Source organism: Curtobacterium sp. VKM Ac-1395, from assembly GCF_015350975.1.
Taxonomy (GTDB): domain Bacteria; phylum Actinomycetota; class Actinomycetes; order Actinomycetales; family Microbacteriaceae; genus Curtobacterium.
On record NZ_JADKRX010000002.1, the window covers coordinates 452,689 to 565,342 of the forward strand.

The window sequence follows — 112,654 nt, forward strand, 5'->3', positions numbered from 1 at the left end:
CGGCGAGGCCGTGGCGGCCGTGGCGCGACGTGACGTGCCACCGCTGATGTCGGCTCGAACCACGGAAGTCCCTGGTTCGAGCCGACGTGCGGTGTGCGGCGTCATCGCGCGCCGCCCTACGCAGGCGGGACGGGAGACTCGGTGCCGGAACCGCGGTGAGCCTCCCGTGCGGCACCGGTGACCGATCGACGCACCTCGCGCCCGTCCCCAGGTCGGCGCGCGTAGCGTCCGGCCCATGAGCTACAGCCAGCCGGATCCGGCAGAAGAGACCACGCAGGCAGACGCACCGGAGCAGCCGGACACGGCCTCCACCAACGTCGAGGAACAGGGCGAGGAACACGCCGCGCTCGAGATCGACGCGGACGACGTGCCGACCTCCGAGGCCTGAGCCCCGACACACCCACCGGACCGCGGTCTGGACACGAGCACCCGCAGCGACGCGGTGCGGTGTCCGGGCCGCGGTCCTATCATGCCCGGTGAGCGGCGAGTGCGGCCGAGCCGAGGTCCCACAGGGCGTCGGCCGCAGCCGGGTCGACCGACCAGGACGCCACCCCGGGCTCGGCGCCGTCCCCACCCTCGACGACCGGGGACTCCTGGCCGTCCTCGAAGTACCGCCCGGTGACCGCCGCCGTGACGGGCGACGCCGCGAGCATCACCTGGTCGGCGGCACCTTCCTCCGGGGTCTTGAACCAGTCCGGCGTGTGCAGCTGGCCGTCCTCCTCGTACACCCCCATGGCGCGGAGGGCGTCGGGGTCGACGTGGCGCTGGAGTCGGGTCCTGATCCAACCGGGGGCCACGGCGTTGGCGGTGACGCCGAGCGGGGCCCAGCGGCGGGCGAGCCCGACCGCCAGGAGCACGCCCGCCGTCTTGGACTGTGCGTAGGCGACCCACGGGTCGTACGGCCGCTCGTGGAACTGCGGGTCGGCGAAGTCGACCGGGGCGAGGCGCTGCGCCCCGGAGCTCACGACGACGACCCGCGCACCGTGGGCCGCCTCGAGGTGCTCCTGCAGCCCCACTGCCAGGGCGAAATGCCCGAGGTAGTTGGTGGCGAGCTGCAGTTCCCAGCCGTTGGTGGCCTCGCGGCGCTCGGGCAGGGCCATCACGCCGGCGTTCGCGATGAGCCCGTCCACCGGCCCGCTCCACCCGTGGACGAAGTCCCGCACCGAGTCGAGGTCGGCGAGGTCGAGCTGCCGGACGTCGACGTGGTCGCCGAGCACCTGCACGTCGACGGTGTCGGGGTTGCGCGTCGCGATCGTGACCGATGCCCCCGCGGCGGCGAGGGCCTGCACGCTCGCCGCACCGAGGCCCGAACCACCGCCGGTCACGACGTACCGGCGCCCGGTGAGGTCGACGCCACGCAGGACGTCGGTCGCGGTGCTCCCGTGTCCGAAGGGGGTGCTGACGCGCTCGGCGTCGGTTCCGTGGTCCATGTGCTGTCCGTTCCGCTCCTTGTTCGGACACATTGTCCGAACAGTGTGTCCGAACAGTATCATCGAGGCATGCCCTCGATCACCCGTGGTCCCACGCGCACCACGACGCGTCGGACGGACACCCGCCAGCGCATCCTCGACGCCACGGAACGACTCCTCACCGCAGGCGGGTCGTTCACCGAACTGGGCGTGCTCCGCATCGTCGGTGAGGCCGGCGTCGCGCGGTCGAGCTTCTACGCCCACTTCGACGACAAGACGGACCTGCTGCTGGCACTCGCGCCGCAGCTCTCCGCCGTGGCGTACGACGCGCATGCCTCCTGGGACCCGACGGACGCGGACGCGTACTCCACCATGCTCGACGGCTTCACCGCGATCGTCACGCACTACCGCGACCACGCCGAGGTGTTGGCGGCGGTGCTCGAGGTCGCCGGGTACGACGAGCGCATGGCTGCCCGGTGGGACGCCGAGGTCGCGGTCTTCCGACAGCGAGCAGAGGGCTGGCTCGCGGGGGAGCGGGACGCCGGGCGGACCTCGGCCGAGCTCGCGCCCCGTCCGGCGGCGCGCATCGTGGTCGACGGCGGGATGCGGGCCATCACCGACCAGGTGATCCGCGGCGACGCGTCCGAGGACACGGCGTTCGCCGCCGAGCTGACCGCCATCTGGTGGTACGGCGCCTACCGACGGCCGTCGGCGCCGGCCTGACAGGACCCGGACCCGCGGCAGGGGACCGCGCCGCGGACCGCACCGGACCTGCGGCACGGGGCCGCGCCGCGGGCCCGGACCGGCGTCCCGGAGACCCGTGGTTCCGCGGAGGTGCAACCCGGCACGGCCAGCGATCATCGACGAGCCCAGGGCGTCCGTCCGCAGGCACGGACCCGTCAGGAGAACGCATGCACCTCGAGCCGTGGGACCCGGACACGATCGACACCGTGGTGGACCTGCTCCAGCCCGCGTGGCCTGACGGGCAGGGGCACCGCATCCGTCCGAGGCTCCTCGCGGGCGCGCGACTCCACGGTGTGACCGAGGTGGCGAACGACGACGCGGGACGTCCGGTCGGGGTCGTCCACGTCTCGCTCGACCCGACGTACCCGGGCGTCGTCGGAGGAGCGGTCGGCGTGGCACCGGGGCACCGCGGCCAGGGCCTCGGTCGTGTGCTCGCGACGCGGGCCTCGGACCTCCTGCACGCCGGTGCCCGCCGGCCCGACGGTGACCCCGCACGCGTGCAGCTCGTCGTGCTGCCGGAGGAGTCCACCGTGGCGCAGCACCTCGCCGAGCAGCACGGCTTCCGGGTCTCGTCACGCAGTGTCGGGTGGACGGCCGACCTCGACGCACAGGCCGTCGCCACCCACCAGCGAGCACTGGACGACGTCCTCCGAGACACCGCTCTGTCGATCGAGACGGTCACGTGGGCGAGCCACCGCGACGTGATGTCCGACCTGACCGACCGCGTGACCCAGGGGCTGCCTCGAGCCACCGGCGCCGACGACGCCATCGACCCGTCGTCGGTGGGGGAGTTCTTCTTCGCCCCCGGGACCGTCTTCTTCATCGCCTGGCTGGACGGCGACGCCGTCGGGTACTCGGGAGTCAGCCCGTCGACGGACGGCACCGGGTGGTACGTCGAATTCACCGGGGTCGTCCCGGCAGCCCGCGGTCGTGGAGTCGCGCGGGCCTTCAAGCACGCGCAGTTCGTGACCGCGGCGCGCTCGGGGGGGCGGACGACTGTTCACCTTCAACGAGGAGCACAACGCCGCCGTCCTCGCCCTGAACGCCTCGTCGGGGATGCACCGGCGGGACGGGTACGTCGGGATGGTGCGGTGACCGACCGCGACCGCGACCGCGACCCGGACCGCGACCCGGACCGCGACCCCGACCGCGCCCGCCGTGGCACGTGGTTCCACCGACGACACGGTGGTGCCCCGACCGCAGGCTGGGCACGAGCGACACATCGTCGCCACCGGGAGGGAATGCCATGACCGACACAGAACAGTTCGACGCCGTCCACCGGATCGGTGCCTCGGCGATCGCCGACCCGGACGCCCAGCAGGCCGTCTGGTTCCTCGGCGCACTGATCCGCGAACGGATCGGTGGGTCGTCCACGGGCGACGCCCTCGCCGTCCTCGAGCACACCGGGCACCGTGGCTACAACAGCCCGATGCACCGCCACACGCGCGACGACGAGACGTTCGTGGTCCTCGACGGGCAGGTCGAGCTCACCGTCGACGGCGAGCACCACGTCGCCGAGGCCGGGTCGGCGATCTGGCTCGCGCGGCAGTCGCTGCACGGGTTCGTCGTCGCCAGCGCCGGCGCGAAGTTCCTGACGCTGCACACCCCGGCGGGCTTCGACCGGTTCACCGTCGAGGCGGGCGCCCCGGCCCGGGTCGCCGAGGGCGAGCGCGCGATCCACCAGCCCGACTCCGTCGTCCCGCCGTCGCCGGAGGAGCTGACACGGATCGCGGCGACCTACGGGATCGAGATCGTCGGTCCGCCGCCGGGCATCACGATCGCCTGACCGCCGCACCGCGACCGCCGACGCCGCCCTGGTCGCCGCATGGGTCGTGGCGGCGGCCAGGACCCTGCACGGCGCGGTCGTCACCGGCGCGCTCCTCCAGGCCCCGAGCCCGTCATGACGCGGCACGCGTCCGCAGCATCCAGGGCGCGGTGCGGCCTGCTCCGGACCGGAGACCGCCGGACGGGAGGCTCGGTGCGCGACCGCCACCGAGCCTCCCGTCCGGCGGGTACCGCGGCCGCCCGCCGCGACGCGCGCCGCCGCTGTGAATCCCGCTCGAAGACCGGTCCGGACGTGTACGTGTTCCCATTCCGATCGACGGACCGACTGCGTAGCGTCGGACCAGGAACGGGAACGACGTCGCGGTCGAGCCGAGCTGCCCGCATCGGGCCAGCGGTGAACGCGAGTGGTCCGTCGGCTCTCCACCCACCCTGCGACGCCCGGTCAGGAAGGTCGTCGTGACTGAGCAACGGAACCCCGACACCCGGGCGCAGGTGCCGATCGAGCGCCAGGCGGTCCTCGGTCGCCTGGTCAGGGCCGCCACCGCCGGGGGCGGTCGCGCGATGCTCGTCGGTGACCCCGGCATCGGGAAGACCCACCTGCTCCGCGCCGTCATCCGGACCGCGACCGCCGTCCGGGTCGTGCTGACGGCACGCGCGGACCAGCACGACGACCGTCGGTGCGCCGTCCTCGCCGACCTGGTGTCGAAGACGCCGGAGGGGGCGTTCCCGGCGCTCGCACCGGTCCACCGCGAGACCCTCGAGACGCTCGTCGCCGACCCGGCCGCCGCCGAACCGACGGCGGTCGTGTCCGCGTTGACCCAGCTGCTCGCGCACCTCGCGAAGCCCGGGACGACGATCGTGATCGACGACTGGCAGTGGGCGGACGTGGTCAGCCGACGTGTGCTCGAGCGGGTCATGAGCCGGTCGTCCACCGTGGCCGTCACCGCCCTGCTGGTCGCCCGACGCTCCGACGGATCCGGCGACGACTTCGCGGTCAAGCCCCTGTTCACGGCGGCCGACGTCGTCCCGGTCCCGCCGTTGTCCCGGACCTCCGTCCGCAGCGTGCTGGAGTCCGTGAGCGTCGGGCACCTCACCCCGTCGGCGATGGACGACGTCGCCGACGCCTCCGCCGGCAACCCGCTCTGGGCGATCGAGCTCGCGACGGCACGGACGGAGGGCGACCCGCGGGCACTCGCCCCGAGGACGGTGACGGAGGTCATGCGCCAGCGGCTCGGGTCGCTGCCGGAGCAGGTCCGCACCGCGGTCGCCGTGGCGTCCGCCGCGCGCGGTGGCCTGCGGTCGGGCGACGCCTCCGCGTTCTGCGACGACGGCGACGCCGCGGTCCACGAGGGCGTCCGTCGCGGTGTGCTCCGTGTCACCGACGACCACGTCCACGTGGCGTCCCCGCTGCTCGGGGCGGCCGCGCTCGAACTGCTGCCGCCCGCAGCACGGCGTGCGGTGCACGCGACGCTGGCAGACCTCCCGCTGCCCCCGACGGCGCGTCTGCTCCACCGGGACGACGCCGCGCCGGTCGGTGCGGACGAGGGGCTCGCCGTGCAGCTCATCGAGGCGGCACGGGCGGCACGGCGCTCCGGTGACACCGCCGGCGCGCTCCTGCTGGCCCGTCGCGCCGTCGCCAGGACCGCCGAGGAGCACGGGGACCGGCACGAGCGCGTCGTCGAGACGGCCGAACTCGCGTTCGCGGCCGGGGACATGACACTGACCCTCGAGGTGCTCGACCGGTTCGACGTCGAGCGGCTGTCGCTCCCGCTGTTCGACCGCGCGGTCGCCGTGCTGGCGGACTCGCTCGACCGCGTCGGCGGACAACCGCTCGTGACACGGCGCGTGGAGGCGCTGCAGCAGGTGCTCGGAGCGCGCGGAGCCCGGTGGATGGTCGCCGAGGTGCACCTGCTGTCGTTGAGTCGCGCCCGGCTCGCGTCCGTCCGGGACGAACTGGCGTCCCTCGCGCAGCAGCTGTCGCCGACCGAGACGCCGCGGACGCTGGGCAAGGCGCTGGGATGGATCAGCTACTTCGACCTCGACGCCGGCCAGGGGATCGACGACGACCTGCTCGGACGGCTCCGCGGACTCGAGCACCGCCTGACCTCGCTGCCGCTCGAGGAGACCACCGACGCCATCGAGGCGCTGTGGCCGTACCAGACCGACGACCTCTCCCGGTCCCGCGCCGGCCTCACCGCGTACATCCGCAGTGCGAAGGTCGCGGGGGAGCACTACGCCGTGGCGCAGGGACTCGCGCACGCGTCGGTCGTCGAGGTCCTCGCCGGACGGACCGACATCGCCGACCGGTTCCTCATCGACTGCGAAGCACAGGTGGGACGGGCCAGCAGCGTCCCCCCGAGCGTCTTCCGCGCCCGCGCACTCCGCGCGTTGGTCGCCGACGACCGGGAGGCGATCGCCGCGGTCACCGGCGGGTGGCTCAGCCCGGCGGCCGAGTACCGCGGGGGGCTGCTCCGTGCCGCCGTCGCCGGCCTCGACGCCGCGGCGTCCGAGCGGTGGGAGGACGCGATCGTCGAGCTCGACCGCGCGCGCTCGCTCGCCGAGGCACGCGGCATCGTCGAACCGGGGCGCCGCATGTGGCTGGACGTCGAACTGGGACGCGCGCTGGTGCACACGGGGGACCTGCTCCGGGCGAGCAGCATCGCGTCGGCACTGACAGCGATCGGGCTCCGCTCGCGGCGGGCGCACGTTCGTGGGCAGGGCACCCGTCTCCGCGCGCTGCTCGCCTGGAGCAACGGCGACCACGCACACGCCCGTGCACTGTCGGACCAGGCGCTGGTCGACCTGGAACGCGGCGGCTTCCTGCCGGAGGTCGTCCGCGCCCGCATCGAACGGGCGGCGATGGCCGGCGACGCCGACGACCGTGCCGCAGCGCTCCTGGCACTCGAACGAGTCCGTCCCGCCGCCGACCGTGTCCGCGACCCCCGGTTGGACCGTCGTCTGACGCGTGCCGTCGACGAGCTGCAGCAGGCGGACCTCCGCGGGGTGCTCACGACGTCCGAGGACCGGGTGGCGGGACTCGCAGCCGTCGGGTGGAGCAACCGGGAGATCGCGGACGAGCTGGTGGTCAGCGTCAGGACGGTCGAGACGCACCTGGCAGCCGTGTACCGGAAGCTCGGGTTGCGGTCCCGCACGCAGTTGGCGCTGGCCTTCCGGAACGGGCAGGCTTCCCAGGGGCGCTGAGCTCCGGGTGCGCCAGGCGCCCGGCGTCTCGGCGTCTCGCCGTCCGGGCTGCCTCGGTCAGGCCACCTGCCTGACCAGCCGCACGTACTCGGGGTGCTCCCGGTCCGGTGCAGCGCGGACGAACCCGGCGGCCGCGTAGGCCCGCAGCGCCGGGGTGTTGCCCGGCACCACGAACAGCGCGAGCTCGGTGAGTCCGAGTGCCCGGGCCTCGGCCACGGCGAGCGCCACGAGTTCGCCGGAGTGACCCCGCCCGCGGAGCCGTGGTGCGAGGACGATCCGCGCCAGCCGCCCGGTGGTCGGCGTGACGCGGACGACCGCCACGTGCCCGACGACGTCGTCGGGGTCGTCGACGGGCGTCACGGTCAGCGGGCGTCGGTCGTCCCCGGTGGACGCGGCGACCAGGTCCGCCGCGCGGTAGGGCCACGGCGCTCCGGTGCCGGCGACCGCGAGGGCGTCCTCGGGCGTGCGGAACCAGGCGACGACGGTCTCGGCGTCGTCAGCGCGGAAGGGGCGGAGGGCTATCTGTGCTGTGCCGTGGTTCATCGTCTTCCAAACGTAACAAAACCGAAAAGATCGTGTCGTACTGTAATCATCACTACAGCACAATCGCTCCACCTCCCCGACACGGACTCCGCACCAGCACCGGTGCACAGAAGCGAAGAGGCAACGATGAGACAACGGAATCGGGCGGCCGTGGCCGCGGTGACAGCGGCAGCAGCCCTGGTCCTCGCGGGCTGCAGCGCCGGCGGCTCGGCGGACACCGCCGGCACCGCCGCCGGTGGACACCCGAAGGGCGGTGTCCTGACGATGGCGCGCTCCGCCGACATCATCTCGATGGACAACACCACGACCTTCGACAACAACTCCATCCACGTGATGCAGCAGATCATGGAACCGCTGTTCAACGTGAGCGCGGACGGCAAGAAGCTCCAGCCGTGGCTGGCGACCGGGTACGACGCGTCGGAGGACGGCACGAAGTACACGATCCACCTCCGCAAGGGCGTCGAGTTCTCCAACGGTGACCCGATGACCGCCAAGGACGTCGTCTTCTCCATCAACGCCGACACCGCCACCGGCGCCTCGGGCTGGGGGTACATCAACGCGGCGATCGACAAGGTCAGCGCCGTCGACGACGAGACGGTCGAGATCGACCTCAAGTACGCGTGGGCACCGCTCATCGCCGACCTGTCGCTGTTCAGCAACGCGATCGTCCCCGACAACTACGGGGGCGAGTCGAAGAAGGAGTTCTACACGCACCCGGTCGGCACCGGCCCGTTCGTGTGGGAGTCCTGGAAGAAGGGCCAGTCGCTCAGCCTGACGGCGAACGACGACTACTGGCAGAAGGGCAAGCCCTACCTCGACGGCGTCAAGTGGACCGTCGTGCCGGACGCCAACACCCGCAAGCTCCAGGTGCAGGGCGGTCAGGTCGACATCGACGACACCCCGGACTGGTCGAGCCTGTCGTCGCTGAAGTCGGCGGCTGGCGTGAAGGCCGACACCTTCAAGTCGACGCAGATCGACTACGTGGCGTTCAACCAGCAGCGCAAGCCCTTCGACGACGTCCACGTGCGCCGCGCGATCGCCTTCGCGCTCGACCGCAAGGCGATGGTCAAGGCGGTGCTGTTCGGCAACGGCACGACGGCGAACTCCCTCCTGTCGCCCGGCACCCCGTACTACGACGCGAAGGCCGAGGGGCCGACGTACGACGTCAAGCAGGCGAAGGCCGAGCTGGCGAAGTCGTCCAAGCCCGACGGGTTCACGACGACGCTGCTCATCCGGTCGGGTGACCCGAACCAGACCTCCATCGCGCAGATCATGCAGTCCGAGCTCAAGGAGATCGGGATCACGATGAAGATCAAGCAGCTCGACCCGACGGCGAACAAGGAAGCCCGACTGGCCGGCGACTTCGACATGGCGTGGTCCGCCTGGACGATGGACATCCCGGACCCCGACGAGTGGACCTCCTTCGCGGTCGACCCCGAGGGCGGGTCGAACTCGGCCTTCACGCACTACGACAACCCGGACGTCATCGCGGTCAACAAGCAGGCCCAGAAGGAGACGGACCCGGCCAAGCGCCAGGAGCTGTACTCCGAGCTGCAGCAGAAGACCGGTGACGACGCCTTCCTGGCGTACCTGTACTACTCGCCCTACGTGTTCGCGACCACCGACAAGGTGAACGACTTCCACGTGACGCCCCTCGGCAACTACCAGCTCGAGGACGTCTCCAAGAGCAAGTGACTCCGTCGGGGTCCGGCCGCGCGCCGGACCCCGACACCGGTGGGGTCCGGCGCCGGTCGGACCCCACCGCCCCTCTCGGAAAGGCAGTCATGCTCCACCGGCTCCGGTTCATCCCCGGACGGCTCCTGCAGGCCGTCCCGGTCGCGTTCGGCGTGACCATCATCGTGTTCTTCCTGTCCCACCTGCTGCCGGGCAACGCGGCGCTCGCGCTCCTCGGTGAACGGGCGACGAAGGCCAGCGTCGCCGCGCTGACCGAACAGCTCGGTCTGGACCGGCCGCTGTGGGAGCAGTACTTCCGGTTCCTCGGGCAGATCGTGCACGGCAACCTCGGCACGAGCCTGACCTACCAGCTCCCCGTCGGGCAGCTGGTGCTGCAGGCGGTGCCGGTCACCCTGTCGCTCCTCGGCCTGGCGCTCGTGATGTCCCTGGTGATCAGCATCCCGCTCGCCTCCCTGGCGGCGAGTCGACCGAACCGCGCCGGCGACCTGTTCGCCCGCGGCTTCACCCTGCTCGGCCAGGGCATGCCGCAGTTCTGGGTCGGCATCATGCTGATCCTGCTGCTCGCCGTGAACGTGCGGGCCTTCCCCGTCGGTGGCTACGGCGACGGTGCCGGCGCCCACCTGTACTTCCTGTTCCTGCCGGCGCTGACGCTGGCGATCGCGATGTCCCCGACGATCATCAGGAGCCTCCGGGCGTCGATGATCGGGGTGCTCGAGTCCGAGTACGTGGGCACCGCGAAGTCGAAGGGCGCCGCCGGCATGCCGCTGTTCCGCGACCACGTGCTCCGGAACGCGGCGATCCCGACGGTGTCGATCATCGGCGTGAACCTCGGGTACCTGGTCGGCGGATCGCTCGTCATCGAGAAGGTCTTCGCGCTGCCGGGCCTCGGCTCGCTCATGGTGAACGCGATCTTCTCCCGCGACTTCCCGACGATCCAGGGCGTGACCCTGTTCGTCGCGATCTTCGTCGTCGTGGTCGGGATCCTGACCGACGTCGTCTACACGATGCTCGACCCGCGGGTCGACCTGGCCGGAGGCACCACCCCATGACCACCCCCACCGCCGCGCTCGTGGGCTTCAAGCAGCGCCGTCGGGCGTCGCGCTCCCGGTCGCTCCGCGCCTGGTACCGCAACGGCTCCCTGATGGCGGGCATCGTCATCGTCGGCCTGCTGGTGCTCGTCGCCGTGCTGGCCCCGGTGATCGCGCCGTACGACCCGATCGCCCAGCACCTCGAGCAGGCGCTCGAGTCCCCGAGCGCCGCGCACTGGCTCGGCACCGACAAGTACGGCCGCGACGTGCTGTCCCGCCTGATCTGGGGCGCCCGCGTCGACCTGCGCGTCGGGTTCCTCGCGGTGCTCATCCCGTTCGTCGTCGGCAGCGTCATCGGGGCGATCGCCGGGTACGTCGGCGGCATCGTCGACACGGTCCTGATGCGCATCGTCGACGTGTTCTTCGCGTTCCCCTTCTACGTCATGGTCATCGTGCTGGTCTTCGTCCTCGGCGCGGGGGAGACGAGCATCTACCTCGCGATCGCCGCGGTCTCGTGGGTGTCGTACGCCAAGATCGTCCGCGGCGAGGTCATCGTCGCCCGCCAGCAGGACTACGTCGTCGCCGCCCGGCTCGGTGGCATGTCCCACACCCGGCTGCTCGTCCGCCACATCGCCCCGAACGTGATGAGCCAGGCGGTGATCTACGCGATGAGCGACATCGTGATGGACATCATGGCGATCGTCACGCTCGGCTACCTCGGCCTGGGCATCGAGCCGCCGACGGCCGAGTGGGGCTCGATGATCGTCGACGGCCAGGAGTTCATCACCACCCAGTGGCAGCAGACCACCATCCCCGGGCTGGTCGTCGTCGTCACGAGCCTCGGCCTGTCCTGGCTCGGCGACGGCATCAGCGACCTGCTGAGCCCCGACCGGAGGCGCTGACATGCCGAGCACCAGCACGAGCACCGACACCAGCGTCCACTCGGAAGGACCGCGCATGACCGCCCCACTGCTCGAGGTCGACGCCCTGACGATCGGCATCCGCCGTCGTGGCCGCGACGACGTGCGCATCGTCGAGGACCTCTCCTTCGCGATCCAGCCCGGCGAGCGCTTCGGTATCGTCGGTGAGTCCGGCTCCGGGAAGTCCCTGACGCTCCGCGCGATCGCCGGGCTCCTGCCGAAGGGCGTCGAGGTGCTCTCCGGCACGATCCGGTACCGCGGCGAGGACCTCGGCGGCATGTCCGCCGCCGCCCGTCGGAAGCTGATGGGCCCGCAGATCGCGATGGTGTTCCAGGAGCCGATGACGGCGCTGAACCCCGTCGTCCGGGTCGGCGAGCAGATCGCCGAGGGGCCGCGCCGGCACCTCGGGCTCTCCCGCGCGGTCGCCGCGGAGCTGGCCGTCGAGATGATGCGCCGCACCGGCATCCCCGACCCCGCCCGTCGTGCCCGGGCGTACCCGCACGAGCTCTCCGGCGGGCTCCGGCAGCGCATCATGATCGCGATGGCGCTCTCGTGCTCCCCGCGGCTGCTGCTCTGCGACGAGCCCACGACCGCGCTCGACGTCACGGTGCAGCACCAGGTGCTCCAGCTCGTCGAGGAGCTCTGTGACGAGACCGGCACCGCGCTGGCGTTCGTCACCCACGACCTCGCCGTGGTGAACCAGACGTGCACCGAGCTCGCCGTGATGTACTCCGGCCACCGCGTCGAGGCCGGCCCGGTGAAGGACGTCTTCCGCGACCCCCGGCACCCGTACACGCGCGGTCTGCTCGAGTCCGCGCCGGACTTCGACGACCCCGACCGCGCCCTGATCCCGATCCCGGGGTTCCCGCCGAACGTCGCCGCCCGCCCGGACGGGTGCCCGTTCGCCCCGCGCTGCCGGTTCGCGATCGAGGCCTGCACCACGGCGATGCCCGCGCAGGAGGACGTCGGCCCCGGCCGCACCGCCGCCTGCATCCGCACCCACGAGATCGGCTCCGCCGCCCCCGGCGAACCCGTGGAGGTCCTGGCATGAACAGGAGCACGAGCATGGACACGAGCACGAGCACGAGCACGAGCACGAGCACGAGCACGAGCACGAGCACCGGCACCGGCACCGGCACCGGCACGAGCACGGTCACCGGCACGGGCACCACCCCCGTCCTCCGCGCCGAGGCCGTCACCAAGCGGTACCAGCTGCCCGTCACCGTCATCGACCGGATGCGCCGGTCCGCTCCCACCGCCCTGACCGCGCTCGACGGCATCGACCTGGAGCTCCGCCGCGGCGAGGTCCTCGCCCTGGTGGGGGAGTCCGGCTCCGGCAAGTCGACCCTGGCGAAGATCCTGGTCGGCAGCGTCACCGCCACCACCGGGACCCTCGACGCGGACGGCGAGCGCGTGCCCGTGCACCGCGACAAGGACGCCTCGCGCCGGATCCAGATGGTGTTCCAGGACCCGTACTCGTCCCTGAACCCACGGATCTCGGTCGGTTCGATGCTCCGGGAGCTCCTGCTGCTGCACCGCATCGTGCCCCGGGCCGAGGTCCGCGCGGAGAGCATCCGGATCCTCAACCTCGTGGGCCTCGAGGAGGACGCGCTCGACGCCTACCCGAGCCAGTTCTCCGGCGGGCAGCGGCAGCGCATCGCGATCGCCCGGGCCATCGCGGTCCGACCCGACGTGCTCATCGCCGACGAGCCGGTGTCTGCGCTGGACGTGTCCGTGCAGGCGACGATCCTGGAGCTCTTCGCCCGGCTGCAGCGCGAGCTCGGCCTGAGCATCCTGTTCGTGGCGCACAACCTGGCCGTCGTGCAGCACCTCAGCCAGCGGGTCGCCGTGATGTACCTCGGTCGGATCGTCGAGGTCGCCGACACCGACGAGCTGTTCCGGAACCCCCGGCACCCGTACACGCGGGCGCTCATCGACTCGATCCCGCGGATGGGGGCCGAGAGCGTCACGGCCCGGCTCGCCCTGCAGGGCGACCCGCCGAGCCCGTTCGACATCCCGACGGGCTGCCGCTTCCACCCGCGCTGCCCGTACGCGGTCGATGCCTGCCGCACCACGGACCCCGCACTCGCGCCGGTCCCGCTGGTGCTCGGCACCCGCCCGGGAGGCCCGGTGTCGGTCTCGACGTCGGCTCGCGGCGCCGACACGACCGCCGCACAGGCGACGGCACCGCAGGCCCCGCACGTCGCCGCCTGCATCCGCTCGGCGGAGCTCGGCGACGTGGACCCGCTCCACGAACCCGCCATCGAAGCCGACGACCCCGCACTCACCCGTCCCGACGTGCTCCTCGACCCCGAACGAGTCGTGGAGACCGACCTCAGCGAGGTCGCACCAGCCGCACCGGCCGCCTCGGCCGCGCACCACCAGGAGGAACCGTCCGCATGAAGATCTGGATCTCGTACGACATGGAAGGCGTCGCCGGCATCGTCGACTGGGACCAGTGCCGCCCGGGCAGCGACGGCTACGCCCAGGGGTGCGCACTGCTCCTCGACGAGGTGAACGCCGCCATCGAGGGCGCCGTCGCCGGCGGTGCCACCGAGGTGCTGCTCAACGACTCGCACAGCCGGATGTCGAACCTCGACCCGCGTGCCGTCGTGCACCCGGACAAGGTGCGGTTCATCACCGGCCGCCACAAGCCGATGTACATGATGCAGGGCCTCGACGCCACGGTCGACGGGGCGTTCCTGGTCGGGTACCACGGCTCGATCTCGGGGGCGCCGTCGGTCCTGTCGCACACGTACAACCCCGAGGTGTTCACCGGCGCCCGCGTCGACGGCACCTGGGTGGGGGAGAGCGGCATCAACGCCCTCGTCACCTCCCACCACGGCGTGCCGATCGCCCTGGTCACCGGCGACGAGGTCACCTGGGACGAGACCGAGCCCTTCGCACCCGACGCCGAGCACGTCGTCACGAAGACCTCGATCACCCGTGCCAGCGCCGACGCCCTGCACCCGACCGAGTCGTGCCGTCGCATCCGTGAGGCAGCGACGACCGCGGTCGAGCGGATCCCCGAGATGCGCCCCCGGGCGATCGACGGACCGGCCACCCTCGAGCTCGACGTCGCCACGGCCGACATGGCCGACGTCGCGACCTGGGTCGGCGGCGTCGACCGGATCGCCACCAGGACCATCGCGATCAGCGGTGAGGACCTGCTCTCCGTGTTCACGCGCTTCGTCGCCGTGAACTACATCACCCGCCAGGCCGGAGGCCGCTGATGCCCGCCGAGGAGTCCATCGCCCCGCCGCGCGACACCGTCCTGTTCGACGTGCCAGCCGTCCGCGGCTGGTCGCTCGCCCTGCACGGCGGCGCCGGCGGACGGATCCAGGAGCTCGCCGCAGAGGAGCGCGAGCGCTTCGAGGCGGGCCTGACCCGCGCCTACCGGGCCGGTGAAGCGGTCCTCGACCAGGACGGCACCGCGCTCGACGCCGTCTGCGCGACCGTCGAGCAGCTCGAGGACGACCCACTCTTCAACGCCGGGCGGGGCGCCGCCCTGACGACCGACGGCGAGGTGGAACTGGACGCGGCCGTGATGGACGGCCGCACCGGCCTGGCGGGGGCGATCGCAGCCTCCCGGCATGCCCGCAACCCCGTGCACCTGGCGCGCGCCGTCATGGAACGGTCCGCCCACCTGCTCCTGGTGCACCCGACGCGCGCGCTCGTCGAGTCGTGGGGACTCGCGACCGCGGAGCAGGACTACTTCGTCACCGAGGCCCGGCAGGCGCAGCTCGCCCGCATCCTGGCGGACCGGCTCGTCGCACCGCGGCACGGGACCGTCGGAGCCGTGGCCCGCGACCGGAGTGGTTCGATCGCGGCCGCCACGTCGACCGGCGGCATGGCGAACCAGGAGGACGGCCGCGTCGGTGACTCGCCGATCATCGGTGCCGGCACGTACGCGCTCGACGGGTTCGCCGCGATCTCCTGCACCGGTGAGGGCGAGGCGTTCATCCGCGGGGTGGTGTCCTACGACATCGTCGCGCGGATGCGGTACGGCAGCAGCGTGCTGCCCGACGCCGTGGCCGCGACCATCCAGCAGGAGCTGACCGAGGAGCACGCCAGCGGCGGGCTCGTCGCGGTCGGCGCGGACGGCCGCGTCGTCGTGGCGCACAACTCGCCGACGATGTTCGCGGCGTTCGACGACGGCAGCGGGCTGGTGCTCCGGACCTGAGTCGCGGACGGGCGCCCGTCCGGGCGTCCGTCCGGTCGGACCTGCCAGGCTCGCGATCACGAGCACCACGACCACCACCGACGACGAGGAGCTGGGATGCCCATCAACGACGAGGTCTTCGCCCGCATGGACGAGCTGAGCCCGGCGGAGCGCAAGGTCGCCCGCGCACTGCTGGCCGCCTGGCCCACCGCGGGCACGGAGAGCGCCGCGAGCCTCGCCCGCACCGCCGGGACGAGCACGCCGACGGTCCTGCGGCTCGCGAGCCGACTCGGCTTCGGCAGCTGGCCGGACTTCCAGGCGCGGGTCCGCGACGAGATCGCCGACCACCTGAACAGCCCGCTCCGCCGCTCGCAGGAGGGCATCGCGCTCGGCGACGGCGGCACGCTCGGCCGTGCCATCGCGGACCGCGTCGCGCTCGTCGAGTCGCTCGGCACGAGCGTCCCGCCGAGTGAGTTCGATCGGGCCGTCGCCGTGCTCGCCGACCGTCCGAAACAGGTCGCGCTGCTGGGCGGCTACTTCAGCCGCTACTTCGCGATGGTGCTCGCGGCGCAGCTCGACCAGATCCTGCCGAACGTGGACTTCGTCGCCGAGCCGCTCGGCCACGACGTCGGTCGGTTCCTGCAGCTCGGCAAGGGCGGGGTCGTCGTCGTGATGGACTTCCGCCGGCACGAGCTCGTCGCGCAGCAGGCGGCGGCCGCGGCGAAGCGCCAGGGCGCCACCGTCCTGCTGATCACGGACACGTCGCTGTCGCCCGTGGTCGAGAGCGCCGACATCGTGCTCCCGGTCACCGTCGACGGCATCCCGTTCGACTCCATGACGCCGCTGCTCGTGCTCATCGAGGCCCTGGTCGAGGGCGTGCTGCGCGCCGCCGGGCCCCGCGGGCTGGAGCGGATGCGACAGTGGGAGGAGTCGGTGCGGATCACCCGCGCCTCCCGTGCTGCGCACGCCGAGGAGGACGTCCGCGACGACACCGGACCCCGCGAGGTCGGGGCCGGCAACGTCGAGGCGCTCGCCCTGCCGGGGACCGGGGGTGCGCTGTGAGCGCGGGTGTCGACGGGTCGGCCGCGTCGGCCGCGTCGGTTGCTCCGGCCGGGAGGCCCGGGGAGACGCTCGCAGGTCGGGTCGCGGTGGTCACGGGTGCGGCCCAGGGCATCGGGTCCGGCATCGCGGACCGACTCGCCGCCGACGGTGCCGTCGTGCACCGGGTGGACCGGGACGACGTCGACCTCAGTGACACCGCGGCGACCGATGCCTGGTTCGCCGCGCTCGGTCCCGTCGACGTCCTGGTGAACGTGGCCGGAGGCGTGGTCGGGCAGACGCACACCCCGATCGAGGAGCTCTCCGACGAGGCCTGGGACGCCGTCCTGCACGCCAACCTCACGACCACGCGGAACTGCACCCGCGCCGCCGTCCGGAGCATGAAGCCGCGCGGGTGGGGCCGGATCGTGATGATCGCCTCCGGTGCCGGGCGCAGCGTCAGCCTGACCGGCATCCAGGCGTACACCGCGGCCAAGGCGGCGCAGATCGGCTTCACCCGGCAGATGGCGCACGAGCTCGGCCAGTACGGCATCACCGCGAACTGCATCGCCCCCGGCTTCGTGCTGTCGAACCCGACGACGCAGGCGCAGTGGGACTCCTACGGGCCCGAGGGCCAGCGCGCCCTGGTCGAGCGGATCGCGGTGCGCCGGACCGGCACGCCCGAGGACATCGCGCGTGCCGTGTCCTTCTTCGTCGCCCCGGACGCCGGTTGGGTGAGCGGGCAGACGCTCTCCGTCGACGGCGGCCACTCGCTCTTCTGAGTCGGCTCCGCGAGCCTCCAGTTCGTCCTGTCCCTGTTCGTCCTGTTCCTGTTCGTCCTGTTCGTCCTGTTCGTCCTGTTCCTGTCCTCTGGAGGACCCTTGACCACCGACACCGCCACCCGACTGCACGCCCTGGGCGAGCGGTACTTCGTCGCGCAGCACACGTACGACCCGTACAACGCGACCCTGCTCGGGATCACGGAGTTCGACCACCTGCCGGGTGACCCGTCGCGAGCGGCGAGCGACCGCGCAGCCGACCTGCTCGACGCCGTGGCGGAGGAGGCCGCGGCGCTGCCGACGGAGGACCTCGACGACGCCGACCGCACCGACCGGGACGTGCTCGTCGCGCTGGCCCGCGGCGCGGCGGCGGACGCCCGGCACGCGCTCTGGGCAGCGAACGCCTCGGCGAAGGGCTACGTCAGCCGGCAGGGCCTCGTGTTCCAGGCCGTGCCCGCGATGACGGTCCCGGACCGCGCCGCGGCCGCCCGGTACACGTCCCGGCTCGCCGGGCTCGGCGCGATGTTCGTCGCGCTGGGGGAGCGGTACGCCGACGAGGCCGCCGCCGGCCGTGTCCCGACGCGGATGGGTGTCCTGCACGCCGTGGAGCAGCTCGAGGGGTACCTGGGGCTGCCGCTCGCGGAGGACCCGCTGCTCGAGCCCGCCCGCACGGCGACGGTGGCGGAGGCGGCGTCGCTGGCCGCGCAGTCGGAGGAGCTCGTCGCGCAGTCCGTGCGCCCCGGGATGGCCGCACTGGCCGAGGCGCTCCGCGCACTGCTGCCGGTGGCCCGTGACGACGAGCACGTCGGCATCAGCGAGGTGCCCGGCGGGACCGAGGGCTACGTCGCCGCGGTCGCCCGGCACACCACGACCGACCTGACCCCGGACGAGGTGCACCGGATCGGGCTCGAGGAGCTCGAGGGCATCCGCGCCGAGGCCGCCGAGATCGGGGACCGGCTGTTCGGGCTGCGCGACTTCACCGCCATCGCGACGCGACTCCGCGACGACCCGGCGCTCCGGTTCACCTCGAGCGAGGAGATCATGGCGGTCGCACACGACGCCCTCGCCCGCGCCGAGGCCGTGCGCGACCGGTACTTCCCCGCGGACGACATCACCGACTGCGCCATCGAACCGATCAACGAGGTCGACGCCGCCTCGAGTGCGCTCGGGTTCTACCGCCCGCCCGCCGTCGACGGCAGCCGTCCCGGGACCTTCTGCATCAACGCCAGCGCGCCCGAGACGCACTACCGCTACGAGTACGAGGCCCTGACCTTCCACGAGTCGGTCCCCGGCCACCACATGCAGCTCGCGATGGCCCAGCGGCTCGACATCCCGCGGTACCGGCGACACCTCGACGTCGAGGCCTGCAGCTTCAACGAGGGCTGGGGGCTGTACTCCGAGCAGTTCGCGGACGACGCCGGCCTGTACTCCGACGACCTCTCGCGGCTCGGGATGCTCTCGATGCGGGCCGTCCGCGCCTGCCGACTCGTGGTCGACACCGGCATGCACGCCTTCGGCTGGTCGCGGGAGCGTGCCGTGCAGTTCATGCTCGACAACACCGCGACCACGGACGAGCACGTCCGGAGCGAGGTCGACCGCTACATCGCCTGGCCCGGGCAGGCGCTGGCGTACATGATCGGCCGACGCGAGATCCTCCGGCTCCGCACCGGCGCGCGCGAGGCCCTCGGCGACGCGTTCTCGATCGGCGACTTCCACGCGACCGTGCTCGGCAACGGCGCGGTCCCGCTGACCGTCCTCGCCGACGCCGTGACCCGCTGGCAGCAGCAGGCCACCGCCGCCGTCTGATCCGCACCACCCCCGTCCGTACGACCCTGGAGGACCCCGTGGACATCACGATCATCGGCGCTGGCGCGATCGGCGGCACCATCGGCGCACACATGGCCCGCGCCGGGCACGGCGTGCTGCTGTGCGACGCGGACGCCGACCACGTCGCCGCGATCAACGCCCACGGGCTGCACATCGAGGGCCCCGTCGAGGACTTCACGGTCCGCGTGGACGCCGTCACGCCGGAGGAGCTGCCGTCGCGAGTCGGTGCCGGCGGGGTCGGCGCGGCGGTCGTCGCGGTGAAGAGCCTGCACACCGCGTCCGCGGCCCGGGTGCTCGCCGAGGTGCTCGCCCCGGACGGGTACGTGCTCACCACCCAGAACGGTCTGACCGCCGACACCCTGTCCGCGGTCGTCGGCGCCGAGCGCGTGGTGTCGAGCTTCATCAACGTCGGCGCGGACTACCTCGAGCCGGGGCGGATCCTGCAGGGCAACATCGCCGCGTTCCGGATCGGCGAGCTCGCCGGGGGAGCGATCACCCCACGCGTCGGTCTGCTCGCGGACGCGATGCCGTACGCGCTGCCGACGGAGAACGTCCTCGGGTACCTGTGGGGCAAGGAGGCCTACGGCGCGATGCTCTGGGCCGGAGCCGTCTCGGACCTGACGATCGCCGACTCGCTCTCGCTGCCGGAGTACCGCGAGCTGATGATCGCCGTCGCGCAGGAGGCCATCGACCAGGCACCCGTCCAGGTCGAGTCCTTCGACGGCTTCGTGCCCGACGACCTGCCCGGCTCCCTCGACCGCCTCGCCGCGTTCAACCGCCGCAGTGCGAAGGCCCGGTCCGGGATCTGGCGCGACCTCATGGTGCGCAAGCGCAAGACCGAGGTCGACGAGGTGCACAAGGACATCCAGGGCCCTGTGTTCGACCGGATCGTCGCCATGGTCCACGACGTCGAGGAGGGCCGCCGCACGTGCGAGCGCGCGAACCTCGACGAGCTCGCCGCCTTCGTCCACGACCTCCCCACCCACGTCTGAACCGGAGCATCCCATGCGCGCAGCCCTCTACCAGGCCGCCGGCCACGTCACCGTCGAGGACGTCCCCGACGCCGCCCTGCACGAGCCCACCGACGCGGTCGTCCGCGTCGTCCGGTCCTGCGTCTGCGGGTCCGACCTCTGGTCGTGGCGCGGGGTGACCCAACGCGAGCCCGGGTCGCGCCTCGGCCACGAGTTCATCGGCGTCGTCGAGGAGGTCGGCCAGGACGTCCACACCGTCGCGGTGGGGGACCTCGTCGTCGCCCCGTTCCAGTGGTCCGACGGCACCTGCCCGGCCTGCCTGGACGGCATCAACACGCGGTGCGAACACGGCGGGACGTTCGGCGCGCCCGGTGCCGACGGGGGACAGGGCGAGGCCGTCCGGGTGCCCCTGGCCGACGGCACGCTCGTCGTCGTGCCCGGCGGCCTCGCCGGAGTCGACGAGCACCTGCTCCCGTCCCTGCTCGCGCTGAGCGACGTCGCGGGCACCGGCCTGCACGGCGCCGTCCTCGCCGATGTCTCCGAGGGCTCGACCGTCGCGGTCATCGGTGACGGCGCCGTCGGGCTCGCCGCGGTGCTCGGCGCCCGGTCCGTCCTCGGCGCCGAGCGGGTCATCCTGATGAGCAGCCACGAGGACCGCGCGACCATCGGTCGGGCGTACGGCGCCACCGACGTCGTCAGCGTCCGCGGGGACGACGCCGTCGCCGCCGTCCGCGAGATGACCGGGGGCCTCGGGGTCCGCCACGTCGTCGAGGCCGTCGGGACACCGGAGTCCTGGGCGACGGCGATCGGCATGGCCCGGGTCGGCGGCACGATCGGCGCAGTCGGTGTCCCGCACACCAGTCCACAGCTCGGGATCTTCCAGCCGTTCGTGCAGCACCTGACCCTGCGCTTCGGCCTCGCCCCGGTGCGCCGGTACCTGCCCGACCTCGTCGCGCGCACGATGGCCGGGACGTACGACGCCGGATCGGTGTTCGACCTGACGCTGCCGCTCGCGGACGTCGCCGAGGGCTACCGTGCGATGGACGAACGACGCAGCATCAAGGCGATGCTCGCGGGCTGACGGTCAACCCCCAGTTCGCGATTTCCGCCCGGGCGGGGGGAGGTGCAACGGTGTGGAGGACTCGTTCACCGACTGATCAGGGGATCCAGCATGCGGGCAGTCGTCTTCGCGATGGTGCCGTCGACGCCGTGGACGGACGGAGCGTTCGCAGTGCTCCTCGCCGCACTGCGGGAAGGCAACGCCGCGGTCGACGTCACCGGGGTCCTGACACGGCACCAGGACCGAGCCGTCGGCGTGGTCGAGGGCGATGACGACGACGTGTCCGACCGTCTGGCGCAGCTGCAGGCGGACCCGCGGTACAGCGCCGTCCGCGTGCTGTCCTCGGAGACCTCCCGCCGCCGGGTCTTCCCCGAGTGGGCGGCGGCGTACCAGCAGGCCGACCCGCTCCTGCACGGCGACGAGGACGTGGCCGATCTGCTCACCGCACCGCTCGACGCCGACCCGGAGCTCCTGGCTCGTCGCGGGGAAGCGTTGCTGAGCTGGTTCCGCGCGCACCCGAGAGCACCCCTGTCCGCCCAGCACCACACCGACAGCACCTCCGAGCCGGTGCGCGTCGTGAACGTCGCGATCGAGGTGCTGCACGAGACCGGCATCGAGGACTGCTCCCTGGAGCTCGTCGCCGACGTCGCCAGCATCGGCCTCGACGAACTCGTCGTGCTGTTCCCGACCCGCCCCGACCTCGTGCGCGCCATGATCGAACGGTGGGCGGGAGCCCTGTCCGGCCCGCTGCTGCCGATCGCCGCGGAACTCGGCGCCGTCGCCTACCTCCGGGCCCTCGTCCGGGCGCACGCGGAACAGCCGGCCCTGATGCGGCTCGTCGCGAGCACGCTCAGCACGAGCACCAGCTCGACCCAGCCCGGCGGGGAGTACTTCCGGGCGATGTACTCGGGCTTCAAGGCCGTCATCCGCGACGCGCTCGAGGACGACGTGCGAGCCGGTCGGGAGCCGGCGACGATGGACGCCGAGCGCGGGGCACAGCAGCTCCTGGCCCTGTTCGACGGCCTCCGTGTCCAGGCGCTCCTCGAACCGGGACTCGACATGGTCGACGCGTTCGACCGCGGCACCGCACGAACCCGACGCGGCTGGTCCGAGCCGTACGAGCAGCACGACCCCTTCCGACAGCTGCCCGCGGGCGTACGCCCATGAGCGACAGCGGATCGACCACCCTGGCGGGGGAGCAGGCGGAACGTGGGCGTGTCATCGCCGGCGCCGTCCAGGCCGCGCGGCGGGACGGCTTCGACACCATCGACTACTTCGTCGTCGCGCGTGCGGCGAACGTCGAGGTGTGGATGGTCAAGAAGCTCTTCCCCACGTGGGACGCGCTCGTCGTCGCAGCGGCGTCGCACTGGATCGAAGCCGGTCGCCGCCAGTCACGTGTGATCGCCGAGACGAAGGGCGCCGTGCCGTACCTCCGGCACCTGCTCCGGCTCGGGCAGCTCGACCCGGCGATGATGCGCGCGCGCATCCACCTGATGAGCACGGCCTGCAGTGCACCGGACACCGACGCCGGCTGGTACCGGGAGCAGTACGCGCAGCTGCTGCAGGACACGACGCTGTTCCTGACGCGTGACATGGTCACCGGGCGTGAGCCGCGGTCGATGGCTCCTCGGCACGCGGCGAAGCAGCTCGTCGCGCTGTACGACGGGCTGCAGCTGCAGTACCTGCTCACGGTCGAACCCGACCTGCTCGGGACCTGGGACCGTGCGGTCGCTCGCATGCGGAGTGGCTGGAGCGACGAGTAGGCGCCCCCCCCCCCCGCGCGCGGAGTGAGCCCTGCCGCAGCCTGGGATCGAAGCACCTGTCCCGCTGACCCATCCGCTCCCGAGCGCGGTTTCCCGGTCAGGCGCAGACCGCGATGAACGCGCAGCCGTCGCCCGCGGCTCGGATCGACCGGGTGGCTTCCGGTGTGACTGCGGCCGCGGAGCCGGGGACGAGTTCGACCGCCGTCCCGTCGACGACGAGCCACCCGGAGCCGCGGACGAGGACGTACGCATCCTCGACGCCGTCGGTGCAGTGATCATGCGGCACAGTCTCGGCACCGGCCGGGAGATCGACGTGGTACAGCCCGAAGGCCTCGACGCCGAGCGCCGCGTTCAGGCGCCGGTCCCACGGGCTGGAAGCAGGATGGCCCGCAGCGGACGGCGGTACGTCGGAGACGTGGATGACGGAGTAGCCCATGTGTCGCTTGTACCAGTGGCGCGTTCTGCAGCGGCCGTTGCCAGCGAGCCGATGAAGGATCGGCGACCGGACGGCCTCAGTTGGCGATGGCTCCTGCTCCAGGGCGCAACCAGTGTCGGAGGCTGGTCAGGGCGAGGGTCCGGTCGTCTGCCCCGAAGGCTCGGTCCTCACGGAACAGCAGGAAGACCTCGCGCTGTGTACTTCCCCAAGAGTCTCGCCGTTCAATCACCGCGGCTGCAGGGAAACCGACGATGTCGCTCTTCGCGATCCTGCGTGTGGTCAACACGTCTCGAAGGATGAGCGCGTCGGGAGTCAGTACGTACGCCGCGCGCACTGCCCGAGCCGAACCCACAACCGCAACAGCAGCCACGACGCTGGCAAGGACGCTCTGCAGTGGTCGATGTGGTTGGTAGCTCGCGGCGAACACGGCGGCCGCCCCCACGACTCCGAGGAGGCCGGAGACCATAGCTCGCACGGCGAGTGGGCCGGGATCGTCGTACTGGAAGTCACCGCACTAGCTTGCACCGTCAGCCGACCGTCCATCGAGACGGTCCAATGGGGGTTGCCCCGGCCGGCGTTTGCTGTCAGTGGGAAGGAGTGAGGAGCCGGGAGATGACGTCGTGTGAGATGTCCGCGATCTTCTCGACGAGGTCGAGTTCTGCAAGCTCTGAAACCGCAACGACCAGCTGAACCCGAGATCGGCCGTCGGGACGGTGTTCTCGTAGTGTGCGGGGATGCAGTGGCAGCAGGCGCTTCTCGATCAGCTCGGTGATGCGAGCCCGGCAGTGTGTGCGGTGCGGCCGTATGGTTCCGTCCTCACACCCTTGGAACTTGATCGGTGGAGCGACCTCGATGCGGAGGTCGACCTCTCCACAGACGTTGGTGCGCGAACGCTCCTCGCGGCGGAGCTCTGGGCGTGGCAGAGCACCCTCGATGACGGTGTGCAGCGTGTCCGCGCAGTCCTCCGCGACGGCCGCCGCTGCGACCTTGCCGTGCGCGGCGCGACGCTCGTGCTTCCACGCCCGCCCGTCGACAACGCCGTGCGGTTCGACCTCGCCCTCGCGGCGACACGCTTCGGCCGTGGCGCGAACGTCATCGGACTGCATCTGACCCTCGGGGTGGTGCGCGAAGCCCTCGTGCACAGCATGGTTCTGGCTGATCGGCAGAGCGGCAGTGTGCATCACCGGTCGGGAGGGCCTACCGACGCCGTTGCTACGCGAGCACTGACGCTGCTGGCCGCCGACCCGGCGTCGGCCATGACGATCCGAGTCGCGGAGTTCTATGCCGAGAGCCGCGCGCTGATCGACGCCGACTACGAATCGGACTGGAGTGGGCTGACCGCGATCGTCGCCCCACCCAGCTAGGTGTCGGCCGCCCGGTCACCCATCGGCCTTCGGGACGGCACCGGACCCGGACGGATGCGGCATGATCGGACGGTGCCACCACTGACCCCGACCGCTGCGTACCGCGCTGCCCGTGACCAGCTGCTCGCCGCGGAGTCCTCCGAGACCGCGCGCGCCGAGTTCCGGTGGCCCGACCTCGGCGACACGTTCAACTGGGCGAACGACTGGTTCGACGTCATCGCCGCCGACAACGACCGCACCGCGCTCTGGATCGTCGATGCGGCCGGCACGGAGCAGCGGCTCAGCTACGCGGAGATGGCAGCCAGGTCCGACCGCTTGGCCGCGCGCCTGCACGAGCACGGTGTGCGGAAGGGTGACCACGTCCTGGTGATGCTCGGCAACCAGCTCGAGCTCTGGGAGACGATGCTGGCGGTGATCAAGCTCGGTGCCGTGATCCTGCCGACGTCGACGATGCTCGACACCTCCGACCTGCAGGACCGCGTCGACCGCGGAGCCGTGGCGCACGTCGTCACGAACCACGGCGAGACGGCGAAGTACGACGGGGTCCGTGGGGCCTTCTCGCGCATCGTCATCGGTGGTGCGGCGGACGGTTGGACGGAGTACCCGTCGGACCTCGGTGAGCGCGCACCCGCGGGGGAGTCGCGACCCGTCGTGGTCACCCGTACGTCCGACCCCTGTCTCGTCTACTTCACGTCCGGGACGACGTCGAAGCCGAAGATGGTGGTGCACACGCAGACGTCCTACCCCGTCGGGCACCTCAGCACGATGCACTGGCTCGGTCTGCGGCCCGGGGACGTGCACCTGGCGATCAGCTCTCCCGGCTGGGGGAAACACGCCTGGAGCTGCTTCTTCGCGCCGTGGATCGCCGAGGCCACGGTGTTCATCCACAACACCCCGCGCTTCGACCCCTCTGCGCTCCTGGACCAGATGGACGCGGCCGAAGTGAGCACGTTCTGCGCGCCGCCGACCGCGTGGCGGATGATGCTGCAGTCCGATCAGGGGGAGCGTCCCAGGGCGCTGCGGGAGATCGTGTCGGCCGGGGAACCGCTGAACCCCGAGGTGATCGACCGGGTCGCCGAGGCCTGGGGCTTGACCATCCGTGACGGCTACGGCCAGACCGAGACGACGGCGATCATCGGCAACGCTCCGGGCGCCGACGTCACACCGGGCGCGATGGGGCGCCCACTGCCCGGGGTCACCGTGACGTTGCTGGACCCGGTGACCGGGCAGCCGGGCGACGAGGGGGAGGTCTGCCTGGACCTCCGCGAACGACCCGTCAACCTGATGGCGGAGTACCTCGGCGACCCCGAGCGGACGGCAGCATCGATGCGCGACGGGTTCTTCCACACGGGCGACATCGCCTCCCGGGACGCGAACGACGAACTGACCTTCATCGGCCGGACCGACGACGTGTTCAAGTCCTCCGACTACAAGGTCTCGCCGTTCGAGGTCGAGAGCGTCCTGCTGCAACACCCCGCCGTGGCGGAGAGTGCCGTCGTGCCGGCTCCCGACGACGCTCGACTCAACATCGTGAAGGCCTACGTGACCCTGGCCGCCGGGTGGGAGCCGACGGCCGAGACCGCGAAGCAGGTGCTCGAGCACGCTCGGACCGCACTGCCGGCCTACGCGCGCGTGCGACGGGTCGAGTTCGCGGAGCTGCCGAAGACGATCTCGGGCAAGATCCGTCGGGTGGAGCTGCGCGAGCGCGAGGAGCGAGCCGCGGTTGCAGGCGGCGCGGGCATCGACGGCGAATGGCGAGACGAGCAGTTCCCGGAGCTCCGCGCATCCCGTCCGTAGCCCGAGGCGCGCGCCGATAATGCATATTATGTCAGGTTACTCGTCAGGAAGGCTTGTCTCGAGCCTCCCCTCGAGCCCCGCCCGACGTCCGGTCAGTGGTGCCCGTGCACGACGGCGTGCCCGAGTCCCCGGCTGATCATCCACCGGTTCACCGGCGTCGTGACGATGAACGCGAGGACGAGTGAGACCGCCAGTGAGCCCCAGAACAGCCAGTCGCTCAGCTGGGCGTCCAGAGCGCCCGGCACGGCCGCGATCACCGAGTTGTCGATGAGCTCCATCACCGCGATGGACACGGTGTCCGCGGCCAGGGCCACCTTGAAGGCCGCAGCGACGGTCAGCCCGGACCGGATGACGCCGCGCATGGTCAGGGCGTAGCCGAACACGAAGGCCAGGACTATCGACAGGACGACCGTGCCGGCGTTGTGCAGGCCCGCAGCGGTCCCGATCACCATGCCGAGGACCTCACCGATCGCGCAGCCGGTCAGGCAGTGCAGCGTCGCCTGCGCCGCCATCGCCCAGGTCGTCGAACCGTGCCCGCTCGTGCCGTGGTCGGCCAAGTTGTGGTGCTCGTGTGCGTCCATCCGGTCCTCCGGTCCCGTTCCAATCTCGATGATACCCCCAGGGGGTACCGAGAGGCCAACACGGGAGCGCGCAGGACATTCCCGCGGGCAGCGATCGTTCAGGACCAGTGCGACGGCCGCTCGAACCCCGTCGGCAGGAGCGTCCCGGCGTCGCCCTGCGCGCTGTTCACCTGCATCTGCGTCAGGTAGATCGCCTCGGTCAGGTCCGCGCCGGACAGATCGGCGTCGCGCAGGTCGACTCCGAGCAGGTCGCAGCGGTGCAGTCGAGCGTCACGGAGGTCAGTGGCGATGGCGGTGCTCCCCCGCAGTGTCACCCCGCTGAGGTCACGCCCGCGGAGCCGAGCGCCCATCAGGTCGGCGCCCGGCTCGAGCGCGCGCTGGGACCGCGGTTGCCGGATGGTGGCGACCTGCTGTCGGGCGATGTCGCTCGCACGCACGAGCAGCGCCCGGGCGGCGTCGTACTCGGCGCCGACGTCGAGCTCGGCCAGCGCCGAGGGCGTCCCGTCGCTCAGCACCCGGACGTGCTCGAACGCCGTTACCCACGGAGCAGGGTCGACGGCACCCGTGACCAGGTCGATCGCCTCGTCGAGGTACCACAGCAGTTCGTGCAGCCGGCGGACGATCGGGAACGTCCCGAACATCGCCGTGCGGGTGGCGTCGTCGTCGCGCCACGAACGTCCGGCGAACGTCTGCCGCGACACCTTCTGCCCGGCGCCGAAGCAGTCGAAGACGGTGCAGCCCTTGAAGCCGCGCTCCCGCAGGTGCGGGTGGATGCGGCACCCGTCGGCACCGTCGAGGTTCGTGCAGGGCTCCCCCGCGTCCTTGTCGAACGGGAAGTCCGCGGACTTCGTGAAGGCGAGAGCGACGCAGCACAGCCCGAAGCAGTTCGCGCAGTCGGCACCGAGGTCCTCACGGCGACCGAGCTCGATGCGCGTCCGCCCGGCTCCGGTCACCCGAACACCGCGACGGTCATGCCCGACCCGGTGGCTGGCAGGTCCATCGCCACCAGGGCCTCGGGCAGGTCGTCGAACCCGATCGTCCGGCCGATCGTCGCGTCCGGACGCAGCCGACCGGCCACGACGTCGTCGAGCATGGCCGCGTACTCCCCCACGGCGATGCCGTGACTGCCGAGCAGTTCGAGCTCCTCGCCGATGACCCGCCCCATCGGGATCACCGGTGTCGCTTCGTCGCCGAGGAGCAGCCCGACCTGCACGTGCCGTCCGCGCGGCCGCAGCGACCCGACCGCGGCGACGGAGGTCGCCCGGCTCCCGAAGGCGTCCACGGACACGTGCGCTCCCCCGTCCGTGCGTCGTCGGACCTCGTCGACGGCGTCGGGTCCGGACGCCACGGTCTCCGCGCCGAGTGCTGCCGCCCGCTCGAGCGCCGCGGGCGAGACGTCCACGGCGACCACGTGTGCGCCGGCGGCGACCGCGACGATGATCGTCGACAACCCGACACCGCCGCACCCGAACACGGCGACGTGCTCCCCCGCCCGGAGCCGCCCTCGGGCGTGCAGCGCGTGGTACGCCGTCCCGAAGCGGCAGCCGAGCCCGGCCGCCTCGGCGAACCCGATGCCGTCGGGCAGCGCCACGAGGTTGACGTCGGCCTGCGGCACGACGAGCTCCTCGGCGAACGACCCCGGCAGCGTGAACCCGGGCTGCTGCTGACGCGTGCACACCTGGGTCGCGCCGGCGAGGCACTCGTCACACGCCCCGCACGCGAAGACGAAGGGCGCGGTGACCCGGTCCCCGACCCGGTGCTGGGTCACGTCGGACCCGGCCTCGACGACGACCCCGGCGAACTCGTGTCCCGGGACGTGCGGCAGCGTCACGGAGTCGTCGTGACCCCGCCAGGCGTGCCAGTCGCTCCGGCAGACCCCGGTCGCGGCGACGCGCACCACCACGCCGTGTGGCGGGCACACCGGCCGCTCGACGTCGACGATCTGCGGGGTGTCCCCGAACTCCCGGTACATGACTGCGCGCATCCCGTCATCCTGCCAGCAGGCGGACTTCCCCGAGACGATCGACCGGTCACACGACCGACCCGTCAGACGACCGACCGGTCAGACGACCGGCCCGTCAGACGACCGCCCGGTCAGACGACCTCTCGTAGGATCGGCGGATGTCCTCCACCGCGATCCGTCGCAGCGCCCGGATGTCCCTCGTCGCGATCGTCGTCGCCCTGACCGGGCTTGCCAGCCTGGCCTCGGCCGCTCCGGCCCAGGCCCACTCGGCCCTCGTGTCGAGTGACCCGACCGACGGGCAGACGATCACGACGCCGATCGACCGAGTCGGCCTGACCTTCTCCGAGGCGCCGCTCACCGGGCTCGACGCCGGCCTCCGCATCGAGGTCCGTGACGCCGCCGGCACGGACCGCGCGTCGGGCGACGTCACCGTCGACGGCACGACGATGTCCCGCGCCGTCGACCTGGCCGACGGCGCGTACACGGTCCTCTGGCGCTACGTCTCCCCCGACGGCCACCCGGTCACCGGCGAACTCGGCTTCACGGTCGCGCTCCCTGCCCCCACGCAGGGGCCGTCCGCCTCGGCGACGCCGACCGCACCCTCCGACGAACCCACCGAGACCAGCGCGACGGTCGAGCTGACCCCTTCCGCCACCCCGGCAGCGAGCGACGCCGGTTCCGGCGCCGGTGGAGCCGCACTCTGGCTGGGTGCGGGCGCCGTCCTCGTCGCCGGCCTGGTCGCGGTCCTGGCGGTGGCTCGCCGCCGCCGCGCACCCACCGACGACTGACCCGCCCGGTCGACCCGACGACGGTCGGCGCACCACCATGACGGACGGGAGGCCCGGTGCCAGCTGGCACCGGGCCTCCCGTCCGTCACGTGGTGCGCGGCGCGCTCAGTTCGGGTGGGTCATGCGGAGGACGTCGAGGGCCTCGTCGAGCTGGGCCTCGGTCACCTCGCCACGCTCGACGTGGCCGAGGGCGACGACGGCCTCGCGGACGGTGACGCCCTCGGCGACGGCGTACTTCGCGACCTTGGCGGCGGCCTCGTAGCCGATGGCCCGGTTGAGCGGCGTCACGATGGACGGCGACGACTCCGCGAAGGCCCGGGCGCGCTCCAGGTTCGCCTGCAGGCCGTCGATCGTCTTGTCCGCGAGGACCCGCGAGCTGTTCGCCAGCAGCCGGATGGACTCGAGCAGGGCGGTGCCCATCACGGGGATGGCGACGTTGAGCTCGAACGCGCCGGACGCTCCCGCCCAGGAGACGGTGGCGTCGTTGCCGATGACCCGGGCCGCGACCATGAGGGTGGCCTCGGGGATCACCGGGTTGACCTTGCCGGGCATGATCGAGGACCCGGGCTGCAGGTCGGGGATGTGCAGCTCGCCGAGCCCGGTGTTCGGACCGGAGCCCATCCAGCGCAGGTCGTTGTTGATCTTCGTCAGGCTGACCGCCAGCACCTTGAGCGCGCCGGAGGCCTCGACGAGGGCGTCGCGCGCCCCCTGGGCCTCGAAGTGGTCGAGGGCCTCGGTGATCGGCAGGCCGGTGTCCGCGGCGAGCTGCGCGATGACCTGCTGCGGGAAGCCCTTCGGGGTGTTGATGCCCGTGCCGACGGCGGTGCCGCCGAGCGGGACCTCGGCCACGCGGGGGAGCGTGGCGTTCACGCGCTCGATGCCGAGCCGGACCTGGCGGGCGTAGCCGCCGAACTCCTGGCCGAGCGTCACCGGGGTGGCGTCCATCAGGTGCGTCCGCCCGGACTTCACCGCGTCCGCCCACTCGACGGCCTTGCGCTCGAGCGACTCGGCGAGGTGCTCGAGTGCCGGCACCAGGGACCGGATCAGGGCGTCGGTGACGGCGACGTGGACCGAGGTCGGGAAGACGTCGTTCGAGGACTGCGAGGCGTTGACGTGGTCGTTCGGGTGCACGGCGTCGCCGGCGATGTCGGAGGCGAGGGTCGCGAGGACCTCGTTCATGTTCATGTTCGACGACGTGCCGCTGCCGGTCTGGTAGACGTCGACGGGGAACTGGTCGTGGTGCTCGCCGGCGATGATCGTGTCGGCGGCCTGCTGGATCGCGTCGGCCGCGCTGCCGTCGATGATCCCGAGCTGCCCGTTCACGATGGCCGCCGCACGCTTGATCCGTGCGAGGGCGATGATCTGTGCGGGCTCGAGGCCGGTGCCGGAGATCGGGAAGTTCTCGACGGCGCGCTGGGTCTGTGCGCGGTAGAGCGCCGAGGCCGGCACGCGGACCTCGCCCATCGTGTCGTGTTCGATCCGGTAGTCGCCGGTGGTGTCGGTCGCGGTGGTGTCGGTCGTCGCGGTGGTGTCGGTCACGTCGTCGTGGTCCTTCCTGGTGGTGCTGCCGGACGCGGTCACGTCCGGCTGGTTCTGTCGGTCGGGTTGGTCGTCCGGCTGGTTCTGCCGGTCGGGTTCACCGTCCGGGAGGTCGGGGCAATCGCGCCGGTGCCGTGGGCCTGGAGGTCAGGCGTCGCCCACGACGGTGTCGATCGCGACCTCGCCCGTGGCGAGGTCGTAGGTTGCACCGACCACGGCCAACCTACCCTCGGCGATGGCGTCGGAGACGGCGCCTGAGCGTTCGAGGACCGCACGCAGCGTGGCTTCCAGGTGGGCGGCGCCGATGGCTTCCTGGGGGATGTCGGCGTCGGTGGCGCGGACGCGCTCGACGCTGGGGGCGATGGCGTCCACGAGGGCCTGCAGGTGCGGGGCCGGGACGGGCTCACCGGACCGGGCGGCGGCGACGGCTCCGCACCGGGTGTGGCGGAGGACGACGACGAGCGGGGTCCCGAGGGCGACGACGGCGAACTCGATCGAGCCGAGCACGACGTCGTCCACGATCTGTCCGGCGTTGCGGATCGCGAAGACGTCGCCGATGCCCGCGTCGAACACGTGCTCGAACGGCACGCGTGAGTCGGAGCAGCCGAGGACCGTCGCGAAGGGCGCCTGGGAGCCCTCGAGCTCGGTCCGGCGCTGCGGGTCGATGCGGCCGGTGCGGCGCTTGTCGGAGGCGAACCGGGCGTTGCCCTCGACGAGCAGACGGAGGGCTTCAGCGGGGGTGGACGCGGCGCGGTCGGTCATGTGGTTCGGCTCCTCGGTGCTGCTGCGGGGGGTCGGGCTGGTTCGGGGGTGGTGGGGCTACGAGCTGAGTTGCTTCGCCACGGCGCCGGCGACCGCGCGGAAGGAGGCGTCGTCAGCGGTGCCGGCGAGCACGATGGTGTCCGTGCCGAAGGTCCCGACGAGTGAGTAGAGCTGGTTGCCGGCGTCCTGGCCTTCGTCGCGCCGGTCGTACACGGTCCACTTCGTGCCGCCGATCGAGCGGGTGCCGGTGGCGCGGTGCTGGTCGAGCTGGTTCGCGACCCAGGTCGGGTTGGCCCCGATGCCCTGCTGCATGCCGATGTACTGCTTGTCGGGTGTCAGGAAGCCGACCGTCCAGACGTCGACCCCGTCCGCGGTCTTGTCCGTGTAGTCGGCGCGGTTGGACGAGTAGCCCTTCGGGAGCACCGGCGCAGCCAGGGGCACGCCGGGCACGTCCGCCTGGTCGGCGACCTGGCGGTAGTCGACGTTGCGGTCCACGGTGCTGTCGGGTCGTGCGACGACGGCGACGAGGAAGAGCACGATGCCGAGCGACGCGATGAGCGCGAGCACGAGGTTGAACGCGGTCTGGTGCTCCTTGCGGGAGCGTCGCGCGGTGTCCTTGCGGAGCCAGGTCTCCTCGGCCGTCTCGGGGCGGCCGAGCTCGGCGACGATCGGGCGGCCGGTGTCCGGGTCGCTCATCGGTCGGCGTCCGAGGAGTCGGAGGCGGCACGGGCGGCGTCCAGCCGGGCGCGGGCGCCGACGAGCCATTCCTCGCACCGGGCGGCGAGGGCTTCGCCGCGTTCCCAGAGCGTGAGCGAGCGTTCGAGCGTGGCAGAGCCCTGCTCGAGTTCGCCGACCACGCGCACGAGTTCGTCGCGGGCGGCCTCGTACGTCAGGGACCGGACGTCGGACTGCTCGGCTGGTGCGGACTGCTCCTCGGTTGACACGACTCGATCCTACCGAGGGTCCACCGACGCCACCGTGTGCGGGGTGCGCCTGTGGAGAACGGCGTCCGGGGTCGTCACGGTGCTCAGCCCTCGCCGTCCGGGCCGGGACCCTCCGCGGTCAGCGTGCCGGTCGCGGTGCCGGCGCCGAGCGTGACGCGGACGTCCGCGGTGCCGTCGAGGTCCGAGGCCGCACGCACGACCGCACCGTCGCCCGTCTGCACGATGGCGTAGCCGCGGCGGAGCGTGTCGCGGGGGGAGAGGGCCCGGAGTCGTCCGGTGAGGTGTCCGACGTCGGCGTGGGACCGTTCGATGCGTCGGTCGAGCAGCTCGCGGGCGCGGGAGAGGTCACGGGCCACCTCTTCTGCGCGGGTGTCGACGAGCCAGGCGGTGGACGCGAGGGCCGGCCGCGAGCGCAGGGCCGCGATGCGGTCGGCCTCCACCGACAGGGTGTGCGAGAGCCGGAGTCCGATCCGGGCACGGGCCTGGCGGACGTTCGCGAGCTCCTCGGCGACGTCGGGGACCACGCGCTTGGCGGCGTCGGTCGGGGTGGACGCGCGGAGGTCGGCGACGTCGTCGAGGAGCGGCCGGTCGGCCTCGTGCCCGATGGCGGAGACGATCGGCGTGGTGGCCGCGGCTGCCGCACGGACGAGGCCCTCGTCGCTGAAGCCGAGCAGGTTCTGGAAGTCGCCGCCACCGCGGGCGACGACGATGACGTCGACCTCGGGGTCGGCGTCGAGCTCCTGGATCGCCGCCGTGACCTCGCCGACGGTGCGGTCGCCCTGCACCGCGGTGTGGACGGTCCGGAACTCGACGTGCGGCCACCGTAGCTGGGCGTTCCGCTTGACGTCCTTCTCGGCGTCGGAGTCCTTGCCCGTGATCAGGCCGATGCGGTGCGGCAGGAACGGCAGGCGCCGTTTGCGGGAGACGTCGAACAGGCCTTCCTCGGCCAGGGTCCGGCGGAGCCGTTCGAGGCGTTCGAGCAGGTCACCGAGCCCGACGTGCTTCATCTCGACGACCTGCATCGTCAGGGAGCCGCCCTTGACCCAGTAGTTCGGCTTGACCGCCGCGACCACCCTGGCCCCCTGCTTGAGGTCGGCGGGCACCCGGGAACGGACGCTCGACCAGATCGAGAAGGACACGGTGGCGTCGACCTCGAGGTCCTTGAGCTTGCCGTAGACGTTGCCGCCCGCGACGTTCCACTGGGTGATCTCGCCCTCGATCCAGGCGGTGCCGAGGCGGTCGATCCAGTCCCGGAGCTTCGCGCCGAGCAGCGCGACCGGCCATGGGTTGTCGGCCGTCGGTGGGCCCTGTTCGATCGCCATCGTGCTCCTCTGCGGTGGTGCGGTCCCCATGGTGCCGGACACCCCTGACGATCCGCGTCCGGGTGGCCCGTCCGCCACCCTCCGCGCCCCCAGCGTGTGTCGGTCCCGCTCACCTATCATCGGGGACGTGACGATCACCAACGGCCACTCGGTCCCGCTCGCCCCGCCGCGCAGCCCAGCGCCGCGTGGTCGGCTGCGGAACGACCCGGTCGCCGGCAGCAAGAAGGTCCTGCTCGCGGCACCCCGTGGGTACTGCGCGGGCGTCGACCGCGCGGTGATCGCCGTCGAGAAGGCCCTGGAGCAGTACGGCGAGCCCGTCTACGTCCGCAAGCAGATCGTCCACAACGTGCACGTCGTGTCGACGCTCGAACAGCGCGGAGCGGTCTTCGTCGACGACGTGGACGAGGTCCCGCGCGGGTCCCACGTCGTGTTCAGCGCTCACGGCGTCTCACCCGCGGTCGTCGCCGGTGCGGCCGCCCGTGACCTGCACGCCATCGACGCCACCTGCCCCCTGGTCACGAAGGTCCACCGCGAGGCCACCCGCTTCGCCAAGGCCGAGCGCACCATCATCCTGATCGGGCACACCGGCCACGAAGAGGTCGAGGGCACCATGGGCCACGCGCCCGAGCGGACGATCCTGGTGAACGGGCCCGCCGACGTCGCCGCACTGACCGTTGACGACCCCGACAACCTCGTCTGGCTGTCCCAGACCACGCTGAGCGTCGACGAGACGATGGAGACCGTCCGGCTCCTGCGCGAGAAGTTCCCGACCATCGAGAACCCGCCCTCGGACGACATCTGCTACGCCACCCAGAACCGGCAGGTCGCGATCAAGAAGGTCGCACCGCAGGCCGACCTCGTCATCGTGGTCGGGTCCGCCAACTCCTCGAACAGCGTCCGCCTGGTCGACGTGGCGCTCGAGTACGGGGCCACGGCGGCGCACCGCGTGGACTACGCCGAGGAGATCCGGCAGGAGTGGCTCGACGGCGTCCAGACCGTCGGGGTCACCAGTGGCGCCTCGGTGCCCGAGCAACTCGTGCACGAGGTCCTCGAGCAGCTCGCCGACGCCGGCTACGGCACGGTGGAAGAGGTCGTCACGGCGCACGAGGACCTGATGTTCTCGCTCCCCAAGGAACTCCGCACCGACGCATCGGGCAACGCCACGCGCGGGCTCGGCGGGCGGCGCCGATGAGCGCGCGGGGTGACTGGTCGGCGGCGCCCGACCGCGACCGTGGCGTGCCACCACAGGACACCGGCTCGGGTGACGGCACCCACACCCACACCGACGCTGGCGCTGCGCGCGTCGCCGGCTCCCGGCCCGAGGGTCGTCCCGCTCCGCAGTACGGCGAGTACGCCCCGGAGGGCTGGGTGAACCCCGTCCTGGTCGAGCAGGAACGCCTCGAACGGCAGCGCTCGCAAGGCGACCGTCCCGCGTCGCCGCAGCAACGGCCCACGCCGAAGACCACGGCCGCCAGACAGCCCGAGTCGGACTCCGGACGTGCTCCGACCCCGGCTGGCACGCCCGTCGCTGCGCGCTTCGGTGCGTCGCCCGCGGACTTCCTGCTCACCGTGATGCTGCTCGCCTTCGGGCTCGTCTCGGTGCTGCAGTCGTTGGCGTTCCGCTCGGTCGCCGCGAACCTGGCCCGGCAGCTCGAGGTCCGGTACACCGCGCTGTCGGACCCCGGCGCGCTCGTGGGCGCAGCGCTCGTCAGTGCGATCGGCGGCCTGGTGCTGTTCGTGCTCGTCGCGTGGTGGTCGGTGGTGCGCCTGCGCAACCGGAAGCGCACGGTCTGGGTCCCGCTGCTCGGTGGACTCGTCGCGTCGGTGGTCACGCTGTCGGCGTTCCTCACGGTGATGCTGCACGACGACCGCTTCGTCGCGTGGGCCATGCAGAACGCGGGCGGCTGACACCGGTCTCGGTGCCGCCGTCGCCGACCACGCTCCGGATGCGCTGCGTCGCCGCGTCCAGGTGCTCGGCCAGCGGGGTGTCAGAGTCGTCGGCGAGCCATTGACCGAGTGCCGCCTCGAACAGCTCGACGGTCACGCCAGCGAGGACGACCGCGGTGAGCGGGTCGTCGCCGCGCAGGACGAACCCGGCCCGGACGGCTTCTCGGAGGTCGGCCTGCTTGCGGAGGTCCCGCTCGCGGAGCGCCGGCTCGGCGTCGATGACCCTTCGAGCGGCGCGGATCGCGGAGCGGCGCGGCTCGAACCGCTGCTGCGCGAGGGTGCGGAGGCCGACGAGCACGACGTCGAGCGGCGGGACGTCCAGCGGAGCCTCGGCGAGCATCCGCGTGGCGATGGCCGGGATCTCGTCATCGCCGAAGAAGACCTCGCGCTTGTCGCTGAAGTACCGGAAGAAGGTCCGTTTGGTCAGCCCCGCGCGCTCGACGATGTCCGGCACCGTGGTCGCCGTGAAGCCGCGCTCCTCGAACAGCTCCATCGCGGCCGCTCGCAGTCGTTCCCGGGTGCCCGGCGCCCATCTGGCCATGCCGCCAGCATAGGTGATGACACCAGGTGTCATGACGGGCTACTGTGATGACACCAGGTGCCATCGAGGTCACGCCGCTCATCTGCCGGAAGGCAACCATGCCCCAGAACTCCGCCGCTGTGCTCCGAGCGCTGCGCACCCCGTTCGTCGTCGAACCCGCCCACGTCCCGACGCCTGCGAGTGACGAGGTCGTTGTGCGAGTGCGGGCGGTGGCCGTCAACCCGGTCGACTGGGTCATCCAGGGCACCGGGTCCGTGACCTACCGCTGGCTGCAGACACCGGTGGTGCTCGGCTCCGACGTCGCCGGCGAGGTCGTCGCCATCGGGTCGGCCGTCACCCGGTTCCGGGTGGGCCAGCGCGTGTTCGGACTCGCCACCGGGACTGACCGCGGTCGGGACCCGCAGCACGAGGGCGCGTTCCAGGACCACACCGCGCTGCTCGAGCGACTGACCGCACCGACGCCGGACGACCTCACTGACGAGCAGGCGGTCGTGCTGCCGCTCGGGGCCTCGACGGCCGCGTGCGCGCTCTTCCAGGAGCGCCACCTCGGGCTCCGCATGCCTGGACACGCGACGGTCGACGGCGCGGGCGGCACCGCTGACGGCGACCGCGGCGTCGTCGTGGTCTGGGGCGGATCGACGAGCGTCGGCATGAACGCCGTCCAGCTGGCCTCAGCCGCCGGCTATGACGTCGTCACCACGGCGTCGCCTCGGAACGCCGAGCTCGTCCGGTCGCTCGGAGCCGAGGTGGTGGTGGATCACCACGACCCGCACGCGGTCGACGCCCTCGTCGCGGCCATCGCCGGCCGCCGAGTCCTCGGCGCGGTGGCGCTCGGGACGACCTCGGCCGCCGCCTGCATCCAGGTGCTCCGTCGGACGGGCGGCACCGTGCTGGCGCTGGCGAGCACCCCGGTGTCCCTCGACCGACTTGCAGGACGTCGACGGCTGTTCCCAGCGATGCTCCCCGTGTTCAGCCGGCTCGGCCTCACGATGGCCGGACTGATGCTCAGCGCCCGCCGCGCCGGCATCCGGACCGCCTTCATCTGGGGCAGCAGCCTGCGCGACGACGCGGTCGGCCCGATGCTGTGGGGCGAGGTCCTGCCGCGCGGTCTCGCGGACGGCACCCTGCGCGCGGTACCTGAGCCGCTCGTCTTGGGCACCGGCCTCGCCGCCGTCCAGGGTGCGCTCGACCGGCAGCGCGCCGGGGTCTCCGCGCAGAAGATCGTCGTGACGCTCTGACCGACCTCGTCAGCCGGCGAGGAACGCGGCCACGGCACCGTGCAGTGCGGCCAGGTCCTCGACGTGGACCAGTTCGCGCACGGAGTGCATCGACAGCAGTCCGACGCCGATGTCCACCGTCGGGATGCCGAGTCGCGTCGCCGCGATCGGCCCGATGGTCGAGCCACCGGGGATCGTGTTGACGTTCACGAACGGCTGGTACGTCACCCCGGCGGCGTCGCAGGCGGCGGCGAAGACGGCCTCGCCCTTCGCCTCGGTCATGTAGCGCTGGTTCGCGCTGGTCTTGAGCAGCGGACCACCACCCGGGCGCGGGCGGTTGGTCGGGTCGTGCTTCTCGGAGTAGTTGGGGTGGACCAGGTGCCCGGCGTCGCTCGAGAGCAACCACGAGGCCCGGAACGCCCGCGCGGCCTCGGACCGGGTGGCGCCGAGGCCCTCCTGCACGCGGCCGAGCACGTCCTCGAGGAACGGACCACCGGCACCGGACGGCGTCGCCGACCCGACTTCCTCGTGGTCGAACGCGGCGAAGACCGGGACGTGGTCGCCGTCCGCCGGAGCGTCGACGATGCCGCGGAGCCCCGCGTGCACGCTCGTCAGGTTGTCCATCCGGCCCGACGCCAGGAACGAGCCGTCGATGCCGACCCGGGCGGGCGCCTGCGTGTCGGCGAGGAAGAGGTCCCACGACACGGCGGTCTCGCCCACCCGGCCGCGGAGCCACGCGAGGGCGTCGACCCCGCCGGCGCTCGTGGCGTCCGTCCCGACCACGGGGAGCGTGTGCCGCTGCCGGTCGATCTCGGCGCCGGCGTTCACGCCGCGGTCGAGGTGGATCGCCAGGTTCGGGATGCGCGCCACCGCGTCGGTGTCGAGGAGCGTGACGGTGCCGTCCGCGTGGACGACCCGTCCGGCGATGCGGAGGTCACGGTCGAACCAGGTCGACAGGATCGGGCCGCCGTAGACCTCGACGTTGAGCTGCTCCCACCCGCCGACCCGGACGACGGGGTTCGGCTTGAGGCGGAACCCGGGGGAGTCGGTGTGGGCCCCGAGGATCCGGAACGGCGTCGTCGCGGTGGCGCCGGCGGGGAGACGCCAGGCGATGACGGCACCGTCACGCACGACGACGTAGGCGCCGGGATCGGTCGGCCAGGCGTCGCGCTCGTCGAGCTCGGTGAACCCGGCGGCGACGAGCCGGTCACGGGCCACGGCGGCGGCGTGGAACGCCGTCGGCGACGCGGTGACGAAGTGGGCGAACTCGGGGGCGATGGCGTCGACGGTCACCCGACCATGGTGGCACGGTCGCGAGGTGACCAGACGCAGCACTGGCCGCGCCCTGCGGACGCGGCCAGTGCCTCCAGGCGGTGTGGAGCGGGGTCAGCTCTGGCTGTGTCCGGCCGAACCGAGGACCTTGGCGGCCTCGCCGACGCGAGCGGCCATGGCGGTCTCGGCGACCTTGCCCCAGGCGCGCGGGTCGTACTGCTTCTTGTTGCCGACCTCGCCGTCGAGCTTCAGGACGCCCTCGTAGTTGCTGAACATCGAACCGGCGATCGACCGCGTGAACGCGTACTGCGTGTCCGTGTCGATGTTCATCTTGATGACGCCGTTGCGCACGGCCTCGTGGATCTCGTCGTCGGTCGAGCCGGAGCCGCCGTGGAAGACGAGGTCGAGGGGGTTCTCGCCGGTGCCGTGCTTCGCGGCGACCGCTGCCTGGATCTCACCGAGGAGCTCCGGACGCAGCTTCACGTTGCCCGGCTTGTAGACGCCGTGCACGTTGCCGAAGGTGAGGGCAGCGATCCAGCGACCCTTGTCCCCGAGACCGAGCGCGTCGACGACCCGCTCGACGTCGCCCGAGGTCGTGTAGAGCGCGTCGTTGGTGCCCTCGTGCTCGACGCCGTCCTCTTCGCCGCCGACGACGCCGATCTCGACCTCGAGGATGGCGTTGATGTTGCGGGTCTTCTCGATCATCGTGCGGGCGATCTCGATGTTCTCGTCGAGCGGCACGGCCGAGCCGTCCCACATGTGCGACTGGAAGATCGGGTTGCGACCGTGGCGGACCTCTTCCTCGCTCGCCGCGATGAGCGGCAGGACGAACCCGTCGAGGGCGTCCTTCGGGCAGTGGTCCGTGTGGAGCGCGACGGTGATCGGGTAGTTCTTGGCGACCTCGTGCGCGAACGCCGCCATGGCGAGCGCCCCGGCGGCACGGTTCTTCACGGTCTGGCCGGCGAAGTAGTCGGCACCGCCGGTCGTCACCTGGATGATGCCGTCCGACCCGGCCTCGGTCAGGCCCTGGAGGACCGCGTTGATGGTCTGCGACGAGGACACGTTGACCGCGGGGTAGGCGAACTTGCCGGCCTTCGCGCGGTCGATCATCTCGGCGTACTGTTCCGGCGTTGCGATGGGCACGTGATCTCCTTCGACTTCGGTGATGTCCGGACCGATCGTAGTCAGCCGGTCTGGAGTGTGACCCGGGCGGCGTTGCACGTCCGTCCGCTCGGCGGCTCACGCGGGCCGCGCTCGGTAGGCTGCAGTACGTGACTCCCACGACTGAGACCGGTTCCCTCTTCCTGCAGCCCGACCGCAACCTGGCCCTCGAACTCGTCCGCGCGACCGAGGCCGCCGCGATCCGCGCGCAACCGTGGGTCGGCCGGGGGGAGAAGAACCTCGCGGACGGTGCTGCCGTCGACGCGATGCGCAAGTTCCTCGGCACCGTCAACTTCGACGGCGTGGTCGTCATCGGCGAGGGCGAGAAGGACAACGCCCCGATGCTCTACAACGGCGAGCACGTCGGCAACGGCCACGGCCCGGCCTGCGACATCGCGGTCGACCCGATCGACGGCACCTCGCTGACCGCCGCCGGCCGCCAGAACGCCATCTCCGTGATGGCCGTCTCGGACCGCGGCTCGATGTACGACCCGTCGGCCGTGTTCTACATGGACAAGATCGCCGCCGGACCCGAGGGGCGTGGGGTCCTCGACCTCGAGAAGCCGATCGGCGACAACATCCGCGCGCTGGCGAAGGCCAAGGGCAAGGACCTCGAGGACATGGTCGTCGCCGTGCTCGACCGCCCCCGCCACGACGAGCTCATCCGCGCGATCCGTGCCACGGGCGCCGGCACCCGCCTGCTGCTCGACGGTGACGTCGCCGGTGGCATCGCGGCGGCCCTGCCCGGCTCGAACATCGACATGTGCGTCGGCGTCGGCGGCACGCCCGAGGGCATCATCACCGCGTGCGCGATCAAGGCGCTCGGCGGGGTGCTGCTCGGCAAGCTCCAGCCGAAGGACGACGAGGAGCGCGAGCGGGCCATCGCGGCTGGCCACGACCTCGACAAGGTCCTCGACCAGGACGACCTGGTCACGGGCGACAACACGTTCTTCGTCGCGACCGGTGTCACCGACGGCGTGCTCGTCGACGGTGTCCGCCGCTCGCGTGGCGTCATCCACACCGACTCGCTCGTGCTCCGGTCGCGCTCGAACACGATCCGTCGCATCCAGGCGGACCACCGCGCCGAGAAGTGGTTCTGATCCACAGGGTCTGACCTGGCGCTGACCGACGCCGCACGACCAGAACCCGCTCGAACCACGGACATCCGTGGCGCGAGCGGGTTCCTGTTGTGCGAACCCAGCGCGCAGCGCGCAGCGCCCGCGCGTCAGTCCTCGTCGAGGGCGCCCACGAGCTCCGGTGCGGTGAGCAACCGCGGCTCGTCCTCGACCACGGTGGGTTCCGCGATGACCTTCGACTCGTCGAGCATCGACAGCCGTCGGGCACTCGGCAGCACCTGCCGTTCGAGCGACCCCACGAAGCGGTTGTAGTCGACGACCGAGCCGCGGATCGACCGCCCGAGCTTGTCGACGTGCGTCGCCATCGTCGTGAGCCGGCCGTGGAGCTCGCGGGCGACCCGGAAGAGCTCGCGGGCCTCGGTCGTGACGACGTCCTGCTGCCACGAGAACGCCACGGTCTTGAGCACCGACCACAGCGTGACCGGGGACGCCAGGGCGACCCGCTTGCGGAAGGCGTGGTCGAGCAGCCCGGGGTCCGCGGCCAGGGCGCTGGCGATGAGGGACTCCGACGGGATGAACGCCACCGTGAGCTCGGGGGAGGCGTCGTAGCCCGACCAGTACTCCCGCGCGGCGAGGGCGTCCACGTGTGCCCGCAGGGCCTTGACGTGCTGCGTCATGAGCGTGGCACGACGAGCACCTTCGGCCCCCGTGGCACTGGCGGGGATCGCCACCGCCTGCAGGTACGCGGTGAAGGGCACCTTGGCGTCCACCGCGATGCTCTTGCCGCCGGGCAGGTGCACGATCATGTCCGGGCGTGCGGCACCGGCGGACGTCGTCACCGAGGACTGCACGTCGAAGTCGACCCGTTCGAGCAGCCCGGCGGCCTCGACCACGTTGCGCAGCTGGGTCTCGCCCCAGACGCCCCGGGTGCTGTTCGAGGTGAGTGCGCTCGCGAGGGTCTCGGCGGTGGCGCGGAGCCGTTCCTCGGACTCGGCGGCGGACCGCAGCTGCGTGGAGATGGCGCCGTACTGCTCGCTGCGGGCCCGCTCGAGCTCGGCGATCTTCGCGCGCATCACGTCGAGGGTCTCGGCGACGGGGCTCAGCGCCGTGAGCACCTTGGACTCGTCCTGCGACCGGGCGGTCTCGGCGCCGTGCATGCGCTCGACGAGGTGCTCCAGCTCGGCTGACCGCCGTTCGAGCGAGTCCACCTGCCGGCGGTACTGGGTGTCCTGCGCGTCGAGGCGTTCCTCGGCGTCCTGGCGGACCTCGGAGAGACGCGCACGGAGGGCGTCGGCGGTGGCGACGGCCGTCGCGGCGGACGCGCCGGCGCGGGAACGCGCGAGCGACCACGCGACGGCGGCGCCGGCGAGGGCGCCGATCAGCAGGCCGACGAGCAGGGCGGAGATGTCCATGCCCAGACCTTCCCAGGTCCCACCGACAGCAGCGGGGCGGACGCGGGCGAGCCTCCAGAGCGGACCCGGAGGCGACCCGATGACCGCCGGAACAGGCCGGCTGGACCATGTCATGACATTAGGCCAAGGATGATGTACAGTCGTGATCGTCCGCCGATGAAGCCGCACGGAAGGTCCCCTCGCGTCGCATGACGAACGAAGCTCCCCACGCCTACGACGTGATCACCATGGGTCGCGTCAGCGTCGACATCTACCCGCAGCAGACCGGCCCGCTCGAGGACGTCGAGACGTTCTCCAAGTCCGTCGGCGGCAGCGCCACGAACGTCGCCATCGCCGCAGCCCGCCACGGTGCGGACGCCGCCGTCATCACCCGTACCGGCAACGACCCCTTCGGCCGGTACATCGCGCGCACCCTGCCCGAGTTCGGCGTCGCGAACGCCTTCGTCGAGACGGTCGACGGCCTGAACACCCCGGTCGCCTTCTGCGAGCTGTTCCCGCCGGACGACTTCCCGCTGTACTTCTACCGCGCACCCAAGGCGCCGGACCTGATGATCACGGCCAAGTCCCTGCCGCTCCACGAGATCGAGCGCGCACGGGTCTTCTGGACCACCGTGACCGGGCTGAGCGAGGAGCCCAGCCGCCAAGCGCACCACGTCGCGTTCGCGGCCCGGAGCGCGTCGGACCACCCCACGACGGTGCACACGGTGCTGGACCTCGACTACCGGTCGGTGTTCTGGTCCTCGCCGGCAGCCGCCACCAGGGAGGTCGCGGTCGCCCTCGAGCACGCCACCGTCGCCGTCGGCAACCGCGAGGAGTGCGAGGTCGCCGTCGGCGAGACCGACCCGGTCCGCGCTGCCGACGCCCTGCTGGAACGCGGGGTCGAGGTCGCGATCGTGAAGCAGGGGCCGAAGGGCGTCCTCGCGAAGACCCGTGACGAGCTCGTCGAGCTCCGCCCGCACCACATCGACGTCGTCAACGGGCTCGGTTCGGGCGACGGCTTCGGAGGAGCACTGACCCACGGGCTGTTGCAGGGCTGGGGACTCGAGCGCGTGCTCGCCTTCGCCAACGCGGCCGGTGCCATCGTCGCGACGCGCTTCGAGTGCTCGACGGCCATGCCGACGAGCGACGAGATCGAGACGTTCCTGCAGGACAACCCGACAGAGGAGGCCGTCCATGCCTGAGATCAGCCCCGCTGCCATCGACCGCCTGCGCGACGTCCGCGCCGGTTCCCCGGAGGTCGTCGCGAGCACCCTCGCGTCCCGCACCCGCCGATCGCTGCTCGGTGACGACGGCAAGCTCTTCATCGTCGCGGCCGACCACCCCGCCCGTGGCGCGCTGGCCGTCGGAGACGACGAGTCCGCGATGGCCGACCGGTACGACCTGCTCGAGCGGCTCGTGGTCGCCCTCGGCCGCCCCGGCGTCGACGGGGTCCTCGGCACACCGGACATCCTCGAGGACCTCGCGCTCCTCGGTGCCCTCGACGGCAAGGTCGTCGTCGGGTCCATGAACCGCGGTGGACTCCGCGGGGCGACCTTCGAGATGGACGACCGGTACACGGCGTACTCGGCGGCGTCGATCAAGCGGTCCGGGTTCGACTTCGCCAAGCTGCTCGTCCGCGTCAACCTGCAGGACGCGGGCACCGCCCCGACGCTGGAGGCCACGGCGAAGGCCGTCACCGAGGCCGCCGCCGCGCAGCTCCCGATCATGCTCGAGCCCTTCATGTCCTCGTGGCAGGACGGCCGGGTCGTGAACGACCTGACGGCGGACGCCGTGATCACCTCGATGGCGATCGCCGCGGGACTCGGGGAGTCGAGCGCCTACAGCTGGCTCAAGATCCCGGTGGTCGACGACATGGCGCGGGTGATGGCGGCGACCACGCTGCCGACGCTCCTGCTCGGTGGCGACCCGTCGTCGCGTCCCCACGAGACCTACGCCATGTGGGCCGACGCCCTCGCCCTGCCGGGCGTGCGCGGTCTGGTCGTGGGTCGTACCCTGCTCTACCCGCCGGACGGTGACGTCGCCGCCGCGGTCGACGTGGCCGCCGGACTCGTCCACCGCCGGCCGGACGGGGACCCGTCCGGCGGTTCCCTCCACAGCCAGGAGGCTCGGGGCGGGTCCTCCACAGATCCGAACGACCCAGCCGCGCGGCTCGCCGGCTCCACGACCATGGACTCGTCCATCCCGGAAGGAAGCACCGCATGACGCTCACCGACACCGCCCTGACCACGATCGGGCACTGGATCGACGGGGCCCGCGTGGCCTCGACCTCCGGTCGGACCGCGCCGGTCTACGACCCGGCACTCGGGGTCGCCACGAAGCAGGTCGCGCTCGCCGACGACGCCGAGGTCCAGGCCGCGATCGCCAGTGCGAAGGCCGCGTTCCCGGCATGGGGCGACCTGTCCCTCGCCAAGCGCCAGCAGGTCCTCTTCGCGTTCCGCGAGATCCTGAACCGCGACAAGGCCGAGCTCGCCGAGATCATCACGAGCGAGCACGGCAAGGTCCTCGACGACGCCCTCGGCGAGATCGCCCGTGGACAAGAGGTCGTCGAGCTCGCGACGAGCATCCCGCAGCTGCTCAAGGGCGAGTTCAGCGATCAGGTCTCCACCGGGATCGACGTCTACTCGATCCGACAGCCGCTCGGCGTCGTTGGCATCATCAGCCCCTTCAACTTCCCCGCCATGGTGCCGCTGTGGTTCCTGCCGATCGCGATCGCCGCGGGCAACACCGTCGTGCTCAAGCCGAGCGAGAAGGACCCGAGCGCCGCGCTCTGGCTCGCCGAGAAGTTCACCGAGGCGGGGCTGCCCGCCGGTGTCTTCAACGTCCTGAACGGCGACAAGGTGAGCGTCGACGGCCTGCTGACCAGCCCCGACGTGCAGTCGATCTCCTTCGTCGGCTCCACGCCGATCGCGCAGTACGTCTACGAGACCGGCACCCGGCACGGCAAGCGCGTGCAGGCCCTCGGCGGCGCGAAGAACCACATGCTCGTGCTGCCAGACGCCGACCTCGACCTCGTCGCCGACAACGCCATCAACGCGGGCTTCGGGTCCGCCGGGGAGCGCTGCATGGCGATCTCCGTCGTCGTCGCGGTGGAACCGGTCGCCGACGAGCTCATCGAGAAGATCACCGAGCGTGCGGCCACCCTGCGCGTCGGTGACGGCCGTCGCGGGTGCGACATGGGCCCGCTCGTCACCGAGCAGCACCGCGACAAGGTCGCCTCGTACATCGAGGTCGCCGAGCAGGACGGTGCGGTGGTCGTGGTGGACGGCCGCACCGTCCGACCCGACGGCGACGAGAACGGCTTCTGGCTCGGCCCGACGCTGATCGACCGCGTCCCGACCACCAGCCGCGTCTACACCGAGGAGATCTTCGGACCGGTGCTCTCCGTCGTCCGGGTCGCAACGTACGAAGAGGGCCTCGAACTCATCAACTCCGGCGCGTTCGGCAACGGCACAGCGATCTTCACGAACGACGGCGGCGCCGCCCGTCGGTTCCAGCGCGACGTGCAGGTCGGCATGATCGGCATCAACGTGCCCATCCCCGTGCCCGTGGCGTACTACTCGTTCGGCGGCTGGAAGAACTCGCTGTTCGGGGACCACAAGGCGTACGGCGCCGACGGCGTGAGCTTCTTCACCCGGCAGAAGGCCATCACGAGCCGGTGGCTGGACCCGTCGCACGGCGGCATCAACCTCGGCTTCCCGTCGAACAGCTGACGGCCCCGCACATGACGAACGACACCTGGTTCATCCCCGCCGGCTCGCGACCCGAGGACGGCTGGACGGACGTCGTCGACGGCCGCGTCGCGGGCTGGGCGCACACCGGTCTCCGCACCGGTGCGCTGTCCGACGGCGACGAGCTGGACCTGCCGTCCGACGCCGTCGAGCGCATCGTGGTGCCGCTCGCCGGCAGCTTCACCGTGGCGTACGGCGACACGACGCAGGAGCTCGAGGGGCGCTCGAGCGTGTTCGACGGCCCGACGGACGTCCTGTACCTCGGGTCGGGGACCGCCGCGACGATCACCGGCCGCGGTCGGTTCGCGGTCGCCGAGGCCCCCACCGACGAGCACAAGCCGTCGACCTACGTGCCACGGCAGGACGTCCCCGTGGAGCTCCGCGGTGCCGGTCAGTCGAGCCGGCAGGTGCACAACTTCGGCACGCCGGCAGCGCTCGACGCCGTCAAGTTCATCGTGTGCGAGGTCATCACGCCCGCCGGCAACTGGTCGTCGTACCCGCCGCACAAGCACGACACGCACCGCCCCGGGCAGGAGTCCGACCTCGAGGAGATCTACTACTACGAGTCCGCCGTGGCCCGTGGTGTCGACGCCCCCGAGTCCGCCGACCCGTTCGCACTGCACCGCACCTACGCCTCCGACGACCGCCCGATCGACGAGTTCCGCCAGGTCCGCACCGGCGACGTCGCCCTCGTGCCGTACGGGTGGCACGGTCCGGCCGTCGCCGCTCCCGGCTACGACATGTACTACCTCAACGTGATGGCCGGGCCTGACCCGGAACGCGTCTGGAACATCACCGACGACCCCGCCCACGGGTGGGTCCGCCAGGTGTGGGAGTCGGAGACGATCGACCCCCGACTGCCCTACGAGCACGAGAAGGAGCCCGCGTGAGCACCCCCACACGCCGCATGACCGTCGGCCAGGCACTCGTTGAGTTCCTCGCGAACCAGTGGACCGTCGACGGGGACGTCCGCGAGCGCACGATCCCGGGCGTCTTCGGCATCTTCGGGCACGGCAACGTCGCCGGTCTCGGCCAGGCGATCAAGCAGCTGCACGTCGAGCAGCCCGGACTGCTGCCCTACCACCAGGCCCGCAACGAGCAGGCGATGGTGCACCAGGCGGTCGGGTACGCCCGGATGCACCGCCGTCGTGCGACCTACGCCGCCACCGCCTCGGTGGGCCCGGGCGCGGCCAACATGCTGACCGGTGCCGCGCTGGCCACGACGAACCGCCTGCCCGCACTGCTCCTGCCGTCCGACACCTTCGCCACGCGCACCACCGACCCGGTGCTGCAGCAGATCGAGATGCCGCACGACACCTCGGTGCAGGTCACCGACGCGTTCCGGCCGCTGTCGCGCTTCTTCGACCGGGTCGAACGGCCCGAGCAGCTCTTCTCGATCGCGCTCGCCGCGATGCGGGTGCTCACCGACCCCGCCGAGACCGGTGCGGTCACGATCGCCCTGCCCGAGGACGTGCAGGCCGAGGAGCTCGAGGTCCCCGTCGCGTTCCTGGCACCGCGTGAGTGGCACGTCCGCCGGCCCCTGCCCGAGCACGGACCCCTGGCCCGTGCGGTCGCCGCGATCCAGGCCGCCGAACGCCCGGTGATCGTCGCCGGCGGCGGAGTCCTGTACGCCGACGCGGCCGCCGAGCTGCGTGCCTTCGTCGAGGCCACGGGCATCCCGGTCGGCACCTCGCAGGCCGGTGGCGGTGCCCTGCCCTGGGACCACCCGCAGTACCTGGGCGGCATCGGCGCGACCGGCACGGCTGCCGCGAACGCGATCGCCGCGCAGGCCGACGTCGTGATCGGCATCGGCACCCGCTACAGCGACTTCACGACGGCGTCGCGCACGGCGTTCCAGCACCCGGACGTCACCTTCGTCAACGTGAACGTCGCCGCGTTCGACGCCTACAAGCACGGCAGTCAGCTGCCGCTGGTCGCCGACGCCCGGGAGGCCCTGGTCGCGCTGACGACGTCGCTCGCGTCGTACGCGGTGTCCGACGGGTACGCGGGCGAGATCGCGGACCGCAAGCGGTCGTGGGACGCCCTGGTCGACGAGGCCTTCGCACCCACGGGGGCTGCGCTGCCCGGGCAGTCGGAGATCATCGGCGCGGTCCAGTCCGCCTCGGACCCTCGCGACGTCGTCATCCAGGCGGCCGGTTCGCTGCCGGGCGACCTGCACAAGCTCTGGCGGGTCCGCGACGAGCTCGGGTACCACGTCGAGTACGCGTTCTCGTGCATGGGCTACGAGATCGCCGGCGGGCTCGGTGTCCGACGCGCGGCACCCGACCGCGACGCCATCGTCATGGTCGGCGACGGCTCCTACCTGATGCTGCACACCGAACTCGTCACCGCGGTGGCCGAGGGCCTGAAGATCATCGTGGTGCTCATCCAGAACCACGGGTACGCGTCCATCGGGCACCTGTCCGAGACCGTCGGCTCGGAGCGCTACGGCACCAGGTACCGCTACCTCGACGACGCCACCCAGTCGTTCGACAACGGCGAGCCCCTGCCCGTCGACCTGGCAGCGAACGCCCGGTCGTACGGCGTCGACGTGATCGAGGTCGAGCCGGGTCCGGCCGCCATCGACGACCTCCGGGCAGCCGTCCGCCAGGCCAAGGCGAACGAGCACACGACGCTCATCCACGTGAACTCCGACCCGCTGGTCTACGCACCCGACGGCGACGGGTGGTGGGACGTCCCGGTCGCGCAGACCTCGACCCTCGACAGCACCCGGGCCGCCCGCGCCGACTACGAGCAGCACCTCGCCGCACAGCGACCGCTGCTCGGCTGACACCACCCCGAGACGCTGACACCACCCCGAGACAGAGAGCGACAGCGACGTCATGACCGACACCGCCACCCCCATCGGCACCCCGTCCGAGGACGCCACCGGTGCCTCGATCCGCATCGGCACCGCGCCGGACTCCTGGGGCGTCTGGTTCCCGGACGACCCTGCCCAGGTGCCGTGGCAGCGCTTCCTCGACGAGGCGAGTGCTGCCGGCTACGAGTGGATCGAGCTCGGCCCGTACGGCTACCTGCCCACCGACCCGGCCCAGCTGTCCGACGAGCTCGGGTCCCGCGGACTCAAGCTGTCCGCCGGCACGGTCTTCACCGGGTTCCACAAGGGCGACGACCAGTTCCAGCGGGCATGGGACCAGGCCGTCGCGGTCGCGGGGCTCGCGGCTGCGCTCGGCGCCGAGCACCTCGTCACGATCCCGGACCTGTGGCGGTCGGACGCCACGGAAGAGGTGCTCGAGGCCCGCACGCTGGACGACGAGCAGTGGCAGCGGCTCGGCAGGGGGCACGACCAGCTCGGCAAGGCGCTGTTCGAGGAGTTCGGCGTCCACCAGCAGTTCCACACGCACGCCGACAGCCACGTCGGCACGTACAAGGAGACCGTGCGCTTCCTCGAGGTCACGAACCCGGAGTACACGAACCTCTGCCTGGACACCGGCCACTTCGCCTACTACGGCGGCGACTCCCTCAAGCTCATCACCGAGCACCCCGAGCGCATCGGCTACCTGCACCTCAAGCAGGTCGACACCGACCTGCTGTTCGACGTGTTGAAGAACGACGTCCCCTTCGCCACCGCGGTGTCCCAGGGGATCATGACCGAGCCGCCGCACGGAACCCCGGAGCTCGCGCCGATCATCGAGGCCGTCGCCCGGATCAACCCGGAGATCTTCGGCATCGTCGAGCAGGACATGTACGGCTGCTCCGTCGACGCCCCCGGCCCGATCGCCGAGCGCACGTTCCAGCACATCCTCGGGTCCACGTCGGCCGCTCGGGCGTCCTGAGCGCCGTCCGCACCACCATCACCACGCCGTCGCCCACGACGGCGTTCCGCGACACAGTCGTCCACCACAGGAGAACCTCATGACCACCGGAAACCTCCGCGTCGCCGTCGTCGGCGCCGGCATGATGGGCGCCGACCACGTCCGTCGCATCACCGCGAAGATCTCGAACGCCGACGTCGTCGCGGTCGTCGAGCCCGACCAGGCCCGCGCCGCCGCGGCTGCCGCAGTCGCGCCGGGTGCCGTCACCGCGGCCTCCTTCGACGAGGCACTCGACCTGACGCCGATCGACGCCGTCGTCATCGCGACGCCCGGGTTCCTGCACGAGCCGATCCTGGTGACGGCCCTGGAGCGCGGGCTCACCGTGCTGTGCGAGAAGCCCCTCACGACGAGCGCCGAGGACTCCTTGCGCATCGTCGAGCTCGAGCAGACGAAGGCCGACCGACCGAAGATCCAGGTCGGGTTCATGCGCCGCTTCGACACCGGCTACCAGGAGCTCAAGGCGCTGCGGGAGTCCGGGGCGAACGGCGCACTGCTCGCGCTGCACCACGCGCACCGCAACCCGACGACCCCGCCGAACTTCAGCGAGTCGATGCTCATCCACGACTCGGTGATCCACGAGATCGACATCATCCCGTTCATCACCGGCGAGGCGATCACGAGCGTCGAGGTCAAGAAGCCCCGACAGAACTCCCTCGCCCCGGCCGACCTGCCCGAGCCGCAGTTCGTGCTGTTCACGACGGAGTCGGGCACCATGGCGATCGTCGAGATCAACGTCAACGCACAGTTCGGCTACCAGGTCACCACGGACGCCGTGTTCGAGTCGGGCGTCGCGTACATCGGCCGCGAGACCTCGCAGCTCGTCGTCTCGGGCGGTGTGTCCGGCCAGGGGGTGACCCCGTCGTACAAGGAGCGCTTCGCCGCCGCCTACGACGAAGAGGTCCAGCGCTGGGTCGACGCCGCACGCCTCGGCGGCATCGACGGCCCGAGCGCCTGGGACGGCTACACGGCGTCCGTCGTCGCCGAGGTCGCCGTCCGTGCCCAGCAGAGCGGGGCGCACGAGCAGGTCGAGTACGCGGTCGCGAAGCCGGCGTTCTACGCCGACGCCCCGGTGCTCACGGAGGCGTAGCCCGTGCCGAAGATCGCCCTCGACCCCACGCCCTTCCACCACGACCTCGACCTGCTCGAGTTCCCGCGGAAGGTCGCCGAACTCGGCTACGAGTACCTCCAGCTGACCCCGCACCGCGACTTCATCCCGTTCTTCCGGCACCCGAAGGCCGACGACGACCTCGTCGACGCCTTCGCCGCGGCCTGCGCGGACGCCGGGGTCCAGGTGGCCAGCGTCCTGCCGGTGCTGCGCTGGTCAGGCCCCGACCGCGAGACCCGTGAGACCGCCGTCAAGCAGTGGAAGCGCGTGATCGAGATCACCCAGCGCCTCGGGGTGGACACCATCAACACGGAGTTCTCCGGACGACCCGAGCGGGCCGAGGAGTCCGAGGCGCAGTTCTACTGGGCGATGGAGGAACTGCTCCCGGTCATCGAGGCCGCCGACCTCCGCGTCCTCATCGACCCGCACCCCGACGACTTCGTCGAGGACGGCCTCGAGGCCCTGCGGGTGATCCGTGGGCTCAACTCCAAGCACGTCGGGTTCGTGTACGTGGCCTGCCACACGTTCCACTACGGCGGCGACATGGATGCGGTCATCGACGCCGCGGGGGACTCCCTGCAGCTCGTACACGTCGCGGACGCGTTCGACCACCACCGCTCCCACGGCCTCCGCTACATCACCAACCCGCCGGGCAACGCCGTCCGCGTCCACCAACACCTGCCGGTGGGCCAGGGCGACGTCGACTTCGACCGGTTCTGGGCAGCGCTCGACCGCGTCGGCTTCTCGGCGCGCGAGGACACCGTCGCGGTGTCGAGCGTCTTCGCCGAGGACGAGAACGCGGACGAGGTCTCGCGCTTCCAGCTCGACACGATCACGAAGGGACTGCACCGATGACGACCGCAACGACGCCGGCAACCACGACTGCACCAACGAACGACGCACAGGAGAACCCCGCCGACACCCGCCCGGTCACGCTCCAGGCGGCCGAGCAGACCCCGACTGCCCTGTGGAACGACTCCGCTGACCCGCGCGAACTGGCCACCGCCATCCACCTGTACGGCGCCGTCGGGGCGACCTGCAACCCGGTCATCGCGTACACCTGCATCCAGCAGGACCCGGAGACGTGGGTCCCGCGCATCCGCGAGATCGCCGCCGAACACCCGACGGCGGGGGAGTCCTGGATCGGGTGGAAGGCCGTCGAGGAGCTCTCGATCGCCGCGGCCGCCCAGCTGCTTCCCGCGTTCGAGGCCTCCGGGGGACGCAACGGCCGGCTCAGCATGCAGACCGACCCGCGCTTCCACCGCGACCAGGACGCCCTCGTCGAGCAGGCCGTGCGGTTCTCCGGGCTCGCGCCGAACATCATCGTGAAGATCCCCGCGACGAAGACCGGGATCGCCGCGATCGAGGAAGCCGCCTACCGCGGGGTGTCCATCAACGCGACGGTGTCGTTCACCGTGCCGCAGGTCGTCGCCGTGGGCGAGGCCATCGAGCGCGCGCTCGACCGCCGGGCCGCGGACGGCCTGCCGGACCAGGAGTTCGGCCACGTGGTCACCCTGATGGCCGGGCGCTTCGACGACTGGCTGAAGACCTCGGTGCAGCGCGACCACGTGATGATCGATCCCGGGTACCTCGAGTGGGCCGGCGTCGCCGCGGTGAAGAACGCGTACCGGGTCTTCCGGCAGCGCGGGTTCCGTTCGCGGGTGCTCGTCGCGGCCTTCCGCAACGCCCTGCAGTGGTCTGAGTTCCAGGGCGGCGACCTCGTCGTCTCCCCGCCGTTCCAGTGGTCGAAGGACATCAACGACAACGCGTTCCCGTTCCGTCCCGACGCCATCGACGACGAGGTCCCGGCCCACGTGCTCGACGCGCTGCGTGCGGCGACGCCCGAGTTCGCTCGCGGGTACGACGAGGACGGCATGACGATCGACGAGTTCGACCGCTTCGGTGCCACCGTCACGACGCTCCGCCAGTTCCTCGACGCGGACGCCAAGCTCGACGCCCTGGTCCGCGACATCATCGTCCCGGCCGTCTGAGCGCGATGGACTCGGTCGGCGTCGGACTGATCTCCGTCGGGTGGATGGGGCGGCTGCACTCGCGTGCGTACCGCGCGCTGCCCGACCACTTCCCCGAGCTCGGCGTCCGGCCGCGGCTCGTCGTCGCGGCGGACCCGGTGCCCGAGGCCCGTGCGCAGGCGATCGACCGTCTCGGGTACGAGCGTGCCGTCGCCGACTGGCACGAGGTCCTCGCCGACCCGGCCGTCGACGTCGTGTCGATCTGCTCGCCGAACTTCCTGCACCGCGAGATGGCCGTCGCCGCAGCCGAGGCCGGCAAGCCGTTCTGGATCGAGAAGCCGATGGGCCGCTCAGCGGAGGACTCGCGCGCGATCCACGACGCCGTCCAGCGCTCGGGCGTCATCACGAGCGTCGGCTTCAACTACCGGCACGCCCCCGCGATCGAGCGCGCCCGCGAACTGGTCCGGAGCGGTCGACTCGGCCGGGTCACGACCGTGCGTGGGTCGTTCCTGGCCGACTACTCCGCCGACCCCGCGGCACCGCTGACCTGGCGGTTCGAGCGGGACCGTGCGGGGTCCGGTGTCCTCGGCGACCTGCTCTCGCACGGCGTCGACCTGGCGCAGTACCTGGTCGGGCGGATCGGCAGCGTCACCGCGCTCGCCGACACCGTCGTCACCGAGCGTCCCGTCCCGGGCAACGGGATCGTGGACCGGAGCGCCGCCGCGACCGGCGCGCTCCGACCGGTGGAGAACGAGGACTACGCCGCCCTGCTCCTCCGCTTCGACGGTGGCGCGGTCGGCACGATGGACTCGAGTCGGGTCATGCACGGGCCCCACGCCGAGTACGCGATCGAGGTCTACGGCACCCGGGGCTCCGTGCGCTGGGACTTCCAGCGGATGAACGAGCTCCAGGTCGCACTCGACGGGCAGGAGTCGTCCGGCTACACCACGCACCTCGTCGCGCCGGGCGACGGCGAGTTCGGCCGGTTCCAGCCGGGCGCCGGGACGGCCATGGGCTACGACGACCTGAAGACCATCGAGGCTGCCCAGTTCATCGCCAGCGTCCGTCGCGGAGAGCAGCTCGCGCCGTCGGTCGCCGACGGCCTGGCCGCTGCCTCGGTCGTCGAGGCCGCGGAGGCATCCCTCGCCGACGGCGCCTGGCACGACGTCGCCCGCGTCGACGGGCCGCTCACCGCCGACGCGGCGACCCCCGTGCTCTAGACGGTCACCGAGACGGACGGGAGGCCCGGTGCCAGCAGGTGCCGGGCCTCCCGTCCGTTCGTGACTCCGTCGGAGCCGTGGTACTTTGTCAGGACAAAGTCTCGACCAGCAGGAGGCACCATGCCGCTCGTCCGCATCGACCTGACCACCGGGCGCAGCCCGGAAGCCGTCCGCGCCATCGCCGACGCGATCCACACCGCCATCGTCGACGTCTACGGCATCCCGCCGCGTGACCGGTTCCAGATCATCACCGAGCACCCGGCGCAGCAGATCATCGCCGAGGACGCCGGGCTCGGCTTCGAGCGCACCGAGGGCGTCGTCATGATCCAGGTCTTCACGCAGCGCGGACGGACGGACGACGCCAAGACGACGCTCTACGCGGCGATCCACGACCGGCTCGTGGCGGTCGGTGTCGCGACGGAGGACGTCTTCATCGGCTACGTCGAGAACGGACCGCAGGACTGGTCGTTCGGCTTCGGCCGCGCGCAGTACGTCACGGGCGAGCTCGGCGTACCGGCAGCAGGGTAGGTCGGCCTGCCGGCGGTGGACCGCACGAGCGCCTACTTGTCGACGAGCGTGACCTCGAACGAGTAGCGGTCCGGGCGGTAGCAGTGCACGCCGTACTCGACCGCTCGCCCCGAGGCGTCGTACGCGGTGCGGCTCATGGTCAGGACGGGGTCGCCGTCCTCGATCTCGAGCAGGCTCGCTTCTTCGTCGGAGACCGCGCGGGCGCCGATCCGCTGCTTGGCGACGCGCATCGTGACCCCGCGAGCGCGGAGCAGCTGGTACAGCCCGTGGGACTGCAGGTCCGCGTCGGTGATCTCGAGGAACTCCGGCGGCAGGTAGTTCTCGAGGATGGCCATCGGCACGTCCTCGGCGAACCGCACGCGGCGGATGTGGACGACCGTCGTGCCGGGCTGCAGGCTGAGCGCCTCGGCGACGGCCGGGCTCGCCGGGACGTCACTGCGCTCGAGGAGCTTCGTCGTCGGTTTCTGCGACCCCTGTGTCAGGTCGTCGAACAGGCTCGTCAGCTCGACCTTCCGCGTGACGGGCCCGTGCACGACCTGCGTGCCGATGCCGCGACGCCGGACGAGCAGGCCCTTGTCGACGAGGTCCTGGATGGCACGACGGATCGTCGGGCGGGACAGGCCGAGGCGCTCGCCGAGGGCGATCTCGTTCTCCAACCGCGAGCCCGGCGGCATCGCGCCGGAGCGGATCGACTCCTCGATGCGCGAGGCGACCTGGAAGTAGAGCGGCATCGGACCTGATCGGTCCAGGTCCATGAACAGGTCGGACGGCACCTGGCCTTCGTTGGTCATCGCGGTCCTTCGGGAGTGCGGCGTGCTGGCTGCGGGTGCGGCAGCGGTGCCGCGACGGATTGTCGTGACAATACCATCGGGGCCGCGGCAGCCCGTGGAGCCGATGGGCGCAGCCGGCCCGGGCCGACCGATCCGGTCAGTCGGCGAAGATCATCGGGCGGTTCGACAGCCGCGGCTGGTTCGCGGCCCGCGGCTTCTCGGCGGGGATGCGCACGGGGTTGATCATCACTCGGGTCGCGGCTCCGAGGGCCTCGACCGTGGGGGCTTCGTGTCGCTGGGCAGCGTGTACGACGATCGCGGCGCAGGCTTCGGCGTCCGCTGCTGCGTCGTGGTGCTGGAAGTCCTCGAACCCTGCGGCCATGGCGGCCATCGGCAGGCGGTAGGAGTCGAGCGTGTACGTCTTGCGTGCCACCGCGAGGGAGCACATCGAGTGGTGCTCGGACAGCTCGATCCCCGTCGCCGAGCAGCTGCCCGCGATCACGCCCATGTCGAAGCGCGCGTTGTGGGCGACGAGGACGTCTCCAGCGGCGAAGGCCACGATGTCCGGGTACTGCTGCTCCCACGTCTTCGCACGGACGACGTCCTCGGCAACGATCCCGTGGATGCGGGTGTTCCACTCGAGGAAGGCATCGTGGCCGAACGGCGGGCGGATGAACCACGACGCCCGCTCGACGACCCGGCCCGCGCGGACCTTCACGAGGCCGACGGAACACGCGCTGGCGGGCGAGCTGTTGGCGGTCTCGAAGTCGATCGCGGTGAAGTCCAATGACACGTCCCGATCGTCGCACGGGGTTCCGACATCGCCGGAACGCGCATCGGCGTTGCGTCAGCGGCGGCGGGTCCTGCGGGTGCCACGGCGTCGACGTGCGGTGATCCGCCAGGTCCTCGTGCGTCGTGCGTGCTCCGCCGTCCACCACGGGCGGAGGACCGTGCCGACGAGTTCGAACGCGAGCGCTGCCCCGTCGAGGCGCCACCGCGGCGGCAGGCTCCGGACGTGTGCCTCGATCGCCGCGGCGAAGTCCTCGGTGATGGTGGGGAAGGCGGCGTCCGCGGGCGGAGCGACCATCCGCCAGCGGTCCTCCTCCTGGTGGTCGATGACGGCGTCCTCGGGGTCGTACTCCACCAGGACGTCCGCTTCGAGCTCAGCCAGGGCATCGTGCAGGGCGTCGAGCTCGCGGGGCGGCATGGCCTCCAGCGCGGCGATCGTCTCCGGCGTGAACCACCGCCGCTGGTCGCGAGCGTCGAAGCCCATCGAGTGCACGCCGAGCCGGTCGCGTTCGAACCACATGGCTGTCCTCCGTCTGTCGCCCTGCCACCAGGGTCTCAGGTGAAGGACGTGTCCGTGTCATCGGTCGGTCGGAGGACGCCGTCCCCCAGTCGGTCGGTGCCGTCCTACAGTCGGAGGATGGGAACCGCGCCCGACCGACCACCGCTCGTGCTGCTGCTCGCAGGTGCGGGGTACGGGCAGCAGGCCCCGCTCCTCTGGTGGTCGAGCGACATCGCCACGGCCGCCGGGTGCGAGGTCGTCGCACCCACTTGGGTTGTCGACGCGGCAGCGGACGCGGACCCGACGGCGTTCGTCGAGGCCGCGGTCGATGCAGCGCTCGCTGGCCGCACACCCGACCTGGTGGTCGCCAAGTCCTTCGGGTGCTTTGCCCTGCCGTGGGCAGTGCGGAACGCGGTGCCGGGAGTCTGGCTCACGCCGGTGCTGACGAACGACGCCGTCACGGCGGCGCTCCGGGCCGCGCCCAGCACGCACGTCGCGATCGGCGGGACCGACGACACCATGTGGCGGCCGGACCGTGTCTCGGGAACTGCAGCGATCCTCCAGGCCGTCGACCGAGCTGACCACCGACTTGAGGTGGCGGGCGACTGGCGCGCATCCCAGCGCCTGCAGGCCGAGGTCCTGGGAGTCGTCGAAGCGCGGGTCCGCGCCCTCGTCGTCCAGGTGCACCGCCGGTAGTCTCGCCCCATGAGCGATCCGCGCGACCTCGACGACCTGCTGGCGCAGGCCGAGCCCGTGGACGCGCCCCCGCACACCGCGCGAAAAGCGATCGCCCTCGCGGTCGCGCTGGCCGGCACCGGTGCCGCGATCGCGGTCGCGATCGCGATGGTGGTCGCTGGCGGATTCAGCGGCGTCCTCACCGCTGTCCTCTGGCTGATCTCGCTGGGGTCGGTCCCCGACGCGGACTGACCTGCGGACTGGAGGCCCGGGTCGGCTCCGGCGGGCAGCCGCCGGTAGGCTGTCCTCCCGTGGCTCTCACCATCGGAATCGTCGGTCTCCCGAACGTCGGCAAGTCGACCCTGTTCAACGCGCTCACCAAGAACTCGGTCCTGGCGGCGAACTACCCGTTCGCGACCATCGAGCCGAACGTCGGGGTGGTGAACCTGCCGGACCCGCGGCTCGACACGCTCGCTGAGCTGTTCAAGTCGGAGAAGACCGTGCCCGCGCCGGTGTCGTTCGTCGACATCGCCGGCATCGTCAAGGGCGCCAGCGAAGGTGAAGGCCTCGGCAACAAGTTCCTCGCCAACATCCGCGAAGCCGACGCCATCGCGCAGGTCGTCCGCGGGTTCACCGACGACGACGTCGTGCACGTGGCGAACAAGGTCTCGCCGAAGGACGACCTCGAGGTCATCAACACCGAGCTGATCCTCGCCGACATGGAGACCGTCGACAAGGCGATGCCGCGCTACGAGAAGGCGGTGAAGCTCAAGCAGATGGAGCCCGCCGTCCTCGAGACCGCCCGCGAGGTCCGCGCCACGCTCGAGCAGGGCACGCTCCTGTCCGCCACGAAGATCGACCTGTCGCCGATCGCCGAGCTCGGGCTGCTCAGCGCCAAGCCGTTCATCTTCGTCTTCAACGTCGACGAGGCCATCCTGACGAACGAGGACCGCAAGGCCGAGCTCGCGGCGCTCGTCGCCCCCGCCCAGGCTGTGTTCCTCGACGCCCAGGTCGAGTCCGAGCTCATCGACCTCGACCCCGCTGACGCTGCTGAGCTCCTCGAGTCCACCGGTCAGACCGAGTCCGGGCTGAACCAGCTCGCGCGCATCGGCTTCGACACCCTCGGGCTGCAGACGTACCTCACCGCCGGCCCCAAGGAGTCCCGCGCGTGGACGATCGGCAAGGGGTGGAAGGCGCCCCAGGCTGCTGGCGTCATCCACACCGACTTCGAGAAGGGCTTCATCAAGGCGGAGGTCATCTCGTTCGAGGACCTCGTCGAGACGGGCTCCATCGCCGAGGCCCGTGCGCACGGCAAGGCCCGCATCGAGGGCAAGGACTACGTCATGCAGGACGGCGACGTGGTGGAGTTCCGCTTCAACAACTAGTCGGTCACGGCTGACGGGATCGTCGCCACGTCCTGAGGTTCAGCACGAAGCTGACAGCGCCCGACAGCGCCATCACGATCCCGCAGACCAGCATGAAGTGGTCGGCGCTGTTGACGTTCCCGACAGCGAGTCCGATGCCGCACACGGTGAGGACCGCGTTCAGGACCACGGTCCACCCGGTAGCAGTGTTGCTCTGCTTCGCATGCACGCCGACACCGTATGCCACGCGGCTCTCCCGCAACCGAAGCCGGGGGGCTACGGTGACGCCATGACGTACACGGTCGACTTCGTCGACGTATCGACCACCGGCCTCGAGGCGTCCCCGGTCGCCCCGGCCCTCGCCGGCCTCCGCGCGAACGAGGCCCGCTACTTCAAGAACAAGTACGACCACGTGTTCGTCACGGGCACACCGCAGGAAGCGCCCGACGTCCTCGACCTCGTGACCCAGGTCCTGCACGACGAGCGGGGCATCGTCATCGCGTCGCCGCCCCTCGAGGTCAGCGGCTTCGAGGTCGAGGGCCTGCGCATGGCCTACGTCTTCTACGAGTCGGGCCTGGCGATCAACGTCATGTACGCCGTCGAACCGGGTGGCAAGCGTGCCGTCGGCTTCAAGCTCTCGCTCGATATGGACGTGCCGGAGGAGCTGTCCTCCTTCAAGTTCGCCCGCCAGCGGTCGAAGCTGGCCGGCGAGATCCGCGGGTCCTACTTCGTCATCAAGGGCGATTACTGACGCACAGGCTGGCCGTCAGCGCAGCGTCAACACCTCGGCGCCCTCTTCGGTGATCGCGATCGTGTGCTCGCTGTGCGCCGTGCGGGCTCCCGTGGCGCTCCGCAGCGTCCAGCCGTCGTCGTCGGTCACGAGCTCGTCGGTGTCCGCCATGATCCAGGGCTCCAGCGCGAGCAGCAGCCCGGGGCGGAGGGTGTAGCCGCGACCAGCGCGGCCGTCGTTCGCGATGTGCGGGTCGCCGTGCATGGTCGACCCGACCCCGTGCCCGCCGAACTGCAGGTTGATCGGGTACCCGGCGTCCGTCAGGACGGAACCGATGGCGTGCGACAGGTCGCCGATCTTCGCCCCCGGAGCGGCGGCGGCGATACCGGCGGCGAGGGCTCGCTCCGTGATCTCGATCATCGCCAGGTCCTCGGGCGCGGCCATGGTTCCCACGACGAAGCTCACGGCGGAGTCTGCGACGACGCCGTCGAGCGTCACCGCCAGGTCGAGCGTCAGCAGGTCGCCGTCCCGCAGCCGGTAGTCGTGGGGGAGCCCGTGCAGCACCGCGTCGTTGACCGAGGTGCAGATGGAGTGCCCGAAGGGACCACGGCCGAACGAGGGGGCGTAGTCGACGTAGCAGGACTCGGCGCCGGCTTCGCGGATCATCGTCTCGGTCCACCGGTCGATGTCGAGCAGGTTCGTCCCGACCGTCGTCCGCTCCTGCAGCCGGCGCAGCATCGACCCAACGAGGGCTCCGACTGCTCGGGCGCGGGGGAGTTCGGACGGGGTGAAGATCTCGATCATGCCGACAACTGTACCGGTATTAGTATCGGGGCCATGGTCCGTCTCCCACTCACCGCTGCCGACATCGAACGCGGGCAGCGCCTGGGCGCATTGCTCCGTCGGGCGCGAGGGGATCGGTCGATGCTCGAGACCGCCTTGGAGGCGGGCGTCTCGCCGGAGACGCTCCGCAAGATCGAGACGGGGCGGGTCGCGACGCCCGCCTTCCCGACGATCGCCGCCATCGCCGGCGTGCTCGGGCTCTCCCTCGACGAGGTCTGGTCTGAGATCAACGACCTCAGTCGAGCAACGCTTCGATCACCTGCGGGATCCGCTGCTCGATGACGTCCCAGACGATGTCCTCGGTCGTGCCCTGAGCGACTCGCTCACAACGGGACTGCCTGGGCTTGGACGTGCGCGAAGTGCCTGTCGTGCGTCTGGTCGTCGGTGAGCAGATCGACTGGGAAGCCAGTGATCTCCTCGACCGCCAGCGCGAACGCGCCCAGGTCGAACAACGAGACCGAGTCGGTCATGGCGACGAGCAGGTCGATGTCGCTGTCCTCGGTGTCCTCGCCACGAAGGACAGACCCGAAGACCCGCACGTTCGACAGGTGGAACCGTCCGGCTGCTTCGCGGATCGCGTCGGCGTAGAGCGTGAGCGGGATGCTCGGGCGGAGTCGCAATGCTCGGAGTATCCGCTGCAACGATTCGGACGACGGGTGCGCGCGACCACCCTCGTATGCAGAGACGACCGACCTCGGCACATCCACCGATCGGGCGAGGTCGTCTTGCGACATGCCGATGTCGAGGCGGGCACGACGAATGAGCTGTGCAGCTCTGTCGGTTCTCATTCGCATCCTCCTCCGAGCGATCACAAGCCTCCTCCTCATCCATCCAACGCACCTGCCGGGCGGACGTGCACCCCAGATGCCTACCTTCGAGAGCGGAGGTGGAACGTGAAGTACATCAACTACGACGGAAGCGTCATCATGACGGGCGATCGCATCGCCGAAGCGCTCGCTGACTATGCGGCGGTGCTCGGGGCGAACGGACGTACGGACGCGGTCCACGTCCCGACGATCGGTGCCGACGGAGCGATCGAGACGTCGACGGTCCTGGTGGGGCCGGCGAGCGAGCTCGTGCTGACCCAGGCCCCGGACGACGAGCTCGACCTGGAGGACCCGGCGTTCATCCGACGTCTCCGCGACGCCGCTTCGAAGGCCGGACCGGAACAGCCCCTGTACGCGGACGGGCGGACGCCCTTCGCGGGCGTCGACGAGGACCCGCAGCCGGTCTAGGACGCCGGCCACGGCCCACGACGACGAAACGCCGCCGAGGAATCGGCGGCGTTTCGTGTGCCCGGATCAACCGGACGAGTCTGGTCAGTGACCGGACGGGAGGCTCGGCTCAGGCTGCGAGCGCGAGCTCGGACCGGCGGATGGTGACCGCCTGGAGGATGGTGCGGCTCGCCTCGCCGCGCCAGGACCGCCCGGGGACGGTCCAGCCGGCTTCGCCGTCGACCTCGACACGGATGCCGGGGGTGACGAAGAGGTCCAGCGTGTCGACCGGCACGCGCACGAGGTACTCGCGCTGGGTGTCGGCGTCGCGCACGGGGAACTCGGCGATGCGGTCGGGGGAGATGACGGGTGCCGCGGTGGCGGTCCCGAGGATGGTGATGCGTTCGTTGCTGGTCATGGTGCTGTCTTCCTGGGCTGCTGGCGTCCCCGCGGTGCGGTCCGACGGACGACTGGTGTCGCATCGGTCGCGTGTTGCGGGCACGCGCACGTCGGAATTCGACGTGCTGCTCGGCCTGGTCCGTGTGATCGGACGTGCGGGCGAGCGGTTGTCTCGTGGGAATGCGACTCGGGTGAGCCGGTGCGAGACGAGGTGGTGTGCGCGAGTCAGATGGGTTCGCTGCAATGCACCAACAGCACACAGTACGGCATGTCCGCCGGGTTGTCCAGTGACCGATCGGAGGACGGGAGGCTCGGGCGACGCCGAGTGCTTCGTACTCGGCTGCGGGCAGTGCGCCGGGCAGGCCGATGACGCTGAGCTTGCCGCGTCCGAGTCCGTCGACGAGCTGCTCCACGACGTCGCGCTGGATCGCTCCGGGGACGAAGACGAGCGGTGCGCCGGCGTCGAGGAAGGCCTTCCCGCGGGCGATCGCGTCCGCGATGCTGTCCTCGATCGGTCGGTCCCCGCCCTTGGCGATGGCGTCGGTCCGGGCGTTGAGCTGGAAGGCGACGCCCTCCTGCTCGGCGGCCTGCATGATCGCGGCGACGCGGGCGACGGCCTCGTCGAACGGACGGAGACGGTCCTCCACGTTGGCGCCCACGACGCCGAAGCCGATCGCGCGGCGGATGGTCTCGGCCGGGTCCTCGTAGCCGTCGTCGAGGTCTGCGCTCACCGGCAGGTCGACGGCCTCGGCCACGACGCGGGCGCCCTGCAGCGCGAGGTCCAGTGGCATCCCACCGTCGTCGTACCCGTACGAGGCGGCGATCGAGTGCCCGGCCGTCGCGATGGCGGTCGTCTCGGGGAGGGCCGCGACGGTCTTCGCGCTGATCGCGTCCCACACGTTGACGACGCGGAGGATCTCGGGTGCTTCGTGCAGGGACTTCAGGGTCTGCGCCTTGTCGGCGGTGCTGCTGCTCATGCGCCCGAGCGTAGGCCGGGGACCGCAACCCTGAACGGATCAGTGCGCAAGGCGTCGAGAGCACCGTACTCTTTTGCGAGGATCGCTCGTCCCGGCGAAGATCCATCAAGTAGTGGAGGCCGCTCATCGCCAGCGGCTCGCATCATCGAAAGGGTTCTTCGTGGCACGAAAGCGTGGTTTCTTCGCCGAGATCCAACACCAACAACGACTCGCCGAGGTACATGCGGCACGAGTCCAACGCGAGCAAGCAGCCGCTTCCGCAGCCCTCCAACGAGCACGCGCTCATGCCGAACGGGCGCAGGCCGCAGCGTCCCGCTCCTCAGAAGCAGAGCGCAAGCGGCTTGAGCGCGAAGCGCAGGCGGCATACGTCGAGGCACGCAAAGCCGAGGTCGACGAGATGAACGACCGACTCGGCGTCGTGCTGGACGAGATCGGGAACTTGTTGTCGGCAACTCTCGGTGTGGACGATTTCGTGGACCTGGATTCGCTGAAGCGTGAAGTGCGCCACCCGGCGTTCCCTCACCCCGATCTTGAGGTACCGAACTCGAGACCATTACCACTCATTCTGGCCCCGCAACCAGTCTGGCAGGAGCCGCCCGCGCCCAAGGGGCTCTTCGGGAAGAAGAAAAAACACGATCAGGCGAAGCAAGAGTGGTGGGCCGGATACCAGTCGGCGATGGTGCACTGGGAGCAGGAGCGTACTTCGTTGCCAGCGCGCCAAGCCGAGGCCGACCAGAGGTACGAGGCCGTCGAGCGCCGTCGCACCGAGCTCCTGACCGCTGAGCGCGAGCGGTATGCCGCTGAATGCAAACTCCGGGAAGCGGAGGTCGGCGAGCACAACGGGGAGATCGACGCACTCATTGCCGGCCTTGGTTACGGCGTCACCGAGGCGGTGCAGGAGTATGTCGACATCGTTCTCGCCAACTCCGTGTACCCGGAGAGCTTCGAAGTGCGACACGAGGCGGAGTTCGATCCCGGTTCTGCCGAATTGCTCCTCCGTGCGGTGGTACCAGCGCCCGATCAGCTTCCCACCGTCAAGGCCTATCGCTACGTGAAGGCCACTGACGAGATCGTCGGCAGTCCCTCGACCAAGAAGGACTTGAACGACCGGTACTCGGACGCGCTCGCGCAGGTGGCACTTCGAACGCTCCACGAAGTGTTCGAAGCCGACCGTCGTGGTGTAGTCCACTCCGTCTCCTTGGAAGTAGGCCCAGCAACGAAGGACCCGGCAACCGGACTCGACCGTTTCTTCCCGCTGGTCGCAGTTGGTGCAGGGCGAGCGCAATTCATGGAGTTCGACCTCGGAGCAGTTGTCCCTGCAGCCACACTCGGCCTCTTAGGTGCAGCGGTGTCGAAGAGCCCGATGGCGCTTGCAGTCGTGGACCCCAGCGGCGTTCGACGATCGTGACGAACCTCCGGACGTTCAACCCTCCCCCGGAGTGGCCGCCCGTCCCCAGGGGATGGACCCCGCCGTCGGGCTGGACTCCACCGTCGGACTGGCCTGCACCTCCTGCGGGATGGGTACTGTGGATTGAGGACGATGTCCACGCCGCCGAGCAGGTCGTCCCTTTCGACAGGCTGCCAGGCTCCGACGGCGGTGCCCATGCTTCGGTCGAGGCTCCCACCTCCGAATCGCCTTCTCTGCCCAGAGTCGAGGCGCGACCGAGGGAGGATGCTCCGCTCACACGCCGCGCAGCGAGGCAAGTATCCGAAACGGCAGATCCGCGAGACGAACTGATCGCGCAGCTCGAGGCCACCGTTCGCGATCTGCGCGCAGCACTCACTTCTCCTCAAGCGGAGGAGGTGATTCAGCTTGACGACGAACAGGTCCTTCAAGCGGTTGGCATCTACCGTTACCACCACCCCCTCGAGGACGCGGCGGCGTACAAGGACGAACTGCAGAGGATCGAATCGCAGATCGCGCAGCAGGTTCGTGACGGCCGTGCGATTGAGCGCTCTAACATGTTCACGTTCGACAACTCGCTCGCCAAAGGGCGGCGAATGTCGGATGACTTGTCGAAGCTCATGCTGCGTGCCTACAACGCGGAGGCTGACATCTCCGTGCGGTCACTGCGTGCCGGAAATGTAGAAACAGCCAAGCGACGTCTTGAGAAGTCTCGCCAGGCCATTGCAAAACTCGGCGCGATGATGCAGATGAGGATCGCACCCAGCTATCACGCACTTCGTGACGAGGAGATCGAGCTGACTGCGGACTGGTTGATGAAGAAACAGGAGGAACGTGAGCGGCACCGCGAGGAAGCGGCGCGCCTCCGAGAAGAGAAGAAGGTTCAGAAAGAACTCGAGGCAGAGCGCGAGCGTCTGGACAAGGAACGCACGCTCATTGAGCAGACGATTCGACAGCTGCTGGCTGATGGGCGGTCAGACCCCGATCTCGAGCAGCGCCTGGCAGCAATCGATGAAGCGATCGAACAGAACGACTTCCGGGCTGCAAACATCAGAGCTGGCTACGTGTACGTCATCTCAAACCGTGGAGCATTCGGCGACGGAGTCGTGAAGATCGGTCTGACGCGGCGACTGGAGCCGCTTGAGCGTGTGAGTGAGCTGAGCGGAGCGTCGGTCCCGTTCCGGTTCGATGTACACACGATCTATTTCTCTGAAGACGCCGTCTCCCTCGAGAACGAGTTGCATCGTCACTTTGCTGTCCGGGCGCTGAATCAGGCGAACGCTCGGAAGGAGTTCTTCTTCGCGACCCCCGCAGAGGTCCGAGACGTACTGCTGAGCAAGGTCGGCAATCTGTTGGAGTTCCACGAGGAGGCGGAAGCAACTGAGTACCTCCAGTCGGTGTCTGCATGGCCCGAGCGCCACGCACGAGCTGGCTTGCTCGGATGAGAAGAAGCCGTCAGCCAGCGTCGCGATCGGCCCTGAGCCTGGATGACGACGCGGGATGACGTCCGGACTCGCGCGCTCCTCCAGGGCGGTGCATCCTGGGGACATGGCGAGTGACGAGGAGGACCCGGTCGGCACGCTCCGCGGGGTCCGCACGAGCATCAAGTGGACGCGGTACGCGCCCGACGTGCTGCCCCTGTTCGTCGCCGAGATGGACCACGAGGTGGCACCCGAGATCCGGCAGGCGCTGGTCGAGCGCGTGCAGCAGTCCGACCTCGGCTACCTCGACGGGCCCGGGCCGCTCGCCCCGGCCTTCGCGCAGTTCGCCCGGGAGCGCTGGGACTGGGACGTCGACCCGGCCCGCGTGTACCTGGCGACCGACGTCAGCGTGGGGATCGTCGAGACCCTGCGCCTGGCGCTGCCCGACGGTGGCCGGGTCGCCATCACCCCGCCGGTGTACCCGCCGTTCTTCGAGCTGGTCGAGGAAGCCCGATGTCAGGTCGAGGAGGTCCCCCTCACCGAGCGGTGGGGTGTGTACCGGCTCGACCTCGCCGGCCTCGAGCGCGCCTTCGCCGACGGCGTCCGGGTCTTCCTGCTCTGCAACCCGCACAACCCCATCGGGCTCGTGCACGACCGCGCCGACCTCGAGGCGCTGGCGACGCTCGCCGCCCGCTACGACGTGCTCGTGATCAGCGACGAGATCCACGCCCCGCTCACCCACCCGGGCGTGCAGTTCACCCCCTTCGCCGCGATCGCCGAACCGCTCGGTGCGCGGAGCGTCTGCGTGACGTCGGCGAGCAAGGGCTGGAACCTCGCCGGTGTGAAGTGCTCGGTCATCGTCGCGGGGGACGCCCGCACCGCCGAGCTCCTCGACACGCTGTGGGAAGAGGTGGCCTGCCGGACGAGCATCCTCGGCCTGCACGCCAACCTCGCCGCGTTCACCCTGGCGGTCGGGTGGCTCGACGACGTCATCGACCGCATCGTCGCCAACGACCGACTACTCGCGAAGCTCCTGGCCGAGCACCTGCCCGGGGTCGTCTACGCCCGGCCGCGCGCTGGCTACCTGGCGTGGTTGGACTTCCGCGGGCTCGGTCTGGGCGACGACCCCGCAGTCCAGCTCCGTGAGCACGCGTTCGTCGCGCTGAACTCCGGGCTGCCCTTCGGCACCGAGGGTCGTGGCTTCGCCCGCATCAACCTGGCGTGCTCGCCGGACACCCTGCGCGAGGCGGTGCTGCGGATCGCCGCGGCCTACCCGTCGAGCGCGCAGGAGGGCGTGGTCTGGCACGTGGCCTGACGCTTCCGGCCGGCCTCCCGAGCACCGTGCGATTCCCTCCGCCTGGTGCGAGCTCGACCACCCGGTGCGCGGCTACGACAGCGCACGGCGTGCGCAACCTCACGCGGGTCGAGCGGCGACCCCGCCATTCGTGCAATGTTGCCTGTCGCATATCGGACGCCTAGGGTGAATCGTGGCAGGGGGTCCTGCGCGATGGCGAACGAGAGGCGGGCGACCGGTGGTGAGTCGGCACACCGTGCGTGCGGAGCGCAGCACGAGGTCGTGGGTGATCTGGATCGATGGTGAACCTCGGACCCAGGCCAAGCGGGAGCGGGAGATAGAGACGATGGCGCGCGACTGGCTGTCACTGACGTACGACCGAGAGCCCGAGTCCTTCGACATCGAGTTGTGCTGATGGCATCGACCGACGCCGGTGACTGGCGCCCGATCGTCGCCGCGCTCGCGAACGACGACGTCCGAGCCGTCCACGCACAGATCGTCCTCGGCCTCCCGGTGTCGCTGGGATCGACGGCGCAGGCAGCTGCACGCAGGGACAAGAGCCTGCAGACGCTGCTGCGCGCCGGCCTCATCGAGGAGGCGGAGTCGGAGTCGGGGTCGGAGTACGTCGCGTCGAGCGTTCCCCTCAAGCGAGCACTCGCGGCACAGGCTCCCGAGCGCAAGCGGGGGATCGAGCGGTTCCTGCGTGACGGCCGGATCCAGCGGTACCCGTCGAACCCGTCGGAGCGAGCCGAGCTCCTGCGCTGGGTGGCAGAGCGAACCCTCACGAACGGCGAGGTGCTCAGCGAGCGTGACATCAACGAGCGACTCCGGCCGGTCGACGACGACACCGCGAGGCTCCGTCGGTACCTCGTCGATCTCGGGGTGGTCGAACGCACTCCGAGCGGGAGCGACTACCGACTCCGGCCCCGACCTCCTGGCTGAGGACGGCTGCGAACGACAGTGACGACGCCCGTGACAGCGACAGCCAGAAATCAGCCGTCGATGTAGTGGTTCCGACCGAGGACACGGACGTGCAGGTCGACCTCGCTGGCGGGCACCTCGTCGGTGCGCGACACCCACTGCCGGGCGGCGAACCCGACGGACGACCACCGGGAGACCTCGGTGACGAGGAACCCGTCGATGAACACCTGCCACATGCCCTGTTCGCGGACGGCCTGGACCTCGTGCGTCGTCATGCGGCGAGCGTAGCAACGCGGGCGCCCGACGCCGGGCTCAGAGGTCGAGCACCATCGCCACGTCGGCGCGCACGTAGGGGCTCGGGTGCCGTTCGTCGGCGGTCAGGTGCCGGAACCCCGACGTCTCGTAGAGGTGCACGGCGCTGGCGAGCGCCGAGTTCGTCTCGAGGGTGATCCGCTGCGCACCGAGTGCCCGCGCCCGGTCGATCGCCGCACGGATGAGCCGACGACCGGTGCCGTGCCCCTGGTGCTCGGCGGAGACGGCCATCTTCACGAGCTCGAACACGCCCTCACCCTCGGGCGCGATGCCGACGCAGCCGACGACCTCGTCGCCGAGCCGCGCGATGAACACCGCCCCGCCCGGCTCGATGATGCGGCCGGCGGGGTCGCCGAGGATCGCACGGTCCGCGTCCTCGAGCGTGAAGAAGCGGGTGATCCAGGCCTCGTTGAGGGTGCGGAACGCGTCGGCGTCGGCGGGAGTCCTGAGGTCGTCGATGATGACGGAGGCGGTGTCGGGCATGCACTCATCCTCGGATGCCGAGGAAGTCACGTCCAATACTCGTTCGCACGGATCGATACGCTCGGTGCATGGATCACCCCGACGTCGACCTGCGGCAGCTCCGCGCGTTCATGGCGGTCGCCGACGAGCTGCACTTCGGCCGGGCGGCGGCTGCGCTGCACATGGCCCAGCCGGCGCTGTCGCAGCAGATCCGCCGGACGGAGCGGGCGCTCGGCGTCGACCTGTTCGTCCGGACGTCGCGGAGCGTCGCGCTGACCCCGGCTGGTCGAGTGCTGCACGGCCGAGCCCGGTCGCTCCTGGCGCAGGCAGCCCGGGACCTCGACGAGACGGTGCGGGTGGGACGCGGAGAGGTCGGACGCCTCGACGTCGGGTTCGTCGTCTCGGCGCTGCCGCTCGGCCCGATCGAGCGCGTCCAGCGCTTCCGGGAGCGCCACCCGCTCGTCCGCGTCGAACTCACCGAGGGCTACACGTCCCGCTTGCTCGCCCGCATCGTCCGCGGTGAGCTCGACCTGGCGATCGTGCGGGACCCCGACCCGACCGAGGGCGTCCGCACCACGCTGTTCCGGAGCGAGCCGTTCGTCGCCGCGGTGCCCCGGTCGCACCGCTTCGCCGGGCGGACGGAGATCGCCGGGTCGGAGCTCCTCGACGACCCGTTCGTGTTCTTCCCGCCCGAGGCCGGCGCCGTGGCGACCGAGCGCAACCTGGCCCCGGTCGTGGCGGACGGGCGACGCCCCGTGGTCGTGCAGGAGGCCACCACGTGGGCGACCGTCCTGCACCTGGTCGGCGTCGGGCTCGGGGTGACGGTGGCGCCGGCGAGTGCGACCCTCGCTGCACCGGACACGGTCGTCCTGCTGCCGGTCACGGGGGACCACCGCAGCGAACTGTGCTGGGCGTCACGGGCCGACGACGACCGTGAGGTCCTCCGCAACTTCATGGCCGCGACCGACTGACAGCACGGCAGCACGGCAGCGCGCCGGCATCAGCCGTCGACCGACCGACCCCGCCGCCCTCACCCCAGCGGCAGCACCGGTGCCCGCTGGTCGCCGAGCTCGTCCTCGCGCCACGGATCAGACCCGCGCAGCGCCAGCCCGAGCTGCACGAGCACGAACGCCACGTGCGGCTCGACGTCCGGGTCCCACGCGCCTTCGACCCCCAGGCCGAGCGTCCCGAGTTCGTCGTCGGCCTCGTCGTGCACCGACAGCTGCCACCGGCCGTCACCCTGCTCGGTCACGACCGCCCACCGCGCGGTGGCGAACCGTCCGGTCACGCGGTCTTGAGGATGTCCGCCGTGAAGTTCTGCATGCGCTGCAGCAGGGCTTCACCACGCGTCTTGATCGTCGCCGGCGGGTTCAGGTGCGGCGGCGCGATGCGGATCAGCAGCGGGCAGCCGAGGTCTTCGCAGATGTAGGTGCCGATGGTGTTGCCGTTCCGGCCGGCTTCGCCCGCGCGGGCCGCCGAGAACAGGCGCACCTGCGTGGCTGGCTGCGGGGAGTGGCAGAACGAGCACATCGCGGCGATGCCGGGGCGGAGCGATCCGCCGGCGGAGCGCACGACGATGCCGACGGCGCGGCCGTCGATCCACGAGACGATGTAGCCCCGGCGCGCGGCCTGCGGGTCGCGCCAGCCCAGGAACTCGCGCTCGTTCCAGAGCATCTCGTGCAGTCCCGGGATCGGGAGCTGGGCGAGTTCCTCGGGCGTGGCGTTGACGAACGACGATCGGATGTCGGCTTCGGTGAGCGGCTGCACGGTCCCCCTTCAGGCTGTGGACTCGACCACAGTACGCCCGCCCACCGACGTCCGGACCGAGCCAGGGCCTCCCGTCCGTCGGGTCCGGTTCAGGACAGCCTGGAGGCTCGGATCGCCGCGAGCGCGCTCGTCGCGTCCGCCACCAGGACGGCCCGGCGGACCGCGTCGCGTCCGATGCGGCGTGCGGCGGCGTCGTCGGCGGCGAACTCGACGAGGACGCGCGTCGAGCGCGCCATGGCGCGCGCACCGGGGATCCACGGGACGGCACGTTCGATGGACTCGGCGACCGCGACGGCGGCCGCATGGCGTTGTCGCAGGTGGGCGCGTTCGTGGGCGACCACGGCCTCCAGCTCGTCGGTGCGGAGTCGGTCGGCCAGGCCGGTGCTCACGAGGACACCACCGCTCCTCCCCGGGACCGCGCAGGCGAGGGCGTGGTCGGCCTCGACCACGGCGACGATGGTGCCGTCGATCTCGCGGTGTGGCGCGGCACCGGAGCGCATGGCCTCGCGGACGGCCCGGTGTTCCGCGCCGGGCCGGACCCGGACGGCGATGACGAAGGCGATGACCGCGAGGACGGCGACCCCGACGTTGAGCCCACGGGTGGGGGACTCGGCGAGGCCGAACGGGTCGGTGATCGGCCGGTTCGCGAGCACCACGAGTGCGATGCCGACGACGAAACCGAGCGCCCCCAGGAGCACGGCGACCGACCAGGCGACCAGGGCGGTGCGCGGACGGTCGATCGTCCACGCGGACCGGGTCAGGACGCGCGGCGCGACGACGACGACCGCGAGTGCCAGCACGACGAGGACGACACCGGTCACGACCACGGGCGGGGGTCCGTCAGGAGCGGGCGCGGGCGTCGAGGGCGCGGCGGAGGACGTCGAGGTCGTCCGAGGCGAGGGAGCCCGTGAACTGCAGCAACGCGGCCTCGCGGTCCGATGCTGCGGCGAGGGCGGTCGACATCAGGGACGCGGTCTGCTCGTCACGGCTGTTCGTGGCACGGAAGGCCAGGGGCCCGTCGGTGCGCTGCTCGCGTTCCACGGCACCCTTGCGGCCGAGGCGGTCGAGCACCGTGAGCACGGTCGTCAGCGCCGGGCGGGGCTCGGGCACGGCGTCGAGCACCTGCCGCGCGGTCATCGCGCCGTCGGCCGACCAGAGGGTGTCGAGCACCGCCTGCTCGAGCTGCCCACGGGGGCGCTGTCGTTGTCCTGCCACCCGAGCACTCTACGAGATGTCGAAGACCTCGTGCTCGTCACATGCCCGTAACGCGGGGTCGGTATGCTCGCGACGGACAACTGAACACCGAGGCCGACCACCCGCCGCGGGAGACGTCGCCCGCCCTGCCGTTCACCGGCGGACGCGCGACACCGAAGGAGCATCCTCCCCGTCAATCTCTCAGGTCCAACACCGCAGCGGACAGGCCACTCTGAAAAGCAGACGCTCCCGAGACCCACCGGGTCCGGACGTCTCGCCCACGGTGAAAGCCGCCGGACCTCACGGGCCGCGGTGAAACTCTCAGGCACATGACAGAGGGGGAGTTCCACCCGGCGATCGTCGTCGGGTGTCGCCCGACGTCCGTCGGGCCCGGCCCACGCCAGGAGAACTCCGCCATGTCCCCGTCCGACCTGCGCTCGTCCCCGCTCGACGCGGCACACGTCGCCGCCGGTGCCTCGTTCACCGACTTCGCCGGGTACCGCATGCCCGTGCGCTACTCGTCCGACCTCGCCGAGCACCACGCCGTGCGCCAGGCAGCCGGCGTGTTCGACCTGTCGCACATGGCCGAGATCGGCGTCTCCGGACCCGGCTCGGTCGCCTTCCTCGACCACGCGCTCGCCGGTGCCTTCGGGGCGATGACCGTCGGCCGTGCGAAGTACTCGCTCCTGCTCGCCGAGCACGGCGGGATCCTCGACGACCTGGTCGTGTACCGGGTGGAGGAGGACTCCTACCTCGTGGTCGCGAACGCCGCCAACCGCGACGTCGCCGTCGAGGCCCTGCAGGACCGCTCCGCCGGCTTCGACGTCGTGGTCACCGACGACTCCGACACGACGGCACTCGTCGCGATCCAGGGCCCCGCCGCGGCCGGCACGCTCGACGCCCTCGTCGTCGAGGACCGCCTGCAGCCCGAGACCCCGCTCGACGAGCTCCGCTACTACCGGGTCCTGCACGCGACGTTCGACGACGCCGAGGTGCTCATCGCCCGCACCGGGTACACCGGCGAGGACGGCTTCGAGATCTACAGCGACCCCGAGGTCGCACCGGCGATCTGGGACGCCCTGCTCGAGGCGGGGGCGTCCCGCGGGGTCGTGCCCGCCGGACTCGCCGCCCGGGACACCCTGCGGCTCGAGGCCGGGATGCCCCTCTACGGCCACGAGCTCTCGGTCGACACCCGTCCCGCCCAGGCCGGCCTCGGTCGTGTCGTGGCCACGGACGGCGACTTCGTCGGGGCGTCCGGCGTGCAGCCGGACCCCGACGCACCGGTGCTCGTCGGCCTGGTGATGGAGGGCCGCCGCGCCGCTCGCGCCGGCTACCCCGTCCTGCACGACGGGGTCGTCGTCGGCACCGTCACCTCCGGCGCACTCTCCCCGACGCTCGGCCACCCGGTCGCGATGGCGTTCGTCGCGCCGTCCGCCCTCGCCGAGGGACACGTCCTCCACATCGACGTCCGCGGCACGGCCATCCCCGCATCGGTCTCCGCGTTCCCCTTCTACCGCCGCGCATCGAAAGGCTGAGGCCATGACCGACCAGACCGCACTGCAGTACACCAAGGACCACGAGTGGCTCCTCGTCGAGGGCGACGTCGTCACCGTCGGCATCACGGACCACGCCGCCGAGCAGCTCGGTGACGTCGTCTTCGTCGAGCTGCCCGCCGTCGGCACCACCGCGACCGCCGGGCACCAGATCGGGGAGATCGAGTCCACCAAGAGCGTCGGCGAGCTCTTCGCGCCGATCGAGGGCGAGGTCGTCGAGGTCAACGAGGCCGTCGTCGCCGCCCCCGACACCGTCAACCAGGACCCCTTCGGCGCCGGCTGGCTCGTGAAGCTCAAGGTCGAGGGCACCTCCTTCCCCGAGGACCTGATGGACCACGACACCTACCGGGCGTCCATCGCATGACGACCGACGACCAGAACCTGCAGACCACGTTCGCCGACCGCCACATCGGCACCACCACGGCCGACCAGCGCGTCATGCTCGAGACCGTCGGCCAGCCGTCGCTCGACGCCCTCGTCCGTGCCGCGATCCCGGCGTCCATCCACGCCGAGCCCGTCGCCTCGTCCTCGATCCCGGCCGCGGTCGGCGAGACCGAGGCGCTCGCCGAGCTCCGCGCCATCGCGTCGCAGAACACCGTCCGCCGACCGATGATCGGCCTCGGCTACCACGGCACCCACACGCCCGCGGTGATCCAGCGCAACGTGCTCGAGAACCCGAGCTGGTACACGGCCTACACGCCGTACCAGCCGGAGATCTCGCAGGGCCGCCTGGAGGCCCTCATCAACTTCCAGACGATGGTCGCCGACCTCACGGGGATGGCCACCGCCGGGGCGTCGATGCTCGACGAAGGCACCGCCGTGGTCGAGGGCATGCTCCTCGCCCGCCGGGCCTCGAAGGTCAAGGGCGACGCGTTCCTGGTCGACCAGGACGTCCTCCCGCAGACCATGGCACTGCTCGAGAACCGGTCGGACGCCGTCGGCATCACCCTCCGCGTCGTCGACCCGACCCGCGAGCTGACCGACGCCGAGGTCGACGGGGCCTTCGGCATCGTCCTGCAGTACCCGGGCGCCTCCGGCCGTGTCATCGACCCGAGTGCCGCCATCGAGCGCGTGCACGCCGGCGGGGGCATCGCCGTCGTCGCCGCCGACCTGCTCGCGATGACCCTGCTGAAGAGCCCGGGCGACCTCGGCGCGGACGTCGCCGTCGGCACGTCCCAGCGCTTCGGCGTCCCGCTCGGGTTCGGCGGGCCGCACGCCGGGTACCTCGCCGTCCGCGCTGGCCTGGAACGCCAGCTCCCCGGCCGGCTCGTCGGGGTGTCGTTCGACGCCGCCGGCAGCATGGCCTACCGCCTCAGCCTGCAGACCCGCGAGCAGCACATCCGCCGCGAGAAGGCGACGTCGAACATCTGCACCGCACAGGTGCTGCTCGCCGTGATGGCGTCGATGTACGCGGTCTACCACGGGCCAGAGGGCCTCCGCTTCATCGCGAACCGCGTCGCCCGGACGGCCACGGCGCTCGCCGACGCCGCCCGCACCGCGGGGGTCGAGGTCCTGCACGACGCCTTCTTCGACACCGTCACGCTCCGTCGTGCCGGTGGCGCGCAGGACATCGTGGCAGCCGCCGCCGAGCGCGGGTACCTGCTGCACCAGGTGGACGAGGACACTGTCTCCGTGTCGGCCGACGAGACCACCACCGCCGACGACGTCCGCGTGCTCGCCGACGTCCTGGCCGGCGGTGCCGGGCCGGACCAGCGCGCCGTCGAGACGGCCGTGCGGGACGCAGCCACGAGCCTCCCGTCCGCCCTCGCTCGCGAGAGCGAGTACCTGACGCACCCGGTGTTCAGCTCGTACCGCAGCGAGACCCGGATGATGCGCTACCTCAAGCACCTCGCCGACAAGGACTACGCGCTCGACCGCGGCATGATCCCGCTCGGCAGCTGCACGATGAAGCTCAACGCCGCCACCGAGATGGCGGCCGTCACGTGGCCGGAGTTCGCGAACGTCCACCCGTTCGCGCCGCGCTCCGACGTCGAGGGCTACCTCGGCATGATCGGCGACCTCGAGACCTGGCTGGCCGAGGTCACCGGGTACGACGCCGTCTCGATGCAGCCGAACGCGGGCAGCCAGGGCGAGCTCGCCGGCCTGCTCGCGATCCGCGGGTACCACCAGTCCCGCGGCGACCAGTCCCGCACGGTCTGCCTGATCCCGTCCAGCGCGCACGGCACGAACGCGGCGTCGGCGGTCCTCGCCGGCATGCGGGTCGTCGTCGTCGCGTGCGACGAGAACGGCAACGTCGACCTCGACGACCTCCGCGCGAAGACGGCCGAGCACGCCGACACCCTCGCGGCGCTGATGATCACGTACCCGTCGACCCACGGCGTCTACGAGCACGACATCCGCGACATCTGCGACGCCGTGCACGACGCCGGCGGCCAGGTCTACGTCGACGGCGCGAACCTCAACGCGCTGCTCGGGCACGCCCGGTTCGGCGACTTCGGTGGCGACGTCTCGCACCTGAACCTGCACAAGACCTTCTGCATCCCGCACGGCGGCGGCGGGCCCGGCGTGGGCCCCGTCGCGGCGAAGGCGCACCTGGCGGCGTTCCTGCCCGGCCACCCGATGGCCCAACAGGAGGACCGCCGCACCGGTGCCACCGCGGCGTCGTCCGACGACCGGCTGGCGCACGCCGGCGGGCCCGTGTCGGCAGCGCCGTACGGCAGCCCGAGCATCCTGCCGATCACGTGGTCGTACGTCCGCATGATGGGCGTCGAGGGCCTCACCCGGGCGACCGAGGTGGCGGTCCTCGGGGCGAACTACATCGCCGCGCGACTCCGTGACGCCTTCCCGGTGCTCTACACGGGGGAGTCCGGCCTGGTCGCGCACGAGTGCATCCTCGACCTCCGGCCCCTCCGCGACGCCACGGGCATCACGGTCGACGACGTCGCCAAGCGCCTGGTCGACTACGGCTTCCACGCCCCGACCATGTCGTTCCCCGTCGCGGGCACGCTCATGGTCGAGCCGACGGAGAGCGAGGACCTGGCGGAGCTCGACCGCTTCGTCGACGCCATGCTCGCGATCCGTGCCGAGGCCGACGCCGTCCAGCGGGGCGAGTGGCCCGCGGACGACAACCCGCTCGTCGGGGCGCCGCACACCGCCTCCTCGGTGATCTCGGGGGAGTGGGAGCACGCCTACACGCGGGAGCAGGCCGTGTACCCGCTGCCGGGCATGACCGACCGGAAGTACTGGCCGCCGGTGCGCCGCATCGACCAGGCGTACGGGGACCGCAACCTGGTGTGCGCCTGCCCGCCGATCGAGGCCTTCGCATGATCCAGCGCTGACGCCTGCTCGCTGGGCGCCCGCACGCCCGTAGGCCTGCACGCACGCCCGCAGGCCCGCACGCCTGCGGGCTGTCCGCCCGCACGACCACGACGGCCCGGAGCCCCACGGCTCCGGGCCGTCGTCGTGTGTCCGGCACCCCCACCCCCGGCTGTCCACCCTGGACATGCACTGCGAACGATGAAGACGCAACGAACCCGCATGTTGCACCCTGAAACGCGCGGATGTTGCACCCCACCGCAACGATCATGCAAGTTGGTTACCAGCGTGTAACCGTTCGTTCCAGCATTTGGTGGGTCCTCAGCGCTCTGCCTACAGTGCAGAGGTCAAACGTGCCTGGTGACACCTCTGTGCCCGGCGCGTCCCATGCACCAGGAGGAACTCTTGATCAAGAAGCGCGCTGGGCTCGCAGCCCTCGCCGTGCTCGGGGCCACAGCAATCGCCCTGGCCGGCTGCTCCAGCAACGGTGGCGGCAGTGGCTCGGGCTCCGGCTCCGGCTCCGGCAACGGTGGCGGGTCCTCGGACTCGTCCGGCATCGTCACCACGAACGGCAGCGAGCCCCAGAACCCGCTCATCCCCTCGAACTCCACCGAGACCGGTGGCGGCAAGATCATCAACTCGATCTTCGAGGGTCTCCGCTCCTACGACGCCGACGGCAAGCCGGTGAACGAGGTCGCGAAGAGCATCACCACCGACGACTCGAAGACGTTCGACATCAAGCTCAACACGGGCTGGACGTTCACGAACGGCGAGAAGATCACCGCCGAGTCCTTCACGAAGGCGTGGAACTGGGCGGCGCAGAAGTCGAACGCCCAGGGCGCGAGCTACTTCTTCGAGAACATCGAGGGCTTCGACGCGGACAAGGACGCCGAGCTCACGGGCCTCAAGGTCAAGAGCGACGACGAGTTCACCGTGACGCTCAAGGCGGCGCAGTCGGACTTCCCGCTCTCGCTCGGCTACTCGGCCTTCGTGCCGCTGCCGTCGGTCTTCTACGACGACACCAAGGCGTTCGGTGAGAACCCGATCGGCAACGGTCCGTACAAGCTCGCGAGCAAGACGGCCTGGACCCACAACCAGAACATCAAGCTCGTCACGAACAAGGACTACGAGGGCAAGCGCAAGCCGAAGAACGGTGGTCTGACGATCACGTTCTACACCTCGCAGGACACCGCGTACTCCGACGCCCAGGGCGGCAACCTCGACGTCCTCGACGCCGTGCCGGACAGCGCCTTCCAGACCTACAAGTCGGACTTCCCCGACTCGAACGTCAACCAGCCGGCCGCCATCTTCCAGGCGATCTACCTGCCCTACTACCTCGACCACTGGAAGGGTGAAGAGGGCCAGCTCCGCCGCGAGGCGATCTCGCTGTCGATCAACCGCAAGCAGATCACGAACAAGATCTTCGACGGCACCCGCACCCCGGCCAAGGACTTCACCTCCCCGGTGATCGACGGCTGGACCGGCGACCTCAAGGGCTCCGACGTCCTGCAGTACAACAAGTCGGAGGCGAAGAAGCTGTGGGCCAAGGCCAACGCCATCTCGCCGTACAACGACACCCTCACCATCACGTACAACGCTGACGGTGGCCACGAGGCATGGGTGACCGCGGTCACGAACAGCATCTCGAACACGCTGGGCATCAAGGCCGAGGGCAACGCGATCCCGACGTTCCAGGAAGCCCTGGACCTGCAGACGAACGACAAGCTCAAGGGCGGAAGCCGCACCGGTTGGCAGGCCGACTACCCGTCGCTGTACAACTTCCTCGGCCCGACCATGGGTGACGGTTCGTCGAACAACTACTCGCGCTACGACTCGGCCGAGTACAACTCGCTGCTCAAGCAGGGTCAGTCCGCCGAGAACGTCGAGGCCGGCAACAAGATCTTCGACCAGGCCCAGGAGCTCCTCCTCAAGGACCTGCCCGAGATCCCGCTCTGGTACTCCAACGTGACCGGTGTCTGGTCCGCCGACAACGTGTCGAACGTCAAGTTCGGCTGGGACTCGGTGCCGCAGTACTACGACATCGAGGTCAAGAAGAAGTAACACCGGTCACCACGTGACCCAGGGTCTTCGCTGACGACCCACCGCGGGCAGGTATATCCTGCCTCGCGACCACCGGACGGGGGTTCGGGGACCATGGTCCCCGAGCCCCCGTACCACGGCGGCAACACCTTCCCCCACCACGCGGGCGCCGCCGCCCGCACCGGACACCCGTGCCGACCCTCGGACCGTCCACCCCTCCACGACATGAACCTGATCACGACCGCTCGGAACCAGGCAGGGATCTGATGCTCTGGTACCTCGGCAAGCGCCTCCTCCAACTGATCCCCGTGTTCTTCGGGGCGACGTTCCTCATCTACTTCATGGTGTTCTCCCTGCCCGGCGACCCGATCGCCGCGCTGTTCGGGGACCGCCAGCCCTCTCCGCAGGTGATCGAGCAGCTGCGTCAGCAGTACAACCTCGACAAGCCGTTCATCGTGCAGTACCTGCTCTGGATCGGCGGTGTGTTCCGCGGCGACCTCGGTCTGACCTACTCGGGTCTGCCCGTCAGCCAGCAGCTCGCGCAGGCGTTCCCGATCACCGCGCGACTCGCGATCCTGGCCCTCGTCTTCGAGGCCGTCGCCGGCATCGTCGTCGGTGTCATCGCCGGGCTCAAGAAGGGCAAGTGGTTCGACGCCACCGCGCTCGTCGTGTCGCTGCTGCTCATCTCGGTGCCGACCTTCGTCGTCGGCTTCGTGCTGCAGTACGTCTTCGGCATCAAGCTCGCCCTGTTCCGCGTGACGGTGTCCGGCGAAGCTCCCTGGTCGGAGCTCGTGCTGCCGGCACTCGTGCTCGCGTCGGTGTCGTTCGCGTACATCGTGCGGCTGACCCGCGCCAGCGTCGCCGAGAACATGAGCGCCGACTTCGTCCGCACCGCGACGGCCAAGGGCCTGCCGCGTCGTCGGGTGATCGGGGTGCACATCTTCCGCAACTCGCTCATCCCCGTGGTGACGTACCTCGGCATCGACATCGGCAACCTGATGGTCGGCGCGATCGTGACCGAGGGCATCTTCAACATCCACGGTGTCGGCGGCACGGTCTACCAGGCCGTCAAGCTCGGCCAGGGCCCCACCGTGGTGTCCTTCGTCGCCGTGATGGTCATCATCTTCATGCTCGCCAACCTCCTGGTCGACCTGCTCTACGCCGTCCTGGACCCGAGGATCCGCTATGCCAAGTAACACGGAATCGCGCTCCGCGACGCACTTCGTCGCCCCGCTCGAGGAGACGCCGCTCCAGGCGATCGACAACGTCAACGAGGACGAGAAGGCCCGGTCCCTGTGGACCGACGCCTGGGAGTCCATGCGCAGCCGCCCGACCTTCTGGATCTCCTCGGTGCTGATCGTCCTGATCATCGTCGTGGCGGTCTTCCCCGGGCTGTTCACGCACGTCGACCCGCGGGCCTCGAACCTCAACAACAGCGACGAGGGGCCGCGCGCCGGACACCTCCTCGGGTTCACGCGCCAGGGCTACGACACGTACGCCCGCGTGATCTGGGGTGCCAGGAACTCGCTCATCGTCGGCATCGTGGCCACCGTGCTGGTGACCGCCGTCGGCGTCGTGATCGGTGCCCTCGCCGGGTTCTTCGGCGGCTGGCTCGACACGATCGTGTCCCGCATCGGTGACATCTTCTTCTCGATCCCGACCGTCCTCGGCGCCATCGTGATCATGTCCGTCATCCCGGCCCGCAACCCCATCACGGTGTCGCTGGTGCTCGCGGCCTTCGCCTGGCCGCAGATCGCCCGCATCATGCGCGGCGCGGTCCTCAGCGCCAAGCAGGCCGACTACGTGACGGCGTCCGAGGCACTCGGTGTCAGCCGGATGAAGGTGCTCGTGCGCCACGTGGTCCCGAACTCCCTCGCCCCGGTCATCGTCGTCGCGACGGTCTCGCTCGGCACGTTCATCGTCGCCGAGGCCACCCTGTCGTTCCTCGGCATCGGCCTGCCGCCGTCGTCCCTCAGCTGGGGCCTCGACATCGGCACCGCGCAGTCGTCGATCCGCACCAACCCGGCGACCATCTTCTGGCCGTCGGCAGCCCTGTCCATCACCGTGCTCGCGTTCCTGCTCCTCGGAGACGTGGTCCGCGACGCACTCGACCCGAAGGCGAGGGCCCGCCGATGAGCGAGACGCTGACCGAGCCGGCCGCCCGCCGTACCCGCGGCGACGGCGCCCCGCTCCTCGAGATCTCCGGCCTGGAGATCGGCTTCAAGACCCAGGGCGGCTTCGTGCAGGCCGTCCGCGGCGTCGACCTCACCCTCGAGCAGGGCGAACGCCTCGCGATCGTGGGGGAGTCCGGCTCCGGCAAGTCCACCAGCGCGCAGGCGATCATCAAGCTGCTGCCCGGCGCCGGGCAGGTGACCGGCGGGTCGATCAAGTTCAACGGTCGCGAGCTCGTCGGCCTCTCCGACAAGGAGATGTCCGAGATCCGCGGCAAGGAGATCGGCTACGTCCCGCAGGACCCGATGTCCAACCTCAACCCGCTATGGACCATCGGGTTCCAGGTCGAGGAGGCGATCCGTGCGAACGGCATGGCCTCCGGCAAGAAGGCCGTCCGCGAGCGTGCGATCGAGGTGCTGCAGGAGGCCGGCCTCGGTGACGCCGCGACCCGCCTGAAGCAGTACCCGCACGAGTTCTCCGGCGGCATGCGCCAGCGCGTGCTCATCGGCATCGGCCTGTCGAGCCGTCCGCAGCTGCTCATCGCCGACGAGCCGACCAGCGCACTCGACGTCACCGTGCAGCGCGTGATCCTCGACCACCTCGAGACCCTGACGCGCGACTTCGGCACGAGCGTGCTCTTCATCACGCACGACCTCGGCCTCGCCGCCGAGCGCGCCGAGAAGCTCGTCGTGATGTACAAGGGCCAGGTCGTCGAAGCGGGGCCGTCGAAGGAGATCCTCGGCAACCCGCAGCACCCGTACACGCAGCGCCTCGTCGCCGCGGCGCCCTCGCTCGCAAGCCGCCGCATCCAGTCGAAGGTGCAGCACCAGCGGGTCGACATCGCCGACGCCGGCAGCGACGACGCCGAGCTGATCGCCCGCGCCCAGCAGCGCGAGCACCAGCCGACGCGGGACCTCATCGTGGTGAAGAACCTCGAGAAGGTCTACAAGCTGCGCGGCAAGAACCTCGCCTCGCGCGAGCTCAAGGCCGTCGACGACGTGTCGTTCTCGATCCCGAAGGGCACCACCACGGCGCTCGTCGGCGAGTCCGGCTCGGGCAAGTCGACCGTCGCCAAGCTCGTCCTGCAGCTCGAGGGCATCACGAGCGGCACGGTGCAGTTCGACGGCATCGACATCGGGGCGCTGAAGGGCAAGGAGCTCTTCGACTTCCGCCGCCGCGTCCAGCCGGTGTTCCAGGACCCGTACGGCTCCCTCGACCCGATGTACAACGTCGGGAACACCATCGCGGAACCGCTCGTCACGCACAGCATCGGGGACAAGGCCTCGCGCCGTGCCCGCGTCCGCGAACTCCTCGACCAGGTCGCCCTGCCGGCGTCCATGGTGAATCGCTACCCGAACGAGCTCTCCGGCGGACAGCGGCAGCGCATCGCCGTCGCGCGTGCGCTGGCGCTGAAGCCCGAGGTCATCGTCCTCGACGAGGCGGTCTCGGCGCTCGACGTGCTCGTGCAGGGCCAGATCCTCGACCTGCTCACCGAGCTGCAGTCGGAACTCGGTCTGACCTACCTGTTCATCACGCACGACCTCGCCGTCGTCCGCCTCGTCGCGGACAACGTCTGCGTCATGCGCCAGGGACGGATCGTGGAGACGGCGACGACCGACGAGGTCTTCGCCAACCCGCGCGAGCAGTACACGCAGGACCTCCTGGCGGCCATCCCCGGCGCCGGGTTCGAGTTCGGTCGCTGACTCGCACCTCCCGCACCACACGGAACGCGCCGCCCCGGCTCCGGGACGGCGCGTTCCGTCGTCCTGGGGACCCGGACGGGAGGCCCGCCCCACGTCGCGCAGACCGGGACCGGACCGGACTCCCCGGCTCGGTCCCGCGGCGCTGGCAGTCAGACCAGGGTCAGAGGCGCGCGCCGGCCATGCTGCCGGCGATGCCGAGCACGATGAGCGCGACGATCGCCCAGCCGTGCACCCGGTGCACGATCGGGGCGGCCGTCACCGTCGCCGGGGGAGCACCCACGTGCTCGACCGGAGCCGGCACGCGCGCACGGATCTCGTCGGCCGCAGCGGCGACGCTGACGGGCACCGGGCCTCCTGGCTGTCCGATCGCGAGCCGTGCCGTCGGGCGCGGTGCGATCCAGACGCGCTGTTCGCCCTGGTCGGTGACGATCTCGAGCCCGTACTTCGACCGGACGTCCTGGACCCGTCGCCACGCGAAGCGGGTGGTGCGACGGACGTCGACGACGACGAGTTCGTCCTCGGTGAGCTCGATGCGTGGTCGCCAGAGCACGACCCAGGCGAACCAGGAGGTGAACAGGGACGGCACCGGCACCAGCCAGGCGGCGCGGAGGCCGTTGGCGGCCAGTCCGATGACGACGAGGGCGACGGCGACGACCCAGAGGACGACGGCGAGGCGGCGCATGTTCGTCGCGACGATCCGGGTGGGCATGTGTCAAGCGTAGGAGACCGGGGGCGCGTGGTCCCCCATCGGGGAGGCCCGCCGGTCAGCGCGTCACACGACGAGCTGCTCGATCTGCTCGCGGATGACCTCGGCACGCGGGAACCGGACGCCGACCAGGCCGACGTGGCGCCAGCGCACCAGGCCGTCCGGACCGATCACGAACACCGAGCGGCGGAGGCCCAGACCGGGGGCGCGGACGCCGTACGCCCGGATGACGTCACCGCTGACGTCGGAGAGTAGGGGGAAGGTGAGCGACGAGTCGCGAGCGAAGTCCTCGTGCGAGTCGAGCCCCTGGGGGCTGATGCCCCAGACGACGGCGCCGAGGTCGCGGAAGTCGTCGAGCTCCTGCTGGTACGAGCAGAGCTGCGCGGTGCAGATGGGGGTGGCGTCACCCGGGTAGAAGGCGAGGACGACGGGACGGCCGACCTCGGCCGCGAGCGTGTACTCGCCGTCGGTGCGGACGCCGTCGAGGACGATCATGCCGGGCAGGGTGAAGCCCGGTGCCGCGGAACCGGTCTCGGGGATGGCCATCGTGCAACAGTACGGTCCGGGTCCACGACGGGGCATCAGCCGCACTGTGGAAGTCCTGCGAGGGCGCACACCGGATCGACCGGGACGACGAGAGGGGCCGGACGCAGTGCGCCCGGCCCCTCCCTGTCCGTCCGTCGGTGGCTACTTGGTGAAGCCGACCTTCGTCCAGTCGATGTTCTGCGCACCCGCGAACGCGCCGTAGTTGGCGAGCTTCGGGTTCTGTGCGACCAGCGCGGGCTTCGCGGTGATCGGCATCGAGTGCCCGATCGACCAGACCTGCTTGTCGATCTTGTTCCAGATGACGTTGGCCTTGTCGGAGTCGGGCTCGGACAGCGCCTGCTTCGTCAGCGTGTCGATCGCACTCGAGCTGACACGGCCGTAGTTCTGGCCGGTGGCACCCGAGGTGTAGATCGTCGCCGCGCTGGAGTGGAACCCGGTGCCGCCCCAGACGAAGATCGTCATGTCGTAGTTGCCGGGGGTGACGTACTGCTCGAAGAAGTCGTCGGTGGCGACCGACTTCAGCGTGAGCTTCACGCCGATCTCCTTCAGCTGCTGCTGCATGACCTGCGCCAGCTGCTGCGAGACCGGGGCGCCGGACGGGATCGTGATGGCGATCGCGAGCTGCTTGCCGCCCTTGGTGCGGTAGGTGCCGTCCGTCTTCCACCCGTCGTCGTCCAGCAGCTTCTTCGCCTTCTCGACGTCGAAGTCGCCGTTCGGCTTGGTGTTCGACTTGTAGCCCTTGTCGGTGGACAGGAACAGGTGGTTGTCGAGCGTGCCCAGCTTGTAGGGCAGGGTGCCGCCGATGACCTGGGCCAGGGCGTCCCGGTTCACGGCGTGCTGGATCGCCAGCCGGAGCTGCTTGTCCTTGAGCAGGCCGTTCGTCGAGAAGTCGACGTGGGTGTACTGCGCGGACGTCGAGGCGAGGATCTTCGTGTTCTTCGCGTTCTTCACCCGGTCGAAGCGCTCCGACGTCGTCGTGAGGACGGAGTCGATCTCCTTGTTGAGGTACGCGTCCACGTCGGCGTTGCCGTCCAGGGACCGGAAGATCACCTGGTCGAGCTTCGGCTTCTCGCCCCACCAGTTGTCGTCAGGCTTCATCGTGACGGTGCCGGCGGTCTCGTTGAGGTCGGTGATCTCGTACGGCCCGGACGAGACCGGGACCTTCCCCTTGTAGCCGTTGTTGAACTGGTCAGGGGTGCTGGTCTGGCTGGCCGGGTACAGCGGGCTGAAGAGCGACTTCCAGTCCGAGAACGGGGTGCCGAACTTGACCACGACGTCCTTGTCGGTCGCGCCCTTGGTCACGGAGTCGATGTCCTCGTAGCCGGTCGAGCCGGCGATCAGGTAGGACTTGTCCGTGCCGTTGGTGGTCTTCCACTCGTTCTCGAAGTCCCGCCAGGTGATCTCCGAGCCGTCGCTCCACTTGGCTGCGTCGTTGATCGTGTACGCGATCGTGAGCGGGTCGTCGCTGGTGACCTCGGCCTTCGACACGTAGTCGGTGTTGAGCGTCGGAGCGCCCTTGCCGTCGATCGTGTAGATGTACGGCATCGTCGCCTGCTCGATGGTGTTCGCGTCCACCAGTGGACCGTCGACCTGGTTGTAGTTCCACTGCGAGATCCACTGCGAGATCGGCAGACGGAGGGTGCCGCCGTCTTCGAGGTCCGACGCGGGCTTCGCGTTGATCTGGGCCGAGGTCGGCAGCGTCTTCTTGCCGGAGTCGCTGGACGCGGACCCGCCGGACCCACCCGATCCGCCCGAGCAACCGGTGACGGCGAGCGCGATTCCGGCGAGGGCCGCCGTCACCGCGAGGACTTTCCTGTGCTTCATGTGGTTCCCCTCTGGAAGTTGTCGTTGAGCCTAAGGCCCTCCAGCGGGGGTGGTGGGCATTTCCGGTATCCGACGTACTTTCGTTACGCGGCGGGCTGGGACATGACATGTGCCGGAAACAAACGAGGCCCTATGGTGGCCTCCATGATCCGCTTCCTGGCGCGTCGATTCGTGTACTACGTCGTGCTCGTGTTCCTCGCGACCTCGCTGACCTACTTCCTCGCGTCAGCGACGTTCAGCCCCCGCTCCGTCTACGCGCAGCGGAACCCCGCGCCGTCGGCACAGGTGATCGACGCCAAGCTCGACGACATCGGTGTCAACGACAAGACCCCGGTGGTGATCCGCTACACGCACTGGCTCGACGGCGTCGCGCACGGCGACCTCGGCCAGACGATCCAGGACCGCTCGGTGAACGAACAGTTCTTCCCGCGTCTGGGGGTGAGCCTCCGGCTGCTGCTCGTCGGGTCGGTGGCGGGGATCGTGCTCGGCGTGCTCGTCGGCGTGTGGAACGCGATCCGGCAGTACAAGATCTCGGACCGGGTGAGCGCGGCGATCTCGATCGTGCTGTTCTCCACCCCCGTGTTCCTGACCGCCGTGTTCCTGAAGATCGGCGCGACGAAGCTGAACCAGGACGCCGGCAGTCAGCTCATCAACTTCACGGGGGAGGCGACGCCCGGGCTCGACGGATCGGCCTGGACGCTGCTGGTGGACCGCGGCGCGCACCTGCTGCTGCCGACCATCTCGATCGCCGTCGGGCTCATCGCCATCTACAGCCGGTACCAGCGAGCGACGATGCTCGACGTCCTCGGCTCGGACTTCCTCCGGACAGCCCGGGCGAAGGGGCTCACGCGGGGTCGTGCCACCTTCAAGCACGGCCTGCGAACCGCACTGATCCCGATGACGACGCTCTTCGCCTACGGGTTCCTCGGCATCCTGACCGGAGCGACCCTGACCGAGAAGATCTTCGCGTGGAACGGGCTCGGCTCGTGGTTCATCGACGCGGTGAACAACAACGACGTGAACGTCGTGACGGCGTACACGCTGTTCGCCGCGGTGGTGGTGCTGATCGCCGGGTTCCTCGCCGACGTCGCCACCGCCGCGCTGGACCCGCGCGTCAGGAGGGCATGACATGACCGACACCCGGATCGAACCCGTCGACCCGACGCTCGTCGCGCGGAGTGACACGCCTGCCCGACCGACACGACAGGGCAACCGCTTCCTGCAGACCACGCGGCGGCTCTTCATGAACCGCGGCGCCGGCATCGGCGTGGTCGTCGTGCTCCTGCTCTTCGCATTCGCCTTCATCGGCCCGCTGGTGAGCCCGTGGCAGTACTCGCAGATCGACTACACGTCGTTCACCCGACCGCCGAGCGCCGCGCACTGGTTCGGCACGAACGGCATCGGCCAGGACGTCTTCGCGCAGACCGCTCGCGGCATGCAGAAGAGCCTGCTGATCGGGCTGCTCGTCGCCGTGTTCTCGACCGCGATCGCGGCGATCACGGGTGCGGCCGCCGGCTACTTCGGCGGCTGGGTCGACCGCCTCGTGATGTTCTTCGTCGACATGCTGCTCGTGCTGCCGTCGTTCCTCATCATCGCGATCATCAGCCCCCGGATCCAGAACGCCGGGTGGATCGTCCTCGTGGTCCTCATCACGGTCTTCGGCTGGATGATCACGGCCCGCGTGGTCCGCGCGATGACCCTGTCGGTCAAGGAGCGTGAGTTCGTCCGGGCCGCCCGCTACATGGGGATCGGGCCCTTCCGGATCATCTTCCGGCACATCCTGCCGAACGTGGCGTCCTTCCTGATCATCGACGGCACGATCCAGGTCGCGACGGCGGTGCTCGGTGAGACGACGCTGAGCTACTTCGGCTTCGGCGTCCAGGCACCCGACGTGTCGCTCGGCACCCTGATCGCGCAGAACCAGGACAGCGCGCTGACCAGCCCGTGGCTGTTCTACTTCGCAGCCGGCGCGCTGGTCATCTTCGCGATCGCGGCGAACCTGATCGGCGACGGTCTCCGCGACGCGCTCGACCCGACCTCGACGACCGGCAAGCGCGAGAAGCGCAACCGCCGTCGTGACCAGAACCAGGCGGCCGTGGACGTGGCCGCGTTGAACACACAGGCCGGTTCCGGCGCATGACCGCTGGACGGACGACCGGGGAAGCAGCATGAGCACCATCACGAACGGGTCGGCCACGACGTCGACCACCACCGCCGAGCCGATCCTGCGGGTACGCGACCTGCACGTCCGCTTCCCGACGCCACGCGGGACCGTGCACGCGGTCCGCGGTGTCGACCTCGAACTCCGCCGCGGTGAGGTCCTGGGCATCGTCGGCGAGTCCGGGTCCGGCAAGTCGGTGACGAGCATGGCCGTCCTCGGACTGCTGCCCGACACCACGAAGGTCACCGGCTCGGTCGAGCTCGACGGCGAGGAGCTCCTCGGCCGCTCGGACAAGCAGATGAGCCGACTGCGTGGCGACAAGGTGGCGATGGTCTTCCAGGACCCCCTGTCCGCCTTCACGCCGGTGTACACGATCGGCGACCAGATCGCGGAGACCGTCCGACTGCACCGCGGTGCCTCGAAGGCAGATGCCCGCGCTCGCGCGATCGAGCTCCTCGGACTGGTCGGCATCCCCGAGCCCGCCCGTCGCGTCGACGCCTTCCCGCACGAGTTCTCCGGCGGCATGCGTCAGCGCGCGATGATCGCGATGGCGATGGCGAACGACCCCGACGTGATCCTGGCCGACGAGCCCACCACGGCGCTCGACGTCACGATCCAGGCGCAGATCATCGAGGTGCTCAGGACCGCTCAGCGCGAGACCGGTGCCGCGCTGGTGTTCGTCAGCCACGACCTCGGGGTCATCGCGGGCATCGCCGACCGGATCGCCGTCATGTACGCCGGTCGGATCGTCGAGACGGCCACCGCCGAGGAACTGTTCGCCCGTCCGCGCATGCCGTACACGATCGGGCTCATCGGGGCGCTCCCGCGGCTCGATGCCCGCGACCGCTCACCGCTCGTCCCGATCCCCGGCTCGCCGCCGTCGCTCATCGGGCTGCCCGACGCCTGCCCGTTCGCGGCGCGGTGCCCGCTGGTCAGCGAGGTCTGCCGGTCGAGTGAACCGGTCCTCGCCCCGCCGGTCGGCATCGGCGTCGCCGCCGTCGACGCGGCCGCCGGCATCGACACCGGGACGGCACCCGCCGGCACCGCTGGCGCCGGCGCGTCGCACTCGCACGCCGCCGGACACACCGCCGCCTGCCACCGCACGGCCGAGGTCGCCGCAGCCCACGCAGACGCCGGCCGGATCTTCACCCTGCCCGTCATCCCGGAGCACGCCGCCACGGTCGACGCGTCCCGCACCGAGCGTGAACCGGTCGTGCACGTCGAGGGCCTCACGAAGACGTTCCCGCTCGTCAAGGGCGCGGTCTTCCGTCGGAAGGTCGGCGACGTCTACGCCGTGGACGGCGTCGACCTCGACATCCGCCGCGGCGAGACCCTCGGGCTCGTGGGGGAGTCCGGTTCGGGCAAGTCGACCACCCTGCACCAGCTGATGGACCTCGAGCGTCCCGAGGCCGGCACCGTCGAGCTGTTCGGCGAGTCCCTCGCCGACGCCACGGCCCGTGGAGCTGCGGGCACGCGGGCGCTCCGGCAGCGGATCTCGATGGTGTTCCAGGACCCGTCCGCCAGCCTCGACCCGCGCATGTCCGTCTACGACGTCGTCGCGGAACCGCTCCGTGCGATCGGCGCCCCGACGTCACGGATCGACGAGCGGGTGCCGGAACTGCTCGGGCTCGTCGGACTGCAGGCCGCCGAGGCCGATCGCTACCCGCACGAGTTCTCCGGCGGGCAGCGGCAGCGCATCTCCATCGCACGTGCCCTCGCAGTGGAACCGGACCTCGTCGTGCTCGACGAGCCCGTCTCGGCGCTCGACGTGTCGATCCAGGCCGGCGTGCTCAACCTGCTCGCCGAGCTCAAGGCGCGCCTCGGGCTCTCGTACCTGTTCGTCTCGCACGACCTGTCGGTCATCCGGCACGTCGCCGACCGCGTCAGCGTGATGTACCTCGGCCGCACGGTCGAGGAGGGCGCCGTCGACGAGGTCTTCGAACGCCCGATGCACCCGTACACGGCGGCGCTGATGTCAGCCGTGCCGGTGCCGGACCCGGTCGTCGAGCGGTCGCGCACGACGATCCTGCTGCCCGGCGATCCGCCCAGCCCGACCGAGCGTCCCACCGGCTGCCGGTTCCGCTCGCGCTGCCCGCTCTACGCGATCCTCCCGGAGGCGGAACGCCGCCGCTGCGAGGAGGAGGCGCCGGAGAAGGCGCCCCGCCGCGGCGAGGACGTCGACCACCGGGCGGCCTGCCACTACCCGGAGAAGGTCGCGTCCATCGCGGCGTAGCCACGGACCGGACAGGAGGCAGTGCGCACGACGTGTGCACCGCCTCCCGTCCGTCCGTGGTCCCGTGACCACCCGGACGAGCGCGCGCGAGGACCGCCCGTCGCTTCCGGACAGCGGGTCAGGAGAAGAGCGCGGGGAACGCGTGTGCCACCCACGGGTACCCGACGAACACCGCAGCGTCGAGCAGGCAGTGCGTGACGATGAGCGGCATCAACCGGCCCCACTTCGTGTAGATCCAGCCGAACACGATTCCCATGACGGCGTTCCCGACGAACGCGCCGAAGCCCTGGTACAGGTGGTAGCTCCCGCGGAGCACGGCCGTCGCCAGGATGACCTGCCAGCGCCCCCAGCCGATCTCCCCGAGGCGGGCGTACAGGTACCCGATCACGATGACCTCCTCCTGCAGCCCGGACCGGACGGCCGAGAGCAGCAGGACGGGGACCGTCCACCAGTACGAGCCGAGCGCCGCCGGGTCGACGTCCACCGTGAACCCGAGCGCCCGGCCGGTGAAGTAGAGCGCGAGCCCCGGGATCCCGATGCACAGCGAGATGAGCACCGGGCCGCCGAGGTCGGGCTTCACGCGGAAGCGGTCGATGCCGAGTCGGGACAGGTGCGGACGCCGGGCACTCCAGAGCAGGTAGCAGACCAGTGCGACCGGGGCCAGGTCCACCGCGATCCCGACGAGCTGCCGCGCCAGGTCGACGTACTGCACGGTGGTCGTCGACGAGTTCAGCGCCGTGGACTGCTGCCCGAGCGGCGTCGTCTGCGACAGGTCGTCGATGATCTGGAGCACCGAGTACAGCGCGCTCCCGCCCAGCGAGAGCATCAGGACGATCGTGATCTCGATCCACGTTCGCCGTCGGCTCATCTGCGGTACTCCTGTCGGTTGCGAACTACCGGTAGACTGGCGTGTCGGGCGTTCTGCCCACGGGTGCGGTGCCGATCGACCAACGGGGTTGATCACCAGCTGGCCCGACACTCTCCCAGAAATTGAAGGATGTCCTGTATGGCGCTCGCCACCCGGTCCGACCTGCGCAACGTCGCCATCGTGGCACACGTCGACCACGGCAAGACCACCCTCGTCGACGCGATGCTCACGCAGACCAACTCGTTCGACGCCCACTTCGAGGGCGAAGACCGCATGATGGACTCGAACGACCTCGAGCGCGAGAAGGGCATCACGATCCTCGCGAAGAACACGTCGGTGCTCTACAACGGCAAGCACGCGACCGAGTTCGGCGCGGACGGCCCCATCACCATCAACGTGATCGACACGCCCGGCCACGCCGACTTCGGTGGTGAGGTCGAGCGCGGCCTCTCCATGGTCGACGGTGTCGTGCTGCTCGTCGACGCCTCCGAAGGTCCCCTGCCCCAGACCCGCTTCGTGCTGCGCAAGGCGCTCGCCGCGAAGCTCCCGGTGATCCTGCTCGTCAACAAGACGGACCGGCCCGACTCCCGCATCGACGAGGTCGTCTCCGAGTCCCAGGACCTGCTCCTCGGCCTCGCCTCCGACCTGTCGGACGAGGTCGACGACCTCGACCTCGACGCGATCCTCGACGTCCCGGTGGTCTACGCCTCGGGTCGCAACGGCGCCGCGTCGCGCAACAAGCCGAACGACGGCGAGCTGCCCGACAACGACGACCTCGAGCCGCTGTTCGAAGCGATCCTCCAGCACGTCCCGGCCCCGAAGTACGACGACGAGCACCCGCTGCAGGCGCACGTCACGAACCTCGACGCCTCCCCGTTCCTCGGTCGCCTGGCGCTCCTGCGCATCTTCCACGGCACCATGAAGAAGGGCCAGACGGTCGCGTGGGTCAAGCACGACGGCACCGTCGTCAACGCCCGCATCACCGAGCTCCTCATCACGAAGGCGCTCGACCGCTACCCCGCCGAGTCCGCTGGCCCCGGTGACATCGTCGCCGTCGCCGGCTTCGACACGATCACCATCGGCGAGACCCTGACCGACCCCGAGGACGTCCGCCCGCTGCCGACCATCACGGTCGACGACCCGGCGATCTCGATGACGATCGGCACGAACACCAGCCCGCTCGTCGGCAAGGTCAAGGGCCACAAGCTGACCGCCCGCATGGTCAAGGAGCGCCTCGACCGCGAGCTCGTCGGCAACGTCTCGCTCAAGGTCCTCGACATCGGCCGCCCCGACGCGTGGGAGGTCCAGGGTCGTGGTGAGCTCGCACTCGCCATCCTGGTCGAGCAGATGCGTCGCGAGGGCTTCGAGCTCACCGTCGGCAAGCCGCAGGTCGTCACGAAGCGTGACGAGAACGGCAAGCTGCAGGAGCCGTACGAGCACATGACGATCGACACGCCGGAGGAGTACCTCGGCGCGATCACGCAGCTCATGGCCGCTCGCAAGGGCCGCATGGAGAACATGACGAACCACGGCACCGGCTGGGTTCGCATGGAGTTCATCGTCCCGTCGCGCGGCCTGATCGGCTTCCGCACGTCGTTCCTCACGGAGACCCGCGGCACCGGCATCGCCAACGCGATCTTCCACGGCTACGACGAGTGGGCCGGCGCGATCCAGACCCGCATCAACGGCTCGATCGTCTCCGACCGCTCCGGTGTGGTGACGCCGTTCGCCATCACGAACCTCCAGGAGCGGATGTCGTTCTTCGTCAACCCGACCGAAGAGGTCTACGAGGGCATGGTCATCGGCGAGAACTCGCGCGCCGACGACATGGACGTGAACATCACCAAGGAGAAGAAGCTCACCAACATGCGGTCGGCCAACGCCGACACGTTCGAGTCGATGACGCCGTCGCGTCAGCTCTCGTTGGAGGAGTGCCTCGAGTTCGCCCGTGAGGACGAGTGCGTCGAGGTCACCCCCGCCGCCGTGCGCATCCGCAAGGTCGAGCTCGACGCGTCGGCTCGCCAGCGCTCCTACGCGCGTCTCAAGCGCCAGGACGCGTAGCCGGACAGCACCATCCAGGAGGCCCCGCCTCCGTCCGACGGCCCGGTCACCTCGTCGAGGTGGCCGGGCCGTCGGCGTCGGTGTCCGTCTCGGCGTCGGTGTCGGGCGATACGGTGGACGGGTGACTCTCGACCTCCTCTCGCTGTACCAGGACCTGCACGCCCACCCGGAGCTCGGCTTCCAGGAGCACCGCACCGCCGGCATCGTCGCCAGCCACCTCGAGGACCTCGGCCTCGACGTCACCACGGGCGTCGGCGGGACGGGCGTCGTCGGGGTCCTGGCGAACGGCGAGGGTCCGGTCGTCTGGCTCCGCGCGGACATGGACGGCCTGCCGGTCGAGGAACGCACCGGTCTGCCGTACGCCAGCACCCACCGCGGTGTCGACGAGACCGGCGCCGAGGTCCCGACGATGCACGCCTGCGGCCACGACATCCACGTCACGTGGCTGCTCGGCGCGCTCGAGCGGCTCGTCGCCACGCGCGGAGAGTGGGCCGGCACGGTCGTGGCCGTGTTCCAGCCGGCGGAAGAGGTCATCTCCGGTGCCCGCGCGATGCTCGAGGACGGCCTGGTCGAGCGCTTCCCGACGCCCGACGTGGTCCTCGGACAGCACTCCGCGCCGATCCCGGTCGGCACGGTCGCGGTCGGCTCCGGCGCGGTGATGGCGTCGAGCGACCGCTTCACCGTGACGTTCAACGGCCGTGGTGCGCACGGGTCCGCCCCGCAGGCCTCCCTCGACCCGATCGTCACGGCGGCGTCGGCGGTCGTCCGCCTGCAGACCGTCGTCTCGCGCGAGGTCGGCCCGAACGACGCGGGCGTCGTCACCGTCGGCAGCTTCCACGCCGGCACCCGACCGAACATCATCCCGGACACGGCCGTCATCGAGATCTCCACCCGTGCCCGCAACGAGGACACCCGTGCGCGGATCGTCGCCTCCATCGAGCGCATCGTCCGCGCCGAGAGCGAGGCCGGCGGCCTCGCCGCCCCCACCATCGAGCGGGCGCCCGGTGCGGACGTGCTCGTCAACGACGCCGACCAGGCCGCCCGCGTGCTCGAGGCCGTCGGTGCCGTCGTGCCGAGGGCCCTCGACCTGGAGTCCGGGCTCGCGATGGCGTCCGAGGACGTCGGCCAGCTCGCCACCGCCGCCGGCGTGCCGCTCGTGTACTGGTTCACCGGCATCACCGACCCCGAGCTGTTCGCACGGGGCGAGGACATCCCGAGCAACCACTCGCCGTTCTACGCGCCGCAGGCGGAGACCGCCATCCCGGTGGGCGTCGACGCGCTGGTCGCGGCCGCGCGCGCCAACGTGCGCTGACGCTTGCACCGCACTGGAGGCCCTGGCCGGCCCCGGCAGTGACGTGACACTCCCAGGCAACTCAGGCCGAGCCTCCCCACCGGCACGGCCTGAACGCCGCTGGCGCGTCGCTCAGGAACCGGCGGCGTGGGCCCAGGGTCTTCGATTACGGTCAGCGCATGCGCAACCGGATGACGACCCCCATCGTGGCCGCCGTGGCGGCCGGCATCGCCCTGGCCGGCCTGACGGGCTGCTCGGCGGACTCGGTGAAGCAGGCCACCGACCTCGGGTCCTCGGTCGCCTCCGACGTCAGCGACGGCGTGCGGAACATCGACGGGTCCGCGATCGAGCAGGGCATGGCGAACGTCGCCGGCGGCATCGACGGGGCCCTCGACACCGCGCTCAAGGGGGCGAACGTGACCTCCGACGGCCAGGTGCCGGACGGCTTCCCGGCGTCGGCCGTGCCGCTCGTGGACGGCACGGTGCTGGGCGGCGGCACCGGCCCGAACGGGTCCGGCTGGGTCGTGCAGGTCGAGACCCCGAGCGTCGACGACTTCGGCACCGCCGCGCAGCAGCTGACGGACGCCGGGTTCACCGAGTCCGCCAAGCGCGCGGACAGCTCGAGTGCCTTCGGGATCTTCCGGAGCGACGACCACCGCCTGGTGCTGACGTTCTCCAAGTCCGACCGCGGCGCGACGGCCACCTACATCGTCACACCGCGCTAGCCGCACGGGGCCGTCCCGTACCCTTGCACTGATGTCGAACGCCCCCGCGACCCGCCCCGAGCGCGTCCTCTTCGTGCACGCCCACCCCGACGACGAGACCCTGGCGTCCGGCGGCACCATCGCCACGCTGCTCGAGCTCGGCGCCGAGGTGACCGTCCTCACCGCGACCCGGGGCGAGCGCGGCGAGATGCTGACGCCGTCACTCGCGCCCCTCGCCGGGAACGGACCGCGGGTGGCCGTGCACCGCGAGCGGGAGATCGCCGCCGCGCTGGCCGCACTCGGCGGCCCGGCGCACCTCTGGCTCGGGGGAGCGGGCGCCCGTCCGACCGACCTGCCGGAGCGTCGCTACACCGACTCCGGCATGCAGTGGGGCCCGGACGGCCGTGCCGTCGCCGCCGACGACGCCCCCGCCGACTCGCTCACCGCGGCCGACCTCGGCGAGGTCGTGGACGACGTCCGCGCCGCCATCCGGTCGACGATGGCCGACGCCGTCGTGAGCTACGCGGACGACGGCGGCTACGGGCACCCCGACCACGTGCGCGTGCACAACGCGGCCCGGTACGCCGCCCGTGCCGAGGACGTCCCCTTCTCGATGATCGTCGACCCGGCGTCCGGCGAGCAGGACGTCACCGTCGACGTGCAGCCCGTCCGGGCCAAGGTGCGCGCGGCGATCGAGCAGTACCGGTCGCAGGTCACCGTCGACCCCGCCGACCCGGCCGACCCGACGGCGCTGTCCTGGGTGATGCCGCACGGTGTCCGCCAGCACGCGCCCGCGGTCGAGGCCTTCCGCCATGACGCACCGCCCTCGGCGCCCGCACCGGAGACGTACGCCGAGATGACGCCGGCGGGCAAGGCGACCGCGGTCGTGGTCGCCCTGGTGCTCGGGCTGCTGGCCGGTGGCCTCGGCACCGTGACGCACCAGCAGACGATCGGCACGTTCCCGATCGGCCTCGTGCTGACCACGTTGATCGTCGTCGGCCTGACCGTCGGCGTGCGGCTGCTGTACCGCTCGCGGGCGATGGTGGCCGCGATCGGCATCGGCGTCATCGTCGCCACGCAGGTGCTCGTGTCCGTCGGCGGGCAGAGCTCGCCGCTCGTGCTCGCGAACACCGCCGGGTACGTGTGGACGTTCGGGCCCGCGGTCGTCGCGATGCTGGCGCTGGCGTGGCCGGACCTGTCCGCTGCACGTGCCGCGGCCGGACGGTCAGGCTCGTCCGCACCTCGCGGGTAGACTCGGACCCGCTCGTTTCCGAAGGGAGCACCCCGACCGTGACCTACGTGATCGCCCAGCCCTGTGTCGACGTCAAGGACCGTGCGTGCATCGACGAATGCCCCGTCGACTGCATCTACGAAGGCGACCGGTCGCTCTACATCCACCCCGACGAATGCGTCGACTGCGGTGCGTGTGAGCCCGTCTGCCCGGTCGAGGCCATCTACTACGAGGACGACCTCCCCGACCAGTGGGCCGACTACTACAAGGCCAACGTCGAGTTCTTCGAGGAGATCGGTTCGCCCGGTGGCGCCGCCAAGGTCGGCGTGATCCACCAGGACCACGCGGTCATCATGGCCGAGCCCGCTCGCGGCTGATCCGACACCCCTCGTGGCGCTCGACCTCCCCGACTTCCCCTGGGACCAACTCGTCCCGTTCAAGCAGCGCGCCGCCGAGCACGAGGGCGGCATCGTCGACCTGAGTGTCGGCTCCCCGGTGGACCCGACGCCCGCGCTCGTCCGCACGGCGCTGGCCGACGCCACCGACGCCCACGCCTACCCGCAGGTCGCTGGCACCCCGGCGCTCCGTCAGGCCATCGCCGACTGGTACGGGCGTCGGCACGGCGTGCAGCTGACCGAGGACCAGACCCTGCCGACGATCGGCTCGAAGGAGTTCATCGCCGGGCTGGCGCTCTGGCTCGGCATCGGTCGCGGTGACACCGTCGTGTTCCCCGCCGCCGCGTACCCGACGTACGAGCTCGGGGCGGCGCTCGTCGGTGCCACGGCCCTGGCGTCGGACGACCCGGCCGCCTGGCCCGTCGGCACGAAGCTCGTCTGGCTCAACTCACCCGGCAACCCCGACGGCCGCGTGCTCACCATCGAGGAGCTCCGCGTCGCCGTCGCCCGCGCCCGTGAACTCGGCGCCGTCATCGTCGGCGACGAGTGCTACGCCGAGCTCGGCTGGGAACCGCCGTACGACACCACCCCGACGCCGACGATCCTCGACCCGCGCGTGGTGGGGGACTCGGTCGAGGGCGTGCTCAGCGTGTACTCGCTCTCCAAGCAGTCGAACCTGGCCGGGTACCGCGCCGCGTTCGTCGCCGGGGACGCCGCCGTCCTGGCCGAGGTCCTCGCCGTGCGCAAGCACACCGGCATGATGCCGCCGCTGCCGGTGCAGCAGGCCATGGTCGTCGCGCTGCAGGACACCGCCCACGTGCAGCAGCAGAAGGCGAAGTACCGTGCCCGTCGCGGCATGCTCCGTCGGGCGCTCGAGGGCGCCGGCTTCCGGGTCGACCACAGCGAGGCCGGGCTCTACCTCTGGGCGACGCGCGGCGAACCGGCGCTCGACACCGTGGCGTGGCTGGCCGACCGGGGGATCCTCGTGGCTCCGGGCACGTTCTACGGCGTGGCCGGGGGCGAGCACGTGCGCGTGGCCCTGACGGCGACCGACGAACGCATCGCCGCGGCTGCTCAACGTCTCACCAGCGGACACCGGCTCGGCGCCGACTGACGTCCGAACTGTTCACCCGGCGTCTTCCGCAATCGTGGGGTCCCACCGGATCGTGAGGTCCCAGGTGTGCACGATCGACAGACGGCGCGATTAGGCTGTCAGCGTGACTGACACTGCCAATGACGCTCAGAAGACGGCCACACCGCCGACGACGCCCGTCCCCGTGAGTCCCGCCGAGGACCAGCACGGCGAGACCGCCACGTTGACGTACCCGGGCGGCAGTGCGGAGTTCCCGATCCTGCCGAGCGTCGACGGTGCCTCCACCGTGGACATCTCCACCTTCAAGAAGCAGACGGGGATGAACACCCTCGACTACGGCTTCGTGAACACCGGCTCGACGAAGAGCGCGATCACGTACATCGACGGCGACCAGGGCATCCTGCGCTACCGCGGGTACCCCATCGACCAGGTCGCGTCGAACTGCACCTTCCTCGAGGTCGCCTGGCTCCTCATCTACGGCGAACTGCCGTCGGAGACCGAGCTCGCCGACTTCGACGCCCGCATCCGCCGCCACACCCTGCTGCACGAGGACCTCCGTCGCCTGTTCGACGCCCTCCCGCACTCGGCGCACCCGATGTCCGTCCTGTCCAGCGCCGTCAGTGCCCTGTCGACGTACTACGAGGACGACATGGACGTCGACGACCCCGAGAAGGTCGAGCTCCAGACCGTCCGGCTGCTCGCGAAGCTCCCGGTGATCGCGGCGTACGCGCACAAGAAGGCCATCGGGCAGGCGTTCCTCTACCCCGACAACTCGCTGTCGTTCGTGGACAACTTCCTGCGGCTCAACTTCGGCACCATGGCCGAGCCGTACCAGCCGAACCCGGTGCTCTCGAAGGCCCTGGACCGCCTGCTGATCCTGCACGAGGACCACGAGCAGAACGCCTCCACCGCCACGGTCCGCCTGGTCGGGTCGACGAAGGCGAACATGTTCGCATCGATCTCCGCCGGCATCAACGCCCTGTACGGCCCCCTCCACGGTGGCGCGAACGAGGCCGTCCTCGAGATGCTCCAGCAGATCAAGGACTCCGGCGAGCCCGTGCAGCGCTTCGTCGAGCGGGTGAAGAACAAGGAGCGCGGCGTGAAGCTCATGGGCTTCGGGCACCGCGTCTACAAGAACTACGACCCCCGTGCGAAGCTCGTGAAGGAGTCCGCCGACGAGGTCCTCGAGTCCCTCGGCGTGCAGGACGACCTGCTCGACATCGCGAAGGAGCTGGAGCAGATCGCCCTGAGCGACCAGTACTTCATCGACCGCAAGCTCTACCCGAACGTCGACTTCTACACGGGCATCATCTACAAGGCGATGGGCTTCCCGCCGCGCATGTTCACGGTGCTGTTCGCCATCGGCCGCCTGCCCGGCTGGATCGCCCAGTGGCGCGAGCTGAACAACGACCCGCTGAACAAGATCGGTCGCCCCCAGCAGCTCTACGTCGGTTCGCCGGAGCGCGACCTCCCGCAGCGCTGACGCAGCCCCACCCGGACGGCCCGGCCCACGACTCGCTCGTGGCCCGGGCCGTCCGTCGTCGTGCGCCCGACTTCCTCACACGTCCGCGCGCTCACGAAGTCGAACGGGCGAAATGCCGTGGTCGTCCCGCGTCCGCACCCGGCCGTTCCGCCCGCTCGGCCGCACAAGCTCACTCGCGCACCGGGCGCTCCGTTGCCTCCGTGCCGAGCGGGCGAAAGGCCGGGGTCGCGCGGCCCGCACACCCCACGAATCCGCCCGCTCGCTCGTGCCCGCTCGCGCCAGGACCAGCCGCGCCGTTCCGGCGGGCTCGCACCGAGCCTCCCGTCCGCAACGGGCCCGGGCTCGCCCCGGTCCGGCCCGGGCCGCCCCGCCCCGTTCCGACGCTCCGCACGGCGAGCGGGCGAAATGCCCGGCCGTCCTCTCCTCGTCACCCATCCATTCCGCCCGCTCGGCCGGGAGCACGGTGGCTGGCCCCGGGCGTCAGCGCCCGCCCGCCCCTTGAACGGGCGAAGTCGCGGGGTGGGCGCGCGACGCACCACGGTGTTCCGCCCGTTCGTCGACGGTGGCGGCGACCGGGCGGCGCCGTGCGGCCCCGAGGATCGCCACAGGAGCTCGTACGGTCACCCGCGGTGGTCGAGCGGGTGGAAGGCTCCGGTGCTCGGTCTCGCGCACGCGGGCATTCCGCCCGCTCGTCCGTGCGGACGCTGGCCGGAGCCGGGCGCGTTGTCGACTCGGTGACGAGCGGGCGGGAACGTCGGGTCGCGTGAGCAGCGCACCGCGGCATTCCGCCCGCTCGTCCACACGCGCGCTGGCCGGAGCCGGCGCGTTGTCGACCCGGTGACGAGCGGGCGGGAACGGCGGGTCGCGTCAGCAGCGGACCGCGGCATTCCGCCCGCTCGTCCGCAGCGCGCTGGGACCGGGTGGATGGCAGGCGGAACGGACTGGAGGCCCGGTGCCGGTCTCGTGGACCGGCACCGGGCCTCCAGGGGGGTGCTCTGGGGTTCCCGCTACGCGTGGAGCGCGGTGTTGAGCTGGATGCCCTCGCCCTGGCGCTGCAGGGCCTCGACCGCGCCGGTCAGGCTGTTGCGGCGGAACAGGACGTTCGGGGCGCCGGAGAGCTCGACGGCCTTGACCGTGCGTGGGGTGCCGTCCGGGTTCGGGGCCGCACCGACGAGGACGACCTTCGTGCCGGCGGTGACGTAGAGGCCGGACTCCACCACGGAGTCGTCACCGAGGGAGATGCCGAGCCCGGCGTTGGCGCCGAGGAGCGCGCGCTCGCCGAGGGAGACGCGGTGGGTGCCGCCGCCGGAGAGCGTGCCCATGATCGACGCGCCGCCGCCGATGTCGGTGCCGGCGCCGACGACGACGCCCTGCGAGATGCGGCCCTCGACCATCGCGTCGCCGAGGGTGCCGGCGTTGAAGTTGACGAAGCCCTCGTGCATGACGGTGGTGCCGGGTGCCAGGTGGGCGCCGAGCCGGACGCGGTTGGCGTCACCGATGCGGACCCGGTCGGGCACGACGTAGTCGATGAGCCGCGGGAACTTGTCGATCGCGTGGACGGCGATGCCGGCGCGCTGCAGCGACGGCCGGAGCCGGGCAAGGTCGTCGGGGTGCACGGGGCCCGCGTTGGTCCACGCGACGATCGGCAGGTGCGCGAAGACCCCGTCGAGGTTGACCTCGTTCGGGCGCACGTGCAGGTGGCTCAGCAGGTGCAGGCGGAGGTACGCGTCCGGGGTGCTCGTCGGGGCGGCGTCGATGGTGACCTCGGTGGTGACGGCCTCGATCCGGACGCCGCGACGGGTGTCCTCACCGAGGTGCTCCTGCAGCCCGAGCGGGAACTCGGCGTCGGCGGGCAGCTCGCCGAGGTGGGTCTCGGGGTACCAGGTGTCGAGTTCCGTGCCGTCGGCGGTGACGGTCGCGAGGCCGTGGCCCCAGGCGTGGGTCGGTCGGGCGGGGGCAGCGGTCGTGTCTGTCACCGCACCAGGGTACCGAGGCGTCGGACGGTAGGCTTCGGCGCATGCCGGAGCAGCTCGACCTCACCGCCTCGTCCATCGACATCACCCGTGCCATCTGCGACATCGAGTCGGTGTCGGGCAACGAAGCCGCACTCGCCGACGCGATCGAGGCGGTGCTCGCGCCGCTGCCGCACCTCGAGGTCGTGCGCGACGGCGACGCGATCGTCGCGCGGACGCAGCTCGGGCGGGAGCGCCGGGTCGTGATCGCCGGGCACATCGACACCGTGCCGCTGAACAGCAACCTGCCGACGGAGTTCCGGACCGCCGAGGACGGCACCGAGATCCTCTGGGGCCGCGGCACCGTGGACATGAAGGCCGGCTGCGCGGTGCAGCTCAAGCTCGCGTACGACCTCACCGACCCCTCCGTCGACGTCACCTGGGTCTGGTACGACCACGAGGAGGTGTCCGACGCGCTGAACGGCCTCGGCCGGCTCGCCCGCACCCGTCCGGAACTGCTCGCCGCCGACTTCGCGATCCTGGGGGAGCCGTCGGGCGCCCAGATCGAGGGCGGCTGCAACGGCAACCTCCGTGCCGAGATCCGCACGTACGGCAAGCGGTCGCACAGCGCTCGAAGCTGGATCGGCGACAACGCGATCCACAAGACGGCGCCGATCCTGGCCACGCTGGCAGCCTACGAGCCCCGCACGGTCGAGGTCGACGGGCTCGAGTACCGGGAGGGCCTGAACGCCGTCGGGATCAGCGGCGGGATCGCCGGCAACATCATCCCCGACGAGGCGATGGTGCACGTCAACTACCGCTTCGCGCCCTCGCGTTCTGCCGAGGAGGCCGTCGCGCACATCCGCGAGCTGTTCGACGGCTACCAGGTGGACATCGTCGACCTGGCCGCCGGTGCCCGCCCCGGGCTCGACGCCCCGCTCGCGCAGGACTTCGTCGCCGCGGTCGGTGGCCCGGAGCCCCGCCCGAAGTACGGCTGGACCGACGTCGCCCGGTTCTCCGCGCTCGGCGTCCCGGCCGTGAACTACGGCCCCGGCGAACCCGTCTTCGCGCACCACGACGACGAGCAGGTCCCCGTCGCGCAGATCACCGCGGTCGAGGACGGTCTGCGCCGGTGGCTGACGGTCTGACGACGGCCGGGGCGGGGTCCCCGGACACGGGGTCGTCGCCGACTCTGCCAGAGGGCCGGGTTGCGGACGGGCGGCGGTCGTCGGATGGCCGGCGGTCGTCCGGGCGTCGCGGGTCCGCTGTGGCCGTGACCCGGTGGCGGGCGCGGTACCGCGTGGTGCCGTGGTGGGTCCGCATCACGGTCGTCTACGTCCTCGCGCGGTTCGTCACCGGCGCGATGATGGGCGTCTACGCCGGCATGCAGACGGCCAACTCGTTCACCGGCCAGCACCCGCACCCCCTGGCCTTCGCGTCCATCTGGGACGGTGCCTGGTACCGCGTGATCGCCACCGGCGGCTACCCTTCGACGCTCCCCGTCGACGCCGCCGGGCACGTGACCGAGAACGCGTGGGCGTTCATGCCCGCGTACCCGTTCCTCGTCCGGGCGCTGATGACCGTCACCGGGGCGTCGTTCGAGCTCGTCGCGGTGTCGGTCTCGCTCGTGGCCGGATGGGGCGCCGCGCTGGTCTTCCGACGCCTGATGGGACGCTTCCTCGACCCCACCCGGGCGACCTTCGCCACGGTGCTGTTCTGCGTCGCACCGGTCTCGGCGATGTTCCAGGTCGCCTACGCCGAGTCGATGGGCCTGTTCCTGCTCCTCGTCGCGCTGCTGCTGCTGGTCGAGCGGCGCTTCTGGACGATGGTGCCCGTCGTGCTGCTGCTCGGGATGACCCGCCCGACCGGGCTCGCCTTCGCGCTGCTCATGGGGGCGTTCGTCGTCGTCTGGGTCGTCCGCCCGACGTGGCTCCGGCACGACCACCGACCGACCGTCCGTCAGCTCGTTCCGCCCGTGGTGGTGGCCGCGGTGTCCGGCGTCGTGGGGCTCGCGTGGCCGGCGATCGCCTGGGCCGTGACCGGGGTGCCGCGCGCGTACACCGACACCGAGCTCGCGTGGCGGTCCTCGTACATCGGGTGGAAGGACCTCGTGCCCTTCGCGCCGTGGGTGCAGGGCTTCGGGTGGTGGTTCCGGCAGCCGACCGGCAGCGTCCTGCTCGTGGTGGTGCTGGTCGGGTTCGTCGCCTTCGTGGTCATGCCGGCATCGCGGCGCCTCGGGCTGGAGCTGCGGCTGTGGGCGGTCGCCTACCTCGTGTACCTGCTCGCCGTGTTCTTCCCGCAGTCGAGCACCTGGCGGATCCTGCTGCCCATCGCACCGTTGCTCGGGATCGTGGCACTGCCGCGGTCACGGCTGTACCGCGTCGTCGTCGTCGCGCTGTTCCTGGTGCTGCAGTGGGTGTGGCTGGACTGGTGCTGGTGGGTCGACGGCTACGACTGGACCCCGCCGTGATCGGCGCCCGGCGCGGAGTCCGCCCGGTCTGACGCTGACTCCGTCGACGACGACGACGACGACGACGTTGACGACGACGGCGTCGTCGTCGGACCCACGGACGTCGGGGGCGCCAGCGCCGCGCTCGCCCCGTCCCCGGAACCGTCCCCGTCCTCCGGCCGCCACCGCGCCGCGGCGAGCACCATCGCGTTGACCGTGGCGATGAACGGCACCGCGAAGAACGCCCCGACGACCCCGGCGAGCGTGGTGCCCGCGACGACCCCGAGCGCGACGCCGAGTGGGTGCACCTTGACCGCGCTGCCAGTGAGGAACGGGTGCAGCACGTGGCTCTCGATCTGCTGCACGACGAGCACGACCCCGAGCATGAACAGCGCGGTCACCCAGCCGTTGAACACGAGCGCGACGATGACGGCCACGGTCCCGGCGACGATCGCACCGACCACGGGGACGAACGCGCCGAGGAAGACGATCACGGCGATGGGCACCGCGAGCGGGACCTGCAACGCGAGCGCGCCGATCGCCACGCCGAGGGCGTCCGTGACCGCGACGATGAGCTGCACGCGGATGAAGCTCGTGAGCGTGTGCCACCCGGCCTCGCCGGCGACACCGATCCGTGCGCGGGCCCGGCGGGGGAACAGTCGGACGACCCAGCCCCAGATACGACGCCCGTCGATGAGGACGAACAGGGTCGTGAAGACCACGATGAACAGGCCCTCCAGCGCGTGCACCGCGCTGGACCCGGCGGCCTGGAACCCGGACAGGATCGACGAGGCGTGTGCCTGGAGGTAGTCGGTGCCCTTCGACACCCACGAGTTGACGTCGTGCACGGTGATGCCGAACGGCTGGCTGTCGAGCAGGGTCTGCAGCGACAGGACGCTCCGGTGCAGGCGGTGTTCGAGCGACGGCAGGTCGTAGCGGATCTGCGCGGTGACGACGAGTGCGAGGGTGCCGATCGCCAGGACCAGGACCACCAGGCTCGAGAGCACCGCGGTCCACTTCGGCCAGCGGTGCCGCTGCAGGAACGCGGAGATGGGGCCGAGCAGCGCGCAGAGCAGCAGCGCGATGAGGAACGGCACGACGATGTCCTGCAGCACCACGACGAGCGCGACGACCACGGCGAGTGCGGCGGCGACGATGAGGAGCCGCCACGAGAACGACGCCGCGATCCGCATGCCGACCGGGACGGCGTCGGGCCCCTCGGCAAGGGCGTCCTGAGGGCTCGGACGAGGCGTGGAGCGGATGATCGGCACGCGCTCAGGCTAGGAAGTCGAACCGCGAGAACGACCCGATCCAGGGCCCTCGACCTGGGCGGTTTCGCAGATGACCCCTCCGTACGGGATAATGGGCGCGCATGTACTGCGCGAAAGGGGACATCTGATGGCAGCCATGAAGCCGAGGACCGGTGACGGGCCGATGGAGGCTGTTAAGGAGGGTCGACTCATCATCGTGCGGGTTCCGCTCGAAGGAGGAGGCCGCCTGGTCGTCTCGGTCAACGACGCCGAGGCCAAGGAACTCCACGACGCACTCGCCGAGGTCGTCTCGGCCTAGAGAAGTCGACGCTCCACAGCACCACGGTACGACAAGCACCAGAAGCACGAAGCACCACGGAAGAGGCCCGGGACATCATCGTCCCGGGCCTCTTGTCGTCCGTCGCCGCCATGATGGAGCCGTGCCCCGACCCCGCCGCCCCGTCCGTCGCGTCGAGGAGTACACGGCCGACCCGATGCCCCGCGACACCTGGCCGGCGACGCTCCCCCCGGTGGCGCAGCTGCTCGACCACGGCCTCGACCTCGACACGGTGACCGTCTTCGTCGGGGAGAACGGCGCGGGCAAGTCCACCCTGGTGGAGGCCATCGCCCTGGCCTTCGGCATGGGACCGGAGGGCGGTTCGACCAGGTCCGGCCACAGCACCCGGCCGAGCGAGTCGCAGCTGTGGGAGCACCTCGCGCTGCACCGCGAACCGGGAGCGCCGAAGAGCGGGTTCTTCCTGCGGGCGGAGACCATGCACGGCGTGTTCACGTTCCTCGAGCAGCACCCCGGTCCCCGTCCCGAACCGGTGTTCCACGAGCGCAGTCACGGGGAGTCGTTCCTGGACTTCGTGATCGACCGGTCGCAGTGGCCCGGCCTCTGGATCCTCGACGAACCCGAGTCGGCGCTGTCCTTCCAGGGCTGCCTGGCGCTCATCGGGCTGCTGCAGGCCATCGTCGACGACGGCCTCGGGCAGGTGGTCCTGTCGACGCACTCGCCCGTGCTCGCCGCGTTCCCCGGCGCGACGATCCACGAGGTCGGCGAGTGGGGCCTCCGGCGCAGCGCGTGGGCGGATCTCGACCTGGTGCGGAACCAACGCGCGTTCCTGGCGGCTCCGGAGCAGTACCTGCGCCACCTCGACGGAGCCGCAGACGGCGACCACGGACAGCAGTCGCCTACGCGGTGACCTTCGTCATCTGCAGCAGTCCGTCGCCGGCAGGCGACAGGCTGCTGATGACCGCCCCGGAGGTGGAGACCTCGGTCAGGAGCAGCCGGAAGTCCGTGGTGGCACGGTCGCGCTTCACCGGGTCAGCGACCCGTCCACGCCACAGGGCGTGTGGGACGAGCACCGTCCCGCCGAGGCGTGCGAGCCGCAGCCCGTGCTCGACGTACTCGATGACGTGCTCCGGGTCGGCGTCAACGAGGACGACGTCGTAGGAGGCCTCGTTCATCCGGGGGAGCACCTGGTTCGCACGGCCCGGGATGAGCCGCACGCGGGAGGGTGCGGTCCCGGCGGCGATGAAGGCGTCACGGGCGTACTGCTGGTGGTCCACCTCGACGTCGATCGTCGTCAGCGTCGCCTTCGGGGCCCCGCCGAGCAGGTACAGCCCGGACACGCCCAGACCGGTCCCGATCTCGATGATGCTGGTGGCTCGGGACGCCGCCGCGATCACCCCGATCTGCGCACCGATCGCCGGCGAGATCGCCTCGACGCCCAGTTCCAGGGAGTGTTCCCGCGCTCGGGCGATCGCCTCGGACTCGGAGACGATGTCCTCCGCGAACTTCCAGTTCGACTCTTTCTCTGACACGCACACTCCTCGGTGCACAACTCTAGGTGAGCGTGCGGTGTCAGGCGTTACGCTCGGTGCGTGTCCATCGACTTCAACAAGATCCTGATCATCGGGATCATCGCGGTGCTGCTGCTGGGACCGCAGCGCCTGCCGATGTACGCACAGAAGCTCGCGGAGTTCGTCAAGGCCGTCCGTCGGTTCGCCGACACCGCCAAGGACCGCATGCGCGACGAGATGGGGCCGGACTTCGACGACGTCGACTGGCAGAAGCTCGACCCTCGCCAGTACGACCCGCGGCGCATCATCCGCGACGCCCTCATCGACTCCGCCACCGGTTCCGGCATGGCCGACGCCGCCCCGACACAGGTCACCGCGAGCAGGGTGCGCGCACCGTCACCGGTTGTGCCGCTCGCCGCCGGCGAAGCCGCGCCCTTCGACGTCGAGGCCACCTGACGCGTCGTTCGTGACCCGTTGACGGACTGGAGGCCCGGTACCAGCTGGCACCGGGCCTCCAGTCCGTCGGTGGTCGCGTCCGGCATCGCGCTCCCGCTCGCACGCGCGTTCGGCACCCATGGCGCCCGCGCGGGACGACGCGCAGCGCGCCGCACCGAGACCGAGATCGAGTCAGGAGGGCGAGAGCCCGAGCTTCCGACCGGCGAGCCCGCGGCCCATCGACGTCACCCGGTCGGCCACGGCGACGAGCGCGACCGCAGCCGGGTCCGACGGCGCACCGAGCACCACGGGCGTGCCGGAGTCGCCGCCCTCGCGCAGGGGGACCGAGAGCGGGACGCTGCCGAGGACGGGGACGGGAGCGTTCTGCCCGCGGGAGAGCCGCCGAGCGGTCTCGTCGCCACCGCCCTCACCGAAGAGGTGCAGCACGGAGCCGTCCGGCTGCACGAGCCCGGACATGTTCTCGATGACGCCGATGACCCGTTGGCCGGTCTGCCGTGCGACGATCCCGCTGCGCTCGGCCACGTCGGCCGCGGCGGCCTGCGGCGTGGTGACGACGAGGACCTCGGCGTGGGGGAGCAGCTGGCCGACGGAGATGGCCACGTCACCGGTGCCCGGCGGCATGTCGAGCAGGAGCACGTCGAGGTCGCCGAACCACACGTCCGACAGGAACTGGTTCACCGTGCGGTGCAGCATCGGCCCGCGCCAGGACACCGCGGTCGAGGCGTCGTCGACGAACATCCCGATCGAGATGACCTTCACGTCGTGGGCGACCGGCGGCAGGATCATGCTGTCGACCCGGGTCGGGCGGGGCGCGACGCCGTGCTCGTCGGTCAGGCCCATGAGCCCGGGGACGCTGAAGCCGTGCACGTCGACGTCGACGACCCCGACCCGCATCCCACGACGGGCCAGCGCCACGGCGAGGTTGACCGTCACGGTGGACTTGCCGACACCGCCCTTGCCGCTCGTGACCGCGATGACCCGGGTCAGCGAGTCGGGCGTGAACTGGACGCCCTGCGGTCGGCCCTCGCGCAGCCGTTCCGTCAGGGCCCTGCGCACGGCGGGGTCCATCACGGAGACGTCGACGTCCACGGTCGCCACGCCCGCGACCGAGCCGGCGGCGGCGCGGACGTCCCGCTCGATCGTGTCGGCGGCCGGGCACCCGACGATCGTGAGCTGCAGGTCGACCCGCACCGAGCCTCCCGGCTGCACGTCGACACCACGGATCATGTCGAGCTCGGTGACGGGGCGGCGGATCTCGGGGTCGATCACGCGGCCGAGCGCGACGAGGACCGCGGCGCCGAGCGCTTCGTCGTCCACTGGGCGCGTGGCCTCAGCCACGGAGGTCCGCCGTGCGCTCCGGGTCACCGTCGTCGATCGCGTCGCGGCGGTCCAGCTCCTCGAGCAGGGACCGGAGCTCGGCGCGGATGAAGTCCTTCGAGGCCATGTCGCGCATCGCCAGGCGGAGTGCCACGACCTCGCGAGCGAGGTACTCGGTGTCGGCGAGGTTGCGCTCGGCGCGCTGCCGGTCCTGCTCGAACTGCACGCGGTCGCGGTCGTCCTGCCGGTTCTGCGCGAGCAGGATCAGCGGGGCGGCGTACGAGGCCTGCAGCGAGAGCACGAGGGTCAGGGCGGTGAACCCGATGGCTGCCGAGTCGAACTGCAGCGCCTTCGGGGTCAGGATGTTCCAGGCCATCCAGACCACACAGAAGAGCGTCAGGCCGACGAGGAACCAGGGCGTTCCCATCGCACGTGCAATGCCTTCGGTCGCACGACCGAACGCGTCACCGCGGCCGTTGCGGCGGCGTGTGGGGAGCACGCGCGTGCGCATTCCCTTCGGGGAGTCGAGCCGTTCGTCGGGCCGGTCGCGCCGGTTCTCATCCGTTCGTGCCACGGGTCGTCCTCCTTCCCGTCGTCATCGGGGTCCTGCGGCTGCGGGTGCGCAGCCGTGCCGGTTCACCGTCACCCTGACTTCGCCAGTCGTCGGGCAGGACGTGGTCGAGCACGTCGTCGATCGTCACCACCCCGACCAGGCGGTGGGCGTCGTCGACCACGGGGACGGACACGAGGTTGTAGGTCGCCATGACGCGCGTGACCTCGGCGGCGCTGGCGTCCACGCGCACCGGTTCGGTCTGCTGGTCGATGAGCGTGCCGAGGCGTTCGTTCGGCGGGTAGCGCAGCATCCGCTGGAAGTGCACGAGCCCGAGGAACCGGCCGGTCGGCGGTTCGTACGGCGGCAGCGTCACGCAGACGCTCGCACCGAGGGCGGGAGCGAGCTCGTGGCGGCGGATCAGGGCGAGGCCCTCGGCCACGGTGGCGTCCGCCGAGACGATCACCGGCTCGGTCGTCATGAGACCACCGGCCGTGTCGGGCTCGTACTCCAGGAGCATGCGGACGTCCTGCGCCTCTTCCGGCTCCATGAGCTGCAGGAGGGCCTCGCTCCGCTCGTCGGAGAGCTCGGCCAGCAGGTCGGCGGCGTCGTCGGGCTGCATCTGGTCGAGGACGTCGGCGGCGCGGGCGTCCTCGAGCGAGGACAGGATCTCGACGCGGTCCTGGTCGGGCATCTCCTCGAGCACGTCGGCGAGCCGGTCGTCGGGGAGCTCCTCGGCGACCTCGAGCCGGCGTTCCACGGGCAGGTCGAGCAGCGTCGACGCGAGGTCGGCTGCGACGAGGTCCGAGTACGCCGCGATGACGTGCTCGGCGGACTGCGACTCACCGGGGAGCTCGTCCTCGGTGACCTCGTTCCACGTCGCGAACGTCGTCGGGCCCTTGCCGAACGGGGACGGCGTGGTCTTGGGCTTGCGCAGGAACAGCTGCGCCACTTCCCAGTCGCCCTGACCGCGGTCCTCGATCGCGATGTCCTCGATCGTGGCGCGGATGCGGTCGCGGGTGATGAGGACCTTGCGGCCGAGCATCTCGGCGATGACCCGCACCTCGCCACCGCGCTGCACGAAGCGGCGCATGTTCACGAGGCCGGTGGTGATGACCTGCCCGGCACCGATCGAGGTGATCCGGCCGACCGACACGAAGATGCGGCGCTTGCCGGGGACCTCGACGATGAGCCCGACGACGTGCGGGGGGTCCGCCCGTCGGTAGACGACCAGGACGTCCCGGACCTTGCCGACGCGGTCGCCGGCGGGGTCGAAGACGGAGCACCCGGCCAGGCGGGCGACGAATACCTTCGTGGCGCTCACCTGACCAGCGTAGCCGCTCGCACGGGCCCTTCCCTGGCGGCTCTCGTGCGATCGCAAGGGGAACGGTGGAAGATGACTGTGTGAGCACTCAGAGCCCCTTCCGCGGACGTACGGCGCAGGTCTTCCCCACGTTGCCCCGCGGCGACGTCCTCGGCACCTTCGACAGCTACCCCGACGCCCAGGCGGTGGTGGCGAAGCTGGCCGAGTCCGACTTCCCCGTGAACAAGCTCTCGATCGTCGGCAACGAGCTCAAGACCGTCGAGCGCGTCACCGGCAAGATGACCTACGGCCGCGCCGCCCTGGCAGGAGCGCTCTCCGGTCTCTGGCTCGGGTTCTTCTTCGGCATCGTGCTGACGCTGTTCTCGCCCACCGCGAGCGGGCTGATCTTCGCCGCCGCCCTCATCGGTGCGGCCTTCGGCGTGCTCTACGGCGTCGTGTCGTTCGCGATCACCAAGCGGCAGCGCGACTTCACGAGCGTGCACCAGGTGCTCGCCACGAACTACCAGATCATCGTCGACCCGCAGCTCGTCGGGCAGGCGCAGCGGATCCTCGGGCAGTTCGGGGCCACCCCGCACGCCGCCTGGAACCCCGGTCAGTCCTCGAACCCGCCCTTCCAGGGTCGTCCGCCGCAGCAGCAGGCACCGCAGCAGCCCCAGCAGCAGCCGTGGCGTCCGGGTCCGGACCAGGGCTCGCCGTACGGTGGACACGCCACCCCGCACAACCAGCCAGGCGGCTCCTCGCAGTCCGGTCCGTCGGCTCCGGCCCCCGGGACGCAGCCGCGCTACGGCACGAACGACGGTCCGCGCTACGGCGAGACGCCGCAGCAGGGACAGCGGCCGCCGCAGCAGCCCACCGCCGCACCCGGCCCGCGTGCGGACGAGCCGCCGCGCTACGGCGAGCGGGTCGCCGGTGCGACACCGCCGGCCCCGACGTCCGACGACGCCCCCGAGCGACGCCGGGACGACGACCAGCCCCGGGGCGACGACCGCCGCTGAGCGGTCACGACACCCCGCATCCCGACGCCGAACGGCCACGGATCGTCGCCTGCTGAACAGCGGGTGGACGGTTCGTGGCCGTTCGTCGTCGCGGCGTGTGCTGCCGAGCGGCGTGTGCCGCCGGGGTCAGAGGAGCTTCGAGAAGCAGATCGACAGGGGAGCGCCCTGGTACGGGCCGAAGTTCGCGATGCGGGTGAAGCCCTCTCGCTCGTAGAAGCGGATGGCCCGGGTCTGCGCGGGTCCGGTCTCGAGCACGACGGCGGGTGACCCGAGGTCGAGCGCGGCTTCCTCGAGGCGGCGCAGGATGTCCGTCGCGACGCCGGCACCGCGGGACTCACGTCGGACGTACATCCGCTTGATCTCGGTGATGCCGTCGTCGACGAGCCGGAGGCCACCACACCCGAGCGGGGTGCCGTCCTGGTCGCGGGCGACGAAGAACACGGCCATCGACTCGGCCGTCGGCTTGCGCCCCGGTTCGGTGTCGCCGCCGTAGCTGCTGTCGATCTCGATGCGCTGGGCAGCACGCAGCCGCTGGGCGTCGGGCGAGTCGAAGTGCTCGACGTCGATCGTGATGCTCTGCGGGGTGACCTCGGGGGTGCTCACCCGTTCAGGCTAGCGCCGGAGCCGGCGATCCACCCCTCCACGTCCGAGGGGGTCCTGGGGATGCCGACCGACAGGTTCTCGGCGCCGTCGGCCGTCACCAGGACGTCGTCCTCGATGCGGACACCGATGCCGCGGAACTCCT

General features: G+C 70.9%; 111 protein-coding genes, 1 pseudogene and 1 riboswitch (1 of these 113 cut by a window edge). Of the genes and pseudogenes, 71 read left to right on the forward strand and 41 right to left on the reverse strand.

Annotation, left to right across the window (positions count from 1 at the left end; genetic code table 11):
• Positions 1–235 precede the first annotated feature (235 nt).
• A complete protein-coding gene (locus ITJ68_RS06755; RefSeq protein WP_194660510.1) occupies positions 236–388 on the forward strand; it encodes a hypothetical protein in 153 nt (50 codons plus the stop codon).
• Positions 389–467: 79 nt separating this feature from the next.
• Here ITJ68_RS06755 and ITJ68_RS06760 read toward each other — a convergent pair whose 3' ends face one another.
• The gene (locus ITJ68_RS06760; RefSeq protein WP_228504835.1) at positions 468–1,430 is read right to left on the reverse strand and encodes an SDR family NAD(P)-dependent oxidoreductase; all 963 of its coding nucleotides are present in this window, start codon (positions 1,428–1,430) and stop codon (positions 468–470) included.
• 69 nt (positions 1,431–1,499) lie between these two features.
• Here ITJ68_RS06760 and ITJ68_RS06765 point away from each other — a divergent pair, with 69 nt between their 5' ends.
• From ITJ68_RS06765 to ITJ68_RS06780, 4 genes are all read left to right on the forward strand, one after another.
• Positions 1,500–2,132: a TetR/AcrR family transcriptional regulator gene (locus tag ITJ68_RS06765; protein WP_194660512.1), complete on the forward strand. Its 633-nt coding sequence runs from the start codon at positions 1,500–1,502 to the stop codon at positions 2,130–2,132.
• Positions 2,133–2,320: 188 nt separating this feature from the next.
• Entirely contained in the window at positions 2,321–3,403 is a 1,083-nt protein-coding gene (locus tag ITJ68_RS06770) for a GNAT family N-acetyltransferase (protein ID WP_194660513.1), read from the forward strand.
• Positions 3,400–3,939 carry a cupin domain-containing protein gene (locus tag ITJ68_RS06775; RefSeq protein ID WP_194660514.1) on the forward strand — a complete coding sequence of 180 codons (540 nt, stop codon included), beginning with the start codon at positions 3,400–3,402 and terminating at the stop codon, positions 3,937–3,939. Before ITJ68_RS06770 ends, ITJ68_RS06775 begins: the two co-directional genes overlap by 4 nt.
• Positions 3,940–4,394: 455 nt before the next feature.
• Positions 4,395–7,139 (forward strand): helix-turn-helix transcriptional regulator, encoded by a 2,745-nt coding sequence (locus ITJ68_RS06780; RefSeq protein ID WP_194660515.1) that lies wholly within the window; start codon positions 4,395–4,397, stop codon positions 7,137–7,139.
• 57 nt (positions 7,140–7,196) lie between these two features.
• Here ITJ68_RS06780 and ITJ68_RS06785 read toward each other — a convergent pair whose 3' ends face one another.
• A complete protein-coding gene (locus tag ITJ68_RS06785; protein ID WP_194660516.1) occupies positions 7,197–7,682 on the reverse strand; it encodes a GNAT family N-acetyltransferase in 486 nt (161 codons plus the stop codon).
• Between the two features lie 126 nt (positions 7,683–7,808).
• Here ITJ68_RS06785 and ITJ68_RS06790 point away from each other — a divergent pair, with 126 nt between their 5' ends.
• The 14 genes from ITJ68_RS06790 to ITJ68_RS06855 all read left to right on the forward strand — a co-directional run bounded on the left by ITJ68_RS06790 (position 7,809) and on the right by ITJ68_RS06855 (position 22,925).
• Positions 7,809–9,377, forward strand: coding sequence for an ABC transporter substrate-binding protein (locus tag ITJ68_RS06790; RefSeq protein ID WP_194660517.1), 1,569 nt, complete (start codon positions 7,809–7,811; stop codon positions 9,375–9,377).
• 89 nt (positions 9,378–9,466) lie between these two features.
• Positions 9,467–10,426 carry an ABC transporter permease gene (locus ITJ68_RS06795; RefSeq protein ID WP_194660518.1) on the forward strand — a complete coding sequence of 320 codons (960 nt, stop codon included), beginning with the start codon at positions 9,467–9,469 and terminating at the stop codon, positions 10,424–10,426.
• On the forward strand, positions 10,423–11,307 hold the full coding sequence (locus ITJ68_RS06800) for an ABC transporter permease (RefSeq protein WP_194660519.1): 885 nt from the start codon (positions 10,423–10,425) through the stop codon (positions 11,305–11,307). The genes ITJ68_RS06795 and ITJ68_RS06800 overlap by 4 nt, the downstream gene beginning before the upstream one ends.
• Positions 11,308–11,362: 55 nt before the next feature.
• Positions 11,363–12,376, forward strand: a complete 1,014-nt coding sequence (locus ITJ68_RS06805; protein WP_228504837.1) for an ABC transporter ATP-binding protein — start codon at positions 11,363–11,365, stop codon at positions 12,374–12,376.
• 14 nt (positions 12,377–12,390) lie between these two features.
• A complete protein-coding gene (locus tag ITJ68_RS06810) occupies positions 12,391–13,728 on the forward strand; it encodes an oligopeptide/dipeptide ABC transporter ATP-binding protein (protein WP_228504838.1) in 1,338 nt (445 codons plus the stop codon).
• Positions 13,725–14,558: a M55 family metallopeptidase gene (locus tag ITJ68_RS06815; protein ID WP_194660521.1), complete on the forward strand. Its 834-nt coding sequence runs from the start codon at positions 13,725–13,727 to the stop codon at positions 14,556–14,558. Before ITJ68_RS06810 ends, ITJ68_RS06815 begins: the two co-directional genes overlap by 4 nt.
• Positions 14,558–15,508 (forward strand): isoaspartyl peptidase/L-asparaginase family protein, encoded by a 951-nt coding sequence (locus ITJ68_RS06820; protein ID WP_194660522.1) that lies wholly within the window; start codon positions 14,558–14,560, stop codon positions 15,506–15,508. Before ITJ68_RS06815 ends, ITJ68_RS06820 begins: the two co-directional genes overlap by 1 nt.
• A 96-nt stretch (positions 15,509–15,604) precedes the next feature.
• The gene (locus ITJ68_RS06825; RefSeq protein ID WP_194660523.1) at positions 15,605–16,549 is read left to right on the forward strand and encodes a MurR/RpiR family transcriptional regulator; all 945 of its coding nucleotides are present in this window, start codon (positions 15,605–15,607) and stop codon (positions 16,547–16,549) included.
• Entirely contained in the window at positions 16,546–17,307 is a 762-nt protein-coding gene (locus ITJ68_RS06830; RefSeq protein WP_194660524.1) for an SDR family NAD(P)-dependent oxidoreductase, read from the forward strand. Before ITJ68_RS06825 ends, ITJ68_RS06830 begins: the two co-directional genes overlap by 4 nt.
• A gap of 99 nt (positions 17,308–17,406) precedes the next feature.
• Positions 17,407–19,110: a DUF885 domain-containing protein gene (locus ITJ68_RS06835; protein WP_194660525.1), complete on the forward strand. Its 1,704-nt coding sequence runs from the start codon at positions 17,407–17,409 to the stop codon at positions 19,108–19,110.
• Between the two features lie 38 nt (positions 19,111–19,148).
• Complete coding sequence (locus ITJ68_RS06840; RefSeq protein ID WP_194660526.1) at positions 19,149–20,123, forward strand: ketopantoate reductase family protein; 975 nt, start codon at positions 19,149–19,151, stop codon at positions 20,121–20,123.
• Between the two features lie 13 nt (positions 20,124–20,136).
• Positions 20,137–21,183, forward strand: coding sequence for a zinc-binding dehydrogenase (locus ITJ68_RS06845; protein ID WP_194660527.1), 1,047 nt, complete (start codon positions 20,137–20,139; stop codon positions 21,181–21,183).
• A gap of 90 nt (positions 21,184–21,273) precedes the next feature.
• Positions 21,274–22,329, forward strand: a complete 1,056-nt coding sequence (locus ITJ68_RS06850) for a BLUF domain-containing protein (protein ID WP_194660528.1) — start codon at positions 21,274–21,276, stop codon at positions 22,327–22,329.
• Positions 22,326–22,925: a TetR family transcriptional regulator C-terminal domain-containing protein gene (locus ITJ68_RS06855; RefSeq protein ID WP_194660529.1), complete on the forward strand. Its 600-nt coding sequence runs from the start codon at positions 22,326–22,328 to the stop codon at positions 22,923–22,925. Before ITJ68_RS06850 ends, ITJ68_RS06855 begins: the two co-directional genes overlap by 4 nt.
• A gap of 97 nt (positions 22,926–23,022) precedes the next feature.
• Here the strand turns inward: ITJ68_RS06855 and ITJ68_RS06860 are convergent, their stop codons facing one another.
• Positions 23,023–23,361, reverse strand: coding sequence for a cupin (locus ITJ68_RS06860; RefSeq protein WP_194660530.1), 339 nt, complete (start codon positions 23,359–23,361; stop codon positions 23,023–23,025).
• 734 nt (positions 23,362–24,095) lie between these two features.
• Here ITJ68_RS06860 and ITJ68_RS06865 point away from each other — a divergent pair.
• Both ITJ68_RS06865 and ITJ68_RS06870 read left to right on the forward strand, forming a co-directional pair.
• A complete protein-coding gene (locus ITJ68_RS06865; RefSeq protein WP_194660531.1) occupies positions 24,096–24,725 on the forward strand; it encodes a hypothetical protein in 630 nt (209 codons plus the stop codon).
• Between the two features lie 54 nt (positions 24,726–24,779).
• Positions 24,780–26,522, forward strand: a complete 1,743-nt coding sequence (locus ITJ68_RS06870) for an AMP-binding protein (RefSeq protein ID WP_194660532.1) — start codon at positions 24,780–24,782, stop codon at positions 26,520–26,522.
• 92 nt (positions 26,523–26,614) lie between these two features.
• Here ITJ68_RS06870 and ITJ68_RS06875 read toward each other — a convergent pair whose 3' ends face one another.
• The 3 genes from ITJ68_RS06875 to ITJ68_RS06885 all read right to left on the reverse strand — a co-directional run bounded on the left by ITJ68_RS06875 (position 26,615) and on the right by ITJ68_RS06885 (position 29,087).
• Positions 26,615–27,103 (reverse strand): DUF4396 domain-containing protein, encoded by a 489-nt coding sequence (locus ITJ68_RS06875; protein ID WP_194660533.1) that lies wholly within the window; start codon positions 27,101–27,103, stop codon positions 26,615–26,617.
• A 98-nt stretch (positions 27,104–27,201) separates the two neighbouring features.
• Positions 27,202–28,056, reverse strand: coding sequence for a pentapeptide repeat-containing protein (locus ITJ68_RS06880; RefSeq protein WP_323743239.1), 855 nt, complete (start codon positions 28,054–28,056; stop codon positions 27,202–27,204).
• Complete coding sequence (locus ITJ68_RS06885; protein ID WP_194660534.1) at positions 28,053–29,087, reverse strand: alcohol dehydrogenase catalytic domain-containing protein; 1,035 nt, start codon at positions 29,085–29,087, stop codon at positions 28,053–28,055. Before ITJ68_RS06885 ends, ITJ68_RS06880 begins: the two co-directional genes overlap by 4 nt.
• A 137-nt stretch (positions 29,088–29,224) precedes the next feature.
• Here ITJ68_RS06885 and ITJ68_RS06890 point away from each other — a divergent pair, with 137 nt between their 5' ends.
• Entirely contained in the window at positions 29,225–29,854 is a 630-nt protein-coding gene (locus tag ITJ68_RS06890; RefSeq protein WP_194660535.1) for a copper resistance CopC family protein, read from the forward strand.
• Positions 29,855–29,959: 105 nt separating this feature from the next.
• Here ITJ68_RS06890 and ITJ68_RS06895 read toward each other — a convergent pair whose 3' ends face one another.
• The 5 genes from ITJ68_RS06895 to xseA all read right to left on the reverse strand — a co-directional run bounded on the left by ITJ68_RS06895 (position 29,960) and on the right by xseA (position 34,421).
• A complete protein-coding gene (locus tag ITJ68_RS06895; RefSeq protein ID WP_194660536.1) occupies positions 29,960–31,393 on the reverse strand; it encodes a class II fumarate hydratase in 1,434 nt (477 codons plus the stop codon).
• 147 nt (positions 31,394–31,540) lie between these two features.
• Positions 31,541–32,155, reverse strand: coding sequence for a carbonic anhydrase (locus ITJ68_RS06900; RefSeq protein WP_194660537.1), 615 nt, complete (start codon positions 32,153–32,155; stop codon positions 31,541–31,543).
• Positions 32,156–32,212: 57 nt separating this feature from the next.
• Positions 32,213–32,851: a DUF4245 domain-containing protein gene (locus ITJ68_RS06905; protein ID WP_194660538.1), complete on the reverse strand. Its 639-nt coding sequence runs from the start codon at positions 32,849–32,851 to the stop codon at positions 32,213–32,215.
• Positions 32,848–33,099 carry an exodeoxyribonuclease VII small subunit gene (locus ITJ68_RS06910; RefSeq protein WP_194660539.1) on the reverse strand — a complete coding sequence of 84 codons (252 nt, stop codon included), beginning with the start codon at positions 33,097–33,099 and terminating at the stop codon, positions 32,848–32,850. The genes ITJ68_RS06905 and ITJ68_RS06910 overlap by 4 nt, the downstream gene beginning before the upstream one ends.
• Positions 33,100–33,182: 83 nt before the next feature.
• A complete protein-coding gene (xseA, locus tag ITJ68_RS06915; RefSeq protein WP_194660540.1) occupies positions 33,183–34,421 on the reverse strand; it encodes an exodeoxyribonuclease VII large subunit in 1,239 nt (412 codons plus the stop codon).
• A 127-nt stretch (positions 34,422–34,548) separates the two neighbouring features.
• Here xseA and ITJ68_RS06920 point away from each other — a divergent pair, with 127 nt between their 5' ends.
• Both ITJ68_RS06920 and ITJ68_RS06925 read left to right on the forward strand, forming a co-directional pair.
• Positions 34,549–35,613, forward strand: coding sequence for a 4-hydroxy-3-methylbut-2-enyl diphosphate reductase (locus tag ITJ68_RS06920; RefSeq protein ID WP_416354639.1), 1,065 nt, complete (start codon positions 34,549–34,551; stop codon positions 35,611–35,613).
• Positions 35,610–36,329 (forward strand): DUF6264 family protein, encoded by a 720-nt coding sequence (locus ITJ68_RS06925; protein WP_194660541.1) that lies wholly within the window; start codon positions 35,610–35,612, stop codon positions 36,327–36,329. Before ITJ68_RS06920 ends, ITJ68_RS06925 begins: the two co-directional genes overlap by 4 nt.
• Here the strand turns inward: ITJ68_RS06925 and ITJ68_RS06930 are convergent.
• Positions 36,268–36,909: a TetR family transcriptional regulator gene (locus tag ITJ68_RS06930; protein ID WP_194660542.1), complete on the reverse strand. Its 642-nt coding sequence runs from the start codon at positions 36,907–36,909 to the stop codon at positions 36,268–36,270. The genes ITJ68_RS06925 and ITJ68_RS06930 overlap by 62 nt on opposite strands.
• A 98-nt stretch (positions 36,910–37,007) precedes the next feature.
• Here ITJ68_RS06930 and ITJ68_RS06935 point away from each other — a divergent pair, with 98 nt between their 5' ends.
• A complete protein-coding gene (locus tag ITJ68_RS06935; RefSeq protein WP_194660543.1) occupies positions 37,008–38,147 on the forward strand; it encodes a zinc-binding alcohol dehydrogenase family protein in 1,140 nt (379 codons plus the stop codon).
• Positions 38,148–38,156: 9 nt separating this feature from the next.
• Here ITJ68_RS06935 and ITJ68_RS06940 read toward each other — a convergent pair whose 3' ends face one another.
• Both ITJ68_RS06940 and fbaA read right to left on the reverse strand, forming a co-directional pair.
• Positions 38,157–39,419: a M18 family aminopeptidase gene (locus ITJ68_RS06940; protein ID WP_194660544.1), complete on the reverse strand. Its 1,263-nt coding sequence runs from the start codon at positions 39,417–39,419 to the stop codon at positions 38,157–38,159.
• 93 nt (positions 39,420–39,512) lie between these two features.
• The gene (gene fbaA / locus ITJ68_RS06945; protein WP_194629590.1) at positions 39,513–40,541 is read right to left on the reverse strand and encodes a class II fructose-bisphosphate aldolase; all 1,029 of its coding nucleotides are present in this window, start codon (positions 40,539–40,541) and stop codon (positions 39,513–39,515) included.
• A gap of 128 nt (positions 40,542–40,669) precedes the next feature.
• Between fbaA and glpX the strand changes: the two genes are divergently transcribed.
• Positions 40,670–41,659 carry a class II fructose-bisphosphatase gene (gene glpX / locus ITJ68_RS06950; RefSeq protein WP_071272137.1) on the forward strand — a complete coding sequence of 330 codons (990 nt, stop codon included), beginning with the start codon at positions 40,670–40,672 and terminating at the stop codon, positions 41,657–41,659.
• Positions 41,660–41,784: 125 nt separating this feature from the next.
• On the opposite strand, the gene rmuC is transcribed toward glpX, so the two are convergent.
• Positions 41,785–43,047: a DNA recombination protein RmuC gene (gene rmuC, locus ITJ68_RS06955; protein ID WP_194660545.1), complete on the reverse strand. Its 1,263-nt coding sequence runs from the start codon at positions 43,045–43,047 to the stop codon at positions 41,785–41,787.
• A 188-nt stretch (positions 43,048–43,235) separates the two neighbouring features.
• Between rmuC and iolC the strand changes: the two genes are divergently transcribed.
• The 11 genes from iolC to ITJ68_RS07010 all read left to right on the forward strand — a co-directional run bounded on the left by iolC (position 43,236) and on the right by ITJ68_RS07010 (position 55,434).
• A complete protein-coding gene (gene iolC, locus ITJ68_RS06960; protein ID WP_194660546.1) occupies positions 43,236–44,228 on the forward strand; it encodes a 5-dehydro-2-deoxygluconokinase in 993 nt (330 codons plus the stop codon).
• Positions 44,221–45,249, forward strand: coding sequence for a deoxyribose-phosphate aldolase (locus ITJ68_RS06965; protein WP_194660547.1), 1,029 nt, complete (start codon positions 44,221–44,223; stop codon positions 45,247–45,249). Before iolC ends, ITJ68_RS06965 begins: the two co-directional genes overlap by 8 nt.
• The gene (locus ITJ68_RS06970) at positions 45,246–46,757 is read left to right on the forward strand and encodes a CoA-acylating methylmalonate-semialdehyde dehydrogenase (RefSeq protein ID WP_228504840.1); all 1,512 of its coding nucleotides are present in this window, start codon (positions 45,246–45,248) and stop codon (positions 46,755–46,757) included. Before ITJ68_RS06965 ends, ITJ68_RS06970 begins: the two co-directional genes overlap by 4 nt.
• An 11-nt stretch (positions 46,758–46,768) precedes the next feature.
• Complete coding sequence (gene iolB / locus ITJ68_RS06975) at positions 46,769–47,665, forward strand: 5-deoxy-glucuronate isomerase (protein ID WP_194660548.1); 897 nt, start codon at positions 46,769–46,771, stop codon at positions 47,663–47,665.
• Positions 47,666–47,682: 17 nt separating this feature from the next.
• Positions 47,683–49,566, forward strand: a complete 1,884-nt coding sequence (gene iolD / locus ITJ68_RS06980; RefSeq protein WP_194660825.1) for a 3D-(3,5/4)-trihydroxycyclohexane-1,2-dione acylhydrolase (decyclizing) — start codon at positions 47,683–47,685, stop codon at positions 49,564–49,566.
• A 52-nt stretch (positions 49,567–49,618) separates the two neighbouring features.
• Positions 49,619–50,572 carry a sugar phosphate isomerase/epimerase family protein gene (locus ITJ68_RS06985; protein ID WP_194660549.1) on the forward strand — a complete coding sequence of 318 codons (954 nt, stop codon included), beginning with the start codon at positions 49,619–49,621 and terminating at the stop codon, positions 50,570–50,572.
• Between the two features lie 79 nt (positions 50,573–50,651).
• Positions 50,652–51,698 (forward strand): Gfo/Idh/MocA family protein, encoded by a 1,047-nt coding sequence (locus ITJ68_RS06990; protein WP_194660550.1) that lies wholly within the window; start codon positions 50,652–50,654, stop codon positions 51,696–51,698.
• Between the two features lie 3 nt (positions 51,699–51,701).
• Positions 51,702–52,571, forward strand: a complete 870-nt coding sequence (locus tag ITJ68_RS06995; RefSeq protein WP_194660551.1) for a sugar phosphate isomerase/epimerase family protein — start codon at positions 51,702–51,704, stop codon at positions 52,569–52,571.
• Entirely contained in the window at positions 52,568–53,707 is a 1,140-nt protein-coding gene (locus tag ITJ68_RS07000; protein WP_228504842.1) for a transaldolase family protein, read from the forward strand. Before ITJ68_RS06995 ends, ITJ68_RS07000 begins: the two co-directional genes overlap by 4 nt.
• 5 nt (positions 53,708–53,712) lie before the next feature.
• Entirely contained in the window at positions 53,713–54,906 is a 1,194-nt protein-coding gene (locus ITJ68_RS07005) for a Gfo/Idh/MocA family protein (protein ID WP_194660552.1), read from the forward strand.
• Positions 54,907–55,026: 120 nt separating this feature from the next.
• Positions 55,027–55,434 (forward strand): tautomerase family protein, encoded by a 408-nt coding sequence (locus ITJ68_RS07010; RefSeq protein ID WP_194660553.1) that lies wholly within the window; start codon positions 55,027–55,029, stop codon positions 55,432–55,434.
• A gap of 32 nt (positions 55,435–55,466) precedes the next feature.
• On the opposite strand, the gene ITJ68_RS07015 is transcribed toward ITJ68_RS07010, so the two are convergent.
• From ITJ68_RS07015 to ITJ68_RS07025, 3 genes are all read right to left on the reverse strand, one after another.
• A complete protein-coding gene (locus ITJ68_RS07015; protein ID WP_194660554.1) occupies positions 55,467–56,225 on the reverse strand; it encodes a GntR family transcriptional regulator in 759 nt (252 codons plus the stop codon).
• A gap of 136 nt (positions 56,226–56,361) precedes the next feature.
• Complete coding sequence (locus ITJ68_RS07020; RefSeq protein WP_194660555.1) at positions 56,362–56,997, reverse strand: exonuclease domain-containing protein; 636 nt, start codon at positions 56,995–56,997, stop codon at positions 56,362–56,364.
• Between the two features lie 54 nt (positions 56,998–57,051).
• Complete coding sequence (locus ITJ68_RS07025; RefSeq protein WP_194660556.1) at positions 57,052–57,513, reverse strand: hypothetical protein; 462 nt, start codon at positions 57,511–57,513, stop codon at positions 57,052–57,054.
• A gap of 117 nt (positions 57,514–57,630) precedes the next feature.
• Here ITJ68_RS07025 and ITJ68_RS07030 point away from each other — a divergent pair, with 117 nt between their 5' ends.
• Genes ITJ68_RS07030 through ychF form a run of 3 tightly spaced genes read left to right on the forward strand, consistent with a single transcriptional unit; the run spans position 57,631 to position 59,552 of the window.
• A complete protein-coding gene (locus tag ITJ68_RS07030) occupies positions 57,631–58,188 on the forward strand; it encodes a hypothetical protein (protein ID WP_194660557.1) in 558 nt (185 codons plus the stop codon).
• A 9-nt stretch (positions 58,189–58,197) separates the two neighbouring features.
• Positions 58,198–58,419, forward strand: a complete 222-nt coding sequence (locus ITJ68_RS07035) for a hypothetical protein (protein ID WP_194660558.1) — start codon at positions 58,198–58,200, stop codon at positions 58,417–58,419.
• Positions 58,420–58,478: 59 nt separating this feature from the next.
• Complete coding sequence (gene ychF / locus ITJ68_RS07040) at positions 58,479–59,552, forward strand: redox-regulated ATPase YchF (protein ID WP_194660559.1); 1,074 nt, start codon at positions 58,479–58,481, stop codon at positions 59,550–59,552.
• A 4-nt stretch (positions 59,553–59,556) separates the two neighbouring features.
• Here ychF and ITJ68_RS07045 read toward each other — a convergent pair whose 3' ends face one another.
• Positions 59,557–59,760: a hypothetical protein gene (locus tag ITJ68_RS07045; RefSeq protein ID WP_194660560.1), complete on the reverse strand. Its 204-nt coding sequence runs from the start codon at positions 59,758–59,760 to the stop codon at positions 59,557–59,559.
• A 60-nt stretch (positions 59,761–59,820) separates the two neighbouring features.
• On the opposite strand from ITJ68_RS07045, the gene ITJ68_RS07050 reads away from it, so the two are divergent.
• Entirely contained in the window at positions 59,821–60,282 is a 462-nt protein-coding gene (locus tag ITJ68_RS07050) for a phage tail protein (RefSeq protein WP_194660561.1), read from the forward strand.
• Positions 60,283–60,297: 15 nt separating this feature from the next.
• Here the strand turns inward: ITJ68_RS07050 and map are convergent, their stop codons facing one another.
• Positions 60,298–61,065, reverse strand: a complete 768-nt coding sequence (map, locus tag ITJ68_RS07055) for a type I methionyl aminopeptidase (RefSeq protein ID WP_194660562.1) — start codon at positions 61,063–61,065, stop codon at positions 60,298–60,300.
• 33 nt (positions 61,066–61,098) lie between these two features.
• Here map and ITJ68_RS07060 point away from each other — a divergent pair, with 33 nt between their 5' ends.
• Entirely contained in the window at positions 61,099–61,386 is a 288-nt protein-coding gene (locus tag ITJ68_RS07060; RefSeq protein WP_194660563.1) for a helix-turn-helix domain-containing protein, read from the forward strand.
• A 41-nt stretch (positions 61,387–61,427) separates the two neighbouring features.
• Here ITJ68_RS07060 and ITJ68_RS07065 read toward each other — a convergent pair whose 3' ends face one another.
• Entirely contained in the window at positions 61,428–61,916 is a 489-nt protein-coding gene (locus ITJ68_RS07065; protein WP_323743240.1) for a helix-turn-helix domain-containing protein, read from the reverse strand.
• Between the two features lie 81 nt (positions 61,917–61,997).
• Between ITJ68_RS07065 and ITJ68_RS07070 the strand changes: the two genes are divergently transcribed.
• Positions 61,998–62,339, forward strand: a complete 342-nt coding sequence (locus tag ITJ68_RS07070; RefSeq protein ID WP_194660564.1) for a hypothetical protein — start codon at positions 61,998–62,000, stop codon at positions 62,337–62,339.
• A gap of 109 nt (positions 62,340–62,448) precedes the next feature.
• On the opposite strand, the gene ITJ68_RS07075 is transcribed toward ITJ68_RS07070, so the two are convergent.
• Together ITJ68_RS07075 and ITJ68_RS07080 are read right to left on the reverse strand one after the other, a co-directional pair.
• Complete coding sequence (locus tag ITJ68_RS07075) at positions 62,449–62,736, reverse strand: hypothetical protein (RefSeq protein WP_194660862.1); 288 nt, start codon at positions 62,734–62,736, stop codon at positions 62,449–62,451.
• A gap of 277 nt (positions 62,737–63,013) precedes the next feature.
• A pseudogene (locus ITJ68_RS07080) lies at positions 63,014–63,694 on the reverse strand (isocitrate lyase/PEP mutase family protein); the annotation flags it as partial.
• 160 nt (positions 63,695–63,854) lie between these two features.
• Here ITJ68_RS07080 and ITJ68_RS07085 point away from each other — a divergent pair.
• The 4 genes from ITJ68_RS07085 (at position 63,855) to ITJ68_RS07100 (ending at position 68,756) form a co-directional block, all read left to right on the forward strand.
• Positions 63,855–65,102, forward strand: coding sequence for a hypothetical protein (locus ITJ68_RS07085; protein ID WP_194660565.1), 1,248 nt, complete (start codon positions 63,855–63,857; stop codon positions 65,100–65,102).
• Entirely contained in the window at positions 65,099–66,544 is a 1,446-nt protein-coding gene (locus tag ITJ68_RS19515) for a DUF4041 domain-containing protein (protein WP_194660566.1), read from the forward strand. Before ITJ68_RS07085 ends, ITJ68_RS19515 begins: the two co-directional genes overlap by 4 nt.
• Before the next feature lie 103 nt (positions 66,545–66,647).
• Complete coding sequence (locus ITJ68_RS07095) at positions 66,648–67,835, forward strand: MalY/PatB family protein (RefSeq protein ID WP_194660567.1); 1,188 nt, start codon at positions 66,648–66,650, stop codon at positions 67,833–67,835.
• A gap of 393 nt (positions 67,836–68,228) precedes the next feature.
• Positions 68,229–68,756, forward strand: a complete 528-nt coding sequence (locus ITJ68_RS07100) for a DUF2087 domain-containing protein (protein ID WP_194660568.1) — start codon at positions 68,229–68,231, stop codon at positions 68,754–68,756.
• A 50-nt stretch (positions 68,757–68,806) separates the two neighbouring features.
• On the opposite strand, the gene ITJ68_RS07105 is transcribed toward ITJ68_RS07100, so the two are convergent.
• Together ITJ68_RS07105 and ITJ68_RS07110 are read right to left on the reverse strand one after the other, a co-directional pair.
• On the reverse strand, positions 68,807–69,010 hold the full coding sequence (locus tag ITJ68_RS07105) for a hypothetical protein (protein WP_194629625.1): 204 nt from the start codon (positions 69,008–69,010) through the stop codon (positions 68,807–68,809).
• A 37-nt stretch (positions 69,011–69,047) separates the two neighbouring features.
• On the reverse strand, positions 69,048–69,530 hold the full coding sequence (locus tag ITJ68_RS07110) for a GNAT family N-acetyltransferase (RefSeq protein ID WP_194660569.1): 483 nt from the start codon (positions 69,528–69,530) through the stop codon (positions 69,048–69,050).
• Between the two features lie 68 nt (positions 69,531–69,598).
• Between ITJ68_RS07110 and ITJ68_RS07115 the strand changes: the two genes are divergently transcribed.
• The gene (locus tag ITJ68_RS07115; RefSeq protein ID WP_194660570.1) at positions 69,599–70,480 is read left to right on the forward strand and encodes a LysR substrate-binding domain-containing protein; all 882 of its coding nucleotides are present in this window, start codon (positions 69,599–69,601) and stop codon (positions 70,478–70,480) included.
• A 59-nt stretch (positions 70,481–70,539) separates the two neighbouring features.
• Here the strand turns inward: ITJ68_RS07115 and ITJ68_RS07120 are convergent, their stop codons facing one another.
• The 4 genes from ITJ68_RS07120 to ITJ68_RS07135 all read right to left on the reverse strand — a co-directional run bounded on the left by ITJ68_RS07120 (position 70,540) and on the right by ITJ68_RS07135 (position 72,491).
• Positions 70,540–70,797, reverse strand: coding sequence for a hypothetical protein (locus tag ITJ68_RS07120; protein WP_194660571.1), 258 nt, complete (start codon positions 70,795–70,797; stop codon positions 70,540–70,542).
• Entirely contained in the window at positions 70,794–71,276 is a 483-nt protein-coding gene (locus ITJ68_RS07125; protein ID WP_194660572.1) for an FBP domain-containing protein, read from the reverse strand. Before ITJ68_RS07125 ends, ITJ68_RS07120 begins: the two co-directional genes overlap by 4 nt.
• Positions 71,277–71,365: 89 nt before the next feature.
• Positions 71,366–72,103, reverse strand: a complete 738-nt coding sequence (locus ITJ68_RS07130) for a M56 family metallopeptidase (protein ID WP_194660573.1) — start codon at positions 72,101–72,103, stop codon at positions 71,366–71,368.
• A 13-nt stretch (positions 72,104–72,116) separates the two neighbouring features.
• Positions 72,117–72,491, reverse strand: coding sequence for a BlaI/MecI/CopY family transcriptional regulator (locus ITJ68_RS07135; RefSeq protein WP_194660574.1), 375 nt, complete (start codon positions 72,489–72,491; stop codon positions 72,117–72,119).
• A 201-nt stretch (positions 72,492–72,692) separates the two neighbouring features.
• A riboswitch (glycine riboswitch) is annotated at positions 72,693–72,816 on the forward strand.
• 70 nt (positions 72,817–72,886) lie between these two features.
• Between ITJ68_RS07135 and gcvT the strand changes: the two genes are divergently transcribed.
• The 7 genes from gcvT to ITJ68_RS07170 all read left to right on the forward strand — a co-directional run bounded on the left by gcvT (position 72,887) and on the right by ITJ68_RS07170 (position 83,214).
• A complete protein-coding gene (gene gcvT, locus ITJ68_RS07140) occupies positions 72,887–74,005 on the forward strand; it encodes a glycine cleavage system aminomethyltransferase GcvT (RefSeq protein WP_194660828.1) in 1,119 nt (372 codons plus the stop codon).
• A 4-nt stretch (positions 74,006–74,009) separates the two neighbouring features.
• The gene (gene gcvH, locus ITJ68_RS07145) at positions 74,010–74,387 is read left to right on the forward strand and encodes a glycine cleavage system protein GcvH (protein ID WP_071272241.1); all 378 of its coding nucleotides are present in this window, start codon (positions 74,010–74,012) and stop codon (positions 74,385–74,387) included.
• A complete protein-coding gene (gene gcvP / locus ITJ68_RS07150) occupies positions 74,384–77,311 on the forward strand; it encodes an aminomethyl-transferring glycine dehydrogenase (RefSeq protein ID WP_194660575.1) in 2,928 nt (975 codons plus the stop codon). The genes gcvH and gcvP overlap by 4 nt, the downstream gene beginning before the upstream one ends.
• Before the next feature lie 393 nt (positions 77,312–77,704).
• Positions 77,705–79,360: a peptide ABC transporter substrate-binding protein gene (locus tag ITJ68_RS07155; RefSeq protein ID WP_194660576.1), complete on the forward strand. Its 1,656-nt coding sequence runs from the start codon at positions 77,705–77,707 to the stop codon at positions 79,358–79,360.
• A gap of 245 nt (positions 79,361–79,605) precedes the next feature.
• Positions 79,606–80,535 carry an ABC transporter permease gene (locus ITJ68_RS07160; RefSeq protein ID WP_194660577.1) on the forward strand — a complete coding sequence of 310 codons (930 nt, stop codon included), beginning with the start codon at positions 79,606–79,608 and terminating at the stop codon, positions 80,533–80,535.
• Positions 80,525–81,475 carry an ABC transporter permease gene (locus ITJ68_RS07165; RefSeq protein WP_194660578.1) on the forward strand — a complete coding sequence of 317 codons (951 nt, stop codon included), beginning with the start codon at positions 80,525–80,527 and terminating at the stop codon, positions 81,473–81,475. The genes ITJ68_RS07160 and ITJ68_RS07165 overlap by 11 nt, the downstream gene beginning before the upstream one ends.
• A complete protein-coding gene (locus ITJ68_RS07170; RefSeq protein ID WP_194660579.1) occupies positions 81,472–83,214 on the forward strand; it encodes a dipeptide ABC transporter ATP-binding protein in 1,743 nt (580 codons plus the stop codon). The genes ITJ68_RS07165 and ITJ68_RS07170 overlap by 4 nt, the downstream gene beginning before the upstream one ends.
• Before the next feature lie 160 nt (positions 83,215–83,374).
• On the opposite strand, the gene ITJ68_RS07175 is transcribed toward ITJ68_RS07170, so the two are convergent.
• From ITJ68_RS07175 to ITJ68_RS07185, 3 genes are all read right to left on the reverse strand, one after another.
• The gene (locus ITJ68_RS07175; protein WP_194660580.1) at positions 83,375–83,923 is read right to left on the reverse strand and encodes a PH domain-containing protein; all 549 of its coding nucleotides are present in this window, start codon (positions 83,921–83,923) and stop codon (positions 83,375–83,377) included.
• A 63-nt stretch (positions 83,924–83,986) separates the two neighbouring features.
• Entirely contained in the window at positions 83,987–84,466 is a 480-nt protein-coding gene (locus tag ITJ68_RS07180) for a peroxiredoxin (RefSeq protein ID WP_194660581.1), read from the reverse strand.
• 141 nt (positions 84,467–84,607) lie between these two features.
• Entirely contained in the window at positions 84,608–86,290 is a 1,683-nt protein-coding gene (locus ITJ68_RS07185) for an ABC transporter family substrate-binding protein (RefSeq protein WP_194660582.1), read from the reverse strand.
• 144 nt (positions 86,291–86,434) lie between these two features.
• Here ITJ68_RS07185 and ITJ68_RS07190 point away from each other — a divergent pair, with 144 nt between their 5' ends.
• The 3 genes from ITJ68_RS07190 to ITJ68_RS07200 are packed head-to-tail and all read left to right on the forward strand — an operon-like array spanning position 86,435 to position 90,684.
• A complete protein-coding gene (locus ITJ68_RS07190) occupies positions 86,435–87,418 on the forward strand; it encodes an ABC transporter permease (protein WP_194660583.1) in 984 nt (327 codons plus the stop codon).
• A gap of 1 nt (position 87,419) precedes the next feature.
• Positions 87,420–88,430, forward strand: a complete 1,011-nt coding sequence (locus ITJ68_RS07195) for an ABC transporter permease (RefSeq protein ID WP_194660584.1) — start codon at positions 87,420–87,422, stop codon at positions 88,428–88,430.
• Between the two features lie 28 nt (positions 88,431–88,458).
• Positions 88,459–90,684, forward strand: a complete 2,226-nt coding sequence (locus ITJ68_RS07200) for an ABC transporter ATP-binding protein (protein ID WP_194660585.1) — start codon at positions 88,459–88,461, stop codon at positions 90,682–90,684.
• 118 nt (positions 90,685–90,802) lie between these two features.
• Here the strand turns inward: ITJ68_RS07200 and ITJ68_RS07205 are convergent, their stop codons facing one another.
• Positions 90,803–91,552 carry a CPBP family intramembrane glutamic endopeptidase gene (locus ITJ68_RS07205; protein WP_194660586.1) on the reverse strand — a complete coding sequence of 250 codons (750 nt, stop codon included), beginning with the start codon at positions 91,550–91,552 and terminating at the stop codon, positions 90,803–90,805.
• A gap of 138 nt (positions 91,553–91,690) precedes the next feature.
• Here ITJ68_RS07205 and typA point away from each other — a divergent pair, with 138 nt between their 5' ends.
• The 7 genes from typA (at position 91,691) to ITJ68_RS07240 (ending at position 99,810) form a co-directional block, all read left to right on the forward strand.
• Complete coding sequence (gene typA / locus ITJ68_RS07210) at positions 91,691–93,613, forward strand: translational GTPase TypA (RefSeq protein ID WP_027464562.1); 1,923 nt, start codon at positions 91,691–91,693, stop codon at positions 93,611–93,613.
• A gap of 121 nt (positions 93,614–93,734) precedes the next feature.
• Positions 93,735–94,925, forward strand: coding sequence for an amidohydrolase (locus tag ITJ68_RS07215; RefSeq protein ID WP_194660587.1), 1,191 nt, complete (start codon positions 93,735–93,737; stop codon positions 94,923–94,925).
• Positions 94,926–95,083: 158 nt separating this feature from the next.
• A complete protein-coding gene (locus tag ITJ68_RS07220; protein ID WP_194660588.1) occupies positions 95,084–95,629 on the forward strand; it encodes a hypothetical protein in 546 nt (181 codons plus the stop codon).
• Between the two features lie 31 nt (positions 95,630–95,660).
• Positions 95,661–96,860 (forward strand): PIG-L family deacetylase, encoded by a 1,200-nt coding sequence (locus tag ITJ68_RS07225; protein WP_194660589.1) that lies wholly within the window; start codon positions 95,661–95,663, stop codon positions 96,858–96,860.
• A gap of 38 nt (positions 96,861–96,898) precedes the next feature.
• Positions 96,899–97,216: a ferredoxin gene (gene fdxA, locus ITJ68_RS07230; RefSeq protein WP_071272280.1), complete on the forward strand. Its 318-nt coding sequence runs from the start codon at positions 96,899–96,901 to the stop codon at positions 97,214–97,216.
• A gap of 13 nt (positions 97,217–97,229) precedes the next feature.
• Positions 97,230–98,348 carry a succinyldiaminopimelate transaminase gene (dapC, locus tag ITJ68_RS07235; protein WP_194660590.1) on the forward strand — a complete coding sequence of 373 codons (1,119 nt, stop codon included), beginning with the start codon at positions 97,230–97,232 and terminating at the stop codon, positions 98,346–98,348.
• Between the two features lie 163 nt (positions 98,349–98,511).
• The gene (locus ITJ68_RS07240) at positions 98,512–99,810 is read left to right on the forward strand and encodes a citrate synthase (RefSeq protein WP_194629889.1); all 1,299 of its coding nucleotides are present in this window, start codon (positions 98,512–98,514) and stop codon (positions 99,808–99,810) included.
• A 1,007-nt stretch (positions 99,811–100,817) separates the two neighbouring features.
• Here ITJ68_RS07240 and dapD read toward each other — a convergent pair.
• Entirely contained in the window at positions 100,818–101,786 is a 969-nt protein-coding gene (gene dapD, locus ITJ68_RS07245) for a 2,3,4,5-tetrahydropyridine-2,6-dicarboxylate N-succinyltransferase (protein WP_194660591.1), read from the reverse strand.
• A gap of 41 nt (positions 101,787–101,827) precedes the next feature.
• On the opposite strand from dapD, the gene dapE reads away from it, so the two are divergent.
• Complete coding sequence (gene dapE / locus ITJ68_RS07250; RefSeq protein ID WP_194660592.1) at positions 101,828–102,910, forward strand: succinyl-diaminopimelate desuccinylase; 1,083 nt, start codon at positions 101,828–101,830, stop codon at positions 102,908–102,910.
• 125 nt (positions 102,911–103,035) lie between these two features.
• Positions 103,036–104,232 (forward strand): mannosyltransferase family protein, encoded by a 1,197-nt coding sequence (locus ITJ68_RS07255; RefSeq protein WP_323743241.1) that lies wholly within the window; start codon positions 103,036–103,038, stop codon positions 104,230–104,232.
• On the opposite strand, the gene ITJ68_RS07260 is transcribed toward ITJ68_RS07255, so the two are convergent.
• The gene (locus ITJ68_RS07260) at positions 104,211–105,482 is read right to left on the reverse strand and encodes an AI-2E family transporter (protein ID WP_194660594.1); all 1,272 of its coding nucleotides are present in this window, start codon (positions 105,480–105,482) and stop codon (positions 104,211–104,213) included. The two genes, ITJ68_RS07255 and ITJ68_RS07260, sit on opposite strands and share 22 nt — an antisense overlap.
• A gap of 127 nt (positions 105,483–105,609) precedes the next feature.
• Between ITJ68_RS07260 and ITJ68_RS07265 the strand changes: the two genes are divergently transcribed.
• Positions 105,610–105,780: a DUF3117 domain-containing protein gene (locus tag ITJ68_RS07265; RefSeq protein ID WP_017887054.1), complete on the forward strand. Its 171-nt coding sequence runs from the start codon at positions 105,610–105,612 to the stop codon at positions 105,778–105,780.
• Between the two features lie 121 nt (positions 105,781–105,901).
• Positions 105,902–106,666: an AAA family ATPase gene (locus tag ITJ68_RS07270; RefSeq protein ID WP_323743242.1), complete on the forward strand. Its 765-nt coding sequence runs from the start codon at positions 105,902–105,904 to the stop codon at positions 106,664–106,666.
• On the opposite strand, the gene ITJ68_RS07275 is transcribed toward ITJ68_RS07270, so the two are convergent.
• A complete protein-coding gene (locus ITJ68_RS07275; RefSeq protein WP_194660595.1) occupies positions 106,656–107,288 on the reverse strand; it encodes an O-methyltransferase in 633 nt (210 codons plus the stop codon). The genes ITJ68_RS07270 and ITJ68_RS07275 overlap by 11 nt on opposite strands.
• Positions 107,289–107,348: 60 nt before the next feature.
• Here ITJ68_RS07275 and ITJ68_RS07280 point away from each other — a divergent pair, with 60 nt between their 5' ends.
• On the forward strand, positions 107,349–107,723 hold the full coding sequence (locus tag ITJ68_RS07280; protein WP_194660596.1) for a twin-arginine translocase TatA/TatE family subunit: 375 nt from the start codon (positions 107,349–107,351) through the stop codon (positions 107,721–107,723).
• 171 nt (positions 107,724–107,894) lie between these two features.
• Here the strand turns inward: ITJ68_RS07280 and ITJ68_RS07285 are convergent, their stop codons facing one another.
• From ITJ68_RS07285 to ITJ68_RS07295, 3 genes are read right to left on the reverse strand one after another with little or no spacing between them, the layout of a single operon-like run.
• Positions 107,895–109,040 carry an Mrp/NBP35 family ATP-binding protein gene (locus ITJ68_RS07285; protein ID WP_323743243.1) on the reverse strand — a complete coding sequence of 382 codons (1,146 nt, stop codon included), beginning with the start codon at positions 109,038–109,040 and terminating at the stop codon, positions 107,895–107,897.
• Between the two features lie 13 nt (positions 109,041–109,053).
• Positions 109,054–109,551 (reverse strand): DUF1003 domain-containing protein, encoded by a 498-nt coding sequence (locus ITJ68_RS07290; protein WP_194660830.1) that lies wholly within the window; start codon positions 109,549–109,551, stop codon positions 109,054–109,056.
• A gap of 46 nt (positions 109,552–109,597) precedes the next feature.
• Entirely contained in the window at positions 109,598–110,914 is a 1,317-nt protein-coding gene (locus ITJ68_RS07295) for a magnesium transporter MgtE N-terminal domain-containing protein (protein ID WP_071271702.1), read from the reverse strand.
• A gap of 80 nt (positions 110,915–110,994) precedes the next feature.
• On the opposite strand from ITJ68_RS07295, the gene ITJ68_RS07300 reads away from it, so the two are divergent.
• Entirely contained in the window at positions 110,995–111,909 is a 915-nt protein-coding gene (locus ITJ68_RS07300; protein WP_194660598.1) for a general stress protein, read from the forward strand.
• 126 nt (positions 111,910–112,035) lie between these two features.
• On the opposite strand, the gene ITJ68_RS07305 is transcribed toward ITJ68_RS07300, so the two are convergent.
• Both ITJ68_RS07305 and ITJ68_RS07310 read right to left on the reverse strand, forming a co-directional pair.
• On the reverse strand, positions 112,036–112,512 hold the full coding sequence (locus ITJ68_RS07305) for a GNAT family N-acetyltransferase (protein ID WP_194660599.1): 477 nt from the start codon (positions 112,510–112,512) through the stop codon (positions 112,036–112,038).
• Positions 112,509–112,654, reverse strand: the end of a protein-coding gene (locus ITJ68_RS07310; protein WP_194660600.1) for an aminopeptidase P family protein. It continues 1,351 nt past the right edge of the window; 146 of the gene's 1,497 nt are visible here — the last part of the coding sequence; its start codon lies beyond the right edge, outside the window; the stop codon is at positions 112,509–112,511. Before ITJ68_RS07310 ends, ITJ68_RS07305 begins: the two co-directional genes overlap by 4 nt.

What these genes read in the sequence shown, in the direction of transcription:
- ITJ68_RS06765 (WP_194660512.1), top strand. Translation starts at nt 1,500, where the DNA reads ATGCCCTCGATCACCCGTGGTCCCACGCGCACCACGACGCGTCGGACG.
- ITJ68_RS06930 (WP_194660542.1), bottom strand. Translation starts at nt 36,909, where the DNA reads ATGGCCAGATGGGCGCCGGGCACCCGGGAACGACTGCGAGCGGCCGCG.
- ITJ68_RS06815 (WP_194660521.1), top strand. Translation starts at nt 13,725, where the DNA reads ATGAAGATCTGGATCTCGTACGACATGGAAGGCGTCGCCGGCATCGTC.
- ITJ68_RS06970 (WP_228504840.1), top strand. Translation starts at nt 45,246, where the DNA reads ATGACGCTCACCGACACCGCCCTGACCACGATCGGGCACTGGATCGAC.
- ITJ68_RS06875 (WP_194660533.1), bottom strand. Translation starts at nt 27,103, where the DNA reads ATGGACGCACACGAGCACCACAACTTGGCCGACCACGGCACGAGCGGG.
- ITJ68_RS06865 (WP_194660531.1), top strand. Translation starts at nt 24,096, where the DNA reads ATGCAGTGGCAGCAGGCGCTTCTCGATCAGCTCGGTGATGCGAGCCCG.
- gcvP (WP_194660575.1), top strand. Translation starts at nt 74,384, where the DNA reads ATGACGACCGACGACCAGAACCTGCAGACCACGTTCGCCGACCGCCAC.
- ITJ68_RS07175 (WP_194660580.1), bottom strand. Translation starts at nt 83,923, where the DNA reads ATGCCCACCCGGATCGTCGCGACGAACATGCGCCGCCTCGCCGTCGTC.
- ITJ68_RS06820 (WP_194660522.1), top strand. Translation starts at nt 14,558, where the DNA reads ATGCCCGCCGAGGAGTCCATCGCCCCGCCGCGCGACACCGTCCTGTTC.
- ITJ68_RS07000 (WP_228504842.1), top strand. Translation starts at nt 52,568, where the DNA reads ATGACGACCGCAACGACGCCGGCAACCACGACTGCACCAACGAACGAC.
- ITJ68_RS06760 (WP_228504835.1), bottom strand. Translation starts at nt 1,430, where the DNA reads ATGGACCACGGAACCGACGCCGAGCGCGTCAGCACCCCCTTCGGACAC.
- ITJ68_RS06885 (WP_194660534.1), bottom strand. Translation starts at nt 29,087, where the DNA reads ATGCGCGCAGTCATGTACCGGGAGTTCGGGGACACCCCGCAGATCGTC.
- ITJ68_RS06935 (WP_194660543.1), top strand. Translation starts at nt 37,008, where the DNA reads ATGCCCCAGAACTCCGCCGCTGTGCTCCGAGCGCTGCGCACCCCGTTC.
- ITJ68_RS06825 (WP_194660523.1), top strand. Translation starts at nt 15,605, where the DNA reads ATGCCCATCAACGACGAGGTCTTCGCCCGCATGGACGAGCTGAGCCCG.
- ITJ68_RS07225 (WP_194660589.1), top strand. Translation starts at nt 95,661, where the DNA reads ATGTCGAACGCCCCCGCGACCCGCCCCGAGCGCGTCCTCTTCGTGCAC.
- ITJ68_RS06905 (WP_194660538.1), bottom strand. Translation starts at nt 32,851, where the DNA reads ATGAGCGACCCGGACACCGGCCGCCCGATCGTCGCCGAGCTCGGCCGC.
- ITJ68_RS07030 (WP_194660557.1), top strand. Translation starts at nt 57,631, where the DNA reads ATGGGAACCGCGCCCGACCGACCACCGCTCGTGCTGCTGCTCGCAGGT.
- ITJ68_RS07190 (WP_194660583.1), top strand. Translation starts at nt 86,435, where the DNA reads ATGATCCGCTTCCTGGCGCGTCGATTCGTGTACTACGTCGTGCTCGTG.
- ITJ68_RS07015 (WP_194660554.1), bottom strand. Translation starts at nt 56,225, where the DNA reads ATGACCAACGAAGGCCAGGTGCCGTCCGACCTGTTCATGGACCTGGAC.
- ITJ68_RS06925 (WP_194660541.1), top strand. Translation starts at nt 35,610, where the DNA reads ATGAGCGCGCGGGGTGACTGGTCGGCGGCGCCCGACCGCGACCGTGGC.
- ITJ68_RS07100 (WP_194660568.1), top strand. Translation starts at nt 68,229, where the DNA reads ATGGCATCGACCGACGCCGGTGACTGGCGCCCGATCGTCGCCGCGCTC.
- ITJ68_RS06775 (WP_194660514.1), top strand. Translation starts at nt 3,400, where the DNA reads ATGACCGACACAGAACAGTTCGACGCCGTCCACCGGATCGGTGCCTCG.
- ITJ68_RS07060 (WP_194660563.1), top strand. Translation starts at nt 61,099, where the DNA reads ATGGTCCGTCTCCCACTCACCGCTGCCGACATCGAACGCGGGCAGCGC.
- ITJ68_RS07050 (WP_194660561.1), top strand. Translation starts at nt 59,821, where the DNA reads ATGACGTACACGGTCGACTTCGTCGACGTATCGACCACCGGCCTCGAG.
- ITJ68_RS06860 (WP_194660530.1), bottom strand. Translation starts at nt 23,361, where the DNA reads ATGGGCTACTCCGTCATCCACGTCTCCGACGTACCGCCGTCCGCTGCG.
- iolB (WP_194660548.1), top strand. Translation starts at nt 46,769, where the DNA reads ATGACGAACGACACCTGGTTCATCCCCGCCGGCTCGCGACCCGAGGAC.
- rmuC (WP_194660545.1), bottom strand. Translation starts at nt 43,047, where the DNA reads ATGGACATCTCCGCCCTGCTCGTCGGCCTGCTGATCGGCGCCCTCGCC.
- ITJ68_RS06890 (WP_194660535.1), top strand. Translation starts at nt 29,225, where the DNA reads ATGTCCTCCACCGCGATCCGTCGCAGCGCCCGGATGTCCCTCGTCGCG.
- ITJ68_RS07290 (WP_194660830.1), bottom strand. Translation starts at nt 109,551, where the DNA reads ATGCGCACGCGCGTGCTCCCCACACGCCGCCGCAACGGCCGCGGTGAC.
- ITJ68_RS06850 (WP_194660528.1), top strand. Translation starts at nt 21,274, where the DNA reads ATGCGGGCAGTCGTCTTCGCGATGGTGCCGTCGACGCCGTGGACGGAC.
- ITJ68_RS07005 (WP_194660552.1), top strand. Translation starts at nt 53,713, where the DNA reads ATGGACTCGGTCGGCGTCGGACTGATCTCCGTCGGGTGGATGGGGCGG.
- gcvH (WP_071272241.1), top strand. Translation starts at nt 74,010, where the DNA reads ATGACCGACCAGACCGCACTGCAGTACACCAAGGACCACGAGTGGCTC.
- ITJ68_RS07160 (WP_194660577.1), top strand. Translation starts at nt 79,606, where the DNA reads ATGCTCTGGTACCTCGGCAAGCGCCTCCTCCAACTGATCCCCGTGTTC.
- ITJ68_RS07115 (WP_194660570.1), top strand. Translation starts at nt 69,599, where the DNA reads ATGGATCACCCCGACGTCGACCTGCGGCAGCTCCGCGCGTTCATGGCG.
- ITJ68_RS07180 (WP_194660581.1), bottom strand. Translation starts at nt 84,466, where the DNA reads ATGGCCATCCCCGAGACCGGTTCCGCGGCACCGGGCTTCACCCTGCCC.
- iolC (WP_194660546.1), top strand. Translation starts at nt 43,236, where the DNA reads ATGACGAACGAAGCTCCCCACGCCTACGACGTGATCACCATGGGTCGC.
- ITJ68_RS06770 (WP_194660513.1), top strand. Translation starts at nt 2,321, where the DNA reads ATGCACCTCGAGCCGTGGGACCCGGACACGATCGACACCGTGGTGGAC.
- ITJ68_RS07035 (WP_194660558.1), top strand. Translation starts at nt 58,198, where the DNA reads ATGAGCGATCCGCGCGACCTCGACGACCTGCTGGCGCAGGCCGAGCCC.
- typA (WP_027464562.1), top strand. Translation starts at nt 91,691, where the DNA reads ATGGCGCTCGCCACCCGGTCCGACCTGCGCAACGTCGCCATCGTGGCA.
- ITJ68_RS07185 (WP_194660582.1), bottom strand. Translation starts at nt 86,290, where the DNA reads ATGAAGCACAGGAAAGTCCTCGCGGTGACGGCGGCCCTCGCCGGAATC.
- ITJ68_RS07010 (WP_194660553.1), top strand. Translation starts at nt 55,027, where the DNA reads ATGCCGCTCGTCCGCATCGACCTGACCACCGGGCGCAGCCCGGAAGCC.
- ITJ68_RS07165 (WP_194660578.1), top strand. Translation starts at nt 80,525, where the DNA reads ATGCCAAGTAACACGGAATCGCGCTCCGCGACGCACTTCGTCGCCCCG.
- map (WP_194660562.1), bottom strand. Translation starts at nt 61,065, where the DNA reads ATGATCGAGATCTTCACCCCGTCCGAACTCCCCCGCGCCCGAGCAGTC.
- ITJ68_RS07170 (WP_194660579.1), top strand. Translation starts at nt 81,472, where the DNA reads ATGAGCGAGACGCTGACCGAGCCGGCCGCCCGCCGTACCCGCGGCGAC.
- dapE (WP_194660592.1), top strand. Translation starts at nt 101,828, where the DNA reads ATGCCGGAGCAGCTCGACCTCACCGCCTCGTCCATCGACATCACCCGT.
- ITJ68_RS06855 (WP_194660529.1), top strand. Translation starts at nt 22,326, where the DNA reads ATGAGCGACAGCGGATCGACCACCCTGGCGGGGGAGCAGGCGGAACGT.
- gcvT (WP_194660828.1), top strand. Translation starts at nt 72,887, where the DNA reads ATGTCCCCGTCCGACCTGCGCTCGTCCCCGCTCGACGCGGCACACGTC.
- ITJ68_RS07110 (WP_194660569.1), bottom strand. Translation starts at nt 69,530, where the DNA reads ATGCCCGACACCGCCTCCGTCATCATCGACGACCTCAGGACTCCCGCC.
- ITJ68_RS06965 (WP_194660547.1), top strand. Translation starts at nt 44,221, where the DNA reads ATGCCTGAGATCAGCCCCGCTGCCATCGACCGCCTGCGCGACGTCCGC.
- ITJ68_RS06795 (WP_194660518.1), top strand. Translation starts at nt 9,467, where the DNA reads ATGCTCCACCGGCTCCGGTTCATCCCCGGACGGCTCCTGCAGGCCGTC.
- ITJ68_RS06785 (WP_194660516.1), bottom strand. Translation starts at nt 7,682, where the DNA reads ATGAACCACGGCACAGCACAGATAGCCCTCCGCCCCTTCCGCGCTGAC.
- ITJ68_RS06845 (WP_194660527.1), top strand. Translation starts at nt 20,137, where the DNA reads ATGCGCGCAGCCCTCTACCAGGCCGCCGGCCACGTCACCGTCGAGGAC.
- ITJ68_RS07095 (WP_194660567.1), top strand. Translation starts at nt 66,648, where the DNA reads ATGGCGAGTGACGAGGAGGACCCGGTCGGCACGCTCCGCGGGGTCCGC.
- ITJ68_RS06755 (WP_194660510.1), top strand. Translation starts at nt 236, where the DNA reads ATGAGCTACAGCCAGCCGGATCCGGCAGAAGAGACCACGCAGGCAGAC.
- ITJ68_RS07025 (WP_194660556.1), bottom strand. Translation starts at nt 57,513, where the DNA reads ATGTGGTTCGAACGCGACCGGCTCGGCGTGCACTCGATGGGCTTCGAC.
- ITJ68_RS06985 (WP_194660549.1), top strand. Translation starts at nt 49,619, where the DNA reads ATGACCGACACCGCCACCCCCATCGGCACCCCGTCCGAGGACGCCACC.
- ITJ68_RS06800 (WP_194660519.1), top strand. Translation starts at nt 10,423, where the DNA reads ATGACCACCCCCACCGCCGCGCTCGTGGGCTTCAAGCAGCGCCGTCGG.
- ITJ68_RS07265 (WP_017887054.1), top strand. Translation starts at nt 105,610, where the DNA reads ATGGCAGCCATGAAGCCGAGGACCGGTGACGGGCCGATGGAGGCTGTT.
- ITJ68_RS07075 (WP_194660862.1), bottom strand. Translation starts at nt 62,736, where the DNA reads ATGACCAGCAACGAACGCATCACCATCCTCGGGACCGCCACCGCGGCA.
- ITJ68_RS07205 (WP_194660586.1), bottom strand. Translation starts at nt 91,552, where the DNA reads ATGAGCCGACGGCGAACGTGGATCGAGATCACGATCGTCCTGATGCTC.
- xseA (WP_194660540.1), bottom strand. Translation starts at nt 34,421, where the DNA reads ATGGCGATCGAACAGGGCCCACCGACGGCCGACAACCCATGGCCGGTC.
- ITJ68_RS06805 (WP_228504837.1), top strand. Translation starts at nt 11,363, where the DNA reads ATGACCGCCCCACTGCTCGAGGTCGACGCCCTGACGATCGGCATCCGC.
- ITJ68_RS07220 (WP_194660588.1), top strand. Translation starts at nt 95,084, where the DNA reads ATGCGCAACCGGATGACGACCCCCATCGTGGCCGCCGTGGCGGCCGGC.
- ITJ68_RS07200 (WP_194660585.1), top strand. Translation starts at nt 88,459, where the DNA reads ATGAGCACCATCACGAACGGGTCGGCCACGACGTCGACCACCACCGCC.
- ITJ68_RS06990 (WP_194660550.1), top strand. Translation starts at nt 50,652, where the DNA reads ATGACCACCGGAAACCTCCGCGTCGCCGTCGTCGGCGCCGGCATGATG.
- ITJ68_RS07105 (WP_194629625.1), bottom strand. Translation starts at nt 69,010, where the DNA reads ATGACGACGCACGAGGTCCAGGCCGTCCGCGAACAGGGCATGTGGCAG.
- ITJ68_RS06870 (WP_194660532.1), top strand. Translation starts at nt 24,780, where the DNA reads ATGCGGCATGATCGGACGGTGCCACCACTGACCCCGACCGCTGCGTAC.
- ITJ68_RS06790 (WP_194660517.1), top strand. Translation starts at nt 7,809, where the DNA reads ATGAGACAACGGAATCGGGCGGCCGTGGCCGCGGTGACAGCGGCAGCA.
- ITJ68_RS06810 (WP_228504838.1), top strand. Translation starts at nt 12,391, where the DNA reads ATGGACACGAGCACGAGCACGAGCACGAGCACGAGCACGAGCACGAGC.
- ITJ68_RS06900 (WP_194660537.1), bottom strand. Translation starts at nt 32,155, where the DNA reads ATGACCGACCGCGCCGCGTCCACCCCCGCTGAAGCCCTCCGTCTGCTC.
- iolD (WP_194660825.1), top strand. Translation starts at nt 47,683, where the DNA reads ATGACCGTCGGCCAGGCACTCGTTGAGTTCCTCGCGAACCAGTGGACC.
- ITJ68_RS07195 (WP_194660584.1), top strand. Translation starts at nt 87,420, where the DNA reads ATGACCGACACCCGGATCGAACCCGTCGACCCGACGCTCGTCGCGCGG.